Origin of the sequence: Halobellus rufus (assembly GCF_000739575.1) — an archaeon.
Taxonomy (GTDB): Archaea; Halobacteriota; Halobacteria; order Halobacteriales; family Haloferacaceae; genus Haloquadratum; species Haloquadratum rufum.
In genome coordinates this window covers 1-115,343 of record NZ_BBJO01000002.1, presented here as the reverse complement: position 1 = coordinate 115,343, position 115,343 = coordinate 1, and the positions used below count along the sequence as shown (strand labels likewise).

The window sequence follows — 115,343 nt, the reverse complement described above, 5'->3', positions numbered from 1 at the left end:
TTTCTCGCGTAAATCTATCCAATCGTAGCCTTTGTCGGCGGCGAGGCTAGCCAGGTAGCCTGCGTTGCGGGAGGCGACCTGCCAGCCGAGCAGTGTGTCGTGCGTTTTCTCGGTGGTACAGTGAACGTCAAGGATAGCTTGAGATACTGGAGCGACGGGAGCGGTCGCTTTGATCGTCACGTGTATCGCGTGCGGCTGTATCCATCCAAAGGACGCGTCCTGTATACGTGGGTGAGGACAACGTCCGAGGACGGAAATTCGGGACCCACGAGAGCAACGGCTCGAAGTGTCGTTAACTGTACTGAGAGTATATTCCGCCCAAGGGAGATCTGTGACGAGGGATTTGCTACCCCCGTACTGTCAGAGGCACTCTCCCGGATGAACAGTCGCGCTCACTGCGGATCAACCCCGGATTTCACCCGAAAAGTGAATGTGATAAATCGAGTGAACCTCTGTTTAGATCTACCTTCGGGCGGTGGTGATTGTGAGCGGCAACGACTCGTCCCGACGACGGTGAGAGACCCCCGCCGGCGTCGAACTCCGAGCGACGACTCGGGGCCACTCCGCTCGGAGATGGTCCACGATGAGCGGATGCATCGTCGGATGGTGAGGATCTCAACCGAGCCACTGCGGCCGAACGGCCGCGCTACGGCTCCCACGTCCTCGGCGTGTCGTTTATCCGTTCACACCCGGATTCGGTGACGACGACGAGGTCCTCGATGCGGACCCCGAACCGCCCGGCGAGGTACACGCCCGGTTCGACGCTGCAGACCATCCCGGGTTCGAGTTCCCGGTCGTTGTTCGGCTTGAGGAACGGGGGTTCGTGCAGTTCGAGGCCGACTCCGTGCCCCGTCCGGTGGTAGTACGCATCGCCGTACCCGGCCGCTTCGATGACTTCCCTGGCGGCCTCGTCGACCGTCTCTGCGGTGACCCTGGGTGCAACGGCGTCGACCCCGCGTTCGTGAGCTTCGAGGACGGTTTCGTGGACGTCCTCGAACTCCGCCGGGGGCTCGCCGCCGAACACGAGCGTTCGCGTTTGATCTCCCAAGTAGCCGTCCACGATACCCCCGAAATCCATCATAACGGGGTCGCCTTCCCGTATCACTCGGTCGCTGTGTCGGTGGTGCGGTTTCGCGCTGTTCGGACCGGCTCCGACCATCGGCTCGAACGCGACGCCCGTCGATCCGTGGTCCCGGAGTCGCGTTTTGATCTCGAACGCGAGTTCCCGTTCGGTCATCCCGACGACGTCAGCGCCGAGTCCACGAATCTCTTCGGCGACTTCGTCCGAGAGGGACCCCGCCTCCTCGAGGGCGCGTAGTTCCTCGTCCGTTTTGCGGATACGTAGGTCCTCGAGGACGTCACTCGCGAGCCCGAACGTCGCATCTGGGAAGTACGCGTGGAACTGCCCGACGAACGTCGCCCACATTCGGTCCTCCAACAGGAGCGTCCCGTCGCGGAGGTCGTGCTCGCTCAGAAGGGCCTCGACGAGGTCCATCGCCGTCTCCGGCGATCGCCACGGCCACGTCCGGACGTCCTCGACCTCCGTCGCGTCGGCGATCTGCTCTCGGTACATCTCGGGGACGATAAAGACGGACTCCCCCGTGGCCAACACGACGAGAAACAGCAACCGTCGGTCGGGCTCGTCGGTGAACCCAGTGAGGTACTCCATATCCGGGCTGGGAGAGACGATCGCGGCGTCGGCACCGACGTCTACGAGCGCTGATTGACAATCACGGGTCCGACGCGTGAAATCGAATTGGACCATCCTGTTTTAATACCTACAAGTCATAGAACTGATTGGTGGGCTAACGACCGGCCTTCATTTCACGTTCTCGATAGTGCCGCACTCCTCACACTCCAGCGTCCAGTCTGAGAGTTTGATGTACCCCTCTCGCTCGTCTTCCGTTCGCCGCCATTCGGCCGAGCACGCGGGGCACTCACCCGACCATTTCGGCATACGTGACGGTTTTCGCATTACGTAATAAAATTGCCGATAGGCCTGCTAATGCCCGGCAGTCCGAACGGTGAATCGAGTATAACTGAGCAGGTACGTTCCGTCAAGTACGGCGATCAGAGCAACCCGAATCACCGCTCCTGTTGAAGGACAGTTGTCGGAATACGCTTTGAATCAGTCCGGATGGTTCGCGACTTGTCGTGATCCCAACATTCAAGGTTTTCGCTGGGGCTTGGGTATACCGATGGCCGCCGATTCAGACGGAACGTGTTCCTACGTTTTTCGATCCTCGGAGTGGAAATCTGATCACGGCCTCGAGGAAGTCCCACCGGACGTTCCGGACGAGTGGTCCTGTCATCACGACGCCGCGGCGGGATACGATCGCTGTCACTTTCATCTCTCACCGGCGGAGACGGATCCAGACGCCGAACGGGAGGCGCTGATCGAGGCTATCTTCGCCAGCGATTCACCGATCGTGGAGTACACGCCACGCTTTTTCGGCGCCCGATTGACCGGGATCGACCTGGGCAGCGCGTCGATCGACCTCGATCACAACCACCCTATCGACTTTCGGTGTTTGCGGGTCCACGGGGACGTCGACGTCGCGAATGCGACCCTCAGACAGGCCGTCTCTCTGGACGCGACCGTCGTCGAAGGTAGCCTCGCAGGCCACGACGTCACGATCGAAGACGAGATGATCGCGACGGGGGCGCAATTTCGGGGGGCCGTCGACCTCTCGAACGGTCAGTTCGGCGATCACGTGCGGTTCGACGAGGCCGTGATCGACGGAGACGTAACGTTCACGACGGCGGGGTTCGAGGCGGACACCTCGTTCATCTCGACGGAGTTCAACGGGGAGATCTCCGGCCACCACGCGAGGTTCGACGGCGACCTCGACTTTTCGGGCGCAGCGGTGACACAGAACGTTTGGCTCGAAGACCTCGTCGTCGACGGGACCACGAGTCTGTCGCGAACCCGCATCGATGGACAACTCCAACTCGAACGCGCGCGGTTCGGAGGGAACTGCTGGCTGGTGCGCGCTGAGATCGGCGACGGCATCCACCTCGACGGTGCCCGCTTCGATTCGAGCGTGATGTTCTCGAAGACCGTTGTCACCGGTGACCAGGGCTGTTTTCCCGGCGTGACGTTCGAAGACGAGATCGATTTCGAGGGGGCAACGTTCGCTGAGGGGGTGGACTTCTCCCGGACGCAGTTCCGCGGCATCGTCTCCTTCTCGTCGGTTCACGTGGGGGGGCCCGCACTGTTCACCAACGCGCTTTTCGAGCGCGATGCGATGTTTCTCGAGTCCGTCTTCGAGGACAACCTGGAGTTCCAACGGGCGGATTTCGAGGCTGATTTCGATCTGTCGGGGGCAGAAATCGGCGGACACGGCCTGTTCGAGGACCTCTCCGTCGGCGGCGCGATGGGGTTCTCCCGCGTCGACGTCGCCGGGCGGGCGCAGTTCGAGCGGTCGCGGTTTCACAACAACTGCTGGGTCGTTCGGACGGTGATCGGCGAAGGGGTCGACTTCGACGCGACGACGTTCGAGTCGCGGTTGCTGTTCCGTCAGAGCGGGGTCGGCGGTGCCCGCGCTCAGTTCGCTGGGGCCACCTTCGAGGACGAAGCCGACTTCAGCGACACCATCTTCGCCCGCGGCGCGGACTTCTCGGAGACGCAGTTCCTCGGCCACGCGGAACTGCAACCGGTCTATTTCGGTGGCGAGACGACGTTTTCGGACTCGAAGTTCGAGCAGAACGCCTCGTTTCTCACCTCGCGTTTCGACGGCGACGTCTACTGCCGGCGGAGCGTGTTCGAGAAGGACGCCAACTTCTCCGGGGCGGTCGTCGACGGAAACGCCTGGTTCGAAGACGTCGAGGTCAGGGGCACGCTCGGCTTCTCCCGCGTCGAAGTCGACGGGTTGGTTCAGTACGAGCGCTCGACGATCGAGGGCAACACCTACCTGAAATACACGGAGGTGAGAGACGAGTTGCACTTCAACGACGTCGTCCAGAACGCGGGGTACTTCGACGAGATCGCTGTCGGCGGCGACGCACATTTCACTCAGACCGTGTTCTCGGACGACGTCACGTTTCGCGGGGGCCAGTTCGGCGGGCGGTTCAACTTCGACGGCGCGATCGCCCGCGAGACGGTCACGTTCGCCGAGACGACGTTGCACTCGACGCTCTCGCTGCGGGAGGCGAGCTTCGGCGAACTGATCGTCGCGGGTGGCAGTCACTCTCGGGAGAATCTGACGGTCGATCTGTCCGAGAGCGTCGTACAGAGCGGCTATCTGGCTCATCCGAACGAGGGGTGGTTCCTCTACGATCTGGAGGACGCCGAACTCGGCGAAGTGACGCTCGAAGCCGTCGACGGGGCGGACACGCTCCAGTATTTCCGGTTCAAGAACACGTCGTTCGACGGGTTCGACTTCGGGAACCACAACAGCCTCTTCTCCGCGACGAACTGGACAATCCACAACTGCGTGAACGACGACGCGTTCGAGGCTCTCTCGCCTGCGGACGTCGAAAACACGTATCTGAAAGCCAAAAACGGGGCGAAGCAGGTGGGAGCGACGAAAGCGGCAGCGGAGTTCTTCATCAAAGAACTGCGGTACCGACGCCGAAAATACGGAGACCAGTTCCTGGCGGTCGGGATACGGAACAAGGCGGGGCTTCTCAGACGGTGGTTCGGCAACGTGACGCTGTCGGTCGCGTCGGGCTACGGTGAACGGCCGGGGTACGTGGTTATGTGGTCACTCGGGATCATCGGGGTGTTCAGTCTGGTGTTCGCGCTGCTGCTTCCCGAACAGCCGTACGACAGTCCGATCGGCTACCTGATCTTGAGCACCGAGTCGTTCGTGACGCTGCTGCTCGGAGGAGCAACGCCGGTCACCGACCCCAGCATTCGACTGCTCGCGCCGCTGGAGGGGTTCTTGGGCGCGTTCCTCATCGCTCTCTTCGTGTTCACGCTGACTCGGTCGATCGACCGGTGAGTGTCAAGGAATCTCAGTTCGACACTGTAAGAACGACCGTAACACTGGCCGATGGTGGTTCGTTCGGCTGCGTTAAGGACCCTTCATCGTGGATCACCCGCTCGGAAGTAGCGGATTTCGATAAATAAATGTTTGCTGGGAGAGGGGTCACCCCGCGCGGTCACGAATCGCTCCCGACGGCAGCGGTCCCGCAGTTCGGGCAACGGGCTCCGACGAGCAACCGGTCGAAATCGGCACCACAGTCGGGACAGCTACGCCCCTCGACGTCCCGCGAAGCGCCGGCGGCGTCGATCGCGAACTGCCTCGTTCGTCGGTCACGAGTCGGAGACCCGAATCGGCTGTCCGCGGTCGAATCCTCCGAATCGGAAGTCAACAGCGCTCGAAGCGTTCGTTCGATCGGAGCGGCCTCCAAGACCACGACGAAGCCCACGGCCAGTCCAACGCCGATCAACAGCGCCTCGCGGAACGCGACTGCCACGGCGGCGAGCGTCACGACGGCGACAGACGCGGCGGCGTATCGGCCGCTGCGCGACAGTCGCGGCCACCCGAAGGCGACCGCTTCGTACAGGAGATATGGCGCGAAAAGCGGGATCGCCGAAAACGATGCCTGCCACCCGAGCAAAACGCAGACCACCGCCGCAACCGCGAGACGGAGGAGGCTCGTCGTCGACTCGATCGATCCGCGACTGACCATACCGATACTCGGAACCCGTCTCATAATATAGTAGCGGAGCGACCGACGACGGCGTGGGGCGGCCGACGGGGCGCGCCCATCGTCGTGACGGTTTTCATACGTGTACGACAGTCAATCAATTTTATATAAACCACCACAGAATGTGGGGCTATGCTCTCGGAGTTCTTCGGGCGAAAACTCACGCTCGGTGTCGTTGTCCTCGTCGGGATCGGACTTCTCTCTACGCCGGTCGTCGCGAACGTGACGATGGACGCCGACACCACGTACAGTGGCGTCGAGGCCGACGATCAGACCATCGAAGCGACCGTTACGATCGGTCCCGACGACGCGCAGATCGACGACGTCGAAATCGAGGTCGACGCGACCGACCGGGGCGTACTGGACTTTCGGACGTTCTCGGAGTCTCTCGAACCCGCGAGAGCGGACGCGGAGGTCGATTACTTGGGACAGGGAGAGTACACGGTGAGTCAGATCAACCAGGGCGAGCAGTTCGTGATCTCCTTCGACGCCTACCCGAAGACGATTCGCGAGGAGAACCTGACGGTCGCGACGGTCACCATCGAATACACCCAGCGCGGCCAGCGGCTCTCGGACACGCGTGAGGTCAGCGCGAATCTCTCGAACTCGGAGTATTTCGCCCTCCAGCAGTCCCAACGGGAAGTCAGTAATCTGGAGGGCGACCTCCGGAACCGGCAGTTGATAACCTACGCGAGCGTCGGGCTGCTCGTTTTGATCCCGCTGTTGGCGGTCTTCCGCTGGTGGGAGAAAAACCGGGGCGGCATCGGCGGTAGCGGAGGCGACGGCGGAAGTGGTGGCAGTGGCGGTGGCGGCGGCGGTCGGTTCGATTAAGCACGGCGAACGGTCGCCTGCCGGACGTCTCTCCTCTCTTACTTTCGATCGAGCTGTTTCAGCCGTTCGGCGATCGGGCCGTCGGTGAACAGTTCGGGGTACGCGAACGATTTCGCGATCTCCTCGTCGGTGTATCCCGCTCCGAGTTCCTGTTCCGTGTCCTGATTCGCGTCGGTGAACACCATATCGATCGTCCCGAACTCGCTGGTGTTCTCGAGCGTCACCGGCATAAACCACGTGACGAACCGGACGGAGAGGCCGTCGGCGATGGCGACGCTCTCGCCGACCTGGTGGTCGAACTCGTCGATCACCACCTGATGGACGTTGTTCTGTCCCTCGATCTCCAGAGACATGATGTCGTTGACGACGGGGAAGTCCTCCTCGTTGTCGCGGCTCATCATCGAGCCGACGATCTTGTCGGCGTACGCCTCGACGTGTTTCTCGTCCTGGACGGGATCGTCGGCCACGGCGCTGGAGTTCAAAAGCGCAGAGAGCTTGCGGGCGACCTCGTCGGACTCGACGATGTCCTTCTGGACCATGTCCGCGATGCTGGGCCACTCCAGCACCATCTCGTCTGTCAGTTCCGCGATGTCCGCCTCGGACAGCAGCCCGTGGCGTCGGAGCTTTTCGACGTTCGCGTCCGATTCGATCCCCGCTTCCTCGAGTTCCGCTTCGGTCACCAACTCCGCGTCGACGAGCGCGTCGACGTCGAGGATCCGGTAGAGATCCGCCTCTCGCAGCCGGTCGACGTCCTGCAGCGCGGGTTTGAAATACCCCTGCGTGCGGTCGCCGCTCCGGAGGGAGTCACGGACGTTGTCGTACCGCTTCTCGAGGGTCTCCAGTTCGTCTTCCTTGTCCGCCTTCTCGCGCCGTTTCGTTCGGATGAGCCCGTCGCGGGGGTGTTCGAGCCCGTCAGTTTTGGCGTCGCCGATCGACTCGCTCGCCCCCTGGAACCGGCTGCTGACGACGTTCTGCAGCACGGTGAGCTTCTTGTACTGCTCGTATTTGTCCGGGAGGGTGTCGTAGTACGCGCCGAGTTCGTCGATCTCGTTGTTCAGTTTCCACCGCTTGACCGGCCGGATCGTGCTGTCACGCTCGTTTTCCAGTTCGGAGCCGTACTCCTTGATGAACTCCTCGACCGCGTTCTCCCACTTCGCGTCGGCCGGTTGCGTGTCGAGCGACCGGAACTGCTTGGGGAACCGCGACTGGATCTCGTCGTTCCACTTGGGGTGGTCCCAGATCTCCTCGACTTTCGCTTTGAACTCGTGATTCTTCACCCGCCGTTTCAGGTGTCTGTCGAGCGCCTCGGTGTAGAAGCGGTCGACGACGTCGTCGGCCTCGAACGGCTCCCCGTACTTCGGCGAGCGGGCGTGGTCCCGGAGGTTCGAGCGCGCGGTCTCGAGAACGTCGTCGACGACCTCGTCGACGTCGGATCGGTCGACGCTGTTTCCGACGATACTGACCTCTTCCTCCAGTCGATCGGAGATGTTGACGTCGCTCGGGGCCTGAGCGCACTCCTCCAGCAAGTCGTGGTCGAGGTGTTCGAGGCCGTCGGGGACGCCTTCCACCGGATCGAGCGTGATTCGCCGGGCCTCGGTGAGGTAATCGACCGTCTCCTCGTGGTGGGAGATCTCTTCGTCCAGTTGCTGGGCCTCGGCCTGGACCTCGTCGATCCGTCGCTTGGCCTCGACGAACTCCCGAGCCTCCTCTGTCGGGAATCGCAGTTCCGCGGAGGTGATCGCCGCGAGGGGCTCCTCGTCGTAGTTGTCGTAGTACGGGAAGTCCTCCGGCTGATCTTTGTTCGCCAGATAGTAGATGCCGTTCGCCGCGATTCGATTCATCCGCCGGCGGTAGGCGAGCTGTTCGCTGTTCTCCTCGGAGAACCCGATGAGCCAGTACTTATCGAAGAGCGTCCCGTCGATCTCCAGCCCGTCCTCGCCTGGATTGAGCACGTCTGACTGCACGTCGATGAGCGGGGGCGACCAGTGCGGGTCGTCCCGGTCGTTGATGAGTTCTCTGAGTTCCGCGAGCGCCGCGTAGGCGTTCGCATAGAGGACCTTTCGCCCGTACGGCGGGAACTGATCGTCCTGCAGTCCGACCAGGCGGGGCAGGGAGCCCACACCGTTGAGGAGGAAGTCCTCGCTCATCGGTTCGGTGATGCTCTGGACGAGCGCCGCGATGATCGGGAACGCGCCGCTTCCCGTCCCGCCGCCGAGGGAGTTCAGGAGCCAGATCTGATAGTACGAGGAGTTGGTGTCGCGATCGATTTTCGTGTCGGAGACGAACGACTGGATTCCGTCCCGCAGTTGATTGCGCACCTTGTCGTGGTTCTGGCTCCACTCGACGTGATAGCGTGAGACCGGGCGGGTCCGACCCGTCCCCTCCTCGGTCTTCAGCGAGAACTGCTCGCCGAGATAGCGATAGTCGTGTCTGTGTTCCTGATTGAACCACTTCTCGTCGGGCTTGTCGAGGTGAATCCGCGTGACGTTCTGCCCGACTTGCGGCGTTTCCTCCGTCAGGTCGCTGCTACTCGAATCGATAGTGAAGAACTGAAACGCGTCTTGGTTGCCCTCCTCGTGGACGAGAGAGTGAACCGACTCCAGCATGCGACACCCGGCTTGCCCGATCCCGATGACGATCGTTGGACGAGACATTCGGATGCCCCTTCTAAGTGTGTGTTAATAGGTATTATGCCGACACGTTCGTACGCCGTCGGGGAAATCGAAAAACGGAGCGTCCTCACTCGTCGAGGACCGTCTCGTCGCTGTCTAAGTCCGGAGCGTCGTCGTCCGAAAACGCTCTTGTGAGGTCCGAGTCGGCCGCCTCCGCCTTCGCCGGCCGGCTCTTGTCGGCGAACAGCACGACCGAGAAGTTGTCCGTGCCGCCGCGTTTCTGGGTCAGTTCGAGCAACCGTTCGGCGGCCTCTTCGAGCGTCCACGCGTCCAACACCCGATCGCGGATCTCGTCGTCGGTCACGACGTGCTCTCTGATCTTCGCCTCGACGGCCTCCTTGTCGTCGGCGCGGAGGTACTCCTGATAGAGTTCGCGGGAGCGATCGTAGGCGTCGAGGAGGCCGTCGCTGGTGAACAGCACGACGTCGTCGCCGAAGATCGGGACGCTCGTGAACTCCACGTCGGGGTTGCTTCCGCCGACGGCGCGCGAGATGGTGGACTTGTCCGTGTGAACTCTCGCCACCGTGGGGGAGATCTGCCTTCGGCGACGTAGTAGGCCACCGCGGAGTGATCGCGGGTCACCTGCTCGATCCGTCGGTCGCCCCGGTTGATGACGTAGGCGGGGCTGTCACCGACCCAGCCGACGTGGAGGCGACCCGGTTCGTACACGCCGACGACGATCGTCGTCGCCGACCCCTGCCCGCGGCGTCGCTCTCTGATCTCCTCGTCGGCCGTCGCGACGGCATCGGAGATCGCCGCGCGGATCTCCGACGTGTCCGGTCGGGAGGGGAACCCGTCGGTGTCCATCTCGAGGTCGTCGAAAACGGGGTTTTCCGCCCGGGCGAGCCGGAGCGCGACCGAAGACAGTTCCTCGGGAACGACGGTGGTCGCGAGGTAGGAGGCGACGTCGCCGCCGGAGGTCCCACCGACGCCGTCGGCGAGGACGAAGACGCCCGTGGACTGGCGAACCGAGTCGCGATGGGACTCGTCGAAGACCATCGCCGCGACGCTGTCTTCGTTGATCCCCCCGTCTCTGTGCGCCTTCCGTCGACCGATGTCCACCCTGGTCGCGTGGTTCATACCGCAATGCGTGGGGCCCACATCTTAAACATTCACCCAGGGCCGTCCCTCGAACCGGAACCGCGCGCCGTACCGTTCGTCGACGGGGACGATCACGTCGCCCGGGACGAGCCTGCGGCGCTCCGGGAACCGCTCCTCGGAGCCGATCGAACGTTCCCGCCGTCCGCGGCGGCTGAGCACTCGGTGAAAGTCACCGTGCCGACCGACGAGGGTGCCGTTACGTCCGGTGTCGATCAGCTCCCAGCAGTTCCCGTCGAGGGCGAACTGGGCGTGCTGTCGGGAGACTGCCGGCGGATGGTCGTCCGCGACGGGGACCGCCGGGTCGGTCGTCTCGTCCACTCGTCCGATCCGGTCGCCGGGCGAGATCGCGTATTCGGCGTCCGTGTCGGGATCGACGACCGTCGCGCTCGGAGGGCCCGGATCGGGGTCGCGACGGTACAGCGCGTCACCCAGCGCGAGGGCGTCCGGGTACCGTTGTTCGGGGTCTGGATCCGTGGCGCGATCGATGATCTCGGTCAGGTACGCCGGCGCATCGACGCGCGCTCCGGCGTCGAACTCCCGCGGCGGGACGAATCCCGCAAGGAGGCGAAACAGCACTCGGCCGAGCGCGTAGACGTCCGTCCACGGGCCCGGGGATCGCCCCGGGTCCCGTTGCTCCGGCGCTTTGTACCGCCCGCGGTCGTGGTCGCCGATCTGGATGACTTCGTCTAGATCCGCGTCACACGCCTCACAGGTCGCGCTGTTCGCGGCCTCGTGTCTGACGAGTCGGCCGCAGTCCGGACAGGCGGGCGTGACGCGACAGGTGTTCAGATCGATGAGCACCGGCCGGTCCGATCCGGTGAGGATCAGGTTGTCCTCCTTGAGATCTCGGTACACGATGTCGCCGGTGTGGAGCCGACCGAGCGCCGAACAGGCCGACAGGCCGATCGATCGGACGACCGAGGGGTCGAACCGCTCGGTCCGCTCCGAGAGCACCGCGCCGTCGACGTAGTCGACGACCAGGAAATCGGTTCCCCGCTCCACGAAGTGCTCGTGGAGCGTCATGATGTTCGCGTGCCCGCCGAGCGTCTCGATCGTCCTGAGCGCGCGGACCTCTCGGGAGACGAACGCGTCGATGTCGGGGTTCGTGCTCCCGAAGAACGGGTACTTGATGCAGACGTCCGCACCGCTCTCCGTCTCGGTGGCCCGGTAGACGGTGGTGAAGCCACCGGTGTCGATGTACTCGACCAGTTCGTACTCGCCGTCGGCACCGACGAGGCGATCGCCGACGTCAGGTGCCCAGTGCAACTACCTGATCCGGACGGTCGCGGTCGTGACGCCGGCGATGTCGAGCGCGTCTCCGTCCTCGATCTGGTACTCCTCGTTGGCGGCGAGCTCCTCGCCGTTCAGTTCGGTCCCGTTCGAGGACTCGAGGTCGACGACGACGAACCCGGGGTCGGTCCGCTTGAACAGGAGGTGCTGGCGACTGACCCGCTTTGCCTCTCTGGCGTCGACGCCCTCGCCGTGGAGGTGCTTGCGGATCTCGCGTCCCAGTATCGTCTCGTCCGTCGCGGTCAGCGCGCCGCCGTGGTCGAACTGGAGTTCGACCTCGCTTCCGCCGCTCCCGGGACTGTGTACCGGGCCGCGGGGATCCGCCGGTTCGGAACCGCCGCCCCGCCCGTCGGCGGGACTGTCGGCTGCGTCCCCGGCGGCATCTTCCGCACCGTCTCCCGCACCGACGCCAGCGTCGGCCGTTTGGAGGTCGTTGGTGCACATCGGGCAGAACTTCTCGTCGCCCGTCAGGTCGTCGTAGCCGCACTCCGGGCAGGTCGTTATCGGATCGGCCCCGCCGTCGTCCCCCGACAGCGGCTCGGTACATTGCGGACAGAATTTGAACGAGGGGTCGACGTCGGCACCGCACTCCGGGCACTGCGAGCCGTCGGCGGCGTCCGCTCCGGACTCGCTTCCGGCCGACGGCGACGAGGCGTCTCGCTTCTGTCGCGGGTCCCGAGCCGGAGAATCCCGCTGTGACGCGTCGGCGGATTGCTGCTCCGGCGTGCCGTCGGCTGATCCTTGCTCGGGGGAGCCCTGCTGCCGTGGATCTTTCGGGCTCGCTTCCTCCGCCCGTCGCTCGCGCAGTTCCGGGATCGGGCTGCCGCAGTCCGGGCAGGCGATCGAGTTCGGGTCGGGATCGACGTCCTTGTCACAGATCGCACAATGTGCCGACATAGTAGAACAGGTCTAGCGCCTGATACATAACAGTTTCTCGCTACTGGCGGCTGAACTGCAGTCTGACGCCGCGGTCGGGTCGGGGGACGCCGATCACGGTGAGGTCGTCGAGCGTCGCGTACTGCGGCGGTGCCTCGCCGGGCTGGCCGTCCCACGACTCCCGCTGCAGAATGCCGTCCCAGTCGGGGAGCCGCGACGCAGACGGGTCGCTCGCGTCGATGACGGTGCCGTTCGTGCTCTTGTCGACGATAACCCACTGGTCGCCGTCGAAATCGAACTTCGCGTGGACGCGCGAGATGATCTGGTCGTCGTCCTCGAAACCGATCGTCGGAAACGGCCCCGAGGCGTTCTCCCGACCGATCGTGTCGCCCGGAGCGACCGTGTATTTTTCACCCGTTTCGACGTTCGTCAGCACCGCCTCGGGGAGGTCCTTGTGCGCGTCCGCGTCCCGCTGTTCGAGGCAGTATCGCATCACCCCGGCGTTTCGATACCGGTTGATCGGCTCCAGCGCGGTCGCACGAACGACGATGTCGGCGAGGTAGTCCGGACAGTCGATCCGTCCGCGGGGGTCGTCCATCGGGTGGGCCGTCACGAGGCCGGTCGCGAGGAAGTACAGCAGCTTCCCGATCGAGTACACGTCGGACCACGGCCCCTGGATCCCGTCGGCGTTCTTCACTTCCGGGGGTTTGTACTTGCTCCGGCCGGCCGGGCCGGCGCGGATCTGCGTCTGCCTGTCGAGGCGCGTGTTACACTGCGGATTCGGACAGTACTGGTCCGTCGAACTGTCGAAGTCCACCTTCTGTCCGCAGTTGCCGCACTTCGGAATCGTCCGTGCGGTGTTGAAGTCGATGAGGACGACGTCGTCGTCGGGCGTGAGCATCGCGTTGTCTGGTTTCAGGTCCCGGTAGACGATTTCGAGGTCGTGGAGGACCGAGAAGATCCCGCACAGTTGCGTTCCGATGTCCGTGACGAGATCCGGGTCGTCGATGCCGCCGTGTCGTTCGAGTTCCTCGCCCGCGACGAACTCGACGATCATGTACTGGACGCCGCGTTCGACGACCGTTTCGCGGAGCGACATGATGTTCGGGTGCGAGCCGTTCCGCTCGATCGTCCGCAGGGCTTCGAGCTCTCGGCCGAAGTACTTCTCGACGGCGTCCTCACTCTTTCCGGCCCCGTAGTTCGGATGCTTCACTGCGACGGTGTCCCCGGTCCTGCCGTCGGTCGCCTTCCAGACGACGGTGAAGCCACCGCGACCGACCTGCTCGTCGATCCGGTACCGGTTCCCGATGCGGTCCCCCACCGAAAGTTCCCGTCGCATACCCCTGCTTGTGTCACACACGCAATTAATCGTTCGCCTACCGGGACGTCGAGTCGGCACGAGGATTTAATAACCAATCTGTCATCAAGCGGGATATGAAGTTTCAGGCGCGGCTCAACCGCCCGTACATCTCGACGGGGGGCGGGGTGGCATACTGCGAAGTCGACATCGAACCCGGCGGAGAGCACAACCCGGCGACGAGGAACGTCGTGCTCTGTATCGACGTGAGCGGATCGATGCGCGGCGACGAGATCGAAGACGCCAAAGAGGGGGCGTCCTCTGTCCTCGCCGACCTGAACGGGAACGATCACATCAGTATCGTTACGTTCGGCGACGACGCCGAAACCGTGACCGAGCCCGTTCGGTGGGACGACGCGAATCAGGAGGCCATCGAGTCCCAGATCGACGCCCTGAGCGCCGGCGAGTGGACCAACATCGAGGCCGGACTCGAAGCCTCCCGCGACGCGATCGCGCAGATGGACGGCGGGGAGACGACCGCGAAGCGGGTCCTACTCTTGACCGACGGGAACCCGACCGCGGGCGAGCAGTCCGTCGACGGCTTGGCGTCGATCGCGCGGCGGATGGGCGATGCGGGCATCTCCGTCATCTCCGCCGGCCTCGGGCCGAACTACGACGAACAGGTCGTTCGGGCGTTGGCCGAGCACTCGCAGGGCCGCTGGGAGCACATCATGCGGGCCAGCGAGATCCTGCAGTTCTTCAACGACGCCGTCTACGACGCCGGGACGGTCGTGGAGTCGAACCCCCGGTTGGAGATCGACCTCGGCAACATCGAGATCAGCGAGGTGTTCAAACGGATGCCGCAACTGCAGCCGGTCCCGACCGACTGGCAGGGCGACACCGCGACGATCCACCTGCAGGACCTCCTGCAGCGGCGGAAACAGGAGCTCGTGTTCAAGCTCCACGTCCCCGAGGGAACCGACGAGGAGCGCCGACAGTTGGCGTCCGTCGAACTGGTCTCGGACGGTCGAACGCTCGGATCCGACAGCATCGAGGTCACCTACACGACCGAACCGCAGAAGTACGGCGAGGAGGAGTCGATCCGCGCGAAGTTCATCGAGGCGAAGGCGTTAGACGCCGGTATCGACGGCGACACCGCGGAGGGAAGCCGGCTGCTGGACGCCGCGCAGGACACGTTCACCGATCCGCAGGCGAGAGCGCTCCTCGAGCGCGGGCAGACGAACGTGAGCCAACTGAGCGACGCCGAAGACGAGAACGCCCGGCGGCAACTGAAAGAGGACACCTCACAGCTGTCCGATCAGGGCAAGTGGTTCTGAGGGATGGTTAGCGAACGCGCGGTCGAGCGGCTGACGCACGAGGCCGTGAACAACGTCCGATCGGTTCGGGATCTCCCGACCCTGCAGGCCGACCGCGACCTGCGGCACATCGCGCGCCGGCACAGCCTCGACATGTCCGACCGGCAGTTCGTCGGCCACAGCACGCCGACGGGGACCTCGCTGGGGGACCGCTACGAGCGGTACGACTACGACTGTCGCGCGCCGATGGAGTCGCCCGGTCGGTACGCGACCGGCGGCGAGAACATCGCGCTGTTGCATCTCGGCGTTCCGAGCAAGCGGAGCGACGGGAAGACGATGACCTACGAGACCGCCGAGGAACTCGCACACGGCGCGGTCTGGGGCTGGATGAACTCGCCGGGACACCGGGAGAATCTGCTTCGGTCCTACTGGCGGCGAGAGGGAATCGGCGCGACGATCGACGGGACCAGCGTCTACATCACGCAGAACTTCTGTTGAACCGGTCGCGGCGGAGCCGCGCACCGGTCCGACGGGTCGTTGCCGGGGTTATTCGAGGTCGAAGCGGTCGAGCTTCATGACCTTGCTCCAGGTGTCGACGAAGTCCTCGATGAACTTCTCCTCGCCGTCGGACGCGCCGTAGACCTCGGAGATGGTACGGAGCCGTGCGTTCGACCCGAATGTCAGGTCGACGCGGGAGGCCTTCCACTCGACGTCGCCGGTCTCGCGGTCGCGCAGCTCGAACACCTTCTCGTCGTCGGAGACGGCTTCCCACTCGTAGTCCATGTCGAGCAGGTTCACGAAGAAGTCGTTGGTCAGCGTCTCGGGCTCGTCGGTGAAGACGCCGAGCTCGGAGTCCTGGTAGTTCGCACCCAGCGCGCGCAGCCCGCCGACCAACACCGTCATCTCGTTTGCGGTCAGGTTCAGCAGTTCCGCCTTGTCGACGAGAAGCTCCTCGGGCTTTCGCTCGACCTCGTCGGCGTCGAGGTAGTTGCGGAAGCCGTCCGCGTCCGGTTTGAGCGCGTCGAATGACTCGACGTCGGTCTGCTCTTGGGAGGCGTCGACGCGCCCCGGCTCGAACGGGACCTCCACGTCGTAGCCGGCGTCCGCCGCCGCCTGCTCGACGGCCGCGTTGCCGCCGAGGACGATCAGGTCCGCCAGCGAGACGCGCACGTCGTCGGACCGCGACCCGTTGAAGTCCTCCTGGATCGATTCGAGCGTCCCGAGGACCGTTTCGAGCTCGACCGGCTCGTTCACTTCCCAGCTCTTCTGGGGTTCGAGCCGGATGCGAGCGCCGTTCGGGCCGCCGCGCTTGTCGCTGTCGCGGTACGTCGACGCCGCCGCCCACGCGGTCTTGACGAGTTGGGAGACAGAGAGGTCCGAATCGAGAATCTCGGCCTTCAGCTCCTCGACCTCGTCCTCGCCGATCAGGTCGTACTCGGCGTCCGGGAGGGGGTCCTGCCAGACCATAACCTCGTCGGGGACCTCGGGACCGAGGAACCGCTCCGGCGGGCCCATGTCGCGGTGGATCAGTTTGTACCACGCCTTCGCGAAGGCCTCTTGGAACTCGTCGGGGTTCTCCTGGAAGCGTTCGAGGACTTCCCGGTAGTCGGGGTCCCGCTTCAGGGCGACGTCCGTCGTCAGCATCATCACGTCTTCCTTGTCCGCCGGGTCCTGCACGCCCGGCGCGGCGTCGTCGAGTTCGCCTTCCTCGGTAGTCCACTGCCACGCGCCGCCGGGGCCTTTCTCCGGCACCCACTCGTGACCGAGCAGGTTGTCGATGTAGCTCATATCCCACTGGGTCGGCGTCGTGTTCCACGGCCCCTCGATACCGCTCGTGATGGTGTCGGGGCCCTTGCCCTCGCCGAAGTCGCTCTCCCAGCCGAATCCCTGCTTCTCGATGGGGGCCGCCGCCGGCTCGGGGCCGACGTGTTCGTCGGGGTCGTCGGCACCGTGGACCTTCCCGAACGTGTGGCCGCCGGCGATGAGCGCGACGGTCTCCTCGTCGTTCATCGCCATCCGGCTGAAGACTCTCGGATGTTCTTCGCCGAGCCTTCGAGGTCCGGTTCGCCGTTCGGACCTTCGGGGTTGACGTAGATGAGGCCCATCACCGTGTTGCCGAGCGGCCACTTGAGGTTCCCTTCCTCGTCGAAGCGCTCCTCGGAGGTCGTCTCCCACTCGTCTTCCGGACCCCAGTCGACGGAGTCGTCGGGCGTGTAGTCGTCCTCGCGGCCGCCCGCGAAGCCGAACGTCTCGAAGCCCATCGATTCGAGGGCGACGTTTCCGGCCAGGACGATCAGGTCGCCCCACGAGAGCTGGCGACCGTACTTCTGCTTGACGGGCCAGAGCAGCCGTCGGGCCTTGTCGAGGTTCACGTTGTCCGGCCAGCTGTCGACCGGCGGGAGGCGCTGGTGTCCGCCGGACGCTCCGCCGCGGCCGTCGAACGTGCGGTACGTACCGGCGCTGTGCCACGCCATCCGGATGAAGAGCGGCCCGTAGTGACCGTAGTCGGCCGGCCACCAGTCCTGCGAGTCGGTCATCACCGATTCGATGTCCGCTTTGACGGCGTCGAAGTCGAGTTTCTCGAACTCCTCGGCGTAGTCGAAGTCCTCGCCCATCGGATCGGTTTCCTGGGCGTTGCGGTCCAGAATCTCCAGATCCAATTGATCTGGCCACCAGTCTTTATTGGACATATTGCTCGGTCAGACGTTGTTCCTTTTGCGTGATAAGATTGTCTACATCGGTGAGGAAGTCTTCGCTACAGACCAAGCGATTTATCGAATTTCACAACTTTTCTCAGACGAACCGGCGAAAGACGTCGTAAGATGACGCCGACTGTCGAATCGATGGGCCGAAACGCTCGCCCCGGGAACTGGGGACGCCGGCACAGCAATATCCGCCGATCTGACGTGTCCCACGTCGCATCTTTCGGCCGACTCTCCGTCTTCTATCCGTCGCCAACCGACCAGACCCCGTCCGCGATGTCAGAGAGCGGACCGGGAACGTCCCGAACGGACACCGCGGCCGAACGGCCCGACCGCCGGTCGGTGGGTTCTTGCGCTGTCCCGACGTGGAGAGCGTATGTCAGACGATCGATCGGCATCGACCGTCTCCGTCGTCGCGGTGTGCGGGAGCCTTCGCGAGGAGAGCTACACGCGCCGCGCGCTCGAACGCGCGCTCGACGGCTCCAGGGAGGCGGGTGGGACAGGTGAGGTACTCGACCTCCGAACGTACGACCTTCCGGTGTTCGACGCGGACCTAGACGCACAGGGCGACAGCGCGACGGTCGTCCGGCGGATCCGCGAGGCCGACGCCGTCCTCCTCGGAACGCCGATGTACCACGGCTCGTACTCGGGCGTTCTGAAGAACGCGCTGGATTACTGCGGATTCGACGAGTTCGAGGGGAAGACCGTCGGTCTGCTGGCAGTCGCCGGCGGCGGTTTCCCCGTGTCCGCGCTGGACCACCTCCGCTCGGTCTGCCGGGCGCTCGACGCGTGGGTCCTCCCGCACCAGGCGGCGATTCCGAACGCCTCGAAACGCTTCGAGGGCGACGACCTCGTCGACGAGGGGCTCGACGAACGCGTTCGCGTGCTCGGTCGTCGGGTCGTCGAGTACGCGCGGATCGAACCGGACCCGTCGACGTTCGAGGCCGACGAGAACGTCGGCGGAGCGGGGCGGTAGGGTCGAACGCTCGGCGTCCGTCTCTCGTTCGACAGTCGCCTAGCCGGGCGAATGAACAACGGTTTTGCCGCTCCACCGCGCTCGAACGTCGTATGCACGCCATCACGAACAGCGGGTGGATCGAGGTCGTCACGGGCTCGATGTTCTCGGGGAAGACCGAGGAGGTCCTCCGTCGGCTGCGACGCGCGGAGATCGCGGGCCAAGAGATCGCGGTGTTCAAACCCGCCGTCGACGACCGCTACGGCGAGACGACCGTCGGGTCGCACGTCGGACGGCAGTGGGAGGCGACGGTCGTCCCCAACGAGGGCGAGGACGTCTGGGAGATCCGCGACGAACTGGACGGCGAGGACGTCGTCGCCGTCGACGAGGCGAACTTCTTCGCGCCCGAGCTCGTCGAGGTCTGTCAGCGGCTGGCCGACGACGGGCGGCGTGTCATCGTCTCGGGGATCGACCAGACGTACCGGGGAGAGCCGTTCGAGCCGCTCCCGCAACTGATGGCGGTCGCCGAGTACGTCGACAAACTGCAGGCGATCTGCGCGCTGTGTGGCGAGCCCGCGACGCGCAACCAACGGCTCGTGGACGGCCGGCCCGCCCACGCCGACGAGCCGACGATCGTCGTCGGCGCCGACGAGTCCTACGAGGCGCGGTGCCGGAACTGTCATACGCTCCGACGCGACTAGTTCGAACCGAACGTGACGACCTGGGTCGAGAATCCGAGCGGCGGTCGCGAGCGCGGACCGCGGGGGCTCGCGCGGGCGTGGATCGAAGTGCTCCTGCGCCCGGAGCAGTTCTTCCGGAACGGCGTCGCCCCGGGCGATCAGGCACCGGGACTCGTCTTCGCGGTCGTCGTCGCCGTCGCGTACGCGGTCGGGCTCTTCGCGTTCAAGCCGGGACGGATCCCGTCCCTCGCGGGCGGGCAGGCGGTCTCCGCCGCCGTCTCGCTCGCGCTCGTCGCCCTCGTCCTCGCTCCCGCGGCGCTCCATTTCACCGCCGCGATCCAGACTGTCGCCCTGATCCTCACCGTCCGCGACCGCGGGGGCATCAGCGAGACGGTGCAGGTGATCGCGTACGCGACGGCACCCTGCGTCCTGGCCGGGTACCCCTCGCCGTGGCTCCGAGCGGCCTGCGCGCTGTACGGGGCCGCGCTGCTCGTCGTCGGACTCCGAACGGTCCACCGGACGACGACGACCCGTGCGGCCGTGGCCGCCGCGATCCCCGCGGTCCTGCTCTTCGGCTCTGCGTTCGGCGGGATCGACGCCGGAAGAGCGGTATTCCGCGCGCTGGGGCTGATCTGACGTCGCGGGCGGCCGACGGCGACCGGTCGCTCGCCGAGCAGGAATTCGACAGTCGTTTTAGGCGCGACCCATTTTACTCTCGCAATGGATTGGATTACGCACGACGAGGACGTCTGGTTCGATTTCAGGGGAGATTCCCCAAAACAGCTCACGCCGGGACGGTTCTACAAGGGAACCGTCGATGGATTCGCGGATTTCGGCGTCTTCGTCGATCTCGCGCCCGGGGTCACCGGGCTCCTGCACCGCAGCGAACTCGACCGTCGCCTCGAAAGTCTCGACTGGGAGTCCGGCGACACCGTCTTCGTCCAGGTGAAGAACGTCCGCAGCAACGGGAACATCGACCTCGGGTGGTCGATCCGGCAGTCCGAATCGGAGTTCCGCGGCGCTCGCGTCCACGACCCCGACGGCGACGCCGACGGTGAGCCGATCGAGAGCGACGAGGACGACGGCCCGACGCCGGTCAAGAAGACGCCGAAGGGAGGAGCGACGAAGTCGCAAGCGGGAAACGGGACTGAGGCGGCGGCGAAGCGGGAGTCGCCGACCGCTGAGAGCGAGCGAACTGACGACGCTGAGGACGAAGACGAATCGACGCACGAAGACGAGGCAGGCGCCGCGGACAGCGCGTTCGAGTTCGACGGCGAGACCGCAGACGAAGACGCGGCCGCCGAGACCGAAGAAACGGGCACGGAGCCCGAAACCGACGAACCGTCCACCGAGAGCGAGGAGAGCGACGAGGAGCCCGAACGCGTCGGTGTCGACTCGCTGGGCGACCGCGTCGGCGACCTCGTCCGCATCGAGGGCGAAATCGTCGGCGCGCGCCAGACCGGCGGCCCGACGATCTTCGAGGTCCGCGACGAGACGGGCGTCGTCGACTGCGCGGCGTTCGTCGAGGCGGGCGTCCGCGCCTACCCCGAAGTCGACGAGGGCGACGTCGTCCGGCTCGACGGCGAGGTCGAACTCCGACGCGGCGAACTGCAGGTCGAGACCGAGGAGCTGACCGAACTGACCGGCGACGACGCCGACGCGGTCGCTCGTCGGCTCGCCGACGCGCTCTCGGAGAAGGCCCGGCCCGAATCGGTCGTGCCGCTCGCGGCGGACGACGCCGTCGACGCCGTCACAGAGCAGCTCGCTGACGCCGCGGAGTCGATCCGCGCGGCCGTGCTGGAGTCGCGACCGATCGTGGTCCGGCACGCCGCCACCGCCGACGGCTACGTCGCCGGCGCGGCGATCGAGCGCGCCGTGCTCCCGCTCATCCGCGAGGAGCACGCCCGCGCCGACGCGGAGTACCACTTCTTCACGCGCCGCCCGCTCGACGACCCGGTCTACGGGATGGACGCCGCGACGAACGACGTGACGCGGATGCTGCAGGACAACGAGCGCCACGACGAGAAGCTCCCGCTCGTCGTCCTCGTCGGCGTCGGCGGCACGACGGACTCGCTCGACGGTCTCGGACTCCTCGGCGTCTACGGTGCCGAAAAGGTCGTCGTCGACGCCGAGTCGGTCGACGCGGAGATCGAAGACGAGGCGAGCGTGCTCGTCTCGCCGAGCCTCGCCGACGTCGACGCGGCCGGCCTCTCGACGGGCGCGCTCGGCGCGAACGTCGCCGCGGCCGTCAACGCCGACGTGAGAGAGGACCTCGGGCACCTGCCCGCAGTGAGCTACTGGGAGAACGCGCCGGAGGCGTACGTCGACCTCGCGGCCGAGACGGGATACGACGCCGACCGGACGCGCGAGCTCCGCGAGGCGGTCGCCCTCGAGGCGTACTACCAGTCGTACCAGGACAAGCGCGAGCTCATCACCGACCTGCTGTTCGAGGACGAGGGCGGCCTCGCCGGCCACGTCTCCGAGCAGTATCGGATCAAGCTCGAGGACGAGGTCGAAACCGCCGAGGCGAACCTCGAGACCCGGACCGTCGAGGGCGTCGACGTCGCCGTCCTCGACGCCGACTCCTACAGCCACCGGTTCGACTTCCCGCCGACGTCGCTGCTCGCGGACGCGCTGGACCGACAGGCCGAGGACGACCGAGCGGCGACCGTCGTCTACGCGACGGACGAGCTGTTCGTCCGCGCGGACGCCGACATCGACGTCCGCGCCGCGGCCGCCGACGCCAGCGAGGCCGTCCCCGAGGGCGGCGTCACGGCGGTCGGCATCCGGCAGAACCGCGTGGAGTTCCTCTCGGGCGCACGCGAGGACGTCGTCGACGCCGTCACCGAGGCGGTCGTCAGCCAGTTCTGAAGCGGGCGTTCGGTTCAGACCGACCGATTCTCTCGGTTCTCTTTCGGTCACACGTTCGACGCGCACGTTCGGGAGCGACACGCTTAACCGCGAAACGGGACGAAAGAGCGGTAATGACTCGCTCGTCGCGACCGCCGGAGGTGAGCGTCCTGTGAGCAGCGATGCCGACGTCGACGGCGGGAACGCCGAACCGGAGCCGACCGAGACGGAGGCCTTCCGGCGCACCTGCGAGGACCTCGTCGAGCGGATCCTCGACGGCGAGGTCGACCGCGACGACCTCGAGTCGGCGAAGATCGACGCCTGCTCGACGCACTCCTCTCCGAAGGTCCCGAAGAACGCCGAGATCCTCCGGCACGCGCCGGATGGTCGGCGCGAGGAGGTCAAAGAGGTCGTCCGGCGCAAGCCCGTTCGGACCGCCTCCGGCGTCTCGCCGGTCGCGATTATGACGTCTCCGCACATGTGCCCGCACGGGAAGTGCCTGTACTGCCCGGGCGGCCCGGCCTCCGAATTCGACTCCTCACAGTCGTACACGGGCCACGAGCCCGCGGCCGCGCGCGGAGAGCAGAACGACTACGACCCGTACGGTCAGGTGACGCTCCGGCTCGAACAGCTCAGGCACATCGGTCACCCAGTCGACAAGGTCGAACTCATCCTGATGGGCGGGACGATGACCGCGCGGAGTCACGACTATCAGGAGTGGTTCGTCAAGCGCGCGCTGGAGGCGCTGAACGACTACGGCCTCGACTCGGAGCCGCAGCCGGCGGAGGACCAGTCGTTCAAGCCCGACCCCGAGGACGTCGACTTCCGGTACGTCGAGGACGTCATCGCCGAGAACGAGACCGCGGACATCCGCAACATCGGGACGACGTTCGAGACGAAGCCCGACTGGTGTGACCCCGAGCAGATCGACCGGATGCTCGACCTCGGCGCGACGAAGGTCGAGGTCGGCGTGCAGACGACCTACGAGCGCATCAACCGAGAGATGCACCGCGGCCACGGCGTGCAGGCGTCGATCGACGCGAACCGGCGGCTCAGAGACTCCGGGTTCAAGGTCGGCTTCCACATGATGCCGGGACAGCCGGGGATGACGAAGGAGATGATTCTGGAGGACTTCCGGCAGCTCTTCGAGCGCGAGGAGTACCGCCCGGACTACCTCAAGATCTACCCGACGCTCGTCGTCCGCGGGACGCGCGTGTACGACCAGTGGCGTCGCGACGAGTTCGAGCCGCTGGGCAACGACGAGGCCGCCGAGGTCGTCGCCGAAGTGATGGGGATGATCCCCGAGTACACGCGCTTACAGCGCGTCCAGCGGGACATCCCCGCGGACTTCATCGACGCGGGCGTCTGGAAGTCGAACCTCCGACAGCTCGCCGAGCAGCGGGCCGAGGAGAAGGGAATCGACGTCCGGGACATCCGCGCCCGCGAGGCCGGGATGAACGACGCGGACCCCGACCCCGAGCGGGTCGAGTTGAACGTCCAGACCTACGAGGTCGCGGGCGGGACCGAGCACTTCCTCGCGTTCGAGGACCCCGTTGAGGACCTGCTGGTCGGCTTCTGTCGGCTCCGCTTCCCGAACGACCCCGTGCGACGCGAACTCGAAGACGCCGCCATCGTCCGAGAGCTCCACGTCTACGGGAGCGAAGCCGGAATCGGGACGGGCGAGGGCGAGTGGCAGCACAAGGGCTACGGACGCCGCCTGATCCGCCGCGCGGAGGAACTCGCCGCCGACGCGGGGTACCGCGACCTCGCGATCATCTCCGGGATCGGCGCGCGGGAGTACTACCGGGAGAAGCTCGGCTACCACCAGGACGGCCCGTACGTCTCCAAGCGGCTGTCCTGATCGCTTTCGGCCCGCTCTCTGGGATGGGTGTGGCGAACAGTCGGCACCGTTAGACGGTCCCCTGACCGTCGCTGCCGCACCCGCGTCGACGTGCCGAGCAACCGCGCCCGACGCGGGGCGAGCGTCAGATCACGGCGGGAGTGGCCGCGTCATCGTTGATAAACTCCGGGTCGTTTCGACTCCTCCCGCCGCAGCGATCCGGAGACACTGGGTCGAGTCACCCGGGAACCGTACTACTATGTCGGTGTCGGCGGAACGGTACGCTATTACTCGATGCCGACGACCATAGGAAACGGTCTATCGCTACTGCAGTTTCCGGTTCTCCCCCAGCTTCCAGTGCAGGTCCCCGTCCCCATCGACGTCCTCGTCGTGCTCGCGGTGGTCGCCACCGCCCTCGTCCTGTTCGTGTGGCAGCCGGTCTCGATCGACACCACCGCGATCGCGCTGATGGTCGCGCTCATCCTGCTCGGGCCGTGGACCGGCGTCTCACCGGAGGAGGGCGTCTCCGGGTTCTCGAACCCCGCGACGCTCACCGTGCTCGCGATGTTCGTCCTCAGCGAGGGCGTTCGACAGACCGGCGTCATCCAGATACTCACCCGGAAGATGGAGTCGTTCGCCGGCGACAGCGAATCCCGGCAGCTGCTCGCGACTGTGGGGCTGTCCGGGCCGACAGCGGGGTTCGTGAACAACACGCCGATCGTCGCGGTGTTGATCCCCGCGGTCACGAACCTCGCACAGAAGACCGGGACGTCGCCCTCGAAGCTACTCATCCCCCTCTCGTTCGCCTCGATGCTGGGCGGCACGCTCACCGTCATCGGGACGTCGACGAACCTGCTCGCCAGCGACGTCTGGGCACAGATCGGCGGTCCGGGGGCGGAGCCGTTCTCGCTGTTCGAGTTCACGCAACTCGGCGTCGTCGTGCTCGCGGTCGGTATCGTCTACCTCCTGACCGTCGGTCGATACCTGACGCCCGCGCGGATCTCCGCGAAGGGGACCTCGACTGACCGGTTCGGGATGGCGGACTACCTGACCGACGTCGTCGTCCACGAGAGCTCCGAACTCGTCGGCTCGGAGGTTCGGGAGGTCAGAGGCGGCGACCTCGATCTCGACGTGTTCCAGATCGTCCGCGACGGTCGCACCGTGGTCCGCGGTCTCCCCAGCGAGCGGATCAGGGCCGGCGACATCCTCTCGGTGAGAGCGAGCCAGGAAACCCTCGAACAGGTCATCGAAGACGAGTCGCTCCAACTGCTTCCGGAACTCGTCGACGCCGCGGCCGAATACAGCGAGCAACTCCCCGAGGGATTCTCACCGACCCGTCACGCGTGGCACCCGACTGCGAGCGACGCGGACGCAGCGGGGAAGCAAACGGAGGGGGCGGACCGATCGGAGGATGGCGACCCCCGAGAGGCCGGACCGGCAGACGACGGCGCTGATGCGGCGGACGGATCCGAGGAGGAGGCGTCGACGGAGAAAGAGCGAGAGACCTCGCTCACGGAGGTCGTGTTGCTCCCGCGGCGGTGGTCGATGGGTCGCAGCGGCGTCGCCGGATTCGAACGGGAGTACGACGCGACCGTCCTCGCCGTACGCCGGGGCAACGAGGTCATCCGACAGCGACTCAGGGACGTCGACCTGCAGGCCGGTGACGTGCTGTTGATCCAGACGAGCGAAGACGTCCTCGATCGGCTCCGGGGAGACACGCACATCATCGTCTCCAGCGACGGCCGCTGGGAGCAGTTCGATCGGCGGCAGATCCCGGTCGCGCTCGGTATCGTCGCGGGCGTGGTCGGACTGGCCGCCCTCGAGTACCTCCCGATTATGGTGAGCGCGCTCACCGGCGTCGTCGCGATGCTCTTTTCCGGCATCCTCCGACCCGAGGAAGCGTACGACGCGGTCGACTGGGACGTCATCTTCCTCCTCGCGGGCGTCATCCCCCTCGGGATCGCATTCGAGGCCTCCGGGACCGCAGATCTGATCGCGACCGGCATCGTCGCGGCGAGCGCCGTCCTCCCGCCGGTCGCGATGCTCGCGACGTTCTATCTCGGGACCGCGATCATCACCGAGATGGTGAGTAACAACGCGAGCGTGGTGTTGATGCTCCCGATCGCCGTCGAGGTCGCGAACCAACTCGGGGTCGACGCGTTCGCGTTCGCGCTCGCGGTGACGTTCGCCGCCAGCACGCCGCTTCTCAGTCCCGTCGGTTACCAGACGAACCTGATGGTCTACGGTCCGGGCGGGTACAAGTTCACCGACTTCGCCCGCGTCGGAGCACCCCTCCAGGTGATCCTGACAGTCGTCACGACCGCCGGGATCGTGTTCTTTTGGGGACTCTAATTCCACCCGAGGGATCCCTTCACGGGCGCTTTCGCATCTTGACGTGCGGGATCTCCGCCTCCTCGAACTCCTCGCCGAACGCCTCGTAGCCGAGCGTCTCGTAGAATCCCCGTACCGGAACCTGCGCGTGCAGGAGGAGCCGATCGATCCCCCGTTCGCGCGCGTGCGATTCGACTCTCTCCATCAGTTCCCGCCCCCAGTCCTCGCCGCGCCTGTCCGCGCGACGGCGACTCGCTCGACCTTCCCAGTCACCGGTTCGTCGTCGCCCTCGACGACTCTGAACCGCGCCGCGCCGACGACGTCGCCGTCGTCGTACGCGACGAAGTGGGTCGCGTCGGCGTCGGGTTCGTCGTGTTCGTCCCACTCGATCTCCTCGTCGACGCCCTGCTCGTCGACGAACACCGTTCGCCGGACGGCGAACGCGTCGCGGCGCTCGGGATCCGCGGAGACGACGAAGACGCCGGTTCGGTCCCGGCGTCCGGATTGTCCGCGCGCCGCGTGTCTGCTGTCCGGGTCGCGCTCGGAGTTCATACCGTACGGAACGGAGTCCGTGAGACTGAGCGTTTCGGATTCCGGACCGATCACTGGGGAACCGTCGCTGATCGGCGTGAGAGATTCCGAGGCGCTCCCTGGGAGTTGACGCGTCGCTCGGTCACGTTGTAGTTCGCCCGAGGGAAACTCGGGAAGAACGAAAAGCCGTCTGCGGTCGCCGCAAAGGGCGACTGAAGTCGGTATTAGTTACGGACGAGGTTCGTCGCGCGCGGGCCCTTGGGCGAGGACTCGATCTCGAAGTCCACGTCCTGCCCCTCCTCGAGGTCCGGACCGCCAACATCTTCCATGTGGAAGAACACGTCGTCGTCGGAGTCGTCAGTCGAAATGAAACCGTAACCGCCAGTGTCGTTGAAGAAATCAACCTTACCGTTTGCCATTGCAAACAAACGTACACCCCATTCACGGATAAGGCTTGTGCGGGTCGCGGTACCACGGCTGTCACGGGCGATGCCGCGGCGGTTCCGGCGTCGGGTTATCGTCGAAGCGGCCGAGTGAGGACCGTTACTCGGAGTCCGCTCCGCGCTCGGCGAACTCTGCACCCTCGGGTTCCGAACGGTCGTCGGTCGCGTCGCGAAGTTGCAGATACGACGCGGCCATCACGCCGTACAGGAAGATGAACAGGACGCTCCCGATCACGATCGTGAGGACTTCGCCGAGCACCGCCGCGCCGACGAGGTCGAACACGGTGCCGACGACGCCGATGACGGCCCCGATCACGCCGCTCAGGACGACGATGACCGAGAGTTTCAGCCGGTTACCCCGCGAGAGGTCCCAACTCCGTCTGAGCGCGCTGATAGGGCCGCGGTCCTCGACGCCGACGGCGAAGATGAAGCACAGAAAGCACGCGCTGAGGAAGATCCCCGGAAGGAGCACGAACGCCAGCCCGATCGAGACCGAGATCCCGACGACGAGGCCGCCGAGGAGCATCGAGATCGTCGCGCGACCGAGTCGACGCCGGTAGAGCGTCTCCGGGAGCGTCGACAGTTCGCCGGTGGGTCGCGTGAGCGCTCTCGCGAGCGCGACGAAGTAGATCGACGTCGCGACCAGCGCGACGAGGAGGAGTGCGGCACCGACGGATCCCGAGACGGGAAGCGTCAGTCCGAGGCTGCCGATCTGGCCGGACGCTTCGGGCGGTACGAAACCGAGAACCGCGGTGTTGACCGACGCCTGGACGAGAAATTGAATGAGCAGCAGCGTCCCGAACAGGATCGCCCCGGTCCGAGTGAGGACCCGTTTGATGCCGTCGCCGAACGCGCGCGTGAGATGCAAGCCCATAGCCGATTACGGTCCATACGAGAAATAAGCCTACGGGAGACTCACACCCAGATTTCACTCACGGCTACGGGGTCGCGGCTCGCCAAAAAAATATCGGGGGTGTGCGCGGTGCCGTTACTCGAAGAGTTCGGCGGCCTGCTCGTAGCGGGCGCTGGGCTCCTCCCAGTCGACGACCTCGAAGAAGTTCTCGACGAAGTCGCCGCGGGCCGGACCGTAGTCGTGGTAGTAGGAGTGCTCCCAGACGTCCAGCGCGAGGACCGGGTGACTGCCCCAGAGCGCGCCCTGGTCGTGCTTGTCGACGACCACGTTGCGCAGCTGGTTCGAGAACGAGTCGTAGACGAGAAGCGCCCAGCCGCCGGCGGCGGACGCCGCGGCCTCGAACTCGCCCTTCCAGGCCTCGTAGGAACCGAAGTCCTCCTCGATGCGGTCGGCGAGCGCGCCGGTCGGCTCGTCGCCGCCCTCCGGCGACATCGAGTTCCAGAAGAGGTCGTGAAGGATGTGACCGCTGCCGTTGTGGGTCACGTTCCGGATCGCCCCGGCCGACGAGGAGAAGTCGCCCGCCTCGCGGTTCTCTTCGAGCGTCTCCTCGGCCGAGTTCCAGCCGTTTACGTAGCCCTGATGGTGGGTGTCGTGATGCCACGTGAGGACCTGCTCGGAAATGTGCGGTTCCAGCGCGTCGTAGTCGTACGGAAGGGGATCGAGTTCGTAGCTCATTAAGATAGCCTCCAGCTTACCACACGGTCGGATCGCTGTTAAAGTTTAAGGGGAGTGTGATAACAAGGCACGTTCGAGGGCGGTTCTGCGAGTCAGTCGTCGTCGCCGCGAGCCGCCTCGAACATCGCGAGGGCGGCCTCTCGACGCTCGCCGTGGTCGACGATCGGTTCCGGATAGTCCGGGGCGGTCCGCGCGCGTTGCGTCGGCGACAGTTCGTGCCACCCGTGGATCAGGTCGGGGTCGACGCCGCGTAGCTCTGGAACGTGTTCGCCGATGTACGCCGCGTCGGGATCGTAGCGCTCGCCCTGCGTCATCGGGTTGAAGATGCGAAAGTACGGTTGGGCGTCCGTCCCCGTCGACGCGGCCCACTGCCAGCCGCCGCTGTCGTTCGCGGTGTCGTGATCGGCGAGGTGGGCACGGAAGTGGTCGTACCCCTCCCGCCAGTCGGTCAGGAGGTCCTTCGTGAGAAACGACGCGACGATCATCCGAACGCGGTTGTGCATGTACGCCTCTGTCTTCAGCTGCCGCATCCCGGCGTCGACGATCGGATAGCCCGTCTCTCCCTCCTTCCACGCCCGCAGCTCGTCGGGGTCGTTACGCCACTCGATGTCGTGTTCGTACTCCCGGAAGTTCTCGTCGACGACGTCGGGATTGTAGAACAGCACGTGCGCGTAGAACTCCCGCCACGCGAGTTGCGATTGGAACTCCTCGATCGACTCGATCTCCTCCTCGCCGTCGGCGCGCTCTCTCGCCTCCTCGGTGGCCGCGTAGACCTCGCGGATCCCGATCGTCCCGAACTTGAGATCCGCAGATAGGTGGGAGACCGCCCCCCGCGTCGGGTAATCTCTGTCCTCCTCGTAGCGGAAGATGCCGTCCGCGCAGAAGTCGGCGAGTCGCTCTCGGGCGGCCTCGGTCCCCGCCGGTTGGACGCCGGCTTCGGGCTCGGCGAACCCGAGTTCGTCGATCGTCGGGAGCGACGTGCCGGCGACGTCCGGAGGCGAATTCTCGGATACTGCCGCGAGCGCCTCGGCGTCCGGGGCGGGGAGCGGCCCGGGCTTCTCGCGCGTCCGCCACTTCTTCCAGAAGTAGGTGAACACGGAGTAGGGCTCGCCCTCGTTCGTCGTGATCGACCCGGGTTCGTGGAAGATCGCGTCGTGAAACGACTGCCTGGCGACGTCGGCCTCGTCGAGCGCGCGTCGAACGGCGGCGTCGCGCTCGTTCGCGAGCCCCGAGTAATCCGCGTTCCAGACGACGCGGTCGGCGTCGTAGGCGACGGCGAGGTCGGGAATCACGTCGACGGGGTCGCCGCGGGCGAGGAGGAGATCCGAGCCACGCTCGCGGTACCACTCCCGCAGTTCCGCGAGGGAGTCGAGGAGATAGCGGACGCGCGGCGGCGCGGCGTGTTCGAGGACGGCGTCGTCGAAGACGAACACCGGGAGGACCGGTCCGTCGGCGACGCCGGTCGCAGCGCGGCTCTCGTCGCGTCTGAGCCGTCTGTATCGGCGCCAGCCGCCGTTTCGTCCTCGTCGACGCCGGCAGCCGCCGCGAGCGCCCGGTTGTCCGACGCTCGGAGGTCCCTGCGGTGCCAGTGGATCTGCATACCGGTCCGACGGACGCGGCCGCCGTCAACGTAACGGCAGGTCGAGCAGCCGTCGACGGGCGCTAGCCGATCGGAATCGGCTCGATGGAGTCGCGGCGGCCGTCGAGAACCGAAAACCGCTCCTCGCGACGCCGTTCGAGGAGGTGGAGCAGGCGCTCGGCCCAGCGGAGCTTCCTCGCTTTCGACGCCGAGACGTCCGGATCGTCGAAGTCCCAACCGACGAACCGGAGTTCGGACGCCCCGAGGGCGTCCGCGAGGAAGGCGGCGCGGTCGCCGTCGGTGAACCCGCCGAAGTTGTAGACGGCGTCGGTGGGGGCCGCCTGCGTCGTCGCGATCGTCTGAGCCGGCTCGAACCGGGGGAGCCACTCCTCTACCGCCGGGACGTTGTCTCCGTGTGCGTGCGCGGCGACCGGCGTTCCCTCGCGGGTCAGCGTCTGTGCCGTCTCGGGGTTCTTGTCCAAGTCGGTGACCATCAGGTCGACGTCGAATCCGGCGTCGCGGACGACGTCCGCGGCGGTCGAGGCCGCAAACGCGCGGTCCGCGTCGGCGATGCTGTCGACCTCCTCGGCGAGCGAGGGCGCCGCCCCGACGACCGCTACGGCATCGCCCGAGCAGTCGAGTCGGCCGAAATCGAACGGTCTGGCGTACGCTGCGATGACGTCGCGAGCGCGCTCGTCGGCCTCGCGGGGGTAGCCGAAGTCCGTCAGGATCGATTCGTAGACCGGCTCCCACGTCTCGAAGTTCATAGCTGTCGCTCCCGGGCGTACGGTACGAGCCGGAATGGCACCAAGTACCCCTACCCGCGTGCCCTTCCGGCTTCCACGTGTCGGGTTTAAATCGATCCGTCATAAGCTTTCCCGTGTTTACTCGCGTCTGACGCGGAGATACGAGGTGTCTGACGCACGATATCGGGACAATAGCCCCTCGGTCGTGGATGCCGCGTGAGCGAGTCACGGTTTCAATCGGCAGTCGACGTGAGTTCCAGCGCCGCACGGAGTCCGCCGTCGCCGTCGAACTCGCGGACGCGCGCTTCGAGCGATTCGTACGCGGCCGGCGTGCCGAAGAGCAGGACGGATCGCCCCGCAGCGTCACTCGTCGACCCGTGTTCACCGCCGTCGGTCGCCGCCCCCGCCACCGCTGCGGGGTCCGACACGACGGTCACTCCGGCGTCGGTGGCCGCCGTCGAGAGTCGACCGACGGCCGGGTCGGACAGCCCCGACAGCTCGAACGCCCGTACGACGGCTGATTTGGCCGCTTCGGACGGGGATTCGGCACCGACGCGGTCGAGGTGGCGTTCGGCCTCACGCGGCGTCGTCACGTCGAGTTCCTCGACGGCGACGCCCCCGCCCTCGCTGTCGTGGACGGCCTCGCGGATCCGCGAGCGGGCGAACTCGTAGCCGACGAGCGCGGCGTCTCTGGTCTCCTCGACGTCGTGCGTTCGGACGATGCGCGCCCCGCGTTCGACCGCCATCGACGTCGCCGCCAGAGAGACGGGGAGCGCCGCCTCCGTCGACCGGCCGGCGATCTCCCGGAGGAAGTTCTTCCGGTTGATCGAGACGAGGATCGGGTATCCCAACCCGCGGAACTCTCGGAGCCGACGGAACGTCTCTCGGTCGTCCTCGAGGGATTTCTCCTCGGACCAGCCGCCGAAGGCGGGGTCGACGATCGTCTTGTCGGTGAAGCCGTTCAACGAGAGGGCGTCGTAGACGTCGTCGGCGTAGCTACGGCTTCGCTCTCGATCGGCGTCGCCTCGGGCCGCCCAGTCGACGGACTCGACCGCGCCGGGACGAGTGAGGTCGGGCGGTGACGCCATCTTCGCGACCGCCACGTCGTAGTCCGCACAGACGCGCGGCATCTCCGGGTCCGCGAACCCGCAGATGTCGTTGACCATATCGAACCCGCGCGAGAGCGCCGCGTCGGCGACCTCGTGGTACCGCGTCTCGATCGAGAAGACGGCGTCGCCGGAGACGCTCTCGATCGTCTCGACCGCCGTGTCGAGCCGTTCGAGTTCCTCCTCGGCGGAGAGCACCTCGAACCGCTTGTTCGCGGATTCGAGCCCGACGTCGACGATGTCCGCCCCCTCGTCGACGAGTTCGCGGTCGACGTACTCGGCGGCCTCGCCCGGGTCGTCGAAGACGCTCGGATCGTACGGGGACTCCTTCGAGACGTTCAGCACGCCCATAATTCGCGGCGGATGTTCGTCGCCGATCTCCAGACCGGCGGCGTCCACAGTTCGCATACCTGTCTCTTGGACGGCGAACACATATACTGACTGGCAGCGGCGGCTCGGTCCGCGGCTCCGCCGACCCGACGGAACTTTTCACCTCCGCGGAGTACCCCTTCTTATGCCCAAACCGAAGTCCGCCTTCGAGACGCTGTACCCCTACCAACTGTACGATCCCGAGGACGTGCTCGATCCGGAGCTGATGTACACGGTTCCGGAGATCGCTCGGTTGCTCCAGGGTCTCGACCCCGACGCTCCGCTGGACGCGGACACCGAGGACCGGGTAGTCACGTGGACGGTCCCGTGGCTGATGGCGCACACCGACGAGTTAGTGATCAACGACCCGGTCGGCGACGAGCCCGGATACTTCGGTCTCGCGACCGAGGACCGACCGCCCGAAGAGATCCCGGACGACGCCGACGAGTGACGCGGTTCACGCCAGCCGGTTCAGAAAGACCCACCGACGCGACCACAGTTGGTACAGCGTCGACCCCGCCAGCGCCGCGAGCGCCACCGTCGCGATCGCCAGCGGTCCGATCGCTGAAACGACGGGGACGTCGACGAGCGAGAGGACGACCAAGAACAGCGACAGCACGCCGACCGTGCGATAGAACGAGGCCCACGTCATCCCGTACTTCGTGACGACTTCCATATAGACGTCCACCGTGCGCGCGTGCTTGCAGAGAGAGATGGTCTTCCGGTCGCGGTCGTAGTCGACGACCCCCGCGTCGTCGAGTTTCGGGAGGTGGCTCTGGTGCAGCGAGATGTACACGCTGTCGCGGATGTTCCGCGGTGCCGGTGACTCCCCCGTTTCCCGCTCGGCGATCTCCTCGGCGAGGTCGCGGAGCATCACCTCCCGGCCCTGCGACTGCAGGCACTTGATCGTCTGTCGCCGCCGGTCGTTTCTGAGGAGGTCGTGAATGTCCGTCTCCGAAAGACGATGCTCGGGCTGAATCGCTGAATAGCTCATGTATGGCTCCCATACTGCGGGTGACGAGGTGACAGTATAGTAATGGGTTCGGCTAATTCTCGGCTATTCGGTTGAATCGGCCGTTAAGACGCGTTACTAGCGCCTTACTGGAGCGCCGAATCTCGGTATACGGTGACTTCTGTGAGCACGTGGCCAGTAATGCGTTCGTACTCTCGCTCACACAGATCGAGACTGCGGAACCGTGTTCTGACTTGTTTTGTGGCATCTATTCGTCGAAAATCGGCCGTTAGCGGCTCGATCGGGGCGTTAGCTCAACAAACTCGCAATTAGCTATGGAGGTATCTCCGGTGAGGTTGGGTGTGGACGACCCACACCGGGGTCCGCGTCGGCTCCGCCATCGAGGCCGGCGCGGCGGCGGTTCGACTCCGCCGGTGGGCATCCCCCGGACGGGGGAGCGCAAACCATGACAGAGAAGTTCGAGATCTCGCGGCGGAAAGCATTGACCGCGCTCGGAACCATCGGCGTCGCCTCTGCGGGCGCTGGGTTGGGAACGAGTGCGCTGTTCAGTGACACGGAATCGTTCGAGAATAATATGATCACGGCGGGGACGCTCGATCTCGCCGTCGACTACGTGGTCCACGAGGACCAGGGGAGTGCGGGGAGCTACACGATCAACAGCTTCACCGGCGAAGTGAACGGTGAGGAGAGCGACGACGCGGTTACGGTCAACGGCGAAGGCACGGAGATCAGCCAGGAACTTGACGACGTGAAACCGGGCGACTGTGGGTACTCGCGATTCTGTTTCACTATCGACGACAATCCGGCGTATCTCTGGGCCTGTGGCGAACTCACGAGTACGAAAGAGAACGAGTACACCGAACCCGAGCCCGAGGACGAAAACGGCGAGGGCGAACTCGAAGAGAACATCGACGTCGAGATGCGGTACTGTGAGCTCGACGACGAGGGCGAATTAATCGAAGACGGCGAGGGGGACATTATCTTCGAGGGCACGCTCAACGAACTCCTCGACCTGCTCGACGGCGGCATTCCGCTCGACGGGACCGGTGACGGAGACGCCGAAGCGGGCGACCAAGAGCCCTTCGCCGGAACCGGCGACGAGAACGACAACGGAGGCAGCGATAACCCGTGTGTCTGCATCGATTGGAAGGTCCCGAAGGAGGTCGGCAACGAGATTCAGTCGGATTCGATGGAGTTCGACCTCGAATTCTACGCCGAACAATCTCGCCACACCGATGGGACGCACAACCCCTGCCTCAAGGGAGAAGTGGAGGAAGGCTACGCCAAGGACCGCCGTGATTTCTCACCTAGCCTGAACGCACGCGGCCGCTTCGGTGACAACGATCCGGGGACTGGAACCGGTCTTCGCGAGCTCGACATCCGCGACGCGTCGGACGCTCCTGAGGCACAGGGCGGTCACAGCTGGGAAAGCGGCGTAGCACAGGAGTTCGAGCTATCGTACGACGGAACGGAGACTACGTTAGAGGTTGGCGGAGACACACTCAGCACTAGCGACGTCGCTCCATCCGACGACGATGCCGCCATCGGTGTCGGCGCTAGTGACGGTCAAGTGTCCGTCGAGAACGTCGAAGTGAACGGACAGACGCCGAGCGGTGCTGCTAGCGTGAGTGCCGATGGAGACACAAATTACCTCTTCATCGCCGGTGGCGGAATCGCCGACGAGGGGAGTATCACGGGTGAGGTGACCTTCACTTGGGACGGCTCGCCCGGTGAAGAGGGTCTGAAGTTCCGTATTGACGCCTGAGCGGAGCTAACGGTTCACACCTCTCCGGTCCAACCCACGCTGGTACCCGCTACGCGCGGCGGCGGTTCGACTCCGCCGGTGGGTTTTCCCCCGAGTGGGGGCAGCGACCGCGGCTGAGACGGTCACGAACGCGAGGACACCACGATGACAGAACACGAATTCGATCTGACGCGGCGCAAAGTGCTCGGCTCCATCGGAGCCATCGGTGCAGCCTCGGCTGGAGCCGGCCTCGGCACGAGCGCGCTGTTCAACGACCAAGAATCGTTCGAGGAGAACACCATCACGGCGGGCACGCTCGATCTCAAAGTCGATTGGGAGGAGCACTACTACGACGGCTCCAGCGGCGGCGAGTACGTCAGCTACAGCGATCCCGAGGACGGCTCCGTCGGCTTCCCCGATCCGGAAGACCCGCAGATCTGGATCGACGAGGACGACATTCCGGCGTTCATGACCGCGACCTCGATCGAGGCGTTCCCGGACCCGAACAACGACGGCGTCCAGGAGATGCAGTACGTGGGCGATAACGGGGAATTCGTCTACGATGCCTGTGAGGATGGAGCCGACCTCCCGCAGCATCTGGACCCGACTGCGGACGGTGCCCTCCGAACGGATAACGACGACACGTACGACGAAGAAGTCAAACCGCTCGTCAGTCTCGACGACGTCAAGCCCGGCGACTTCGGCGAACTCACGCTGAGCTTCCACCTCTGTGACAACCCCGGCTACGTGTGGTTGCAGGCGGCGAACGTCTCGGAGGACGGGGGCGCGAACCCCGAACCTGAGGGCGAAAACGACGAGAACCTCGCCGAGAAGATCCGGACCGTCTGGTGGTACGACTCCCGCGGCGACAACGTCCTCCAGACGAACTGCGAGGAGAAGCTGTACCTAGTCGACAGCGGAACCGACCCAACGACGCTGTTCGAGGTCACGCTTGACGACGGCGATGCCGAACTGACAGAACTCCTCGGTCCCGGTGAGTACAGCGACGACGACTTCGATCAGACGGACGCGATCGCGGCGACGCCCAACGGCGACGAGATCCTGTTCTACGACAAGGAGTCCGGACACCTCGGGACGTACGACGTCGACGGTGACATGTTCACCGACGAGGGTGCGATCTCTGGCGATCCCGGCGGCATCGTCCTCGCCGGCTACTCGCCCTCCGGAACGCTCTGGGCGGCGAGTCAGGACACCGACGAGCTCTACACCGTCGATCCGTCGGGGCCCTCGGCTACCTCCCAAGGCGACACCGGCATCGACCTCTCGGGAGCCGATCTCGTGTTCTCCTCGGACGGGACGATGTACATCTGGACGGCGAACACCGACGCGGACGGTCTCTACAAGGTCGACGAACCGAGCAGCGATCCGACCGCAGAACCGGTTGATGCGAGCAACATCGGTGAGAAAGACGAGCGGATCACCGGTCTCGCAGTTCTCGACGCCGGCACCGGAAACCTCGTCGGCTCCGATCGGGATAACGACGAGATCGTCGTCATCGACCGAACGGACGGCAGTATCACGGATACCTACGCGATGACGCTCGGCGGCGAGTCGTACGACTACGACTTCGGAGATATGACCTCCGGAGCGTTCTGCGGGGAGGTGTTCCGCCGCGGCACGCTTGCGAGTGATCTTCCCGCGCTGGCGTCCGGAAACGGCATCCCGCTGGACGGCAACCGGGCTAGCCAGTTCGAGGAGATCGGTGGGGATCCGACCAGCGAGGGCCGCGAGTGCTTCCCCCCGAGCGTCAATCACTTCGTCGGCTTCGCGTGGTGGCTTCCGCGCGACGTCGGCAACGAGGTCCAAGGCGACTCCGTGAGCTTCGATCTCGGGTTCTACACTGAACAGTGCCGGAACAACGACGGCTCCGGACCGGAGGTCGAGGACTCCGAACCTGTCTGAATCAATCCAGTCAGCGAGGCCTCTGGCCTCGCCCCTCACTCACGCCGGTGCGACGCAGGTTGCGTCGGGCGGTTCGACTCCGTCCGTGGGTTTTCCCCGGAGGTGGGGAGTGATCAGAATGGCAGACGAAAGCTTCGAACTGACGCGGCGCAAAGTGCTCGGCTCCATCGGAGCCGTCGGTGCGGCCTCGGCCGGTGCCGGCCTCGGTACGAGCGCGCTGTTCAGCGACACGGAATCGTTCGAGAACAACAAGATCACCGCAGGTGAACTCGACCTCAAAGTCGACTGGCAACAGACGTACTCCGGCCCCGATGGGATGGTGCCGGTGAACGCCTACCCCGACCACGACGGAGACGGTCTCCAGTCGACCGACGATGATAACGAGTACGACATAGGCTCGCCGTTGACCCTCGAATGTGGACAGCTGCAGAGTGGCTCGGAACTCGATATTCCGAGCGTCTTCAATTCACCCAACCGCCCCGAACCGGGTCCGATCGAGGGACAGGAGCACCTCATCGAACTTGATGACGTCAAACCGGGCGACAGCGGCGAGGTTACGTTTTCGCTGCATCTCTGTGACAACCCCGGGTACCTCTGGATGCGACTGGAGAATATTGTGGAGGGGCCCGGGGAGACCCCCGAGCCGGAGCCAGAACCCGACGAGGGCGAACTCGCGGAGAATATGTACGTCGAGATCTGGTACGACGCCGACTGCGACAACGAACTCGACGACGGCGAGGCAGTCATCCTCGGGGTCGGCGACGGCGTTCACAACGAGGACGTCACGCTCGCAGAGGCTCGCGAGGAACTCCAGTACACCGACGGGCAGATTCCGCTGAGCAACGACGGGATCAACGGCTTCAACATCGCCGAAAACGGGGTCTCGCGGAACTGTTTCGACGGGGACGAGCAGTACTGCATCGGCTTCCGGTGGTGGGTCCCCGACGACGTCGGCAACGTCATCCAAGGCGACACGCTGGCGTTCGATCTCGGCTTCTACACCGAGCAGTGTCGGCACAACGACGGCTGTGACCCGCGCAACCTCGACCTGAGCACGGGTGTCAAAGACTGGACGGTTTCGTCCGGCCCCCAGACCGGGCCTGCGGAAGTGCAGACGCCCCACAATCGGTGGATCGATCCAGCCAACGACTGTGAATGGATCGCCCCGCCTGACGAAGGGAACACCGACGCGAACGGCGATATCGACCCTGAAGGCACGTACACCTTCGAGACCACGTTCGAGGTCGATCTCCAGGAGACGCCAGCGGGCGAAGGTCCGTGTATGCTGGCACTCGAAGCCGCCACCGACAACCAAGCGACGTTCTACCTCGATTCCGTCGCCGAGGAGAACGAGATCGGTTCGATCGGCGGCCCCCAAGACACGGAGACCTACTGGTCGACGGAGATGATCGGGGGACCGATCACGACCGGCGAGCACACGCTCATCGCGGAAGTCGTGAACGCGCCCCTCGAGAACGGTGGCGACAATCCGGTCGGACTGCTCGTCTGCGGCGGGGTGGCCTGCACCTGTGGAGATGAATTCGAAGAGATGTTCCTAGCGTAAGTGAGCCGGGCGTTTCCCACGCAGGTCGCCGGCCACGTGAGGCCGCAGCCGGTTCGATTCCGCTGGTGGGATTCCCCAGACGGGGACAGACTGTCAGACGACAGTTTCGGTGATGACAATGGAAGAACCAGAATTCGATCTGACGCGGCGCAAAGTGCTCGGCTCCATCGGAGCCATCGGCGCGGCTTCCGCCGGTGCCGGCCTCGGCACGAGCGCGCTGTTCAGCGATACGGAATCGTTCGAGGAGAACACGATCACGGCGGGGACGCTGGATCTCAAGGTCGACTGGCAACAGACCTACGACGGGCCGGACGGCCTCGTTCCGGTGAACGCCTACCCCGACCACGACGGGGACGGCCTCCAGTCGACCGCCGACGGGAACGAGTACGACCTCCAGAACCCCGGCCCGATCGACCTGGCGTGCGAGGACCTCGCAAGTGGTGACGAACTGCCCGAGGACGTCTTCGGCGACCAGGACACCCTCGTTAGCCTCGGCGACGTCAAACCCGGTGATTCCGGCGAGATCACGTTCAGCTTCAACCTCTGCGATAATCCCGGGTACGTCTGGCTGAACGGCGGGCTAGTCAGCGAGAGCGAGAACGGCATCAACGAAGCCGAGGCCGAGAGCCCCGACGAGGACGGAGAACCCGTGGTGAACGGCGACGGGAATGTGGAGTCGTCGCTGTGGCCGTTGGCTGCCCTAGCCGGGGTGCCGGCTCTCGGGAGGAACGATGGTGACGGCGACGGCGACCGGGCAGGTTCGGAAGCCGATATCGAAGCGAACAGCCGGCGCTCAGCCGTTCGGAAGGGTGCCGGGGCTGCCGGAGCCGCTGCAGGCGGACTGGCGCTCGCGTCACAATCGGCGGCGGCCGAGGAGAAGGGATCGCCGCCGGATCCCGACGGGAACCTCGACGTGAATACGAGTAATTCGAACCTCAACGTCACGGTCGGCGAACTCGGTTCGAGTGGGTTCTCGTACAATGGAGAGGGAACCTTGTTCTTCGAGGAGTACGGCTTCAGGGACGGCGATTCGGGAACTCATATCGAGTCGAGCCAGTTACCCAGCGGCAACATTACCGACCCGTTCCCGTCGAGTGTTCCAGCGGGCGATACCGCCACGTCAACTATCTCCTACCCCGTCCCGACTTCCGGTGGGACCACGGTCGACCTCGAAGTCAATCGGAACGTGACGCTCGACGCGACCGAACCGATTCTCCGCGTCGAGTACGAGGTTTCGAACCCGAGCGGGAGCGGCGCTACCTTCGACGATCTGCGTCTCTCCCAGTACGTCGACTACGACATCGGGGGAATCAGCAACAACGTCGGCCGGTACTTCTTCGACCCCGAAACGAACTGCGAGTTCATCTACCAGGAAACGACGGGGTCGGACATCTTCGCCGGATTCACGGCCGAAGAGACGAGCGTGAACCACCACTTCTCGACGTACTCTGACGGCGTTAGCAACTTCTCTTCGGATGATCCGACGTTTGACAACGACGAAGTCTGGCCACCGCAGGATCCGAACGATTCGGATCTCGAAACGGAAGACGTCGAACTCACGTTCGAGTGGAGCCTCGGCTCGCTCGCTCCGGGCGAGACGACGAGCTTCCGCACCTCGTTCGTGTACAACCAGACGGGGTTAGAGGAGTTCCAGCAGCAGATCTGTCAGGAGAGCCCCGGCGCACCCACGACCGGAGACGTCGAACTCACCGATCGGGTCCGCGCGCGCGTCTGGTACGACGACGGCGACAACGCCCTCCAAAACGACGAGGAGGTCTTCCTCGAAGGGAGCCTCCGCGAGGTGCTCTCCGAACTCGCGTCGGGGAACGGCGTTCCTCTCGACGGAGATCAGGGCGACGACTTCGACGAACTCGGCGGCGATCCCACCGCAGAGTCGCGAGGGTGCTACTCGACCGGAACACACTACCTCGGCTTCGAGTGGTGGATACCGACTGAGGTCGGCAACGAAATCCAGTCTGACACCGCGACGTTCGATCTCGGCTTCTACGCCGAGCAGTGCCGCCACAACGACGGCGCAGGGCCGACTGACGACTGAGACACCTCGAAACAACTTCAGTGAACCACAGGATTCCCGATCCACGCAGGTGCCCGCCTCGCGCGGCGGCGGTTCGATTCCGCCGATGGGTCTTCCCCACGACCGGGGGATCGATCGCTCGACGATCGATCAATCAGACAGCTATGTCCACAGACGAATTCGAACTCACCCGACGGAACGTATTGGCAGGCATCGGCGGAATCGGCGTCGCTTCGGCGGGCGCTGGCCTCGGCACGAGCGCCTTCTTCAGCGACACCGAGAGCTTCGAGAACAACACCATCGCCGCGGGGACGCTCGACCTCAAGGTCGACTGGCAGGAGCACTACTCCTACCCGCAGCTCTACGACGGCTTCGACGATCCGACCAGCGGACTCGACGTGACGCGAACGGAGCCCTCCGACACGACGGAGTACGTCGGCCTCCCCGATCCCGAGAATCCTATGGTCTGGGTGCACCGAGACGATCTCTCGGCGTATATGGACAACACGTCCATCGAGGCGTACCCCGACGTCGACGGCGACGGCGTGCAGGACGCTTTCGCCGCCGAACCCGGAGAGACGACCGAGGGCGGAGTCGGCTACATCTGCGAGGACGGCGCGGACACGAGCGAGGATATGGACCCGACCGCGGACGGGGCGCTCCGCACGAACAACGGTGACACGTACGACGAGGAAGACGGTGTCAAACCCCTCGTCAGCCTCGACGACGTCAAGCCCGGCGACTTCGGTGAACTCACGCTGAGTTACCACCTCTGCGACAACCCCGGATACGTGTGGCTGCGTGGCTCGCTCGTCGCCAACGACGAGAACGGCGTCTCGGAGGCCGAAGCCGCCTCGGACGAGGAGAACGGCACGGTCGAAGAGCCCGGAAGCGACGGCGAACTGCTCGACGCCATTCGCACGCGGCTCTGGTACGACGACGGCGACAACGTCGTCGAAGTCGACGGCGAGGAGCCCGACGACGCCGGGTATCTGACGCCCGAACTCTCGATCGGAGAGCTGCTGTTGTTCCTCGAAGGCGACGGTGGCGTTCAGCTCTGTCCCGACGATGGCGGGTCGATCGTACAACCGCCCGCTGGCGACTGTCCCGACGAGAAGGACTACGACTCGGTCCATACGCTGGGCGAAACCGTCACGATCGACACGCCACAGACGGACGGACCGACAGACTTCGAGATCCCGCAGAATCCCAAGTGCACGGACTTCGGGTTGATCCAGGGCGTTAAGACCGACGAAGCGCCGGAGGGGCCGCTTCCGGACGACGGCGAAACCACGTACGAAACTCCGTACGGAGACATCACGGTGACGACGGAGATCGTCGAGGGGGATCAGACTGTCACCGACTGGGAGATCGACAGCGACGACGGCTACTGCGTCGCGAAAGTGATCGTCAAGGGAGGCGGCGGCCAAGGCGGCAGCGCCGGGGCGAACGTCTACAGCTACGACAACGCCGACGGCGACGACGACTTCACCGAAGACGACGGTGCAATCGGCGCGATGAGCGACGAGGACACCGAACTCCAGACCCCGACGGGTCAGGACATCAGCCACGTGAGTTTCTGTCTCGCCGTATCGACCGACGGCGGGAACGGCGGAAACGGCGACGGCGACTGTTGCTTCGAGGCCTCGACGGACCACTACCTCGGTCTCGCCTGGTGGCTCCCGACCGACGTCGGCAACGAGGTCCAAAGCGACAGCGTGGCGTTCGATCTCGGCTTCTACGCCGAGCAGTGCCGACACAACGAGCAACAGGAGTCGGTCTGAGCCGCGAGGCGATCGACGACGACCGAACAGGAGAACGCCGATGTGCAAAACAGGAAGACGACGCGGTCGCTGTCGGCCGGACGGTCCACGCCCCGTCGCGAGCGGTTGCGACGCTCATCGAGGGGTGCGGGCGAGACTCCGCCCTCCGCGAGTCGCGTTCCGTTCACGAACGCTCGTTAACGGGTGGTTACCCCGTCGCTGCCGGCGTCGGCCAGTTCGCTCGGTCCGCGTCCCGACCGGTAAACACCCGTTTATCGTGGAGCGAGCGCGGGCTAATCGGCCGATAGCTAAGCCCGATACCGCGGTTCGGACACCTGTGAACGGGGAACATCGTGCTATCGGCGGGCTAGAACCGACTGCGAGTCGTTCGTCTTGCCTGAGCTCTACGAATCCGAGCGTCGCGAGCGCCGCGGATCCGCGACCCGGACGGGAGGTCACAGATGGGGCTCCGTGATCGCGATTCCCTTCGAACGGCGGCAAACGTCGTCGGCGTGTTGGTCCTGCTCGCCGTCGTCGTTCCGTTCGTCGTCTACGGATTCCCCCAGGTCGTCGGAGCCGACCACGGGTTCGTCGTGCTCTCGGGGAGTATGGAACCGGCGATGTCGCCGGGCGACGCGATCATCGTCCGCGAAGCCGACCGCGGGGAGATCGAGGAACGAGAGATCATCACCTATCGAACGGACAGCGAGACGCCGACGACGCACCGCGTGGTCGACGTGATCGAACGGGACGGCGGCGTCGCCTACCAGACGAAAGGCGACGCCAACGAGGACCCAGATCCCGGATCGATCCCCCACGAGCAGGTACTCGGCGAAGTGCTGTTCGTAATCCCGTTCCTGGGCTACGTCGTCCGGTTCGCGAACACGACCGTGGGGTTCGTCGCCCTCGTCGTCGCGCCGCTGGCGCTGTTCACGCTCTCTGAACTCCGCGCGCTCCTGCGGTCGGTTCGAGACGGAACGGATTCGAACGCCGCGGCGAGCGCAGCCGGTACCGATCGAGCTGACAGCGCCGAGACGAGCAGCGCCGCCACGAGCGATGGCGGTGACGCTGCTCCGAGTACCGCCGCGAGCGCTGCCGAAGGAGCGGGATCGGAGGACGACGCCGAGTCCAACGGGTCGATCACGCTGACGAGATCGAGCCTGCAGTTGCTCGGGCTCGTCTTCGCGCTGTATCTCCCGTACAGCGCGTACGTGGCGTACACGATGCGAGCGGCGTGGTCGATCACGGCCGCGATCGCGACCGGGATCGCGTTGCTGTTCGTTACCGGGCTGTACGCCGGAAGCAGCGGCTCGAAGACGGCTGATTCCGGGGTTGACGAGGACGCTTCCGAGGGGACCGAGACGCCGTCGCCGATAGCCCCGAAACGGGGCATCGAGGCCGACGGCGGCGAGCGGATCGACGATGGGGAGAGTGAGGACGACCCAGACAGCGGCGCGCAGAGCAGAGCGGACGACGAACGCGGAGAAAAGGACGATACGGGAGCGGACGACGACAGCGAACCGGAAGACGCCGACACCGAAGTTGACGACGTCGGCGAGCCGGGACGCGAAACTGTCGCTTCGGATACTGTCGAACCGCCCGAAGGGAGAATCGAGCGGCCGAAACCGACGAGGGAGATTCGGATCTCGACTCCGACATCTCCACGTTCGGTTCGGTCGGGAACCGCGGCGAAGGGGGGTCGTCCGATGCGTGAGCCCCAATCGGACTCTCCCAGCGGGCGTCGTCTGTCCCGGCGGGGGGTGCTCTACGGCGTCGTCGCCGCGGGCGCAGCGGCCACCTCCGGCAGCGGCGTCGCCGCGTTCCTGACGGACGAAGAGCGCGTCAGCGCGTCGTTCACGAGCGGAACGCTGGATCTCGACGTCGACGTGCTGCGGCCGACGGCGTGGCAAGACGGTCCCTACACCGCGTCGATCGGTGTCAACGAGACGGAGACCGCCGAGTTCGAGCTCTCGGTCGACAGCAATCCCGCGTACGTCTGGCTGCTCACGCCGTGTCCGACGTGCGAGCCGATCGAACCCAACCTCGACGTCCGCGTCGAGTTGGATCGTCCCGAAGGAGATCCGTCCGTGCTCTTCGACGGCACGCTCGGGTCGTTCCGCGACGAGTTCGCCACCGGCGGTCTCCTCTCGCCGGAGGCACTGCCCGCCGAGGAGTCGTGGACGGTCACGGTCTCGTGGACGCCACGGACCCCCGTCGACGACGACGTCGCGTTCGACTTCGAGTTCCGTGCGGTGCAGGCGCGGAACCTCGACGCGCCGGCGGAGTTCGGATTCGATCGATCGGAGTGCGAGGGCTGTCAGTCGGATTCGCCGACGGAGTGCGGCGAGGACATCAGCTTCGTGGCGTTCTGCGGCGAGGACCCCATCGACGAGGCCGACGTCGAATTCGAGACGAGAGAGTGCGGAGACAGCGGACGAACGGCGACGATGGACGTCACGGAGATTCCCGACCACGTCGACGAGGTCCTGCTGAAGTACGCTACGAACCTCGACGTCTTCGCGTACGACGGCGAGTCGACGCCGTTCAGCGTCACCACCGGGGGGCACAGCGACGATCTCTCGCTCGTCGCCACGTACGACCAACAGGACGGCGAGTACCCCGAAAGCGGTGACCCGCCACGGCGCAACAGCGACCCGTGTCCCGGGAAGCACTGGCTGAAGTGGGAGGCCGACGGCGGCGTCGAAACGGGCCAGCCGGGGAATCCCGGAGGGGGGAACCAATGACCCGGAGTCTACGGCTCCCGATCGACCGTTCGCAGGCGCTCGCAGCGGTGCTCGCGCTCGCGCTCGTCGCGTCGGCCTCCGGGGCGGCGACCACCGCGCTCCTGTCCGATCGAGAGGACGTGAGCGTCGAGGTGTCTGTCGAGCAGTCGCCGGTGTCGGCGTTCCACGTCGAACCGATCGACACCTGTGAGCCGGCGATGCTGAACGGCGACGCGGAGGCGGAGCTGATCGAACAGTTCGACGTCGACGGCGAGGGCTGCGCGCACGTCTCGGTCTGGGTCTCGAAACAGTGGGTCGAACAGTCCGCCGGAGCCGTCGAGGCGGTCGTGATCGGCCACGACGACGGCTCGGACTGGACGTACTTCGAGACGACTGTCGTCGACGAGCGTAACGGCTGGTACGAGCTCCGAGCGACGACGGACGGCTTCAGCCCGTTCGGGCTGTTCGTCGCCAACGAGTCGAACGCGACGGCCGACTCGGGATCGACCGTCGGCGACGGAACCGCCGGGAACGGTACCGACGGCGGAGCCGCCGAGAGCAGCGCCGGAAACGAGTCGGTGACTGCGAACGGTTCCGCCCCGGTGAACGGGACGGCGCAGAACGCGACCGACGATACCGTCTCGGAGGTGCAATCGGGCAACGCGAGCAGTTCGACGAACGAGACGGTTGCGTCGAACGAGCCGTCGACGGACGAAACGAACGAAACGAGCGAAACGACCGCAACGAACGGGTCGTCGACGGCGACCAATTCGACCACAGACGCCGGCGGCCCCGAGTCGACGTCGACGCCCGAAAACCAATCGACTCAAACGCCCAGTGACCCCCCAGAACCCGACGGTAACGAAGGAACAAGCAGCAATGAGACGACGACAGAAGCCCCCCAACCGACTGAAGACGACGAGACGGAAACGGCGTCTACGACCGAGACGACGACCGCCACGGCGACGGCGACATCGACCCCCGACGGGGAGTCGGCGTCGCTCTCGCGGGTGGTGATCGAATGAGCGCAGCGGACCTCCCGATTTCTGTCACCGGGACACAGCTGTTCGTCGTGGCAGTCGCGGCCGTCGTGATCGTCGGCGCGAGCCCGGGGTTCCTCGTCGACACACTTCAGGGCGGCCCCGGCGACCTCGAACCACCGGGCGCGAGCGACGCACGAGGATCGGCTACCGAGATCGATGTGACCGCGTCTGATCCAGCGAACGTGCGAGACGACGACGGGACTGTCGGCGTCGTGGCCGGACGGCTCGGCGGGACGGTGACGCTCGACCGGCCGGTCGATCGGGTCGACATCGTCGTCCGGAGTCGGCTGCCGAACGGGAGTTGGGTCGTCCTCGAGCGCGCCGCGGTCGAACCCGCCGGAGCGGAATCCATCGATCTGACCGAGGCCGTCGGCGGGTCCGAGTTCGTCTACCTCGATCGGGACCGATCGAGCGGCTTCGACGTCGACACGCCCGGCTCGACGGCTCGTCGAGAGGGAGCCGTCTCCGTCACTGCTCGGGTTCACGTCGACGGAGACGTGATCGACACGGTGACCGACGCCGACGGCTACGCGTTCCTGGTCGACCGCCCGGCCGCGACGACGGTCGACGCCGGAGCTACCGGGTCTGAATCGTCCGACTCGGACGCGGGATCCGACGAGAGAGGAACCGACGACGGTCAGTCGGCGAGCGCCGCTGCGAGCGTCGAGTCGACGCAGCCCACAGATGGCGACGCCGAACCCGCTGGGGGGAACGGCCACCCCGACGGCGGTTCCGAAAGCCACGGCACGGATGCCTCCGACGGCGTCGGTGACGGCGACGGCACCGACGGCGACGAGACGGATCGTCGGACGCTGCTTTTCGGGACCGGCGACGCGCTCCCCGGAAGCACGGGCTCTGATTCGGCGGTCGTGTCGAACCCCGCCGAGGAGGAAGTCACGGCGACGTTCGCCGTCGGTGCGCCGATCGACGAGGAGAACGGGATCACGGAGCCGGAATCCGCCGTCGACGACACGCCGGACGTCGGCGAACTCTCCGAGCACCTCGACGTCCGAATCCGGATCGAAACCGGGGACGGTGAGACGATCGCCGTCGGTGGCGACGGATTCGTCTCGCTAGCGGACGCCGCGGGAGCGTCGCGGTCGATCCGGCTCGATCCCGATGAATCGGTCACGGTCGTCGTCGAGTGGCGGATCAGCAGCGACGTGGGCAACGAGATCCAGTCCGACAGCACGACGCTGTCGGTGCACGGTTCCTTCGAGTCCACGACGGGACTCTCCGCGTCGGTCCCGCTTCTGTGACGTTTCGGGGACTCGCCTCGATACTCAGGACCACGCTGTGAGCTGATTCAGCACCGAGACCACGCGCAGAATCGACCCCGCGTCGCCAGGCTCGTAGACGAGGTCGTCCGTCGAGCGGACGTGATCGAGGACGGACTCGGAGGCGTGTCTCGGTGCCGCAGCGAGGCCCGCGTCGGCGTCGTGCGCCCACTCCATTACCCGCAGATCGGACTTGCTGTCGCCCATCACGAGGCAGAACGGGTCGTCGATGTCCAAGACGTCGAGAGCGCTCCGGACGCCGGTCGGTTTGTCGAGATCGAGCGAGCCGATCTCAGCCGCATCGGCGTGGTAGTAGGCGACGTCGATGCGCTCGAACCGCTCTCGGACCTCGTTGGGGATCTCCTCGACGTCGCACTCCGACGACGCCTCCTCCGCTGTGAGTACCGACGCGATCTCGGGGTCGGCGTCGGCGTAGTACGCGCGCGCCCACTCGCCGGGGCGGTCGGTCGTCTCCCCCGCGTCTCGGGCCTCGATCCCGACGTCGTCGACGCCCTCGACCGTCTCGGCGACGGTCCGCCCGAGGAGATCGACCAGGTAGACGAGCGCCTCGTCGATCACTTCCGCGGCGGCGTCGCTGCCGACGTCGAAGTTCGGCTTCAGCGTGACGTTGAACTCGTTGCCCTGGAGGTGCAGCGAGCGGCGCAACTCCGACGGAGCGGCGGTGAGGACGCGGGAACGGACCAGCGAGAACACCTCCTGGATCTCCTCGTCGAGCGTCTCGTAGAGGAGCCGCTTCGTGTCTGAGCCGTGGCCGGGCGTGAACACGCCCGTCCCGGCCTCGTAGACGATACTGAACGAGCCCGAGTGGACCAACTCGGTTCCCAGCCCCTGGATCATGAACCCTTTCACGTTTTCGAGCGTCTGGCCCGTGCAGATCACGATCGGAATGCCCGTCTCGTGCAGTTCCGTCAGCAGGTGCAGCGTCTCTCGCGGGATCTCGTTGTCGGTCCGGCCGGCCGAGCGGAGCGTCTCGTCGACGTCGAGGACGAGCGCGTTGACCCGCCGGCCGTACTTCGAGTGGAGGTCGAGCGCGGTGAACGTCTGTTCGCGCGTCGCGCGGGCGGCGATCTCGGCCATCGCCTCTCCCGCCGCGAACGACTGCGAGATGTCGCGTTTGTGCGCGTCGAGTTCGTCGCTGGCGTCCTGCCAGTATTCGAGGGCGACGCGCGAGTCGACGGGCGGAAAGAGGTCGACGAAGTTCTGCAGATCGCGGAGCGTGTCGGTCTCGTACTCCTCGTAGAGTCGATAGAGGAGGTCGTAGCGGTCCATATCTGTGTCCCGTCCGCCGGCGATAAAAACGCACTCCTCGGAGACGACGCCGACGGCCGTGAGGGAAACGCTCAAACCGACGACTGACCAACAGACGTGTATGGCTGATTGGACCGACAGCATCGTCGGGGATCGTATGGCTGTCGACCGCGAGTTCAACGAGCAGGTAGAGCGCTCGGAGTTTTCGAGCCAGGAGTGGGGGCTCATCATGACGGCGACCGAACTGGACATCGAGCACGCCGACGATCCAGAGCACGCGCGGATCGTCGCCGACACCGAGAAGCTCCCGCAGATCATGCCGGAACTGGACAACGTCCGCAAACAGATGGCGCAGATGGGCGGGCCGACCGGCGACGACCAGTCGGGCGGTGGCGGCGTCCTCGACTCGCTCAAGGGAGCACTCGGTCTCGGCAACGGAACCGGAGGGTCCGATCAGGAACGAATCGAAGCGGCCGAGCGACTGACGCAGGCGTACGCCGACGCCCTGCAGTCGCACCTCGAATCGAACGGCAAGTGGGAGCAGGTCAGGATCGCGTACCAGGAGTGAGGCGCTGAAAACTCCGGTTCTCTGATATACCTCGGCCCCGAAGTCTGCCGCCGGGCCGTCCGAAGGGAACGCTTTCCTCGCGGGATCCCGTTACCACTCGTATGAGCGACCACGTCGACGACAGCGACCGCGACGTCAGCGAGTACGACGGCATCCGTCTCGAACGCGTGCGCGAGCACGTCGGGAGATCCCGCGCGAGGGCGAGATGCGGGTCCCCGCGCGAGTGCTCGCCAGCGAGGCGCTGCTCGATCAGATCGGCGGCGACAAGACGCTCCAGCAGCTCCGCAACGCGACGCACCTCCCGGGCATCGCCGAACACGCGCTCTGTATGCCCGACGGCCACCAGGGCTACGGCTTCCCCGTCGGCGGCGTCGGCGCGACGGACGTCGAGACCGGCTGTATCTCGCCGGGCGCGATCGGCTACGACATCAACTGCGGCGTCAGGATGATGCGGACGAACCTGACGTACGACGAGTTGGTCGGCCACGAGGAGGAACTCGTCGACGCGCTCTTCGCTAACATTCCCTCCGGACTCGGCGGGGGCGGCATCGTCGAGGCGACCGCGACACGCTGGAGGAGATCCTGAACCGCGGCGTCGACTGGGCGCTCGAACACGGCTACGCCGTCGAGGACGACCTCACGCACTGCGAGGACGAGGGGATGCGCCCCGACGCCGACCCCGACGCGGTGTCGCAGAAGGCCAAAGACCGGGGCAAGAACCAGGTCGGCAGCCTCGGTTCGGGGAACCACTTCCTCGAAGTCCAGCGGGTCACCGACGTCTTCCGGCCGGACGTCGCCGCGGAGTTCGGACTCGAAGAAGACCAGATCGTCGTCCTCATCCACTGTGGGTCCCGCGGCCTCGGACACCAGATCTGCTCGGATTACCTCCGTGAGATCGAGAAGCGACACGGCGACCTCCTCGCGGACCTCCCGGACCGCGAACTGGCGGCCGCCCCGGCGGGATCGGAGTTGGCCGAGGACTACTACGGCGCGATGTGTGCGGCGATCAACTTCGCGTGGGTGAACCGCCAGCTGATTATGCACCGCACGCGGCGCGTCTTCGAGCGCGTGTTCGGCCGCGACTGGGAGGAGATGGAGATGGAACTGCTCTACGACGTCGCACATAACATCGGGAAGAAGGAGGTCCACGAGGTCAGCGTCGACGAGGACGGCCACCCCACCAGTCCCGACGAGGCGGTCGGCCGCGCAGAGCGAGAGCTCTACGTGCACCGGAAGGGCGCGACCCGAGCGTTCCCCGCGGGTCGACCGGAGCTTCCGGCGGCCTACCGCGACGTGGGACAGCCGATCATCATCCCGGGAAGTATGGGCGCTGGCTCGTACGTGCTCCGGGGGGGGGAGCACTCGCTGGATCTCTCTTTCGGTTCGACGGCCCACGGCGCTGGCCGCACGATGAGTCGGACGCAGGCGAAGCAGGAGTTCTGGGGCGAGACGGTGCGGGACGAGCTCCGCGACCAGCAGAAGATCTACGTGAAGGCGCAGTCGGGCGCGACCGTCGCCGAGGAGGCACCGGGCGTCTACAAGGACGTCGACGAGGTGGTTCGTGTCTCCGACGAGTTGGGCATCGGCGACAAGGTCGCGCGGACGTTCCCCGTCTGCAACATCAAGGGGTAGCAGTCGCTATCGACGCATCCGCGTCGGTTCCCTCCTTCTGGCGAATGTGGCGGCTCTCTCTGGGCGAGCAGGCGGCGCATCGACTCGCTCCGCGACGGCGCGCCGCGCACCCGCCGTGACCGTCGCGGTCGGCGTTCAACTCACGGCGGTGCTGGCCGCGTTTTCGCATAAAAAGGCTCGGCTCGGACGTGGGACGACCGCAGCGTCGACGCTCTCAGTCCAGCTCTTCGATGAGTTCGACGTGGTAGCCGTCGGGGTCGGTAACGAACGCCAGCCTGACTTCGCCGCCGACGACCTGCGGGTCGACTACGACGCTGCTGCCCCACTCGGCTTGCGCTTCCTCGACTGTGGCCTCGACGTCGTCGACGGCGACGGCGACGTGATCGATCCCCGCGGGCTCGACCGGCTCGTCGACCGCCAGGAACTGGAGTTCCGCGTCGCCCTCGCCGCCGACCCACACCATCCGTTGGCCATCCAGTTCGGCCGTTCTCGTCCGTTCGAGGCCGAGCAGCGATTCGTAGAAGTCGATCGTCGCGTCTAGGTCGACGACGTTCAACGCCGCGTGTAGGACGTCCATCGACAGTAGGTGCACGACAGCGACCGATAAATGTACCTCAGATTTCGAGGTGGCCGCGTCATCGCTCGTGCGTGCACACGAGTAGCCGGTCCGCCTCGCGGGCCACGCAGAGCCGGTCGGTGTCGCCGAGGTCGAACGAGTGAGACCGCCGCTCGGTGAGCAGCAGCCGATCGAACGGCTCCTCGCAGGCCGGACAGGGGACGTCGTCCCGGTTCGCATACAGCGTGACGTCGCCGTCCGACCGGAGCAGTTTCATCCGGTGGCGGACCGCGTGTTGATCGAATCGATCGGCCATCGGAAACACGGTGTGCGGCCGGTCACCAAAGTCGTTGCCGTCGGAGGATTCGGGGGGCCGGCGGTCCTACTCGACCTGCGAGAGCCGCGATTCGGCGCTGACGAGTGCCGTCTCGTCGCCGTCGGTCAGATACGCGACGAGGTCGCGGGACGCGCGGACGAGTCGTTCCGACTCCGTCGCGGAGACGTCCCCCTGCATCGCTTCGACGCGTCGGAGGTTCGTTTCGAGCGTCTCGCGGACGCGCTCGGCCTCCGGATCGGGGTGATCGTCGAGCCACGTTCCGAGGTCGCTGCAGAACGTCGAGAGGACCTCGCCGTAGCCGAGACCGCGGGCGGGTGCCATCGAGTCGGGGACCGCCGACGGCTCCGGGCGTTCGCCGTCGTCGGCCCCTCGGAGGAGTTCGAGGACGTACAGGCGCGCCTCATCGGAGGGGTCGTGGGTTCGAGATAGTACGTCGACGGCCTGCAGCAGTTCCGCCGCCGCGAGCACCGTGTCGTCTACGGGCTGGAGGTCACCGCCGCGGACGAACCCCCGCTGACGGACGTAGTCTCGCAGCGTCGCTTTCAGATCCTCGGCGACGTCTTCGACCGCCGTGTGTTCGTCGAGTTCGGCGCGGTGCGGAGACAGATCGAGCGTCACCGCGCTGTCGGTGTGTCTCTCGCGGTCGCCGATCCCGACGCTCCGCAGGCTCCCGCAGTCGGGGCAGTTCACTGTCCCCGTCTCGAAGTACGACCACTCGCGCTCGCACGCTTTGCAGCGCCGGCGGCCACGGATGCGCATACTCGAATCTCGGGAGCGACTCTGAAAAGCGCGTCGCGAGCGGCCGCCGGGAGCGGCGAGTACGGAACGCCTCTCCGAGGCCGATATATTTATGTGTGACAGTCGGTTACCACCGAGTGACGCTTCGCTTTGGAGGGCCGAAGCGTCAGCGGGGACCAATTCAGGGCGGCAAGCATCCGCGTGAGTTCACGCGGCTTGCTTCCTTTTCGAACGTACGAGGCAGACTAGCGTCCGCCAGTGCCGTCGATCCGAGTCGGAGCACTCGGTGAGCCGCACGGTCCCGTCGTCGACGGCGGACACCGGCGTCCAATCACCGCACGGCACACGAAAGATAGGTAATTGGACATATTTGTGCGTTGACTACGGACGTATAAATTAATAGATAGATCCGTTCTACAAGGAACCACCCGAACCGACGCTGCCGCGCCACAGATGCCGTTCCCCAGCTACTACGGGTCGATATGTTTATTTTGGAGAACACTAATATACAACTAGAATACTTCGATGTACGACCTGACAGGATTCCAGCGCGACTTGCTGTACGTGATTGCCGGCCTCGACGAACCCCACGGACTCGCCATCAAAGAGGAACTCGAAGAGTACTACGAGAAGGAGATCCACCACGGGCGGCTCTATCCGAACCTCGACACCCTCGTCGAGAAGGGCCTCGTCGACAAGGGCCAGCGCGACCGGCGGACGAACTACTACACTCTCACGCGGCGCGGTCGACGCGAGATCGCCGCGCGAAAGGACTGGGAGAGCAACTACATCAACGTCTCGTTCGAGGGGATCGACGACTGAGAGAGGAGAGCACGGCTAGGAGAGATCGACGCCGAACTCGAATCCCTCGTCCGGATCGGACGGCTCGGTTCCGCCGTCGGCCTCGGTGCCTCTGCGTTCTCGCGACGGTCCGTCGGTCCCTCCGGTTTCTTCGTCGGTCCCCGTTCCCTCCGGTTCCGTGCCCCGCTGTGCGGACGGCGAGTCCGGGCTCGCGATCGGGCGGATCGAGTCGTCCGCGGCCGCGACGCCCGGATCGACCGCGTACGGAACGAGCGGTTCTCGCGCGATCAACACCGGGAGCACGTGCCGCGCGAAGTTGACCAAGAGCACGAGGATGATCGGACCGAGGAAGATTCCGTACCAGCCGAACAGCAGCGGTCCGAGCGTGTAGGCGATCATCACGGCCCCGACGTGGAGGTTCCGGCCGGAGACGTACGGTCTGAGCACGAGGTCCGGGATCGTGTCGACGACGATGAACGAGACGGCGACGAACGCCGCGGTGAACCACATCGTCGTCGGATCGGCGAAATACGAGGTGACCCCCATATAGATTGCCACGGGCACGTAGACGAGTTTCATCCCGACGACGGGGATGAGACTCGCGACCCCGGCGAAGAGCCCGACGAGCGCCGCGACCGGGATCGCGACGCCCGGCGGTGCGAACAGGTTCAAAACCGAGTAGGCGATGACGCCGATTGTCCCGGTGAGCACCGCGTTCAGAATGTTGCCGAAGAAGATCTTCGTGAAGTCGCGGTCGACCGCGCCCAGGAACGCCTCCATCACGCCTCTGTCGTCGGCGATTCGGGACCGCGCCCACCGCGAGAGTTTCCGGTCGTCCCGGAGCAGGTAAAACGCCAGCGCGATCATCGCGAAGAGGTGGACGAGGCCGATGCCGACGAAGCCGAGGACTTCGCTCGCGGAGCCGAGAGAGGACAGCACCTGTTGGATCCGCTCGCCGGTGATCGACTCCGGTTCGATCGTCAGGAGCCGCTCGAAGTCGGTGAGCTGCGCCAGTTGCTCCGAGGAGATGGGATACCGCGAGAGATCGAACAGTCCCGTGTTCGTCAGCCGAATGATCTCGCTGACGGCGACTGCACCGGTGTAAGCGACGAGCGCGAGTACCGGAAGCGCCAACAGGAACAGCGCGACGGCCGCGGCGAGGCTCGGCGGTCGAATCCGCGTCTTGATGCGCCGGTAGATCGGTCGCGTCGCGTAGTAGATGAAGAGCCCGAAGACGAACGTCCCGACGAAGGAGTAGATCACGAACGACAGCGCCGCTCCGAGAGCGAGCCCCACTGCCCACCACGAGAGCCGCGAACGGCCCATCCCGAGAACGGACATACCGAACGGGGACCGCGACGGGACAAAAATCTACCGCGCGTCGCCGTCAGATCCGGCCGTCTACTCCGCTCGGGCCCGGTCCGCTCAGTCCGAGACCGTCAGGTCCACTCGTCCAGTCCCGTCTGGACGAGCGAGGATTCGATCCGCTCGAAGCCGCGGTCGACCTCGTCGGCGGCGACGCCCCAGTCGTCGACGACGTACGCTCGCGCGGCGTCGACGTCCGGCGAGATGTCGGTATCGAACTCGTAGTCGTCCGTCACCGGCGGATCGAGGAAGAGCTCCCGCACCCGGTCGGCGTTCTCGATGTAGGCCTCGCGGGCGTCGAGAACCGCCCAGAGGTCGCCGTGCTCGCGGACCGCCGAGAGCGCGGTTTTCGGACCGACGCCGGAGAGCCCCTCGTTGAAGTCCGTCCCGCAGAGGATCGCCACGTCGACGAGCTGTTCGCGGGTGATGTCGTGCTCGGCGAGCGTCGCTTCGAGATCCATCAACTCGGGGTTCCCCTTCGAGGTGAGTTGTCGGAGCGTGTAGGGAGCGCCGAACAGCAGCGTGTCGTAGTCCTCGCTGCCGACGTAGTCGACGTCGCCGCGGAGCGCCATGTGCGACGCTTGCGCTTCGCCCTCAGCGGGAGCTTCGACGACCGGCACGTCGAGCAGTTCGAGCAGGTCGCGCGTCGTCTCGTGGATCACGTCCGTCAGGCGCTGCGTCCGGGCCTCCAGGCGGGCAGCGGCGACCGCGTCGCCGCGCTCCTCGGCGTCGGCTTTCAGCTCCTCGGCCTTCTCTCGGGCCGCGCGGCGCTCGGCCACCTCGTCGTCTTTGAGGTCCGTGACGCCGCCGTCGAAGACGAACACGGGGACGAGGTCGTGCTCGAAGAACTTCGGCAGCCCCTGCACGAGGCCGATGAGGTTCGCCACTTCCTCGCCCGAATCCGTCGTGTACGCCTCCTCGCGCGTGAACTTGACCGTCGTCGTCAGATAGCGGTACAGCCAGTTGTGCGCGTCGACGGCGACGACGCTCCCGGAGAGCTCCTCGAAGGAGATCTCGGACAGCGCCGCGAGGCTCCGCAGATCTGCGTTTCCCATTTGTCGTGACGTCGGCTTCGGGACGATTTAATCCTCGGGGTTACCGTCGCCTCGCGGACCGGGGACGGCGCACAGAGCCGGCGGGTCCGCGCCGACGCGCTCGCGGAGGAAGGACGCCTCGGGATCGCCGAGGTCCCGCGCCCGGTAGCGATCGAGGCCGGTCCGATAGGTCTCCGCCGTCTCGGGTTCGGACGCCGCGGTCGACGCGGTCGACGCCGGTCGACTCGCGGGCCGTTCCAGCACCAGTTCGGCGACGCCGGTCTCCTCGCCGGTCCAGGCGAACCCCGCCTTGTACATCGCCTCGTAGGCGAACGGGTTGTTGACGGCGATCCTGAGACGCTCGTATCCCCTTTCTGCGGCGCGCGGGGCGACGAACGCGGCCAGACGCGGGCCGCGTTCCGAACCCTTGGCGTCCGAGCGAACAGTGACGTATCGGTACCAGAGAACCGCGTCGTCGGTCCGGTCGGCGTTGAACGCGAGCGCGGCGACGACGTCGGCAGCGTAGTCATCGTCGGGGTCGGCGTCGGCATCGCCGTCGCCTCCCTCCGTGCCAGTCTCGGGTTCGCGGACGACCGCCTTGCCCGTGTTCGACATCACGAACTTCCCCGCGTAGGCGAACCGCCGGTAGTCCAACCGGAGCGTCGGACCCTCGGGCGGCCAGCCCAGAACCACAAACTCCATCGGTCGCGATACGTCGCGGGGGCCAAAGAGTCGAGCGATTCGGTAGGCCCTTTCCGTTCCGGTCCGTACGACCGCTATGACCTCGCGCTTCGGCCCGGGCGACGTCCGCTTCTTCGATCGGTTGGCGCGACTGTACGACCTCGCGATGCCGCCCGCGCGGGTGCGGCCGCTCCGCGACGGGTTCGCCTTCGCGGACCGGCCGATCGAGCGGGTGCTCGACCTCGCAGGGGGGACCGGTCGGGCCTCGCGCGGTCTCCGGCGCGTCGGCTTCGACCCCGTCGTCGTCGACATCTCCGCGGGGATGCTCGCCCGCGCACGCGAGGCCGGTCACGAGGTCGTCAGGGGCGACGTCGGGGCGCTTCCGATCGCCGACGACGCGATCGACGCGGCGGTCGTCGTCGACGCGCTGCATCACCTTCCCGATCCGGAGGCGGGGCTCCGCGAGGCCGCGCGCGTCGTCGCACCCGGCGGCGTCCTCGTCGTTCAGGAGTTCCACCCGGGGACGACGCTCGGGCGCGCGCTCGTCGCCGGCGAGCGGGTGATCGGGTTCGACTCGACCTTCTGGACGCCCGCGGAACTCTGCGCGGCGCTGTCGGACGCGGGCTTCGAGTCGCGGATCGTCCGCGAGGGGTTCGAGTACGTCGTCGTCGGGCGAGTCCCCACGGAGTGACGGTCACCGCCGGAATCCGAGAAAGCCTTTAGGGTGCGTCCGAATGTCCGCGTATGTCATCCTCGGAGGAGTCGTTCCTCGCGCGACGCATCGACGCCAGCGCCGCGCCGCTCGTCGCCGTCGACGCGCTGGCGCTCTCGGCAGTGCTCACGGTCGGCGTGATCAACCACAACGGCGTCGAGTACCTCTCGACCGCGCCGGTCGGGTGGCTCCTGACGCTCGTCCCGTTCCTCGTCGGCTGGGCGGTCGCCGCACCGCTCGTCGGCGCGTACTCCGCCGGCGCTGCCGAATCCGCGAAAGCGGCGATTCCGCTGGCGGTCCGCGCGTGGGTCCCGGGGTCGATCGTCGGCTTCGCGCTCCGGGCGTCGCCGCTGTTCTCGGGCGGCTTCCAGCTCTCTTTCGGCGTCGTGATGTTCGTCACCGGCGGCGTCGCGCTGGTCGTCGGCCGCTGGCTCTTCTTCAAGGTTCTCGGCTGAGCGAACGGATTCAACTTTCCCGGCTGCGACGCCCACGGAGCAGATAGAGTCCGACAGCCGATCCGACGGCACCGAACCCCGCCAGCGTCGCGAACAGCGCGGCCGGCGACGCGTACGTCAGGAGTCCGCCGGCGATCGCCCCGCCGAGCGCGCCGACGCCGAAGACGCCGAGGTACGTGAAGCCGTACGAGAGCCCGCGCGTCCCCGGCGGGGAGTACTCCGCGACGGTCGCCTGATACAGCGGCTGGACCAAGAAGAGCGCACAGCCGAGCACCGCCCCGACGACGAGAAGCGGCGTCAGACCGGCGTTCGCGGCGGGGAGGAAGACGACAGCGAGCACCGCCAAGAGCCCGAAACCGCCGACGAGGCCGGCCTCGACCGGGATCCGGTCGGTGAGCTTCCCCCCGACGTACTGACCGAGAACGCCGATCATCAACAGTCCGGAGTAGAAGTACCGCTCGGGGTTGATCGCCCGGGCGGACCCCGCCTCGACGCCGAGCGCGTCGGTCACGGCGGCGGGCAGTACCGACGTCAGCGGGATCGGCTCGAAACCGGGCAGCGACTCGAGGAGGTTCGGCAGGAACGTGAGCACGCCGCGGTAGTACAGCCCCGAGGCCATCACGACGACGAAGACGAGCGCGAAGCCGCCGAGGAACAGCCGTCGGGACTCGGTGAGGAACTCCGCCAGCGAGCGGACGTCGGTCGACCCGCGGTCGCTTCCGCTGTCGCCGTCGTCGCCGCCAGGGCCGTCGTCGCTTTCGCCGCCGTTTCGAGCGACTGCTGCGTCGACTGCGGCGGTTTCATCGAACCGAGCGCGCGTCGCATATGCGCCGGCTACGAGCGCGGGGACCGCCAGCAGGGTCGCGACGACCGTCCAATCGAGGAAGAGCAGGAGGACTGCGGTCGCGAGCGGACCGAGACCGGTGCCGACGTTCCCCGCGATACCGTGGTACGCGAAGCCGGTCCCGCGCGCGGTGACGCCCTTCGAGAGCAGCGTGAGTCCGGCCGGGTGGTAGACGCTCGCGGCGACTCCCCAGAGGAGCAGCGCGACGGCGACGACGAGCAGGTTCGGCGAGAGGCCGAGCAGGAGGAACGAACCGGCCATTCCGAACAGACAGAGCGTGATGAGTCGGGCAGATCCGACGCGGTCGACGAGGACGCCGCCCGGGAGCGCGCCGACGCCGAACACCCCGTATCCGACCGTCACGATCAGTCCCAGCGTGGCCTGCGTGACGGGGACCTCGGTGAAACCGAGCGACAACACGTCGAACTCGGTCAACCAGATCGAGACGAAGATCGGGATCGACAGCTCGTAGGTGTGGACCATCCCGTGAGCCAACGACACCAGGGCGACGATCGACCGATCGTTCGAGTTCACGTTCGAATTTCCGCGAGCGAGCAGTTCAACACTTTGGTGTCGGTCGGACTTGCGGCACATTCCACACGGTCTTTTGCTCATTTTCCGTGCGAGAGCGACTCACGCACGCACTTTCGCTCATAAGTTATGAGAATCGTCTGCCACACTAACACCACATATATCAGTCATCGATGGAAAACAATTATATGGGCTACTCCCGTAGTATGTAGTATATTATGACAGGGTACTACGACTACGTTCTCGGCCTGATTCCACTGACGCTCTTCGGTCTCACCGGTGGCCTCGTACAGACGAGCCTCTCGCTCACGCAGGCCGTCCCCATCGCAGCCGCCGTCGCCGCGGTCATCGTCGGCCACGCCCTGTTCGTGCGCGCGCCGGTGAACGCCACCTCCACGTCCGAAGCGGTGGACACGGGTAGCTCTATCACGCTGCAGAACGCCGACTAGGCCCGCTTCGGCGCTGCATTCGGGTTTCTTTTCGTTCGTCGACCGGTTCACACGGACGCCGTCGAGGCGAGCCCCGCACGTTCTTACTACTGGCCGTCGAAGCCGCTCGTATGACCGAGACGCTGTTCCTCACGAGCGACGACGTCGACGGCCTCGCGACGCCCTCGGAGTTCGTCGACGCCGTCCGCGACGCGTATCGAGAGCGCGGCAACGGCGCGCCCGCCGAACCGCGGACGAAGCTCACGAACGCCGATCCGCCGGGTTTCTTTACGACCTACGCGGCCCTACTGCCCGAAACGGGCACGATGGGCGGCTATATGTACTCCGCCGGGTTCGGCGCGAAAGACGCGTGGTTTATGACTCCCCTCTTCGACGCCGAGTCGGGCGAACCGCTCGCGCTCGTCGACGGCGCGAGTATGAACCCGTTCAAGACGGGCGCGGCGGGCGCGGTCGCGGCCGACGAGCTCGCGAGGGAGGACGCCACGTCCGCGGCGATCATCGGCAGCGGGCCGCAGGCGAGGGGACAACTGCGCGCGCTGGCGACGGTGCGAGACCTGGAGACGGTGTGGGTGTTCTCGCCGACGAAGGAGCACCGCGAGTCGTTCGCGGGTGAGATGGACCGCCGACTCGACGCCAGCGTGGCCGCCGTCGCCTCCGCCGCCGCGGCCATCGAGGACGCCGACGTCGTCGTGACCGCGACGAGCGCCAGCGAGCCCGTGTTCGACGGCGACGCGCTCGAACCGGGGACGCACGTGACCGCGATGGGGCAGTACGACCCCGAGAAGCGGGAACTCGACGCCCGGACGATCGAGCGGGCGACGTACGTCCCCGACCTGCGAGAGCGGGCCTTTCAGGACGCCGGGTCCTTCCTGCACGCGCTGGAGGAGGGCGTCGTCGACGAGGACCACGTCCACGGCGAACTGGGCGACGTCGTTGCCGGCAACGTCCCCGGACGGCAGTCCGACGACGAGATCACGCTCTTCGACAGCGGCGGCACCGGCATCGAGACGGTCGCCGGGGCGACCCTGCTCTACGAGAAGGCGCGCCAGGGGGGGCTGGGACAGACGATCGACTTCTCGCCCGGTAGCGAGGCGTTGACGGGGGAGTAACCCACCCCAGATGGTCGCGCTCGCCCTCGTGGCGGTCCTGTTCGTCGGAAGCCTCCTCGTGCTCTTAGCGGCCTCCGACGTGTTCACGTCCGCCGCCGAGGACGTCGGACTGGCGTTCGGCGTCCCCCCGTTCGTGATCGGCGTCACGATCGTCGCGGGCGGGACCTCGCTGCCCGAACTCGTCTCGTCGGTTCTGGCGGTCCTCCAGGGTGCCCCGGAGATCGTTCTCGGGAGCGTCGTCGGCTCGAACGTGGCGAACATGCTGCTCGTCCTCGGGATCGCCGCCGCCGTCGCCGGCGACGTCCGCATCATCCGCGAACTCGTGGAAGTCGATCTCCCGCTGCTCGTCGGCTCGGCGGTGTTCCTCCTCGTGGCGACGTGGGACTCGCCGCTCGTGTGGTACGAGGGCGTCCTCGCGCTGGCGGCCCTCGCGGTGTACATCCAGTTCACGATCGCCGAGAAGGACCGCTACGTCGGACTGCTCGTCGAGGAGTTCGTCGGGGGCGACGGCATCATCGACGGGACGCTCCCGACTGGGACGGGGTCGCCCGGGACGAGTGACGCGAGTGACCGAGTCGACGAGAGCGGAACCGCGGCCGATCCAGAGCAGAGCGCGGTCGACGGCGAGCGGGATTCTGCGGCGGCGGCACCGGAGGTAAGCGGCTGGACCTTCGTTCGCCTAGTTTCGAGTCTGGGTGCGCTCTTCGGTGCGGCGTACGTGCTCGTTCGCTCCATCGTCGACCTCGCGGCGATACTCGGCGTCGGGACCGAACTGATCGCGATAACGGCAGTCGCAATCGGGACGTCGCTTCCGGAGGTCTTCGTGAGCGTGATCGCCGTTCGGCGGGGAGTCCCCGAGCTGGCAGTGGGGAACGTGTTGGGCTCGAACCTGTTCAACAGTTTTCTCGTGACCGGCGTCTCGAGTCTCGCGGGCGACCTCGTCGTCCCGGCGAGCATCCGATCGTACGGCCTCCCCGTGATGGTGATCGTGACGGTCCTCTACTTTTTCGTCACGCAGGACCGAGAGATCACTCGCTCGGAGGGGCTGACGCTGCTGCTTCTGTACGCGCTGTTTTTGCTCAACCTCGGCACGTTCCGCTGAACGACCTGCGTCGGCGGAGAAATCGCACCGCCGTCGTCACTGCAACCGGTAGCGCAGCAGCGCCGCGATGCCGCCGAGGTTCCGCAACTGCTGGCCCGGGTCGAACTCCCCGGAGAACACCGTCACCTCGCCGCCCTGTCGCTCGACGGTCTGGATGACCTCGTTGACGTCGACGTCCCAGTCGCCGTCGCCCTGCCGCTCCTGTCGCAACCGGTCGTCGACGACGAGCAGCGTCTCGACCGCGCCGAAGTCGGCGGCCTCGGCGACTTCCTCGATCCCGTAGGCCACCTTCTCGCCGGTCGCGATGCCCTCCATCAGGTCGTCGAGCAGTTCGGCCTCCTTCGAGATCCGCGTCTGGGTCTGTACCTCGTCGACCGCGCCGCGCTTCAGCACCTCGTGGACGCCGCGGTCGCCGACGCCGGCGGTGTCGACGACGGTGATGAGGTCGGCGACTTCGGCGTGGTTCTCGGCGATGTAGTCGCGGGCGTCCTGCTTGGTGAAGCCCGGGCCCGCGAGGATGATCGCGTCGACGTCCATCCGGGCGAGCGCCTTCCCCAACTCGGCGAACAGCTCCGAGCGCGGCCGCGCGTACTCGCCTTTCCCCGTCGGCGCGGTGAAGGAGAAGCGCTCCTCGGTGCCGTACTGCGCGACCGTGTGGATGTGCGCTTCGCCCTCCTCGACGGTCGCGATGGCGACGTCGGCGTTCTCGGCGGCCTCCTCGGCGGCCTCGATGCGCTCGACCTGGTCGGGCTTGAAGTGCTTCTCGATGGTGATCTCGTCGTGTTCCTCGACGTTCAGCGTGTGGTGGTGCCCCAACTGATCCTCCCGGGAGCAGTCGATGATCTCGCCGCCGACGCGCAGGCGGTTCGCGAACCGCGCGAACTCCACGTCCTCGACGGCGATCGTGACGAAGAGGTGTTCGCGCTGACCGCCGGTGTCTCGCATCTTGTCGTCGTCGCGCTGGATCCGGCGGGTGGTGTCGCCGGAGACGCGGTCGCCGGACTCGAGGACGTGCGAGAGGTGCCAGAGGTCGTCGACGTTCTCGGGGACGAGCGTCATCCGCTCGCGACCCTCCTCGCCGCGGCCGCGGCTCGAAATTCGCATACGTGGGGGTCGACGGGGCAGGGAGAAAGGTCCTGCTATCCTACTCGTTTCCACGGTCGGCGGGGATATTCGGGGGAGTGTAACGGCATCAATCACGGCCTACGTAGTTCCAACTAAACAACACATTCCGTGTCGTAAAATAACATAATTATTCTAAGGTGTTTAAGCTCTGAGACGTCCTATCAGAATACGACTATGCCCCTATACATGGACGTGCACAGGAACGTCGACGGTAGTGCCGAGGACGTTGCAGAAGCTCATAAAAAGGACCTCGAAACGCAAGAGAAACACGGCGTGAAATACCTGAATTACTGGGTCGACGAGGACCAAGATGCCGTCTTCTGCCTGTTCGAGGGCCCCAGCAAAGAAGCGGGAGAGAAGGTACATCGCGAAGCCCACGGCCTCGTCGCGGATGAGATCTTCGAGGTCCAACAGGGAGAGTGAGCTACCGGCCGAGAGAGAATCCGATTTTTCACGGAGGCGGATCGGCAAAGTTCGCGGAGCCGCCCACCGACTGTTTCACGAGCGATCGAGGCCGAACGAATCCGAATAACAGCGGAGCGGGAGCCGGCTAGTACGTCGTCGCCGCCGACCCGCCGCGCTTCTCATCGAGTCCGTCCGCGAAGCCGCGTCCGAACAGGTAGTACGTCACCACCTGCACGTAGAACAGGACGAAGACCCCGACGATGACGACGCTGAGGAGGCTCGCAATCGTTCCGAGCACGAGGCCGACGACGACGGCGAGCACCCACGCGGTGAGGTATTCGATCGTCGTCACGCCCGCGACGATCGTCGAGACGTCGAACGCCGCGGCGATGGAGTCCTCGCGGGCGAAGTTCGCGAACATCCCCGGTGCGACGTAGCCGAGAACGAGCGCGAACGCGATGAACAGCAGGAACCCAACGACGCCGAACGCCGCGAAGGCGCCGCCGGCGGCGGCACCCGGATCGCCGCCGGCACCCCCGGCGGACAGGAGCGATCCGGCCCCGAAGATCACCGCGACGACGCCCAGCGCGAGGAAGGCGACGAGTCCGACGACGAGGTTCACCGCGAACAGTTTCAGTCCGTCGACGAGGAGGTCACCCCAGTCTCTGAACTCCGGGGGGTTGGGGTCGTCGTTGGTCACGCCGCGAAGCACGCGAACGTAGTAGCCTTGGAGGAAGAATATCGGGACCACGAACACCGTCAGGAGGCTCAGCAAGCCGCCGATCAGGACCGTTCGGATCCAGCTATCACCGTCGAGCGGGTACGAGAGGGCATCTGAAAGCATCGAGTCGAGCCTCTCGACACTAACAGGTAATTCTTGCGACTATTGACGGGGAAATCGCGAGACGAAATCGGTGCGTGGGCTCACACCGCGGGCGACTCGCCCATCGCGTCGTCGCGCTCGGTCATCTCGACGTCGCGGAGTTCGCCCCACGCGTGGCCGATCAGGTAGTACGCCGACACCGTGGCGTAGAAGCCGAGGAAGGCCGTGGCGATCTGTCCGATGACGGGAACCGCGTTCAGCACGCCGGCGATCAAGCCGGCCCCGAGCAGGATCGCGACGCCCGAGAGCCACGCGGTGGCGTACGTGCCGGAGCCGAGGACGGGGCGAAGCTCGCCGAACGAGAACGCCGCGCCGATCCGGTCAGTCTCGGCGAAGGCCGCGATGGCTGCCGGGATGACGTACGCCGCGAGGAGGCTCAGCACGAGCGCGAGCAGGCTTCCGAGGATGATTCCGACCATCCCGAGGCCCATCAGGCTCCCTGACTCCGACCCACCGCCGACGGCGAAGGAGAGGATCCCTCCGCCCACGACGACTGTGGCGATGACGGCGGGCACGAGCCCGTAGACGAACGCGACGACGAACGCCTTCAGCCCGTCGACGAAGAGGTCACCCCATTCGTCGAACACCGGCGGGCGGTCGTCGTCGTGCATCGTTCCGCGGACCACGCGGACCAGATAACCGAGGACGAGGAACGTCGGAACGACGAGCACGCTCAGCAGGCTGAGGATGCCGCCGATGAGAACGGTTCTGACCCACCGATCCTCGTCGGTTCGAAGGTACTGTAATGACTCTTGTATCATTGGGATTCACCGAGCGGGGTCGTCGACGCCGCGACGGCCGTATTCGCTCAGGGTGAGAGATACGTCCTCATCGGAGATAAACATATGCCGAATACTGGGAGTATGTCCGCCATACGGCCCGACCGGTCGCCAGCGGTACCGATTACTACCGCTACTCGTCGACCAACTCGCTGCCGCCCGGCGGGAGGAACTCCTGGATCTTATCGGGGGTCGCGACCTTCCGGAGGAACTTCTGGTCCGCGAAGCGGTCGCGGAACTCCCGGTAGAGCATCTTCGCGGCGTCGTTCTGGGCGTACCGACCCGGCCGTACCGTCACCGACGTCGCCACGCGGTCTTCGATGGCCGCTGGCGGTCCGCCGATCACGCGCGTCTCTCCCTCACACTGGATTCCGACGGTGATCTCGGCGGCGACGTCGCGGAAGTACGTCCGGTCGCCGCGGATGACGAACGACCCCTTCTCGATGTACTCGCCCGATTCTGGCGTCTTCGAGACCTGGTCCGGCGTGACCATATACGCCTCGCCGGCGTAGCGGCCCTGCTTCCAGATCGAGGAGTACGAGACGGCGAACTGCGCCGCCTCTTCCTTCGTCGATTCGGGGAATTCCACCGCCTCAGAGGGCTCGGAGGGCCCCGTCGCCTTCACGACCGTGACCGGCCCGCCGTGCGCCTGCGTGTGGAAGAACAGGTCGTGCTTGTTCAGGTACTTGGTGACGATCTCCTCGTTCTGGTCGGCGTTCCGCCCGCCGATGACGAGGAAGCCGTCGGAGGTGTGGAACCACCGGAACCGCTCGTACCACTGCTCGGAGCTCCGGATCGGGATGGACTCCATCTCCAGCCAGTCGCGGTCCTCGAACTCCTCGTCGTCGGTTTCCTCCTCTTCCTCGTCCCCGTCGTCGGCCTCCCACTCCTCGCGGCGTCGCTTGACCGCTTCGAGTTCCTCGCGGGTGTTCTCGATGGCGGCCAGCGCGCCCTCCTTCTTCTCCTCGATCCGCTTGGCCTCCGTGTAGAGCCGATCCGCGTTCTTCTCGACGCCCGTGTCGACGACGACCTCCACCTCGGTCCCGTCGAGTTCGATCGTCACGGTCCCCTCCGCGCCGTCGACGTCGACGACCGCCTCCGCGGCGGGGATTCCCCGTTCTGCTCCCGCATCGAGGGTCTCTCGGATCTCGTCCCACGGAACCCCGTCCGCCCGCGCCTCCCGGACCGTCGAGAGCACGTCGTCGACGAGGTCGTAGTTCGCGTACAGCAGTTCGGCGCGGCGGCGCTCGGTCTCGGCCTGCTGCTCGAATCCCTCGATCGCGCCCTCCTGCTGGTCGATGATCCGTTTTTTCTTCTCGATCTCCGCCTCGAAGTCGGGGCGCGTACTCCCGATCTCCTCCGCGTCCTCGCCGTCCTCGGGTTCGAGCCGGAAGAAGTACTCGTCGAGCGCGTCGTTGAACGTGTCGTACGCCTCGCTGTCGAGCCCCGTTCGTTCGTGCTCTTCGAGCGGGAACGGCGTCGCGTCGACGACCGCGCCGTCCTCGTCGGTGTAGACGCGGGGGTCGAAGTCGCCGGAGCGAAGCCGCGTCCGCAACTCCTCGATCGCGCCGTGGACCGCGCGGTACTCGTCGTCGCCGGCCTCCTCGATCGGCGTCGTCTTCTCGACTCCCGCGCGGGTGCAGAGCTCCTCGGCGTAGAGGCCGCCGAGGTTCAACTGCGTCGCGAGCGTCCGCACGACGTCGGTGTCGGAGTCGTCCATATTCCGCGCGAACGCCTCGTAACTCACGGTGAGTGGATTGAGCCGCGAGGCGGGGAACTCGTACTGCGATCCCGGCGCGACGGTCCGCGACTTCAACCGCACCGTCTCGAGGCTCTGGACGACCTCGCCGGCCTCGTCGAGGACGGCGACGTTGCCCTGCCCGAACAGTTCGACGACCAGTTTCGTGTTCTCGTCGTCGCGCTCGAACTCGAAGACGAGGATGCGATCGAACTCGAACTGCTCGACGCCCGCGAAGTCCGCCCCCGAGAGGCGGTTGCGGAGCATCATCGCGAAGTTCGGCGGGCGGCCGGGGGCGTCGGGAACCCGTTCGGGGTCGGCGAGGTGCGCGCGCTTGACGTCGCCGACCTCCAGCAGCAGTTCCACGCGGCCGCGGTCGAAGTCGCGCATCTTGAAGCGGAGCAGGTCGTCGCCGTAGAGGTAGGCCTTGTCGACCTTCGCACCCTCGTACCGGTTCAGTTCGGTGACGAGGGCGGCCAGATCGACGCTCGTGAGCTCCCGCTTCGGATCCATACCCCTCCGTTCTCGCGGGGGAAGGAAAAGCCGCACGTTCCGCGGTGCGGTCGAACGGGACGGTACCGAGGTACCGAAACCTCGAGCCTGTCCGACCGACGCGCGGAAAAAGAGCGCTGCGCGCGACGTGCGTCCCGCTCATTTCAAAGTATCTGATTTCAAAGAATATTACCAATACGCCCCCGACGATCTACCGATCACCCCGTGAGAGACACCTACGACGCGGTTATCGGCGGGAGCGGAATAGCCGGATCCACCATTTCGATGATCCTCGCGAAGAACGACCTCGACGTTCTGCTGATCGAGGCGAAGAAACACCCCCGGTTCGCGATCGGCGAGGCGATGTTACCCCTGAGCGCGGTGTGGATGTGGATCGTCGGGGAGTACTTCGACGTCCCCGAGATCCAGCACCTGAGTGACGCGAACAGAATCGTCGATAACGTCACCGAGTCCTGCGGTGTCAAACACTCGGTCGGGTTCGCATACCACGAACGCGGGCAGCCGTTCAGCGGCGAGCACGCCCACCAACTGGTTCCGCCCGAGATGCCGTTTTACAAGGAGAGCCACCTCCTCCGCGAACACGTCGATCACTACCTCGTCGAGTCCGCCGGAAGCTACGGGGTCGAGTACGTCGACGAGACGCCGATAACGGACGTCGAGATCGACGATGACGAGGTGACGGTGACCACCGATCGGGGGACGACGACCGGCGCGGTCTTCGTCGACGCCACCGGCGGCAACTCGATCCTCGCGGAGAAGCGGGGGTACCGAGACGAGACGCCGGACCTCGAAACGGACACGCGGGCGATCTTCGCCCACGTCGAGGGGCTCGAGCCGTTCGACGAGCTGATCGACGAGGAGGACCGTCCCGGGCAGACCAATCGGCTGCACGACGGGACGCTACATCACGTGTTCGAGGGAGGGTGGCTGTGGGTCATCCCGTTCGATAACTTCGACCGCTCGACGGAGACGAAAGCGAGCGTGGGACTCATGCTCGATCGAAACACCCGTCCCCGCGACGAGTCGCTCAGCGCCGAGGAGGAGTTTCACGAGATCATCTCGGCGTATCCGGACGTCGAGCGACACCTCGGGCCGGTTGAGCCGGTGATGCCGTGGATTCGGACGGGTCGGTTACAACGAAGCGCCTCCGAGTCGTCCGGCCATCGACATCTGCTGACGAACCACACCTACGGGTTCGTCGATCCGCTGTACTCGCAGGGAATGGTCCACACGTTCGAGTCGGTGTTTCAGTCCGCGAAGCTCCTCTTGGAGGCGTTCGAGGTGGGTGACTTCTCGGCGGAGCGGTTCGCGCCGATCGACGACCTCCACCGACGACAGTTGGAGACGGCCGATCTGCTCGTGAGCAACGCCTACACGTCGATGGACGAGTTCGACCTGTGGAACGCCTGGACGCAGTTGATCCTCGTCGAATCCGTGTTTCCCGACCTCTACATCCAACGGCACTGCCTGAAGTACCTCTCCTCCGGCGACCCCGCGGAACTCGATCGGTTGCTTCGGGAGACCCGCCCCGGCGACGACGCGCCGTTCGCCCCGGAAAAAGACGCGTTGTTGGACCGTTCTTCGGCCGTCCTCGACGCCTACACCGCGGGGGAGATCAGCGCAGGCACCGCCGCCGAATCACTGTTCGATGCGATGAAACGGGCTGATTGGCTCCCCCGGAGCGTCTACGACTGGGGGAACGAGGATGAGCGGCACATCGACTTCGCAGACCCGGCGGTCACTGGCGAACTGCTCGCGTGGGGACGGACCGATGCCCCCGCGCACATCAGAGAGGGACTCTTCGACTTCGAGATGCCGGAGATGCCGTAGCACGGGGCGAGGCTCACCGCTGGTGTGACCCGTCCAGCCACTGGTCCAGGGGTTCGGATCGAGCGGCGTAGTAGTCGTAGAGATCACGGGCCCACTCGAGCGCCGCTGGGTTGGCGGTGTCGACCAACGCGCGTGGGTGTCCAGTCTCCTCGTCGTGAACGGTTAACGTGAGTCGGTCGTCGAACAGCCCGAATTGGACGGGAATCGGATCGGGCGAGATCAGCATCCCCGCGTTCGGTTCCGCGATCCACAGGGACTTGATCTCCGGGTACGCGTTGAGGTACTGTTCCGCCGCCGTCGCCGTCCAGACGCTTTCGACCGCCACGTCGCCGCGGAGTTTCGGTTTGATCCGCTCGACGATGTCGGGCGGAACCGCGCTAATGCTCCGCGCGCCCTTCACCTGGTCGGTATCGTCCCAGAACCCGAGGTACCGATCGTGCATCCCGTAGGTTCCTCGGAGGTCGCCCTCGTCACCGTCGCCCCGTCGAGGAGGCCGATCTCGAACGGAACCGGACAGCGCGAGAGCTGTTCGACGAGCTTCGGAAGCCGGGCGGAGACGTCCAACGGGTGGCAGAACTCCTCTAATTCCTGCAGAACGATGGTCCCGAACTCGGTGAGCGCGTGTTCTCCGTTCGTCGTCGTGACGAGGCCTCGCTCGCGGAGGGCCGCCAGATGGCGATTGATCGTCGCCCGCGAGTAGTCGAGCGTTCCTTCGAGTTGGCGGCTCGTGAGAGCTGTGTTCTCCCGGAGAGACGTCACCAGCTCGTGGTGAGCGACGACGAGTTCCGTCAGTTCGAGTCCCCGTTCGATATTCATACCCATACCAGCGATCCGCACCACAAAACGATGCGTGTTCGAGATGTGTGAGCCCCCCGCACACGGACGCTGCGGTCCCGCCACAGGAGACTCCCGACGGCCGAGACACGCTCTTTTTATCCGCTGGCCCGTTACCGACCGCTAATGGCCAAAGTCAGCATCGGCCTCCGCGGCTGGCGGTTCGACGAGGAGGAGGTGTTCACCGACGAGGGGGAGTTCCGCCCGCTGGATTCGGTGCCCGAGGAGACGCGGAAGCGACTCATCCGACTCACCTATCTGCAGGAGAAGCCCTGCGACGCGTGTTACCTGATCCACGGCGAAGCTGAGAAGCGCCGCTGCAATCAGGCCGAGATCGTCTACGGGGAGCCGATGGAGGAGGTCCTCCTCTGCTCGGAGCACGAGGCCGACTTCCTCTACTGGTTTCGCGAGGCCGGCGGCTCCGAGGCCGCCGGGACCGAGACGTTCCGCGATCGGTTCCACGAGTGGTTCCTCGACGGCAACCGCGCGCCGGAGGGCTACGGCGGGCTCGATCACGTCGACACCGACCCCGACACGCTCCCGACGCCGCCGGAGCCGGCCGAGTTGAACCGTCGGCTCAACGAGAACTACGAGGGCGAGCGCAAGCGGATCGACCTCCGCACGGGCGAGATCAAGACCGTCGAGGACGACGAGGAGGACGAACCCTCGCTCGGCGACGTCGACCTCGGACGCGAGTACCCCACGAAGTAGATGGTGTCGGAGCCGTCACCCCGACGCCGGAAGCCGGTCGTCGTCGTCGTCGAACCCGAGACGCCGGGGAACATCGGCACGATCGCCCGCGCGATGAAGAACTTCGGGCTCTCGGAGTTGAAACTGGTCGACCCGCCCGAACTCGACAGGGACAGCGAGGCGTACGGTTTCGCCGGGCACGCCCGCGAGGACGTCCTCCCGAACGCCGAGGAGGTGACGTTCGACGAGGTCGTCGAGCGGTACCACACGATCGGCACGACCGCGATCACCAACGAGGACAGCCGCAAGCACGTCCGCTTCCCGTTCAAGACGCCCGTCGAAGTTCGAGAGAGCCTGGAGACTGTCGACACCGAGACGGCGCTGGTGTTCGGACGGGAGGGGACCGGCCTCGACAACGAGGAGCTGAAACGCCTCGACGAGGTGTGCTCGATCCCCGCCAGCGGCGAGTACCCCGTCTTGAACCTCGGGCAGGCCGCGACGATCCTCCTGTACGAGCTCCGACCGCTGACCGTCGACGAATATCAGCTACCGAACGTCGAACGCGAGCGCGCCGACGAGCGCGACATCGACCGCTTCTACGACTTCTTCGAGACGTTCCACCGCGCTATCGACGACCGCCAACACAAACGCGAGAAGACGTCGGTGATGATGCGCCGACTCCTCGGGCGCGCGCATCCGACCGAGCGCGAGATCACCACGCTCACGGGGATCTTCAGGCGCGCGAACGACCTCCTGGAAGACCGGACGTTCGGCGACCACGTCGACGACGGATCCGGAGAAACGGGCGAGGGCGCGAACGGGATCTCGAACGAGACTCCCAATCGAAGCGGCACGGGGAACGAGTAGAACGCGGCACCGAGTGAAAAGCCGAAACGAGTAACGGCGCCGACCGGTCAGTCGAACTGGCCGTCGTCGCCGAGCGCCACGTCAGATCCCGGAGCCCCGTCGGCGTGTGGGGGCCGCGAGCCCGAATCGGCCGCTCTGACGTCGCCGTCGCTCACCTCGAACGCGCCGACGAGGGTCTGCAGTTCCTCGGCCTGCTCGGCGACGGCTCTGACGTTCGAGCTGACCTGTGAGAGCGAGGACGCCTGCTCTTGGGCGGCCGCGGAGACGCTCTGTGCCTCCCCCGCCGTCGTCTTGCTGATCTCCGCGACGGACTCGACCCGCGAGACAGCCTGCTCGGCGCTGACCGCCTGGTCGTCGGTCGCCTCGCTGATCTCCTGGATCCCCCTGTCGGTCTCGTCGGTGTTCGCCGCGACCCGCGAGAACGAGTCGAGCACGTCTTCGACGGCTTCGACGCCGTCGCGCATATGTTCCTCCGCCGTCCGCGCCTCCTCGACGGTCGTCGTCGTCTGCGCCTGCGTCTCGTCGATCAGTTGCTCGATCTCGGTGGCGGACTCCTGGGTCTCCTCGGCCAACTGCTTGATCTCGTCGGCGACGACCGCGAACCCGTCGCCGTTGACGCCGGATCCCGCCGCGCCGACCCGCGCCGCCTCGATGTTGGCGTTCAGCGCCAAGAGGTTCGTCTGCTCGGCGACGTCGCTGATGAGTTCGACGATCTCGCCGATCTCCTCCATCTGGTCGTCGAGGCGTTCGACGTGGTCCACCGTCGAGTCGATCGCCGACTGCCCGTCTCGGGCGTCCGCGATCGCGCTCTCGGCGGTCTCCTCGCCCTCGGCGGCGACCCGCGCCGTCTCGTGAGACGTCTGGGCGACGGTCTCCGCCGAGGAGGCGACCTCCTCGATCGTCGCCGAGAGGTCGGTCATCTTCCCGTAGACCTCTTCGAGCATCTCCCGCTGTTCGTCGGTGCCGCCGGAGATCTCCTGGATCGCTTCGCTCACCTCCTCGCTGGCTCGCCTGACTTCCCCGGCCCCGGCGTCGGCCTCCTCGCTCGCCTCGGTCACCTCGCGGGTGAACGACTGGATGTCCCGGACCGCCGACTCCATCTCTCCGATCATCTCGTTGTAGGCGGCCGCTATCTCGGTCATCGCCTCGCTCTCGCTCTCGGGGTCCAGTCTGACGGTGAGGTCGCCGTCCGCGGCCTGCGCCATCGCCGCGCTGTAGCGGTTAGCCTTCGTTTCGAGGTGCTCGTTCAACTGCGCGACCTCTCGCTCCCGAGCCTCGGCCTCCGCCTTCATCGCTTCGGCCTCCTCGGTCTCCGCGAGTTGCTTCCGCGCCTCCTCGCGGGAGCGCTCGATCGAGTACCAGTTCGTCATCAGCGCGGTGGCGAGCATCAACACGAACACCGCGTGGATGCCCGCCCACACGAAGGGGTTCGTGACCGCGGCGTTGTGGTTGTACACCATCTCGGGCATCAGCAGGCCGAACAGCCCGTGCTGCACCGCCACGAAGACGATGCCGACGAGGAACGGGACCCAGTCTTCGTACACCGCGACGATGCCCATCACGACGAAGAAGTGGAAGTGCGCCTCGATGTAGCCGCCGGAGAAGTAGACCAACACCGCCGAAGACATCGCCAGCGCCGCCGTCGCGAGGGAGGACCGAACGCGCCGGCTGAACCGCGGCCACGCGGCCAAGAGGCCGACTGCGGCGACGACGCCGACGCGAGTCACGACGGCACTCAGCGGGAGTTCGGGGATCTGCGCGCCCGTGAACGACTCCGTACCCTCGTATATGCCCAGCAGGAACAACAGCGGGATGTGCGCCAAGATGCCGAGGAGTATGTTCCGGTGGCGCTTTCGCCACCGATCGTCCGGAATCGTGTCGCCGCTCGGCGTGTATCTGACGAACTCCCGGATCTTGTGCTCGATTCGCTCCAACCCGGATCCCCCCTCCCGAGATCCGACCGAACTGGCTGCCATACAGTCTCCGCTCAGCCACTACGGAAAACTGTTGACACCTAATTATCAAGAGATGTAATCTGGATCAGACAGCCGCAGAAGCGACCGCTCACGCCCGCTTTTGAATCTCCTCGCGGAGCACGTCGCTGACGATTTCGCCGTCCGCCTTCCCGCGCAGCGCGCCCATCGCCTCGCCCATCAGTCCCGAGAACGCTCCCATTCCCTCGGATTCCACCTGCTCGGCGTTGCGCTCGACGACCTCGACGACGGCCTCGCGCACGTCGTCCTCGGAGACTCCGGAGAGCCCGGCCTCCTCGACGGCCTCGGTGGCGCTCATCGTCGGATCCGCCGCCAGCGCCGAGAGCACGTCGCCGACGCCCTCTTTCGCCAACTCACCGTCCTCGACGAGGTGCATCACCGCGAGCAACTGCTCGTCGGTGAGGTTCTCCACGGCGACGTCGTCTCGTCGGAGTTCCGTCAGCGTCGACTCCAGCAGTCCGGCCGCGAAGGTGGCGTCGACCCCCTCGTCGACGGAGCGCTCGAACAGCGGCATCCGGCGGCCGTACGCGACCTGCTCTGCGAGGCCGCTGTCGAGGTCGAACTCGGACTGGTAGCGGTCGACCTTCTCGGTCAGCAGTTCGGGCGTCTCGACCTCCGAGGGATCGAGTTCGACCGGCGGGACGTCGGTCTCGGGGTACATCCGCGCCGCTCCGGGCAGCGGGCGGAGGTACCGTGTCGTGCCGTCGTCGTTGGCGCCGCGGGTCTCCTCCGGGACTCCCTCCAGCGCCGTCCGGGCGCGGTCGGCGGCCGCATCGGCGGCCAGTTCGGCCGTCTCCGGGTCGTCGGCGACGATGGCGACCGCGTCGTCGTCACCCGCGTCGACCGCCTCGCGCAGGGCCTCGACCTCCGACTCGGTCACACCGTAGGCCGGCAGTTCGTCGGTGTGGAAGATGCCGCCCGCGCCGTGGCGCTTGGCGTGGTCGGACAGTTCGGTTCCGAGGCGTCGATCGGGCTGGATCTCGCGACCGACGAGGCCGTCGAACCCGTACAGCGGGACGGCGATCACTCTGCCGCCCCCCGAGAGCGCGCCGCCGATAACGCCGGAGTCGGTCCCCTCGAACACGCCCGAGACGTCGACGACGTCGCCGACGCTCGCGTCGCGCTCGCGCAGTTCTGCGCGGATGTCGAGCAGTTCGACCTGGCGACCCACCTCTTGGCGGACGATCTCGTCGATCTGATCCAGCGCCTGCACGCCCTTGATCTCGACGCGCGCGCCCTCGGCGATCGAGACGTTCACGTCCTGTCGGATGGTGCCCAGGCCGCGCTTGACCGCGCCGGTCGAGCGCAGGAGCATCCCGATCGTCTCCGCCGCCTCGCGGGCCTGTTCGGGCGAGTCGATGTCCGGGCGCGTGCCGATCTCGACGAGCGGGACGCCGAGCCGATCGAGGGAAAACGTGACGCCGTCGTCGCGCTCTTCGACCCGCTGGGCGGACTCCTCTTCGAGCATCAGGTCCTCGACGCCGACGGGGCCGTCGCTCGTCTCGATCTCGCCGTCCTGGGCGATGAGCGAGGTCCGCTGGAATCCGGAGGTGTTCGACCCGTCGATGACGAGCTTTCGCATCACGTGCGCCTGATCGATCGGCTCCATATCGAGGAGGTCGGCGATCTGCAGCACGACCTCGCGCGCCTCGGCGTCGAGTCGGTGGGGGGGCTCCTCGTCCTCCTCGACGAGACAGGTCGAGTCGTACGCGAGGTACTCGAACTCCCGGTCGACGCGGCTCTCTTCGAGGGCGGCCTCGTCGAGTTCGCCGAGTTCGCTCTTCGTCGGGTGGAGATAGCGGGTGAACGAACGCGTCGCCGACTCGGGCTCGCGGGCGTCTGTCAGGCACTGGCAGAACAGCTTCGTCGCGGTGTCGAGCTGCTGGTGGATCTCCAGTCCCGCGACGAGGCCGAGGTCGTCGTAGTCGTAGGCGGTCATTGTCGGAACGTGCGCCGCCCGGCGTAAAAAATGATTCAGTCCGCGTCGACGGTCGCGGCGCGGGCGACCCGGCGAACCTTACAGCCGCCGCAGCCCGTCGCCGATCCCGCTGGCCTCCTCGCACTCGGGGCAGGCGTAGTGCCACCCGTCGGTCGTCGCTCTTCCCTCGGGGAACGTCGCCCCGCAGTGCCGGCATTCGAGGAGGTCGCGACCGCGGTCGCGACTGTACTGGAGGCCCTGCATACCTCGGATTTCGACGGATCGAGCCATCAACGTATCGATTCCCGGGCGAACGCGAGATCGCACTCGTGCGGCGCTCAGCAGCGCTCAGACGTCCCCGTCCGCGCTCAGGAACGCCCGGCCTGCACGCGGATCGTCCCGAACACGTAGTCCTCGACGGCGACCTCGTCGGTGCAGTCGACGAGCGCGCGCCGGGACGCCTCGGTCCGCGCTTCGAGTTGGCCGAGCGGATCGCCCACCTCGAAATCGAACAGCCGGGCGTTCAGCCGGGCAAACGCGCCCAGAGCGGCGTTCGCAACGCGACCGCCGTGCGGCGCGAAGTTGGCGACGACCACCGAGTCCGCGAGGTCGCACCAGCGAGCGACCACCGCGTACGGGTCCGGAAACAGCGAGGTGACGAACGTGGCGAGCGCGCCGTCGGCCCGCGATATCGGCGGGCGCGTCGCGTCGCCGCGAACGACGGAGACGTTCGTCCAGCCGCGACGCTCGACGAGCGCCCGCGCCCGGTCGAGCATCGGTCCGGTGACGTCGACGCCGACGACCCGCCCGTCGGGACCGACGGCCTCCCGGAGCGCCGGGAAGTTCACGCCGGGCCCGCAGCCGAAGTCGACGACGGTGTCTCCGGGGTCGAGATCCAGCGCCGCGACACAGCCCGCGCGGACGCCGCCGACCGACGCCGTCGCCCGCGCGAACCAGTCGTAGACCGGTGCCCACGCGCCGTACTCGCGGACGATCCGCCGGATCGATTCGGGATCTGTCGTGGCGGGGCCGTCGCCTCCGGCGGAGTCGGTCACCGCTGCACCCCGAGCGCCGCCGGCGGCGTCTTCGGCCACCACTCCCGCGGTCCGTCGCGGGCGACCGACGAGTAGCACCGCTCGGAGTCGGCGCAGCCACGCGGCCGCTGATAGTCGATGCCGCGTTCTTCTAGGTACGTCACGTAGCCGTCGTCGACGCGATCGAGCTTCTCGTGGCACACCCAGCGTTTCCCGCACGCTCCGGCGGCGACGTTCCGGTACGGGCAGGTGAACGTCGTCCGTTCGGTCCCGGCCTCGGTTTCGGTCGTCTCGATCCGCACGCCGACCGCGCGGTACGCCACACGCAGCCGTCGGACCACCTGCTCGGGCGACGACGCTCCGAGAAACAGCACGTGCGCCAGCCCGTAGCCGACGTCGTGGAGCAGGCGTTCGAGCGGGGACAGCCCGTCCCGAGAGTCGGCGAGGAGCCCGCAGAGGTCGGCGTACCACGTCGAGACGGCGGCCACCGAATCGAGCGTCTCGGCCGCGCTCGCGAGAGCGTCGCGCCGCTCCGTCAGTGGCGTCGCCCCCTCAGACAGTCGGAACGACGGGACCGACTCGACGTGTTCGAGCACCGTCTCCCGGAGCACTTCGCCGTCGGCGTACGCCGCGGAGCGGCGCTGTAGCTCCGGGTACCACGAGTCGGCTATCGCGCCGTACGTCCCGTCGAGGAGGTCGTCGGCGCGGTCGAACGCCGCCGAGTCCGGCGGCCTCGGGAAGCGGTCGACGACGGACAGCAGTTCATCGGGCTTCGGCCCCGCCATAGGAGTTCATACGGTCGCATCGGCAAAAGCGTACGTCCGAGAACTCGACTGGTCGTAGGGTGCCCGCGGTCGTCGACCGAGTCGCGACCGCCTCAGTCGTCGCCGAGGATGCCGCGGTGCGTCATCGACTCGGGGTCGAGCACCTCGTCGGCCTCCGACTCGGTGAGATAGCCCTTCTCGACGACGACCTCTCGGACCGTCTTGCCCTCTTTGAGCGCCGTCTTCGCGACCTCGCTGGCCTTGTCGTAGCCGATCGTCGGGTTCAGCGCCGTCGCGAGCGCCATCGAGCGCTCGACCTGCTCCTCGCAGACGTCCTCGTTGGCTTCGAGCTTCGCGACGAAGCGCTCGGCGAAGACCTCGCTTGCGTTCGAGAGCAGTTCGGCCGACTGGAGGAAGTTGTGCGCGAGGATGGGCTTGTAGAGGTTCAGGTCGATCTGCCCCTCGGCCGCGCCCGCGGAGACGGCGGCGTCGTTGCCGACGACCTGTTTGTGGACCTGATTGACCGCCTCGGCGACGACCGGGTTGATCTTCCCGGGCATGATCGAACTGCCGGGCTGGTTCTCGGGCTGTTCGATCTCGCCGAGGCCGTTCCGCGGCCCCGACGCCAAGAGACGGAGGTCGTTCGCTATCTTGTTCAGCGAACCCGCGACGGTGCGGAGCGCGCCGTGGGCTTCGCTCATCGCGTCGTGGGCGGCCTGCGCCTCGAAGTGGCTGTCGGCCGGGCGGAAGTCGAGGCCGGTCTCCGCAGCGATGTAGTCGGCCGCGCGCTCGGGGAACTCGGGGTGCGTGTTGAGCCCGGTTCCGACCGCCGTCCCGCCGAGCGCGAGTTCGCCGAGGTGGTCGCTGACGTTCTCCGCCCGGGTGATCCCCTTCTCGACCTGCGTGCGGTAGGCCCCGAACTCCTGGCCGAGGCGGATCGGCGTCGCGTCCTGCAGGTGCGTCCGTCCGGTCTTGACCACGCCGTCGAACTCGTCTTCTTTCGCCGCGAGCGAGTCCGCGAGCGTTTCGAGCGCCGGAATCAAATCCTTCTGGACGGCTTCGAGCGCCGAGACGTGCATCGCGGTCGGAATCACGTCGTTCGAGGACTGCCCGTAGTTGACGTGGTCGTTCGGGTGGACGACGCGGTCGCCGATCGACTCGCCCATGATCTCGGCGGCGCGGTTGGCGATGACCTCGTTGGCGTTCATGTTCGAGGACGTTCCCGAGCCGGTCTGGAAGACGTCGACGGGGAACTGCTCGTCGTGGTCGCCGGCGATGACCTCGTCTGCGGCCTCGACGATGGCGTCTGCGACCTCGTCGTCGACGAGTCCCAGGTCCCGGTTCGCCTGTGCGGCGGCCTTCTTGACGATCCCGAGCGCCCGGACGAACCGACGGCCGAACGCGATTCCCGAGATCGGGAAGTTCTCGACGGCCCGCTGGGTCTGTGCGCCCCAGTAGGCGTCTCTCGGCACCTGCATCTCTCCGAGGCTGTCCCGCTCGATGCGGTACTCGTCGTCGGACATACCCGAACCGAGGGGAGGCCGCCGCGTAAAACCCGTCGGTTCGGCGCTCGATGCCCGGACGTCCGGGGCTGCGACCGCGGGGAGCCAGACCGTTTAAGCTACTGCGTCGACAGTCGTCGAAGCGTGAGCACGTGGCAACGACGCGTCGTCGGGTACGCCGTCTTCCTCGTCGGGGTGATGCTCCTCACGGCGCTCGGGTACCAGTGGGGGATGCGGGTCTACGAGTCGGACCCGGTCACCTTCCTGCACTCCCTGCAGGTCGTCGTCGAGATGTTCACGACGACCGGATTCGGCGGCGATTCGCCGTGGACGAGCCCCCAGATGAACGCCTTCATCATCGTGATGGACCTCGTCGGGATGGCGCTGTTGATCGGCGCGCTGCCGGTGATGGCGACGCCGTTCCTCGAGGACGCCTTCTCGACGACGATCCCGACTGCCGTCGAGGAAGCACTGTCCGACCACGTCGTGATCTGCACGTACACGCCGCGGGTCGACGCCCTCACCGCCGAACTCGACTCCTACGACGTGCCGTACGTGATCGTCGAACCCGACCGCGAGCAGTCCGCGACGCTCTACGAGGACGGCCACCGCGTGATCCGCGCGGATCCGGAGTCGACTGAGGGGTTACAGAACGCGCGGCTGTCGTCAGCGCGGGCGCTCGTCGCCGACGGCGACGACCAGGTCGACGCGAGCATCGTTCTCGCGGCGAAAGAAGTGGCCGAGGACGTCTCGGTTCTCAGCGTCGTCGAGGAGCCCGACAGAGCGAAGTATCACCGGCTGGCGGGCGCGGATCAGGTGCTATCGCCGCGCTCGCTGCTGGGAGAGAGTCTCGCCGCGAAAGTGACGGCCGCGCTCCGCGCGGAGATCGACGAGTCGGTCGAGGTCGGAAACGACATCGAACTCGCGGAGGTGCCGATCTACCACGGGAGCCGCCTGGTCGGGAGCACCCTCGCCGAGAGCGGGATCAGAGAGCGGACGGGCGTGAACGTGATCGGCGCGTGGTTCCACGGCGAGTTCAACGCCGTGCTCTCGCCGAATGAGACCCTCTCGGCTGGAACGGTGCTGTTCGTCTCGGGGCGTTCGGACCAACTCGACGCGCTCGTCTCGATGACGCAGGCCGGTCTCCGACAGTTCCGCGCGGGAGAGACGATCGTCGTCGGCTACGGCGAGGTCGGCCGGACGGTCACAGGCGCGCTCGACGACGCCGACATCTCCCACACAGTGGTCGATCTAGTGGAGAAAGACGACGTCGACGTCGTCGGCGACGCGACCGAGCCGGAGACGCTGGTGGAGGCGGGGATCGAAGACGCACAGACGATCGTCCTCGCCCTCTCGGACGACACGACCACGGAGTTCGCGACGCTCGTGGCCCGGGATCTGGCACCCGAAACCGAGATCGTCGCCCGCGTCAACGAGAGCGGGAGCGTCCAGAAGACGTTCCGCGCCGGCGGCGACTACGTGCTCTCGCTGGCGACGGTGACGGGACGGATGATCGCCTCGCGGGTCCTCGAAGGCCGAGACGTGCTCTCTTTGAACCAACAGGTCGAGGTCGTCCGGATGCAGGCCCCGGCGATCGTCGGGCAGACGCTCGGCGAGGCCGACGTCCGCGCGAAGGCCGGCGCGACGGTCGTCGCCATCGAGCGGGACGGTGACGTCCTCACGGACGTCGGCCCGCAGACGGAAGTCACCGCCGGCGACCGTCTCGTCGTCGCCGGCACCGACGAGAGCGTCCGGGAGTTCGAGCGGTACTTCGGCTAGCGTCGCGGGAGCGCGCCGAAGCGGTCCGGACCCGTTCGGTGGGCGTCGCTATCGCTTCTCGGTCGACATCGCTACCGCTCGTCGTACTCCTCGGGCGTGAACGTCTTCATCTCGAGGGCGTGGATGTCGGTCGTCATCGCGTCGCCGAGGGCGTCGTACACCAGTTGGTGCTGCTGGACGAGCGTCTTCCCCTCGAACGCGGGCGAGACGACGACGGCGGCGAAGTGGGCGTCCTCGTGGTCCTCGTCGGGGACCCGCGGCAGCGTGACCGTCGCCTCTGCGTCCGGGATCCCCTCCTCGATCAGGCGTTCGACCTCGTCTGTGTCCATACCCGGTATCGGTGGCTCGGGGGAATAAAGCTCACCGCTCTGCGGTTGCGCGTGGACGAACAGTCGGCACACCGCTTACGGTGACGGAGGGTGCCTGCACTCACCCGCGTCACCGCCACTACCTCCCGCGCCGACGTGCCGAACAACCGCGGCGCGACGCGGGGTGCGTCTCAGATCACGGGGGTGCTGGGCCCCCGTTCGTATATAAACGCTCGTCCGATCGTTCGCTAGTTCCGGCTGTTCACCGGTTCCAAGCGTCCGCGCCTACATCTGATAGCGGCGCTCGTCGTCGCGCGCGGGGTACTGGTCCTGACCGGTCATCTCCTCGAACGTCATCCCCGACAGGTACTCGTCGTAGGTGACGTCGTACCCCTGTCGGAGGTGGAAGTCCAGCGTGCCGCGGTCGACGGTCGTCTGGAACAGGAGATGGACGGCGCGCCGCAGCAGTTCGTCGGTGTCGTCGGTGCCGAACGCCGCCGCGAGCATCGCCAGTTCGTGTCGTGTCTCCCGATCGAGCGAGACCGACTGCTCCTCGTCGACGTCGCCGTAGGCCGCCTGCACGTCTTCCGTGAGTTCGTCGAGGCTCATACCTCACCGAATCGGGCGACGCGGGCAAACGACTTTCGTCTCGGCGTCGGCGGCCTTCGGCCAGTCGCCGAAGACGAACGGCACGCGAGCCGCGACCAGAATCCACAAATCCCGGCGGGCCTACGTCTCGGTAATGACCGACGGCGAGGGGCCGAAGTTCGAGGGAGAAGACGTGGCGCTCGACCCGGACGACGTCGACGCCGTCCGCGAGGCCCTGATCTCGTGGTACGAGTCAGACCACCGCGCGTTCCCCTGGCGGGAGACCGACGACCCCTACGAGATCCTCGTCTCGGAGGTGATGAGCCAGCAGACCCAACTCGACCGCGTCATCGACGCGTGGCGCGACTTCCTCGAGGAGTGGCCGACCGCCGCGGACCTGGCGGCCGCCGACCGCGCCGACGTGATCGCCTTCTGGAGCGATCACTCGCTGGGGTACAACAACCGCGCGAAGTACCTCCACGAGGCGGCGGGGCAGGTGATCGAGGAGTACGACGGCGACTTCCCGCGCACGCCCGAGGAACTCTCCGAGTTGATGGGCGTCGGCCCCTACACCGCGAACGCGGTCGCGTCGTTCGCGTTCAACAACGGGGACGCCGTCGTCGACACCAACGTCAAGCGGGTGCTCTACCGCGCCTTCGACGTCGAAGACGACGACGCCGAGTTCGAGCGCGTCGCCGCGGCGCTGATGCCCCCCGGCGAATCCCGCGTCTGGAACAACGCGATTATGGAACTCGGCGGGGTCGCCTGCGGGAAGGCCCCTCGCTGTGACGAGGGGAGCTGTCCGTGGCGCGAGTGGTGTCACGCCTACCAGACCGGCGACTTCACCGCGCCCGACGTGCCCACGCAACCGAGCTTCGAGGGGAGTCGGCGACAGTTCCGGGGTCGGATCGTCCGCTTGCTCGGCGAACACGAGGAGATGGAGCTGGATGCGCTCGGTCACCGGATCCGCGTGGACTATACACCCGACGGAGAGAACGGACGGGAGTGGCTTCGGGGTCTGCTCGCCGACCTCGCGGACGACGGCTCGTCTCGGTTGACGAATCCGAGGACAACCCGTCCGTCTCCCTGCGACGGTAGGTGGTATCTCCCTCGATCGGGTTGGAAGCGACGTTCGGAGAGCCCAACCGTTATGGCTCCCAGCGGCCGAACAAGAATATGAAGCTCTCCGCCGTCGACCTCTCGCCGGTCCCCGCGGGCGGCACCGCGACCGAGGCGTACGCCAACACCGTCGAGGCCGCACAGCAGGCAGAAGCGCTCGGGTTCACCCGCTTTTGGGTCGCCGAGCACCACGGGATGGGCGACGTCCTCGCGGGGACGACACCCGAAGTCCTCCTCGGCCACCTGGCCGCCGAGACCGACTCGATCCGACTGGGGTCTGGCGCGGTGCTTCTCAACCACTACAGCCCGTTCAAGGTCGCAGAGCAGTTCGGGTCGCTCGACGCGCTCGCGCCCGGCCGCATCGACGCCGGGCTGGGTCGGGCGAACGGCTCTCCGGCGTCCGATCGGGCGCTCGGGACCGACCGACACGCGGACGATCCCGACGGCGACCACCGCGAGAAGATCGAGGCCGTCGTCTCGCATCTCTACGACGACTTCCCGGACGAACACGCCTACAGCGATCTCACGATCCCCCGATCGGACGCGGAGCCGCCCGTCCCGTGGGTGTTGGGATCGAGCCCGTCGAGCGCGAGGATCGCGGGCGAACTCGGCCTGCGGTACTGCTTCGCGGCGTTCATCCGTCCGCAGTTCGCCGTTCCCGCCTTCGAGGAGTACCGCGAGGCGTTCGAGGCGTCGTCCCGTCCGGGCGGGCTCAACGAACCGGCGGGAATCGTCGCCCTCAACGCGATCTGCGCGGACACCGACGAGGAGGCCGCGCGGCTCCGGGCGGTCGCGGAGGCCTCCTATCAACGGCTCCGACGCGGCGAGGTAGGAACTCGCCCATCCGTCGAGGAGGCGATCGACGAACTCGGCGGCGTTCCGGAGCCCACGCCGGCGACCTTAGACGACGACGAGTGGCCGCGCGCGATCTCTGGCAGTCCGGAGACGCTGGCGGGGCTACTCGAACAGCTCTCCGACCGCATCGGCGTCGACGAGGTGATGCTCCAGCACGTCGTCAGCGAGCCGGAGACGGGGCTCCGATCGCACGAACTTCTCGCCGACGCGGTGGACCTCGATCCGCAGTGAAAAGCGATCGAAACCGACTATAACGTAACAGAGAGACCGGCCGTCGGGCCCGAAGCCGAACCTCGCGGTCAGTACTTCGGATCCGCGCCGGTGACCGCGTAGATGTCGTCCATCAGGTCGTCGCGCTGCTCCTGCCAGACGTCGAGCGCCTCCGGACGGCCCGGGTAGCGCGCGTAGTGCTCCATCAGGTCGTCCGCGAGACGCTTCGTCTTGTAGAAGTTGAGGATCTGTCCCCAGTAGCCGAAGGAGTCCTTCGCGGTCTTCGCGACGAGCGCCGGCCCGAAGGAGGTGGTCCCCGAGTACAGCGCCTCCGCGAGTTTCTCGCCCGGGAGCGAGGCCAGAAGGCCCATCAGGTCGTCGACGTCGACGGCGGTCGAGAGGACGTTGTACACGTCGAGACCGGCGTACCGACCGCCGAAGTGGTCCATCACGCGCTCGTTGTAGCGCCACAGCGACTCCTCGCTGACGTCGCCGTCGCCGATGGCGTGGACGATCTGCTGGCCGGCGTAGGTGCCCGCGTAGGCGGCCCCGGCGATGCCGCCGCCGGTGGTGGGGTTGACGTGGCCGGCGGCGTCACCGACGGCGACGAAGCCGTCCGCGACCGCCGAGTCGTACGGACGGCGCGTCGGCAGCGCCGCGCCGAGTTTGTCTTTGACCTCCGCGCCCTCGAACTCGGGGCGGTTTCGCAGGTCCCGCTTGAGGTCCTCGACGAGCTTCATCGGCTCCTCGTTCATCTGGAAGCCGAGCCCGGCGTTGATCGTCGTCTCCGTGCGCGGGAAGTACCAGAGGTAGCCCGCCGCGCGCTCGGTCGGTTTGAACACCAGCGCGTCGTCCCACTCGACCGGCTCGGGGACCTCGACGATCTCCCGGTACGCCGAGCAGAACTGCGAGTAGGAGACGTTCGTGTCGAACGTGGCGTTCGAGAAGTCCGTCTTGTCCTGCAGGATCGACAGCGAGCCCGCGCCGTCGACGACGACCTCGGCCTCGAACTCGACGACCTCGCCGTTCGACTTGCCGCGGACGCCCGTGACGGTGCCGTCGTCGTCCTGCACGACGTCCTGCACGACGGTGTCGTAGTGGAAGTCGGTGCCCGCCTTCTCCGCACCCTCGATTATGAGTCGACCGTACTCCCAGCGGTCGATGACCGCCAACTCGCCCGGCACGGGGATGTCGAGGACCGTGTCCTCCTGGGGAATCTCGAAGCGGCCGTGATCGACGTCCGTGTTCGTGAACGCGCCCTCGATCTGGGACTTCGGGATCGCTTCCGGGAAGGCGTCAGCGCCCTTCAGCGCGTCGCCACAGGCGATGTGTCCCGCCTCTTCGGCGGATTTTCGTTCGACGATCGCGACGTCGAGGCCCTCGCGGGCGACGGTGGCCGCGGCGTAGCAGCCCGCCGTTCCCGCACCGACGACGACGACGTCGTACTCCTGGGTACTCATCGTTCCGACTCTCGCGTGCGTGCGGAAAACTCTTTATCTGTCGGTCGGCACAGCCGGAATCCGTTCGGAGCCGCCGCGAGGCGATTACTCCTCGCCGGACTCGTAGTGGTCGCCCGCGGCCTCGGGAATCCGCGTGCGCCCGACGAGCGCGAGGACGACGATCACGACGACGAACGGGGTGATGCGAATGAGCTGTCGGGGGACGCCGATCCCCTGCAACTGGAGGTACGTCTGCATCGCGTCGAGCCCGGCGAAAAGCAGCGTCGAGAGGAACGCCCCGACCGGGTTGTAGTTGCCGAACAGGTACGCGACGATGGCGATGAATCCCTTGCCGTTGACCATCGTCGGGCCGTTGCCGGTGAACTGCCCGAGGTCCAGCGAGAGCGCCGCCCCTCCCATCCCGGAGAGCACGCCCGAGATGAGTACCGCGGCGTATCTGACGCGCGTGACGCTCACGCCGGCGGTGTCGAGCGCCTTCGGGTTCTCGCCGCTGGCGCGGACCCAGCGGCCGAACGTGGTCCGCTCGAAGACGTACCAGGAGAGCCCCACCGCGAGGAACAGCAGGTACACCGACGGGGACGCCGAGAACAGCGCGCCGAAGAACGGGATGTCGGCCAGCACCGGCACCGAGATCGCGCCGGGCGTCGCGACCGTCGGCGTGTTGGGACCGCCGAAGATGACCTGCGAGGCGAACGGCGCGAGTCCGAGCGCGATGAGCCAGACGGCGAGCCCCGCGATGATCTGATCCGCGCGGAACTCGATCGTGACGACCGCGAAGAGCAGCGCGAGGAGCACGCTAGCGACGACGCCGCCGCCGAAGCCGATCCAGACGTTCCCCGTGAGATAGGTGACGTAGATCGCGGTGAACGCCGAGATGATGAGCAGCCCTTCGAGCCCGATGTTGATGACGCCGGACTTCTCCGAGAAGATGCCGCCGAGCGCCGCGAACGCGATCGGTACCGAGAGTCGAAGCGCCGCCGAGAGCGTGTTCCGACTGGTGAGCACGTCCGCGAAGGTCCCGAGGATGGTGTCGGGGAACAACCACCCGCCGACGAGAAACAGCGCGAGCGCGGCGAGGGTGACGCCGGCGACGAGCACGCGCGAGGAGTAGCGTTCCAGCACGCTCTCGTCGGCGTCGGCCGAGCCGGCCGTCGCCTCACTCATCGGACTCACCTCCCGGCCGGCCGCCGTCGGTGGCGACGGCCTTCTCTCCCGCGTCTGTCACCCGCTTTCCGATCAGCCGGAAGAACTCCGGCATCGCGACGAAGAGGATGATGAGCCCCCGCAGGACGCCGACGAGTTGCGGCGGGACGTCGGTCGCGAACTGCACGACCGTCGTCCCGCTCTTGAGGACGCCGAAGAGCAGCGCCGCGACGCCGACGCCGATCGGGTTGTTGCCGGCGAGGATCGAGACGGTGATGCCGTCGAAGCCGTAGTCGGGAACCCCCGTCTGGAACGTCCCGAGGACCATCATCACGTACATCGCGCCGGCGATACCGCCGAGCGCGCCCGAGAGGGTCAGACTCGACACGATCGTCTTGGCGGCGTCGACGCCGCCGTACTCCGCCGCGTCTGGCTGGATTCCGCTCGTCCGGACGTCGTAGCCGAAGGCCGTGTGTTCGAGGAGGTAGTACAGCCCGCCGATGGCGACGAGTCCGAAGGCGAGCGCGATCAGCGAGAAGTCCTGCCGGCCGCCGAAGAGCACGGCCGGGAACTGCGCGTACTCCGGCAGCGGAACCGTCTGGTTCGCCGGACTGTTCGGGTCCTTGAACACGCCGCTGACGAGATACAGCGTGACCCCGGTCGCGATGAAGTTGAGCATGATGGTCGTGATGACCTCGTTGGCGTCCGCGTAGGCCTTGAGCAGGCCGGGGATCGCGCCGTAGAGCCCGCCGAAGACCGCGCCGACGAGGATGCCGAACGGGATCAGGAGTACCGTGCCGACGACCCCGGAGACCAGCGGCGACACCCAGAGGACGCCGAGGGCGGTCGCGAGCGCGCCGACGACCATCTGGCCCTGCGTGCCGATGTTGAAGATGCCCGCGCGGAACGCCAGCGCGACCGACAGCCCCGTAAAGAGCAGCAGCGTCGTCTCGCGCAGCGTAATCGAGAACTGCCCACCGGGCGACCAGCCGCCGCTGAAGGGGTCGCCGAGCGCGCCCAGGAACAGCCGATCGAACACGAGGACGGGATCGTAACAGAACCCGGTCCCGAAGTAATAGACCGCCTCGTTCGCCGTACACGCCGTCATCCGACCGGCGACGAGCACGAGCACGGCCCCGACGAGGATCGAGAGCACGAGCGCGGCCGTGCTGATCAGGATCCGTTCGGTCGCCGACGCGATCGCGAGCCGTTCGAGGACGTCGCGAGCGCGGTCGCGGACGCTCACGCGCGCTCACCCCCGGCGGACGCGCCGACGTCCCGCTCGGTCTCGGCTGTCGCGGTCGAATCCGCGTCGGGCCGCTCGCCGGCCATCAGCAGCCCGAGTTCCTCTTCGGTCGTCGCCGTCGGGTCGACGACGTCCATAAACTCGCCCTCGTACATCACGGCGAGTCGGTCCGAAAGGCCCTGGACCTCCTCGAGTTTCGAGGAGACGAGCAGGACCGCGACGCCCTCCTTCCGGAGCTCCAACAGCCGCTCGTGGATGAACTCGATCGATCCGACGTCGACCCCGCGGGTCGGGTGCGCGGCGACGACGAGTTCGGGGTCGCGCTCGAACTCGCGGCCCACGATGAACTTCTGCTGGTTCCCGCCGGAGAGCGACTCGGAGGTCGAATCGGCGTTCGGCGGTCGAACGTCGTACTCGTCGATGATCGACTCGGCGTGCTCGCGGGTGTGCGGCCAGTCGATGCGGCCGTTCGGTCCGAACTCGGCGGTGTGTTGGCTCCCGAGGATCGCGTTCTCGACGAGGTCGAAGTCCATCACGAGGCCGCGGTCCTGTCTGTCCTCGGGGATGTACGCCATCCCGTCGTCGATCCGGCTGCGGCGGGAGTCGTCGGTGACGTCTCGGCCGAGGAACTCGATGCGGCCGCCGTCCGGCGTCGAAAGCCCCGTCAGGGCCTCGATGAGCTCCGATTGGCCGTTGCCGTCGACGCCCGCGATGCCGAACACCTCTCCAGCTCTCACCTCGAAGCCGACCCCGTCGACGGCGCGGACGCCGCGTTCGTCCTCGACGACCAGATCGGACGCGGCGGCGACGACGTCGCCGGTTTCCGCTGGCGGCTTGTCGACATCCAAGAGCACCTCGCGACCGACCATCAGCTCTGCGAGCCCCTCGCGCGTCGTCTCAGCGGCATCGACGGTTCCGACGTTGCGGCCGTCGCGGAGCACCGTGATCTCGTCGGCCGCGCGCATCGCCTCGCCCAGCTTGTGCGTGATGAAGATGATCGTCTTGCCCTGGGCGGTCAGCTCTTCGAGCACCTCGAACAGCTCTTCGACCTCCTGCGGCGTGAGCACGGCCGTCGGCTCGTCGAGGATGAGCACGTCGGCCCCGCGGTAGAGCGCCTTCAGGATCTCGACGCGCTGCTGTTCGCCGACTGAGACGTCCTCGATCCGCGCGTCGGGATCGACGTCGAACCCGTAGCGTTCCGAGAGGTCGACGACCGCCGACCGCGCCGCCTCCCGATCGACCGCGAGCCCGCCCCACTTTTTGGGCTCGTTGCCGAGCGTGATGTTCTCCGTGACCGTCATCGGATCGACCAACATGAAGTGCTGGTGGATCATCCCGATCCCGGCGTCGATGGCGTCCCGCGGCGACTCGAAGGAGCGCTCAGCGCCGTCGACGAGGACGCGGCCAGCAGTCGGATCGTAGAGGCCGTAGAGAACGTTCATCAGCGTCGTCTTTCCCGCACCGTTCTCACCGAGGAGAGCGTGTACAGTCCCGCGCTCGACGGCGAGGTCCACGTTGTCGTTGGCGACGACACCCGGGAACCGTTTGGTGATCCCGTCGAGGTGGACGGCTGTATCCATAGATCTGTCTCTCCCTTGGTCGGGGGATCAACGAATAGGTTTGGATATCGCGTCGCTGAGTCGTCACTCGGCTGTCGAGACTCCGCGAGTCGGTGAAGAAACGCTGACCGAATGGGCGTTCCGAGCGCGACGGTCGGCCAGTCGCGCGGACCGCGTTACTCCGGCGAGTCCGGGACGTCGATGTCGCCCGCGATGATCTCCTCGCGGGCGGTCGCGACTTCCTCGGCGACGTCGTCGGGGATCTCCGAGCCGAGCTGATCGCCCCAGACGAGTTCGACGCCGTTCTGGTCGAGGCCGAGTTCGATGATGTCGCCGCCCTCGAAGTCGCCCTCGACGACCGACTCGATGGAGTTGTAGACGGCCGTGTCGACGCGCTTGACCATACTCGCGAGGATGACGTCGCTGTAGGAGGGCTTCGTCACCGACTGGTCGCGGTCGACGCCGATGGCGAACTTCTCCTGCTCCTGCGCCGCCTGGAAGACGCCGGTCCCGGTGTTACCGGCCGCGTGGTAGACGATGTCAGCGCCGCTGTTGTACATCGCGGTGGCCGCCTCCTTCCCCGCGGCGGGGTCGTTGAAGCTGCCCGTGTAGTTCGTGCTGACGTCGACGTCGTCGCTTCCGGCCTGCGCGCCGGCGACGAAGCCGGCCTCGAACTTCTGGATCAGGTCGGACTCGACGCCGCCGACGAATCCGAGGTTCGTCGAGTCGCCCGCCGTCGACCCCGCACCGGCCGAGAAGTCCCGCGTCGTGAGCAGGCTGGCCATCAGTCCCGCGAGGTACGAGCCCTCGTGTTCGGCGAACACGTAGTTGTCGACGTTCGACGCTTCGACCACGGAGTCGACGAGCATGAAGTTCTGGTCGGGGTACGACTCCGCGTTCTCCGAGAGCGCGTCCGTCTGCAGGAAGCCGATACAGCAGACGAGGTCGTAGTTCGGATCAGTCGACTCGGCGAACTGCTGCTGGAAGGAGCTGAACTGCGAGACCTCGTCGGGCTGGGCCTCGTTGAACGAGATGCCCAGTTCCTCCTCGGCCTGCAGCGCGCCCTGCTGGGCCTGGTCGTTGAACGACCCGTCGCCGAGGCCGCCCGTCGCGTAGACCATGCCGACGTTGGCCGCCGGGCCGCTGCTCCCGGCCGTGGTCGTCTCGTCGCTCCCGGAGTCGCCGGAGCCGTCGCCGCTCGAATCGCCGGAGCTGTCGCCGGATCCGTCGCCGCCGCCGGTGGGGCCCCCACTGCAGCCCGCCAGTCCGGCAATTCCCGCGACACCCGTCGCCTTCACGAAGGTACGTCTATCCATAGCTGTGGACACCTATAGAACAGTGGGTAGGGAGATGTGCATAAAATCGTCGCTTCGAGCCGTGCACTCCAGTTACTGCCTCCGAAAAGTGGACAGGCATCCGATAGGGGTCGATGGTGGGGCGATCGAGCCCCTCGCGCCGTTCGGTCCACGGCCGTCGGCGGAGCCCGCAGTCGCAGACGGAGACAGACGCGGGACGATGGTCAGTCTTGGACGGCCGCGACCGCCGCCTCGACGACGTCCGTCACTTCGGCGACGAACGCGTCGACGTCGTCGGACTCGGCGTAGACGCGGACGTACGGCTCCGTTCCGGAGGGTCGAACCAGCGTCCACGAGCCGTCCTCGAACTCCAGTCGGACGCCGTACTCGGTGTCGACGCCCGCGTCCGGGTAGGCCTCGGGAAGCGTCCTCGCCAGTCGCTCCATCGCCTCGCCCTTCCGATCGTCCGGGCACTCGACGCTCACCTTTCGATACGGCCGCTCGGTGACCGGCGCTCGAAGCCCGTCGAGCCCCTCGCTCGCGACGAGTCGGGTCAGCACGGCCGCCGAGGCGATGCCGTCGATCCAGCCGCCGTGGGCGGGGTGGACGTGCTTCCACGGCTCGGCGGCGAAGACGACGTCGCCGCCGCCCGCTCGCGCCGAGGCGATGCCCTCGTGCAGCGCGCCGAGGCGAACGCGCTCGACGCGACCGCCCGCGTCGCGAACGCGCTCGTCGATCCGTCCCGAGGCGTTCGGCGTCGTGACGACCACCGGGTCGTCGGTCTCGGACGCGCGGACGAAGTGAGACGCGAGGATCGCGACGACGGTGTCCTCGTGGACGACGTCGCCGTCGGCGTCGACGACGACGATGCGGTCGGCGTCGCCGTCGTGCCCGATTCCGAACTCGAACGCGCCGTCGGCGACGAACGCCCGGAGGTCCGCCAGCGTCTCCGGCGTCGGCTTCGACTCCCGACCGGGGAAGTGGCCGTCCACCTGTCCGTTGAGCGTGACCACGCGCGCGCCGAGTTCGCGGAGGACCTGCGGCGTCCCGAGCGCGCCCATCCCGTTGCCGAGGTCGACGGCGACGTCCAGCCCCGTCGCGTCCGCGCCGTGGGACTCGGCGTAGTCGACGACCGACGCGCGGTACGGCGAGAGCACGTCGAGCGACTCTGCCGCCCCCCACGCGTCCCAGCGGACAGGGCCGTCCCCTGCTTCGACCCGGCGTTCGACGCCCCGCTCTCGCTCGCGGTCGTACTCCTCGCCGTCGACGAACACCTTGATCCCGTTGTCCGTCGGGGGATTGTGCGAGGCGGTGAGCATCACCCCGAATCGGCCCTGCGAGGCGAACGCCAGCGCCGGCGTGGGCACGACGCCGACGCGGCGGACGTCAGCGCCAGCGGATTCGACCCCCGCCTCGACCGCCGCCGCGAGCGCCGGTCCCGTCGTCCGCCCGTCCCGGCCGACGACGACAGCGGCGCCGGCGTCGCTGTCCCCTGCGGCGCCCGTCCCCGCGGATTCGACGGCGTCAGCGCCCACCGCCCGTCCGACGGCGAGCGCGAGTTCCGGCGTCACCCGTTCGCGGGCCGAGCCGCGGATCCCGGCGGTTCCGAAGAGTTCCATACGCTCTGTCCCCCCTCGATCACCTATAAACTCACGCTTACGCGGCGGCCGACGCCGAATCGGAGTCAGTTCGCCGAGGCCCTCGGAAGCGTGATCCGGGCGACGGAGCCGCGAGGCTCGTTGTCGACGAACCGGATCTCGCCGCCGGACTCGACGACCGCCGCCCGCGCGACCCAGAGGCCGATGCCCTGGGAGTGAAACAGCGGCTTCTCCTCTCCCTCCTCGACGACCGCCCGTTCGATGTCGGGGATCCCCGGGCCGTTGTCCGCGATGTCGAGGTCGACCGTCTCGTCGGTCTCCGAACCCATCGAGACGCGGATCGTCGGTCGCTCGGCGTCGTTGTGTTTGATCGCGTTCTCGAACAGTTCGTCGACAGCGTCGGCAAAGCGGGCGTGGGCGCGAACGAGGCACTCCTCCGGGAGATCCACCTCGAAGTCGACGTCCGAATCCGGGTGTTCGGACTCGAACGCGCGGACCCGGGCGTCGATGAGCGACGGGAGATCGACGGACTGGACCGAGTCGCTGTCGTCGAGAACGATATCGCGGAGCAGGTACGATTTCTCGCTCAACCGCACCAGTTCGTCGACGTGCGTCTCGATGATCGTTGCGACTTCCTCGTTCTCGCCGTCTCCGCGCTGTTTCAGGACCTCGACGTATCCCTTCACGACGTTACAGGAGTTCCGCAGGTTGTGCCGGAGGATCCGGTGCAGGATCGAGATCTGCTGGAGCGCCCGCTCCAACTGGTCGTTCTGTTCGGCCAATTCGGCCTCGCGCCGGGAGATGAGGACGTAGATCAGCCCCGAGGTGACCCCGACGAACGCCCAGCCCTTTCCGGTTTGCAACTGGGTGTAGAGGGCGGGGTCGGCGACCATTGCCGCCAGCAATCGATCGGAGAACAGGATCCAAGCGGCGCTCACCACGGCGTAGATGATCGTGATCCCGCGTGCCGACGACACCCCTAATCCGGATCGGATGTCGTCGGAAGTCATATGCGGCTATTGTACTACGAGGTGATAAAACCGGACATCCGAACGGTCCCCGAAAGAAGACGAAGAGGGGCAGACGCCTTCAACGGAAGCGGTAGATCACGATCGCACCGATCGCGACTACGCCGAGTGCGCCGACAGGACCGTATTGGGCCAACGGTCCACCCCCGAGCGAGGTTTCGATCCCGCCATCGCCAACGACGTTGCCGGGTGTGGGCTCCCCGGTGTCGACGGTCTTCGTCTCTCCCGACTCGTCGGCGGTCGGCGCGTCTGTATCGTCGTTCTCACCGTCATCACCGGGTGGTTCACCGGACAGCGACTCCGCACTGTCGGACTCTCCGGACGACGACGCGCCCGCATCCGACCCGTCGGACGAGCGACTCGATCCGTCCGACCCGCTGCCGTCGGACCCGTCGGCGACCGTCACCGTGGGACGCTCGATTCCGGCGACGGTGTAGGCGTTTCCGCCTTCGTCGCCGAGCGCACGCGCGTTCACGTCGATTGCAGTCTGACCGGAAGCCTCGCCGCGGAGGACGAGGGTGAGGATCGTCACGCGCCCGGTGTCCTCGGTGTCCGCGAGAGCCGCGCTTATCTCGACGCCGTCGTCGTGGTCGGTCACGTTTTCGAGCCGGGGATCGCCGTGGATCGTCACGTCGGCGACGGTGGCGACCTCGGGGTCCGACAGCGTGACAGACGCGTTGATCGCGCCGACGCCGCCGTCGGCGCTCTCGACGACGACGTCGACTTCCGTCGTGTCTCCGGGCGCTACGTTGTCTGTGTGCGGGGCGACGCCGAGGTCAGTCGTGTCGGCGGCGGCCGCGACGCCGACCGCCGCGGCGAGGAGCACGACGAGTGCGAGTGCGCACGCCGCACAGCGACTGCGAGACCGGGTCGTGGTCGCGGCCATCGTCGATCAGGCGACCTCCTCGTAGTAGAGGCTCTGCACGTCGAGGATGTCGAACTCGCCGTCGCCGTTGAAGTCGAACGCGTCGGGCGAGCCCTGCACGACGTCGCCGTTCCGCTCGGCGAACAGGAGTTGGACGTCCAGCTCGTCGACGGTGCCGTCGCCGTTGACGTCCTCGTAGACGCCGTCGTCGTCGAGGTCCTGGGCGGGCTGGTCGGACGCGCCGACGACGAGCTCGGAGACGGTCAGCGTCGCGCCGTTGGTCTCCGTGACCTCGTACGCGTCGCCGGATTCGGTGCCGAGGCTGGACACGTCGAGCGCGAGATCGGTCGTGCCGTCGGCTTCGCCGTCGACAGTCACTGTCGCGACGGTCACGGGACCGGTGTCGTCGGTGTCGAGCAGTGCCACGTCGGCGCTCGCCGAACTCCCGTCCCCGGCGACTTCGACGTCCGAGAGCGCGCCGTCGTCGACAGAGAGGTCGGTGATCGCCGCGGCCGACGCGTCGTCGACGGAGACGCCGAGGCTGTACGCGCCGACGCCGCCGTCGGCGTTCTCGACGACCACGTCGAACGTGGTCGAGCCGTTCACGGCGACGAGGTCTTCGTCGGGCGACAGCGACACCGCCGTCGACTGCTCGGGACCGGGCTCCGACGGCGCAGCGACCGTCACCGTCTCGGTGGCCGTGTCGGTCGCGCCGTCGTCGTCGGTGACGGTCAGTTCGACCGTGTAGTCGCCGGCAGTTTCGTACGAGTGCGTGGCCGTCTCACCGGTCGCCGTCTCGCCGTCGCCGAAGTCCCACTCGTAGGAGGCGATCGAGCCGTCCGCGTCGCTCGACGCCGCCGCGTCGAAGGTCACCGTCTCGTCCGTCTCCGGATCTGCGGGGGAGACGTCGAACGCAGCGGACGGGGGCTGGTTGTCCGGCGGCGCTTCGTTCACGGTGAGCGTCGCGCTCGCGCTGTCGTCGTCGGTCGAGAGCGTCACGTCGTGATCGCCCACCGAGAGGCCGCTGGTGTCGACGTCGAAGCTCACCTGCTGGCTCGAGTCGCCGTCGATCGTGACGGACTGACTGTCGACCTCGCTGCCGTCGACGTCGAGCGCGACAGTCTGCGTGCCGGACTCGCCGCCGACGTTCTCGACCGTCGCCGTCACCGCGGCGTCGGTCCCCTGTTCGACCGGCGACTCCACGTCGAGTGCCGACAGCTGGAACTCCGCCGGATCGGGCTGCGGCGCCTGGCTGACCGTTATCGTCTCGGTGGCCGTGTCGGTCGCGCCGTCGTCGTCGATAACTGTCAGTTCCACGGTGTAGTCGTCGGCCGAGTCGTACGTGTGCGCGGCCGTGGGCGAGGATCCGGTCGCATCGACCGTTCCGTCGCCGTCGAAGTCCCACTCGTAGCTCACGATCGAGCCGTCTGCGTCGCTGGAGCCGGAGGCGTCGAGGCTGACTTCCTCACCGACGTCTGGCGAGGCGGGACTCACATCGAACGAGGCCGAGGGGGCCTGGTTCTGGTCGGGCGCTTCGACGGTGATCGTCGTCGAGTCCGTCTCGGCCGTTCGCTCGCCGCCGGGGGCGAGAGCCGACCCCTCGACGCCGACCGCGTAGTCTCCGGGGTCGGCGTCGTCGGGGACGCTCACGGTGTACTCGACGGTGTAACTCACGTCGACGCCGTCGTCGTCGCCGGCGAGCCACGTCCACGTGCCGTCGTTGTACGCCACCGGGCCGTCGGCCGACTGCGATTCGATCTCCCAGCCGTCGGGGATCGTCGACTGCAACTGCGGGGCGTTGAGTTCGGAAACGGCTAACTCGGTCGTGAAGGTGACCGTGTCACCGGGTGAGACTGTCGTGCTGTCTGCGGACTGCTGGACTGACACGCTCGGGTCCGCCGCCACCGTCCCCACCGGTCCGAAGACCGAGAGGACGATCGAGACGGCCACGAGCGCGGCGATGGTCTGTCTGAGATATCTGGGTACTGTGTCGTTCATCGGTTGCTGGTGTGTCGTGTGATTCGCTGTTGTCGCTGGATCGGTCGTCGCTCGATTCGTACGCCCCACGGCGACGTGGCCGGCGCGCGTCGGCGTCGGTGGTTACCCCCGAACGCGATCGGCCGCCGTCGCGGAGCGGTGTTCGCAGGAGTCGTCTCGTCGACTGGCCGCGCGTTCGCCTCGCCGTCGCTCTCGGTGCCGACTTCGGGAGTCGGCCGCGAGCAGGCGGCGGCGAACGGCGGACCGTCGATCATCGTCGATCGCCCCTACTGGGAGCCCTCCTCCGATTCGATGATCTCGATGGCTCTGATCTCGGGATTCTCGGCCGTTCCCGTCTCGAAGTCGATCGTGATCGTGCCGTCGCCGTCGTCGGTCGCCGCGAACTCTTTCATCGCTCCCGTCGCGTGACCGACGTCGGCCACGGGGTCGTACTGCGTCAGCACTTGATCGCCCTCGACGGAGACGTTGAACTGCCGCTCGCCGGGCTCAGATGCCCCGTCGAACGAGTTGGCGAAGTAGAGGCGAACGTCGACGTCGGCTCCGTCGTCGACGGTGAACTCCCACGTGGAGTTCCCGTAACGCTCGCAGTCCCAGACCCCGTCGGGCGTGGTCGAAGGGACGTCACTGCCGGGAGAGACGTCGTCGCCGCCGCAGAAGTTGCCGGCGCTGGTGCTTGCGACAGACGCGAGGTACGGCGAGTTCGTGTCGGCGACGCCCGTCCAGTCGGGGCCGTCGTCGGTCGCGTCGACCGTGGTGTCCTCACCGGCGTTCACGCGGTGGAGGACCTGCGCGGGCTGGGGCTCCTCGGCTTCTTCGACGGTCACCTGGAACGACTCCGTCGCAGTGCCGCCGTTGCCGTCAGTGGCGGTGACTTCGACGGTGTAGGTGCCCGCATCGCCCGATTCGGGAGCGATGGTTACGTCGCCGTTCGAGAGATCGACGAAGTCGGGACCGTTCACCGCGAGCACCAGCGAGTCGCCGTCGGGGTCCTGGGCGGTGACCGAGACGTTCGCCGACTCACCTTCGGTGACCGTCTGGTCGTCGATCGCGTCTATCGTGGGTGCGGCGTTCTCGTCGCCGCTGTCACCGTTCCCGTCGCCGTCGACTTCCGTGATCTCGATCGCGCTGACCTTCGCGTTGTCGTAGGTCGCCGCGAAATCGACGTTCAGTTCGCCGTCGGTGACCTCTGTCGTGAACGTCTCCTGCGTCGCGGTCAGCGGGCCAACTTCGGCGAAGATGTCGTAGTCGGTGAGGACCTGCTCGCCCTCGATGCTGACGTTGAACACGCGGTCGTTCTCGTTCGTGCCGTCCTCCGGACCGGTCGAATCGGGCGAATCGCTGTCGGCGACGCCCTGATAGATCTCGGCGAAGTGGAGGGTGACCTCGTACTCGCCGTCATCGAGCGGGACGTCGTAACTCAGCGGGTCCGAACCGGGAGCGCCGCCGTAGCGCTCCGTCTGGTAGAGTTCGTCGTCCTGCGTGCCGTCGATCGACTGCGTCGTGCTGTAGGTGTCGCCGCCGTCGAAGTTGGTGTCGGCCTGATAGACGGTGCCGTCAGAAGCCGTGTACTCGTCGCCACCGGCGTTCACGGCGAAGGCGACGTCACTCGGCTGATCGGGCTCACCGCCGTCGCCGGCGCTCTCGTCGTAGTGCAGGACCACGACGTTCGAGGCGAGCCCCGTGTCCGCGTCGGGCTCACCCTGCGCGGCCACGAGGTAGTTGTACCCGCCGACGTCCGTCGAGTTGAGCAGCGTGACGGGCACTTCGGCCTCGCCGCTCGAGTCGAGCGTGACCGTCTCGTAGTTCACCTGCTCGATCTTGTTGGCCTCGTAGGCCTCCACGTCGTACCCGGGCGTGCCGTCGTACTCGGGGACGTTGCTCAGTTCGAGTTCGCCCTCGAAGTGCAGCAGCGTGACGGTCGCCCCGGGGTCGCCCGTGACGGTCACGGTCTGGTCTGCCTCGCTAACGGTGGCCGCGCTGTGGTGGTCACGGAGCGCGGCGTCGTCGAGGGCGACGTCCTGCACGTCGACGCTCGGTGCCGACGCGACCGACTCGTCGAGGGTCGCCTGCGCGCCGCCAGCGCTGCCGTCACCGAACAGCTGGGTCTCTTGGACGCCGCCGTCGGCGTACTCGACGCTCACCGTCGAGCGGGCCAGTTCGAGCCCGGAGATCGGACCCGCCTCTTGGGAGGAGATGCTCGCGTCCTTGATGCTCGTCGGATCGTTGTCGACCGAGAACGACACCGACTCACCGGGGTCGAAGTCGTCGAACTCGACGGTCATCACGTCGTAGCCGTCGGACCCGTTCACGCCGTTGTGCGGCTGGCTGAACACGTCCCCGTCGTCGGTGCTGACGACGCCGACGCCGTCACCCGACTGCGAGTCGATATTCAGTCCCTTCGCGGCCTGGTCGCCGGCGGTCCCCTCGGGATCGAACACCACGTCGGGCATCGCCGACGACGAGAGGTCGAAGGTAACCGACGAGACCTGCTCGTCGCCAGTGTTCGTGACTTCGAAGGAGCCGCCCCCGTAGGTAGACGCCTCGACGCCCGAGTCGGGCGTGACCTCGACGAACGCCGATCCGGTCGTCCCGTCCTCGTCGCCGCCGTCGTCACCCTCACCGACCGCAGCGTCGGTCGCCCAGAGGTTGATGAGGCTCTGTATCTCGGCGTCACCGACGGTCTGTCCGCCGGTGTTGGGAACCTCGGCGTCCGTCGACCACCAGTTGATCGCCTCTTGGATCTCCGCGTCTTCGATCTGTGAGTCGTTCTCGCCGCCCATCGCCACGGCCTCGGCGACGGTCAGATCGCCGTCCGCGGGCGGTTCGTCACCGTCGACGGCGACGACCTCGATCGCCGACACCTTCGGGTTCTCCTGTCCGTGGAGGAACTCGACGTCGAGGCTGTCGTCAGCGGGCGTCACCTCGAACGACTCCATCGCTCCGACGTCGTGTCCGTACGTGTCGTAGAGGTTGTAGTCGTCCAGCGCCGTGTCGCCTTCGACAGTCACGTCGAAGGTCCGCGGCCCTTGCGACTCCACGTTCGAGGCGTCGAGGAAGATCTCGGCGAAGTAGAGGCGGACCTCGTAGGTCTCGCCCTGTTGGACGTCGAAGGACCACTGCATCTCGGTGTCGTCCGCCGCCGAGCCCGTCGTGTTCACGTCGTACCGCTCCGTCTGGAACAGGGACGCTGGCGTGTCCGCGGGCACCGAGCTATCGAGGGAGACGGTGTCGTCCGTGCTGTAGGTGTTGAGCCCGTTGTCTCCGTCAGCGTTGACGTACGGCGAGGGGCTGCCATCGGTGTCCGCGCTCCACGACGGGCCACCATCGCTGGCCGCGGTCTCGGAGCCACCGGCGTTCACGCGGTAGAGGACCTCGCCGTCGGTCGGCCCGTCGCCGGAGTCGTCGGTGGGCTGCACCGTCACGTTCACCGTGTCGGTGTCGCTGTCCTGGCCGTCGGAGACGCTCACCTCGAAGGTGTACGTCGTCTCCGAATCGACGTCGGGCGCGGTGAAGGACACCTGCTCTCCGTCGCTCATGTCCAGCAGTCCGTCGGGCGTTCCGGCGGTCTGCGTCCACGTGTAGCCGAGCGCGTCGTCGTCGCCGTCGGGGTCGGTCGATCCCGAGGCGTCGAGCGTGACCTGTTGTCCCGCGTCGACGGTGACGTCAGCGCCCGCGTCGGCCACTGGTGGTTGGTTCTCCGGCGGGGTCACGTACTCGACGTCGAGATTCGTCCACGTAGCGTCGAACGTCGACCCGGCTTGGTAGGACGTCGAGATGACGCCCACCGCGGTGCCGTTGCCGTCCGAACTGTCGAGCCACGACCCGGGGATCGTCGTCGAACCGACGTACGTCTCCTCGCCGTCCTCGGGCGTGTAGTACGCCTCGACGGTGTCGTTGCTCGGGTACACCGTCATTTCGAGGTCGGTGTCGCTGTCGGAGCCCGCGACAGCCGAGTCGTCGGGCTGTTGAACGCTCTCGAAGGAGCCATCGGTCTCGCCGGCGAACTGGACGCCCCCGGTGCCGCCGTTCGCGGCGGCGACCAGCTTCAGGTAGTTGTCCTGATCGCCGTTGCCGATGTAGATCCCCAGCGACTGGTAGTCCGAGGGGTTCTCGGGCAGACCGTTCACCGTCGTCGAGACCGTGAAGGGTTCCTCGGGCGCGTCGAACCCGCGCTGGAACGCGTACTGCTGGTCGTCGTTCGTCGCGTCACCGGCGGGCACGTCTTCGACGGTAAGCACCTGCGCCGCACCGCCGACCGTCATCTGGTCGGGGTCGTACAGGTCCTGGTAATCGGTCTGGCCGTTCGTCATCAGGCCGGTCCAACCCTGGCCGTTCTCGCCGAACAGCTCCGTCTCAGAGAAGTCCATCTGAATCGGGAGCGTCGTCGTGGTCCCGTCCTCTGGATCGACCGCGAACGGATCGCTCGTGTCGGGCTGTCCGTCGTTGTCGTCGTCCGGATCGTTCACGTTGGACGTGCCGTCGTCGTCGAAGTCGGGCGGCGTCGAGGCGGCCGAGCACGGGTCCGATCCCGCGTCGATCTCGTCGGCGTTGTCGTAGCCGTCACCGTCCTCGTCGAGCGATGGGTCGTCGGCACCGGTGCACTGCTGGCCGTCGCCGGTGCCTTCGTAGTCGTTCGGCTCGAACACGGTGAGATCACCGCGGGCGGTCCAGACGGTTCCCGGGAAGGGACCCTCGTCGCCCTGTGCGGCGATGCCCAGTGCGCTGATGTCGCTGAAGAAGTTGCTCTCCTGCTCGGTGACGCTCGTCCCGCTGGCGTCGAGTTGGACGCGCTCGACGGAACTGGCTCCGACGACGACGAGCAGGTCGCCCTGCATCGCGCCCCTGAAGTTCGAGGCGGTGTACTCGTCCATACCGCCGGTCCAGCCGAAGGTGTCTCCGAGCGAGTTGTCCTCGTCGGGGCTCTGGTAGTCGCACTCGATCGGGTTCACCTGCGAAGCCGGGACGGGACTGTTCGACTCGTTGATGTCGAAGATGACGTTCCCGTCGGCGTCGTAGATGTCAGCGCCCGTCGGATTCGCCCGGATCGGGGCGGGGTGACCGCCGTAGGACCCCTCGGTCGCGAGGTGGAGTTGGTCACCGGAGCCGCCACCGGGATCGTTCGGCTCGTTCGTACACATCCCGTCCGGACCCTCGTTGACGGGCTGGCCGCCCCAGCCGCCGTTGGGACCGTTGTCGATGACGTACAGCTGATCGTCCTCCGAGAGGACGAGGTCGTAGGGATTGCGGTACCCGGTCGAGTAGACCTGCACGGGACCGTCCTCGATCCACTTGGCCTGGTTGATCCCGTCGTTGCCGCCGAACGGCAGGTCGTCACCCTCGGTCCCGTCGTGGTTCTGGATCGTCGGGATCGCGTACCAGAAGTCCAGGTTCGGATAGTCAGCGTCGTAGTCCTGCAGGTTCTTCGGCTGGTGGTCCGTCTCGATCTGTGCCAAATCGATTTCGAGAACGGCCGCGGAGAGGGCGTATTCGGGCGTGTGACCGAAGTTGTTGCTCGGTGCGCCCTGGTTCGTGTGCCCGCCCTGAGCGACGTACAGCGTCTCGCCGTCGTCGGCCAGATCGAGGCCGTTGGTCGCGTGGTTCTCCTCCGAGCGCGGCAGCCCGAGGACCATCACCTCGTGGTCGACGCCGTTCAACGTGTCGTCGCTCTCCCAGTCGAACGTCAACCGGGAGATCGCACCGGAGTTGGTGTCCGTGTCGTCGTCGTCCTCCCCGACGTCGATCGTCGGATCGCTCGACGAGACGTACACGACCGGTTCCGAGGCCGTCCCGCCGACGGTCAGGCCGGTGATCTGGCGGGCCGTCTCACCGGACTCGTGGTTCCCGAAGTCGTCGTGGTTCGGGATGTCCTGAACGAGGTCGACGGATTCCTGCGATTCGACGCTGTAGTCGTTCTCGCCCTCGCGGGTGACGTTCAGCGCGTACACCATCCCGTTCTGTTTGGCGACGTAGAGCCGACCGTCCGGCCCGAACTCGAGCGCCGTCAGTGAGCTCTGATCGAACCCTTGCAGGCTGCTCTTGCCGAAGCCTACTTGCGCAGTGCTCGTTCCCTCGCCGGCGAGGTCGATACTCAGCGGGGAGTTACTCCCCGAGTGGGTGATCTCGACGGCCCCCGACGCCGACTGCGCGTCGTCCGGGGAGAACGTGAGTGGGATGTCGGCGGATTCGCCTGGGGCGAGCGTCGTTTGCGACGCCGCTCCAGCCGAGAATGCGCCGTCACCCGAGACGGACACGTCGTCGATCGTGATGTCGGCGTCGCCGTCGCCACCGAGGTTCGTCAGCGTGACCGTCTCGCTCTCAGCGTCGCCGACGACCACGCTTCCGAAGTCGACGTCCGACGGTCCACCGAGCGTGTCGGGCTGGGGTTCGGACTCGACGATCTCGATCGCGCTGATCTTCGCGTTGTCCTCGACGTTGGTGAGACCGATATCGATCTCTCCGTCGGCGGGCGTGACGGTGGCGGACTTCATCACGCCGACGTCGTGACCGACGTCAGCGTGGATGTCGTAGCCGTCGAGCACCTGCTCGCCCTCGACGGTGGCGTCGAAGAGCCGATCGCCGTCAGTGGTCTGGTAGATCTCGGCGAAGTAGAGGCGGACCTCGTAGGTCTGACCGCTCTGAACTCCGTCTGAGAACGTCCACTCCTGCTCGCCGTACACTTCGGACTGGAACACGCTTGCGGGCGTGTCAGTCGGAACTGAGGCGTCCAGAGAGATCGAATCGCCCGTGCTGTACGTCGAGGTGCTCCCGGAGTGGTACTGCTCCCACTCGCCCGTCCAGTCGGGGCCGCTGTCGACCGCCACGGAGTCACCTCCCGCGTTTACGCGCGCGATCACCTCCCCGACCGCGGTCGTGTCGGCTACTTGGGCCGCGTTCAGCGCCCCGTCGTCGACGTCTGCCGCGCGCAAGTCGCCGTCGTGCGCGCCGGTCGCAGCCGACGCACCGACGACGCCGGCCATCGGCGACGTGATCATAAAAATCGTCGCCAGCAGGACCAACGCGCGTCTTGTCCTATCGTTCGTCATAGCGATACCATCTCGAAGGGTGTCTGTCTGGATCGACCATACGTATCATCCCGGCGACAGTTGCGGGCGGCCGGGTCGGCCAGAACTACCCCGATAGCGACCGTGAGTATTAGTCCGATACGTCGAAAAAACGAATTATTCAAGCCCTGTAGCCACTCTATAACGGAATCAGAGAACCCAGTCGGCCACCGGGCTCAAAATAACCGACAGTCAGGTGACGAGGTCTGTCACGAACCAGTAACACGCGAACGTCGCACAGAGCGCGACGACGGTCGCCAGGAGGACGCTCGAGGGGTTCGAGCCGGGATAGAGCGCGATCGCACCGGTCGTGGAGAACCCGACTGCGAGCGCCGTCGACCAGACGTGCGTCCGGTGAGTGAGGCCGTCGATCTCTCGGGTATCTTCCATCCGCAGCGCGTCGTCGTCGAGGTGGGACTCCAACACCGCCGCGCGCTCCGTCAGTCTGAGTCCGACCCACTTCCTATCCGCTGCGACGAATCCCGCATCCGTCAGTTTCGGGAGGTGGTTCTGGTGCAGCGACGTGTAGACGCTCTTCCGTTGGCCGTGTGTGACTGATTTCGAATCGATTCCGTTCTCGTGGGCGGCGATGCGCGTCGAGAGCGTTCCGATATCGAGCGGTCGCGAGGCCTTACGTAACTCGCGAACGACGAGTCGTCGTCGTCGATTGCTCAGGGCGTCGAAGACGATGTCCGCCATCGCCCCACGTTCCTCACTGTCACGGCTCGGCCGTCTGAGCTCCCCGGTAGCCATCTCGAACTATCTCACGCTAGCTACGCACATTGTAAGGACCAACGTACGCCAATTGAAGGCAAGTAGATCCAAAGTTAACAATCTCGAAACAACCGGCGGACACCACCACCTAGTGGTTCGTTAAACCGGAGGCCGATCCACGTCTCCGTGTGCTCTCACCGACCACCGGAGGCGACACGCTCTTTCGGCCGCCGAACGAATCCCTGCCTCGATGAGCGACGATCGAATCCGAGCGCACGTGTACGTCAGCGGACGTGTACAGGGAGTGTACTACCGGGCGTCGACCCGGGATGCGGCCAGCGAGCGCGACGTCGACGGCTGGGTCCGGAACCTCGACGACGGCCGCGTCGAGGCGGTGTTCGAGGGGCCGGAGTCGCTCGTCGAGGAGATGATAGCGTGGTGTGAGACGGGAAGCCCGGCCGCCTCGGTCGACGACGTCGACGTGACGTACGAGGATCCCGAAGGGGAATCGGGCTTCACGATTCGGCGGTGAGCACGTGAACGGAGCGGGAATCGACGGCCGCAGCCCCTACTTCCACTCGACGCCAGACCCGCGAACGAACGAGTCGATGCTGCCGGCGATGGCCTGCGCGAGGATCCGCGCCATCGCGGTGTCCGCCGACCAGATCGCCGTCTCCTCGCCGCTCTCCGTCGCGGGCACCGACGAGAGCAGGACGGCCCGGTCGTCGACGAGCAGGACCCGGCCGGTGTAATCCATCGGCTGTGACTCCTGGGGGGCGTCGACGTCGACGCCGTCGAGCGCCGCGAAGCGCTCTCTGACGGTCGAGTCCTCGCTGACCACGCTGACGGCGACGCCGTTCTCGCTCCGCTCGGCGATCGCGGCGACGATGTCCTCCGAGACGAACTCGGGCGCCGACGCCGCGAACAGCAGGGTCTCAGTCGCCTGCTGGGCGAGTTCGACGACGCGGCCGCTCACGGGTTCGCGACCGCGAACGGTCCAGACGTCGTCGCGCGTCTCCTGCTCAGTTCGGGCGCGCCGCTGCGCTTCGAGGAACGAGAACGCCCGGTCCGCCTCGTTCTTCAGCTCCTCGGCGAGCCGCCTGCGGGCGGTGTCCAGCCCCATCGGCCGGTAGCGCTTCGGCGTCGACTGCTGGAGTTCGACGAGCCCGCGGTCGAGCAGTTCCTCGGCCGCACCGTACACCTGCGAGCGCGGCACGTCCGTCTCCTCGTGAATCTGCTTGGCCGTCCCCACCCCGAGTCGGTGCAGCGCGACGAACACCCGGGCGGCGTAGTTCGAGAGCCCCAGCCGTTCGAGCGACTCGACCGCCTCGTGTTCGGACGGGACGCTCTCGTCTTCGAGGCTCATAGCTGCCCCCCGTCGGAGAGGTTCTGGCCAGAAGCCCGCGTCGTCCCGTCGACGTCGGCCGCGGGACCGGCGGCGTCGCCGCGCTGGCCGATCGGCACCGACGGGTCCCCGTTGACGAGGCGGTCCCACACGACGAGCGCCGAGGGGAGCACGAGCAGCGACGCGAGGAACGAGTAGATGATCGAGATCGCCGTCAACACGCCGAACTGCCCGAGGACCGAGAGGACGGCGAGGACCAAGACGCCGATGCCGAACGCCGTCGTCGCCATACTCCCGAGGAGCGCGCCGCCGGTCCCGACGACGGTGCGCTGCAGCGCCGGCATCAGCGCCCGCTCGCGCCGCTCGTCGACGAAGCGGTGGACGACGTGCACCGAGTAGTCGATCCCGAGCCCGATCGTCAGCGAGAGGATCGTCGCGGTGAAGGCGTTGAACGAGATGCCGAGCACGCGCATCGTCCCGGCGACTGAGGCGACCGCGACGACGATCGGCGCGAGGTTCGCGATCCCGAGCGACGGGAGCCCCTCCAAGAGCCAGTAGATGAAGACTAAGAAGACGACCGTCGCCCCCAGCGCGAGCGCGAGGCTCGTGATCGCCGACTCGAAGATGAGGTCCGAGACCTCCTGGAAGACGACCGTGTTGCCCGTCGGCGTCGCCTCGTAGCGGAACCGGTCTGCGACCTCGTCGGCCGCGGCGGTCGCTTCGCTGTCGGAGGCGTCCGCCGATACGGTGTAGACGACCCGGGCGCTCCGGCGGTCCTCCGCGAGGTACTGCGACGCCTGCGATCCGGCCGACGACGCCGCCAGTTCGTCGTAGACCGTCCCGAGGTTGTCGTCGGGCACGCCGTTGTCGTTCCGGTCGTTGCGCTCGACCACCGCGGCGAACTCGGGGTCTCGCTCCGCCTGATCCCGAATGATCGTCACGATGCTCGTCGACTCCGCGCGGCGGTTCCCGTCGGTGACGAACTCCGAGGGCGGGTCCTCGCCCGCTCGGTGGATCCGTTCGAGGGCGGCGTCGTTCTCCATCCGCCCCTCGACGTATATGGTCACTGACCCCCCCTGTGTGCTGGTGAACTTGTCTTCGAGGAAGTTCAGCGTCCCCACGACCCCGTAATCGCTCGGCGCGAACGGCTCCGGCAGCGACTTCAGGAGCGGTGAGACCTCCTCCGGCGGGAGGAAGTCCTCCTGCGTGAACGACGTATCGACGCCGGTGGCGTAGCCCGCCGCGCCGACGCTGAAGAGCAGCGCCAGGACGAGGACGACGACCGGGGCGTACCGCGAGAGGACCACGCCGACGGAGAGTACCTTTCCAAGGGCCGACCCCTCCTCGCCCAGCGGGCGCTGGCTGAACGTCGGGATCGGCCAGTTCTCTCGGCGGCGGTCCATCCAGACTTTCGCCGCGGGCAGGAAGATCCCGAAGATCAGGAACACGAAGATGATGCCGACGCCCGCGACGATGCCGAAGTCGCGGATCGGCGGGAGGTCGGAGGCGAGGTTCGAGAGGAAGCCGATGACGGTCGTCCCGGTGACGATGAAGAAGGCGACGAGCAGTTGGTCGGTGGTGAGCTGCATTGCCGACTCGACGTCCAGTCCGGTGGCCCTGTCCTCGCGGTAGCGGTTGATCGCGTGGATCCCGAAGTCGATGCCGACCGCCAACAACAGCGGCGGGACGGAGATCATGATCTGGTTGAACGGGATGCCCGCCAGCCCGAGGAAGCCGAACGTCCAGATGACGGCCATCCCGAGCGAGGTGATACCCAACAGGAGATCCAGCAGGTCCCGGTAGGCGATCACGAGGAATCCGACGATGAGAAGCACCGCAGCGGGCGTCACGATGAGCAGCGAGTCGGTGATGACGGTCCCGAACTCGTCGGCGATGATACCGCTCCCGAAGACGGTGATGTCGGCGTCGAGTTCCGCGTCGATGATCCGCTGGGCGTCGTTCTGGATCGACGTCAGCGGGCTGTCGCCGGACTGCCCCACGGAACCGCCGCCGGAACCGCCGGGGAGGTCGTGCTGGACGACGCCGATCGTCGCCGACGCCGAGGCCGCCCGGCGGTTGAAGTCGTTGCTCAGCGACCCCGTGAGCGCGGAGTTGTCGGCGTTCTCACGGACCGCGCGGTCGATCTCCGTCGCCGTGGCGCGTTCGAGCGTGGTGATCTGCCGGTCGAGCGTCGTCGCCTCCGGATCGATGCTCCGCGCGACGACCGCCGCGGACGACGACGTGCCGGAGACGTACATGTCGTCGCGCTCTTCGAGCGCCTGCTGGGCGCGCAGCATCGCGATCATCGATCGCTTCGAGAGGACGTTGCGGTCCCGCTGGACGAGCTGGGTGCTCCCGGGGCTCGTCGCGAACGGCGACTCGAACTCGTTTTCGATCCGTTCGAGCGCGTTCGACGCCGGGATGTCCTCGGCGAACTGCTGGGTCCCCGCCTCCGTCGAGACGTTGCCGAGCCCGCCGGCGAAGATGAGCGTGACGAGCAGGAACGCCAGCATCACTTTCTTCGGGCGGTTGACGATGTTGTCGTCCGCCCAGTCGACGAACCGCTGGAAGTCCAATCGCATCGGTCAGCCCCGGCGTCGGTAGTAGAGGAAGCCGCCGACCGCGACGAGGACGACGACGACCGCGACGATCGGAACGATCGGGAGCCCGCCGGAGGTCCCTTCGGTCACCTCGGCCGGCACCTGGTAGGTGTTGGAGATGATGGTGTCGCCGTCATCGTCGTCGTACTGGAAGTCCATCTTCACCGGGTAGGTCTTCGCGGTCGCGCTGCCGCCCGCGCTGACCTGGAAGACGATCTCTCTGGACTCGCCGGGTTCGAGTCGTTCGATGTATGCCTCGTCGTCGGAGGTCGACAGCGGCGAGTCGGCGTAGATCTTCGCGGACACGTCCGAGACCGCGTACTCGCGCGTGTTGGTCACGGTGACGCTGAACTCGTCGCCGGAGCCGGCCTCGAACGTCGCGTTCACGGGTTCGACGTCGAACTCAGGCGTCTCGGGGGCGACCTCCACGCGCGTCGGGATCGCGTCGGACTCGCGCTGTCTGTCGGCCTGATCGCGGTACGCGACGCTGAGATCGAACTGTCGCGGTCCGGCGCTGCCGGCCGTCGTCACCTCGGTCTCGAACGAGAAGTCCGCAGACTCGCCGGGGGCGAGCGAGCCGACGGCGACCGAGGTCTCGATCGGCGTCACGGTCGGGCCGGGGTCGGCGAAGTTGACGACTGCGGCGTCGGCGGTGATCGGCCCGGTGTTCGTGACGGTGCCGCTCAGCGTTCGGGTCTCGCCGACGCGCAGCGAACTCTCGACGTTCGACACCGAGAACGTCATCTCGGGGAGCGTCTCCATCGGGACGGTGAGCCTCGGCGTCGACCCGGTGGTGCCGTCGGGCTTCTCGTAGTCGACCTGCGCGCCGAGGGAGTAGTTGCCGGCGGTCGCGCTGTCGCCGACCGTCGTCTCGAACTCGAACGTGCGGTTCTCGCCGCGCTCCCACGCGTCGACGTACCGCGTGCTCGACTCGCTCGACCCGAGTGTCACGTCCGGGGTCGACGTCGAGAGCGTGAGCGTCGAGTCGCGGGCGGCCGAGTCGCCGACGTTTTGCATCGTCACTTCGAGCGTCCCCTGTCCGTTCACGGTCGCGGTCGAGTTCGTGTCGACGACGGAGAACCGCGGGCCGGGTTCGATACGAACGGGGAGATAGATCGTCGTACGGCGTTCGACAGTATCCGCGGCACCGTTATCGAACTCGTACGTGAGTCGCAGGGGGATCCGGTACGTGCCGCTCTCGACGTCGGAGGGGACGTTCAACTGGAGCGAGAGGTCCGCGGGGACGCCGTCGGCGAGCGACTGCACGTACAGTTCGTCGGTTTCGACGTCGATGGGGCCCGCACTACCGGGGCGGACGCGGACGTTCGTCGCGGTCCGGACCTCGTCGTCGGGCCCGTCGGGGTCGTTCACCAACTGGAAGGAGAGTTCGTTGACGCCCCCGGGCTGGAGGGTCGCGTTCGGCGTGACCGTGCGGATGTCCGGGTTCGACGTGGTGTATCCCGCGACCGGCACGGAACTCGCGAGCAGCGATACGACGAGAAATGCGATGACGAATGTGCGTTTCATTGCGAGGGACCTGGTGGGTTGCGATGCCGACCGAGGCGACCGGTCGGCGGCTGAATCGGGGTCGGTACCGTGACATGGGACCGGTGCTACATAAGGTATTGTAAATTTCTACAAACAGAATCGGCGTTCCCGGGGAACTGTCGAGAACGGGCCGGACGGCCCCCGTTACACGACTGTCACCCGGTATCAGCGATGTCCGGAAAACGATATATCAGTTCGTATCCTTACCAACTAACGAGATGATACCAGATATCTCCGCGACGGTACTGCAACTGGATACCGGCTCCGCCGGGATCGCGTTCCTCGTCGGACGCGTCCTCTTCGGCGTCGTACTGGCGTTTATGGGATTGAACCACTTCATGAACGCCGAAGGGATGGCGGGATACGCCGAGTCGAAGGGGATTCCGGCCGGCCGCGCGTCGGTGCTCTTCAGCGGTGGAATGCTGCTCTTCGGCGGACTCGGCATCGCACTGGGCGTCTATCCCGCGCTGGCCGCCGGGGCGATCGCCCTGTTCCTCGTCGTCGCGACGCCGACGATGCACGACTTCTGGGCCGTTCCCGAGGAGCAACAGCAATCGGAGATGACGAACTTCCTGAAGAACGTGGCGCTGCTGGGCGGCGCGTTGGTCTTCCTCGCGCTCGCGGGGAGCGCGTGGCCGTACGCCGTCGGCATCGGTCTCTAAGCGGGGGCTCGACACGCCGGTCCCGCTCGATGTATCGGGACGTTTAACCCGGCGTCTCCCCCGCGTAGGGGTATGAAAGCGACCGCGAAGGCGCACCCGATCCAGGGACTGATCAAGTACCACGGGATGCGCGACGAGGAGCGTCGCCTCCCGTATCACGACAGCATCAGCGTCTGCACCGCGCCGAGCCACACGAAGACGACCGTCGAGTTCCGACCCGACGCCGACGAGGACGTCTACCTGATCGGCGGCGAACCCGTCGAGGGCCGCGGCGCAGAGCGCATCGAGGCCGTCGTCGACCACGTCCGCGGACTGGCGGGGTTCGACCACGCCGTCCGACTGGAATCGGAGAACTCCTTCCCCTCGAACATCGGGTTCGGCTCCTCGTCGTCCGGCTTCGCCGCCGCTGCGATGGCGCTCGCCGAAGCGGCCGACCTCGGGCTGTCGCGCCCGGACGTCTCGACGATCGCCCGCCGGGGCTCCTCCTCGGCCGCCCGCGCGGTGACCGGCGCGTTCTCGCACCTGTACTCGGGGATGAACGACGAGGACTGCCGATCGAAGCGCATCGAGACGGATCTCGAAGACGACCTCCGGATCGTCGCCGCGCACGTTCCCGCGTACAAGGAGACCGAGGAGGCGCACCGCGAGGCCGCCGAGAGCCACATGTTCCAGGCGCGGATGGCGCACGTTCACCACCAGATCGACTCGATGCGGGACGCGCTCTTCGAGGCCGACTTCGACCGCGCGTTCGAACTCGCCGAGCACGACTCGCTGTCGCTGACGGCGACGACGATGACCGGCCCCGCGGGCTGGGTCTACTGGCAACCGGAGACGATCGCGGTGTTCAACGCCGTCCGAGAGCTCCGCGAGGACGAGGAGATCCCGGTGTACTTCTCGACGGACACCGGCGCGAGCGTCTACGTCAACACGACCGCCGAACACGTCGAGCTGGTCGAATCCGCCGTCGCCGACGTCGGCGTCGACACCGACGTCTGGAGCGTCGGCGGCCCCGCAGAGATCCTCTCGGAATCCGAGGCGCTGTTCTAGACGGCCGGCCCGATTCGAACGGCCGCTGTGTGACTAATTTCCACGTGTGATTCGCCCGTAACGGTCCTAATTTTTCGTATATATAGAACTACTAGTCAATAACGTATTCAGACTAAGAACTTATTTCAACACTTTAGTGCTGGATTTAGAGGGTTTCGAGATTTAATGATATATTATTTGTTAATAAATTTCTTCTTACTAATTATATTTTATACTCCGGCGAGACGGGGACCACAGATAACATCAGTACATATGTTATGTCCGGCAGCCGCAGCGGACGATGCCAGTCCACGGTGAAGGCCACACAACGATTATGTGGATTGGCACCACAGCGAACGTATGGCAGACGAAAGCTGGCAGACGGACGATCCGAACCTCGAACTGGGTCTCGAACGCGTGATGGAACTGGAGATCGACGTGGAATCGCCGATCGAAATCGGCCAGACGGGCGACGGCCAGCGGCGGATCATCCCCATTCTCGGCGGGACGGTCACGGGTCGCGTGGAGGGCACGGTCCTCGAGGCGGGCGCGGATTATCAGCTCTATCGGGAGCGGCGACCGACCGAACTCGTCGCGAAGTACGCCTTCGAGACGACCGAGGGCGATCGGGTGTACGTCGAAAACAAGGGGATGCGACTCGCCGACCTCGAAACCAGCAAGCGACTCCGAGACGGGAAACCCGTCGATCCCGAGGACGTCTACTTCTGCTCGGTTCCGGAGTTCGAGACCGCCGCCCCCGAGTTGGAGTGGCTGACCGAGAGCGTCTTCGTCGCGTCCGGGACGAGACAACCGAACGGGGTCCGACTCGCGGTCTACCGCGTGTCGTAGTAGTCCCGACCTCGGAAACGGAAATTCGTAATGCCCGAACAGAAAAACTAAGATGGTGAACGGTGTCGGCTCCCGTATGAGCAATCAGACGGAGCCGAAGACGCCGGTGAAAACCGCACAAACCACGTTTCGGATCGTCGAGACGCTGAAGTCACACGACGGAGCCACGGTGACCGAACTCGCGGACCTCCTCGACATCCCGAAGAGCAGCGCGCACAACTACCTCCGGACGCTCGAACACGAGGGCTACGTCGTCGAGACCGACGGGGAGTACGAGGTCGGCCTCCGGTTTCTGGACCTCGGCGGGTACGCACGGTCCCGCGAGCGACTCTTCTCGGTCGCGACGCCCGAACTGAAGCGGTTGGCGGACGCGACCGGCGAGTACGCCAACCTCCTCGTCGAAGAGCACGGCCTCGGCGTGTTCCTCGCGCGCGACCGCGGCGACCAGGCCGTCAGCCTCGACTCCTACACCGGACAGTCGGTCAGACTGCACACGACGGCGCTCGGAAAGACGATTCTCGCCTACCTACCGCGCGAGCGCGTCGAGGAGATCATCGACAGACACGGCCTCCCGGCGAAGACGGAGCGGACGATCACCGAGCGCGAGGAGTTGTTCGAGGCGCTCGCGGAGATCAGGCAGCGCGAGTGCGCCTACGACAGAGAGGAGCGAATCAAGGGGCTCAACTGCGTCGCCGTGCCGGTCCTGAGCGGCGACACGATCACGGGCGCACTGAGCGTCTCCGGTCCGGTGAGTCGGATGGACCAAGACAGAATCGACTCGGAGATCCTCCCGGAACTTCGACGCGCGGCGAACATCATCGAACTGAACCAGACGCACTCGTGAGCACGCGGTGAACAAGATAGAGAACACTGTTTCGCGAAATACGAACGTATTGCGTTGCTACGATGGTGAGTTCTCGGATCGTGACGTACTACGCCGCCAGTGCGGTTCAAAACAAAAGATGGTGTGGTATTAGTTCGCTGTGAGTGAATCTCAATTCGTGCTCTGCGAATTTCCAGACAAAAACTTCGCGTTACAGATACGTACTTTCGTCAGAGGGGAACAAATCGATCGTCTGTATCGCAGAACGGGTCAGACGACACGGTTCCACGGCGTGCCGCCGTTCGTCAGGCGGTCGACGTTCGTCGCGACGAGATCCGCGATCCGGTCACCGTACGTATCGGCCTGTGCCGCCGCGTGCGGCGTGACGACGACGTCGTCCATCTCCCAGAACGGCGCGTCCTCCGGAAGCGGTTCGTCGTAGAAGACATCCAGCGCCGCCCCGGCGATCTCGTCGGTTTCCAACGCCTCGACGAGATCCTCTTCGACGACGATTTCGCCGCGACTGACGTTGATCAGGTAGGCATCCTCGCGCATCGCCTCGAAGACCGACTGATCCACCAGCCCGCGGGTCGACTCGTTCAGCGGCGTCGTGAGCACGACGAACCGCGCGTCGGAAACGGCCTCCTCGATCTGTGCGGGGTCGTACACGCGGCCGAGTCCGAGCCCCGACACGGGTCGGACGTCGACGCCGTCGACGTCCATTCCCAACACGCCGAGCCGCGTCGCCGCGCTCCCGCCGAGTTCGCCAAAGCCGACGACGCAGGCCGACGACTTCCCGACCTCGAACGGTCGTTCCCACGAGAGCCGCGCCCACTCGCGGTCGCGCTGCTGGTCGCGGAACCGGTGGAGCCCCTTCGCCAGCGTGAGCACGAGTCCAGTGACGGTCTCGGCGACGAGGTCGCCGGCGACGCCGGTGCTGTTGGTCATCACGACGCCGCGGTCTCGGTAGTCGTCCAGCGGGAAGTCCTCGTAGCCCGAGCGGACGTTGTGGACCCACTCGACGCCGTCGAGGAACTCGTCGTGGTGAAACAGCGTCACGACGCCGTCGTGGTCTGCCGCGTCGTCGGTCGAACACACCTCGAACTCGCAGTCGAGATCGTCGCGTCCGTCGAGCAACTCGCGGAGGCGTTCCGGGGGGACCGGGTGCGTTCCCCACTCGTGGATCCCGACGCTTCGAATCGGTCGCTCCTGCGTCATAGTCGACACACCGCGCCGGGGAAAATAGTTCCTTGGGTCGGTCGGGAGCCGCCGCGATGCGGCCGGAGAACAGTCAGCGGTTCAGCGTGTGGATCGCCTGTCCCTGCGCGTTCTCGGCGGCCTCCATCACGGCCTCCGCGAGCGTGGGGTGGGTGTGGATCGTGCCCGCGACGTCTTCGAGGGTCGCGCTCATCTCGACTGCCAGCGCGACCTCGGCGACGAGTTCGGAGGCGTTCGGGCCGACGAGCTGCCCGCCGAGGACGATTCCGCTCTCCTCGTCGGCGACGATCCGGACGAATCCCTCGGACTCGCCCATCGAGAGCGCTCGACCGCTGGCGCGCAGCGGCATCTCGCCGACGACCGGATCGAAGCCGGTCTCTTCGGCCTCCGCCTCGGTCATCCCGACGGTCGCGATCTCCGGATCGGTGAACACCGCGGCGGGGATCGCCTGCTGATCGAGGGCCGACGGCTCGCCAGCGGCGACCTCGGCGGCGACGATGCCCTCGGCGCTCGCCTTGTGCGCGAGCATCGGTTCGCCCGCGACGTCGCCGACGGCGAAGACGTTCTCGACGTCCGTCCGCGCGCGGTCGTCGGTCGCGAGGAAGCCGTTCTCGTCGGGTTCGAGCCCGATGTTCTCCAGTTCGAGCGTGTCGGTCACGGGCTGGCGACCGACCGCGACCAGGACCGCGTCGCCCTCGTAGACGGACTCCTCGCCGTCTTCGGTCTCCGTGGAGACGGCGACGCCGTCGCCTGACTCCTCCCACCCGGTCGCGCCCTCGCCGAAGTGGAACTCAATGCCGAGATCCTCCGCGCGCGAGCGGACGGTCCGCTGAACGTCGGACTCGTAGTTCGGCAGCACGTCGTCGAGCATTTCGACGACGGTCACGTCGGTGCCGAGCTTCGCGAGCATCGTCGACAGCTCCATCCCGATGTAGCCCGCGCCGACGACCACGAGGCTCTCGGGCAGCGACTCCATATTCAGGAGGTCCTCCGAGGAGAGCACCGGCTCGTCGGCGAAGTCGAAGCCGGGGACCTGGATGGGTCGCGAGCCCGTCGCGACGACCGCGTGCTCGAACTCGACGGTCTCCATTCCCTGCCCCTCGCCGCCGTGGGCGATTCGCGCGGTGTGCTCGTCTTCGAACGCCGCGGTCCCTTCGAGCAGGGAGACGCCGTTGGCCTTACAGAGCTTCTCGACGCCGCCGGTCAGCTGATCGACGACGCCCGATTTCCACTGCTGCATCTGGCTCATATCCACCGCCGGGTCGGCGTGGATGCCGAGCTCCTCGGCGTTCGACGCGTCGTGGACGACGTCAGCGCCGTGGATGAACGCCTTCGAGGGGATGCATCCCCGGTTGAGGCAGGCCCCGCCGTAGGCGTTCTTTTCGACGAGCGTCGTGTCCAGCCCCTTCTGTGCGCCGCGGATCGCGGCCACGTAGCCGCCCGGCCCCGCGCCGATCACCAGCAGATCCGTCGCCGTCGCGATGTCGCCCATTACCATACGGGATCACTCACGCTCCCGGGTCAAAAAGTCACCCGTCCGCCTCTGTCCGTCTCGCGCTTACTCCAAAAGTAGGCGCGTCG

General features: G+C 66.5%; 90 protein-coding genes and 6 pseudogenes (1 of these 96 running past the window's edge). 39 read left to right on the top strand and 57 right to left on the bottom strand.

Annotated elements, in window-relative coordinates; translation table 11 throughout:
- From ACP99_RS18870 to ACP99_RS19780, 3 genes and pseudogenes are all read right to left on the bottom strand, one after another.
- Positions 1–177: pseudogene (locus tag ACP99_RS18870) on the bottom strand (transposase); its annotated part reaches 240 nt to the left of the window's first position; the annotation flags it as partial.
- Positions 178–646: 469 nt separating this feature from the next.
- Entirely contained in the window at positions 647–1,765 is a 1,119-nt protein-coding gene (locus ACP99_RS01140; protein WP_049984834.1) for a M24 family metallopeptidase, read from the bottom strand.
- A 54-nt stretch (positions 1,766–1,819) separates the two neighbouring features.
- Positions 1,820–1,957 carry a hypothetical protein gene (locus ACP99_RS19780; protein ID WP_156105571.1) on the bottom strand — a complete coding sequence of 46 codons (138 nt, stop codon included), beginning with the start codon at positions 1,955–1,957 and terminating at the stop codon, positions 1,820–1,822.
- Between the two features lie 241 nt (positions 1,958–2,198).
- Here ACP99_RS19780 and ACP99_RS01135 point away from each other — a divergent pair, with 241 nt between their 5' ends.
- Positions 2,199–4,946: a pentapeptide repeat-containing protein gene (locus ACP99_RS01135; protein ID WP_049984833.1), complete on the top strand. Its 2,748-nt coding sequence runs from the start codon at positions 2,199–2,201 to the stop codon at positions 4,944–4,946.
- Positions 4,947–5,106: 160 nt separating this feature from the next.
- On the opposite strand, the gene ACP99_RS01130 is transcribed toward ACP99_RS01135, so the two are convergent.
- Entirely contained in the window at positions 5,107–5,640 is a 534-nt protein-coding gene (locus ACP99_RS01130; RefSeq protein ID WP_049984832.1) for a hypothetical protein, read from the bottom strand.
- A 150-nt stretch (positions 5,641–5,790) separates the two neighbouring features.
- Here ACP99_RS01130 and ACP99_RS01125 point away from each other — a divergent pair, with 150 nt between their 5' ends.
- Positions 5,791–6,489: a hypothetical protein gene (locus ACP99_RS01125; RefSeq protein WP_049984831.1), complete on the top strand. Its 699-nt coding sequence runs from the start codon at positions 5,791–5,793 to the stop codon at positions 6,487–6,489.
- 38 nt (positions 6,490–6,527) lie between these two features.
- Here ACP99_RS01125 and ACP99_RS01120 read toward each other — a convergent pair whose 3' ends face one another.
- The 5 genes from ACP99_RS01120 to ACP99_RS01100 form a co-directional block, all read right to left on the bottom strand.
- Entirely contained in the window at positions 6,528–9,143 is a 2,616-nt protein-coding gene (locus tag ACP99_RS01120; RefSeq protein ID WP_081927019.1) for a tubulin-like doman-containing protein, read from the bottom strand.
- Positions 9,144–9,461: 318 nt separating this feature from the next.
- Positions 9,462–10,241: a PP2C family protein-serine/threonine phosphatase gene (locus ACP99_RS18860; RefSeq protein ID WP_081927015.1), complete on the bottom strand. Its 780-nt coding sequence runs from the start codon at positions 10,239–10,241 to the stop codon at positions 9,462–9,464.
- A gap of 24 nt (positions 10,242–10,265) precedes the next feature.
- Complete coding sequence (locus ACP99_RS01110; RefSeq protein WP_049984828.1) at positions 10,266–11,528, bottom strand: serine/threonine protein kinase; 1,263 nt, start codon at positions 11,526–11,528, stop codon at positions 10,266–10,268.
- Entirely contained in the window at positions 11,529–12,449 is a 921-nt protein-coding gene (locus tag ACP99_RS01105; protein WP_049984827.1) for a double zinc ribbon domain-containing protein, read from the bottom strand.
- A gap of 40 nt (positions 12,450–12,489) precedes the next feature.
- Positions 12,490–13,767: a serine/threonine protein kinase gene (locus tag ACP99_RS01100; protein WP_049984826.1), complete on the bottom strand. Its 1,278-nt coding sequence runs from the start codon at positions 13,765–13,767 to the stop codon at positions 12,490–12,492.
- A gap of 95 nt (positions 13,768–13,862) precedes the next feature.
- On the opposite strand from ACP99_RS01100, the gene ACP99_RS01095 reads away from it, so the two are divergent.
- Together ACP99_RS01095 and ACP99_RS01090 are read left to right on the top strand one after the other, a co-directional pair.
- Positions 13,863–15,062 (top strand): vWA domain-containing protein, encoded by a 1,200-nt coding sequence (locus ACP99_RS01095; protein WP_049984825.1) that lies wholly within the window; start codon positions 13,863–13,865, stop codon positions 15,060–15,062.
- 3 nt (positions 15,063–15,065) lie between these two features.
- Positions 15,066–15,539, top strand: a complete 474-nt coding sequence (locus ACP99_RS01090; RefSeq protein ID WP_049984824.1) for a CAP domain-containing protein — start codon at positions 15,066–15,068, stop codon at positions 15,537–15,539.
- Between the two features lie 48 nt (positions 15,540–15,587).
- On the opposite strand, the pseudogene katG reads toward ACP99_RS01090, so the two are convergent.
- A pseudogene (gene katG / locus ACP99_RS21150) lies at positions 15,588–17,731 on the bottom strand (catalase/peroxidase HPI).
- A 388-nt stretch (positions 17,732–18,119) separates the two neighbouring features.
- Between katG and ACP99_RS01080 the strand changes: the two are divergent.
- From ACP99_RS01080 to ACP99_RS01055, 6 genes are all read left to right on the top strand, one after another.
- The gene (locus ACP99_RS01080) at positions 18,120–18,719 is read left to right on the top strand and encodes an NADPH-dependent FMN reductase (protein ID WP_049984823.1); all 600 of its coding nucleotides are present in this window, start codon (positions 18,120–18,122) and stop codon (positions 18,717–18,719) included.
- Between the two features lie 92 nt (positions 18,720–18,811).
- Positions 18,812–19,399 carry a thymidine kinase gene (locus ACP99_RS01075; protein WP_049984822.1) on the top strand — a complete coding sequence of 196 codons (588 nt, stop codon included), beginning with the start codon at positions 18,812–18,814 and terminating at the stop codon, positions 19,397–19,399.
- A gap of 12 nt (positions 19,400–19,411) precedes the next feature.
- The gene (locus ACP99_RS01070; RefSeq protein WP_049984821.1) at positions 19,412–20,014 is read left to right on the top strand and encodes a YIP1 family protein; all 603 of its coding nucleotides are present in this window, start codon (positions 19,412–19,414) and stop codon (positions 20,012–20,014) included.
- Positions 20,015–20,098: 84 nt separating this feature from the next.
- Positions 20,099–22,249, top strand: coding sequence for a DHH family phosphoesterase (locus ACP99_RS01065; RefSeq protein WP_049984820.1), 2,151 nt, complete (start codon positions 20,099–20,101; stop codon positions 22,247–22,249).
- A 151-nt stretch (positions 22,250–22,400) separates the two neighbouring features.
- Positions 22,401–24,089 carry a tRNA uridine(34) 5-carboxymethylaminomethyl modification radical SAM/GNAT enzyme Elp3 gene (locus ACP99_RS01060; RefSeq protein ID WP_049984819.1) on the top strand — a complete coding sequence of 563 codons (1,689 nt, stop codon included), beginning with the start codon at positions 22,401–22,403 and terminating at the stop codon, positions 24,087–24,089.
- 273 nt (positions 24,090–24,362) lie between these two features.
- Positions 24,363–26,420 carry an SLC13 family permease gene (locus ACP99_RS01055; RefSeq protein WP_081927013.1) on the top strand — a complete coding sequence of 686 codons (2,058 nt, stop codon included), beginning with the start codon at positions 24,363–24,365 and terminating at the stop codon, positions 26,418–26,420.
- A 19-nt stretch (positions 26,421–26,439) separates the two neighbouring features.
- On the opposite strand, the pseudogene ACP99_RS01050 reads toward ACP99_RS01055, so the two are convergent.
- The 7 genes and pseudogenes from ACP99_RS01050 to folP all read right to left on the bottom strand — a co-directional run bounded on the left by ACP99_RS01050 (position 26,440) and on the right by folP (position 32,800).
- Positions 26,440–26,951, bottom strand: a pseudogene (locus tag ACP99_RS01050) (GNAT family N-acetyltransferase).
- Positions 26,952–27,154: 203 nt separating this feature from the next.
- Entirely contained in the window at positions 27,155–27,349 is a 195-nt protein-coding gene (locus ACP99_RS01045) for a cold-shock protein (protein WP_049984818.1), read from the bottom strand.
- Positions 27,350–27,473: 124 nt separating this feature from the next.
- A complete protein-coding gene (locus ACP99_RS01040) occupies positions 27,474–28,247 on the bottom strand; it encodes a hypothetical protein (RefSeq protein ID WP_049984817.1) in 774 nt (257 codons plus the stop codon).
- Positions 28,248–28,361: 114 nt separating this feature from the next.
- The gene (gene sod / locus ACP99_RS01035; RefSeq protein WP_049984816.1) at positions 28,362–28,961 is read right to left on the bottom strand and encodes a superoxide dismutase; all 600 of its coding nucleotides are present in this window, start codon (positions 28,959–28,961) and stop codon (positions 28,362–28,364) included.
- Between the two features lie 92 nt (positions 28,962–29,053).
- Positions 29,054–30,561, bottom strand: a pseudogene (locus tag ACP99_RS01030) (cryptochrome/photolyase family protein).
- Positions 30,562–30,623: 62 nt separating this feature from the next.
- Positions 30,624–31,307 carry a 6-hydroxymethylpterin diphosphokinase MptE-like protein gene (locus ACP99_RS01025; RefSeq protein ID WP_049984815.1) on the bottom strand — a complete coding sequence of 228 codons (684 nt, stop codon included), beginning with the start codon at positions 31,305–31,307 and terminating at the stop codon, positions 30,624–30,626.
- A 212-nt stretch (positions 31,308–31,519) separates the two neighbouring features.
- A complete protein-coding gene (gene folP, locus ACP99_RS01020) occupies positions 31,520–32,800 on the bottom strand; it encodes a dihydropteroate synthase (RefSeq protein WP_049984814.1) in 1,281 nt (426 codons plus the stop codon).
- Positions 32,801–32,906: 106 nt separating this feature from the next.
- Between folP and ACP99_RS01015 the strand changes: the two genes are divergently transcribed.
- Positions 32,907–33,212, top strand: a complete 306-nt coding sequence (locus tag ACP99_RS01015) for a DUF5827 family protein (RefSeq protein WP_049984813.1) — start codon at positions 32,907–32,909, stop codon at positions 33,210–33,212.
- A gap of 6 nt (positions 33,213–33,218) precedes the next feature.
- Here ACP99_RS01015 and ACP99_RS01010 read toward each other — a convergent pair whose 3' ends face one another.
- Positions 33,219–33,755, bottom strand: coding sequence for a DUF7344 domain-containing protein (locus ACP99_RS01010; RefSeq protein ID WP_049984812.1), 537 nt, complete (start codon positions 33,753–33,755; stop codon positions 33,219–33,221).
- Between the two features lie 424 nt (positions 33,756–34,179).
- Here ACP99_RS01010 and ACP99_RS01005 point away from each other — a divergent pair, with 424 nt between their 5' ends.
- The 8 genes from ACP99_RS01005 (at position 34,180) to ACP99_RS00970 (ending at position 47,788) form a co-directional block, all read left to right on the top strand.
- Positions 34,180–35,499 carry a choice-of-anchor W domain-containing protein gene (locus ACP99_RS01005; protein ID WP_049984811.1) on the top strand — a complete coding sequence of 440 codons (1,320 nt, stop codon included), beginning with the start codon at positions 34,180–34,182 and terminating at the stop codon, positions 35,497–35,499.
- 144 nt (positions 35,500–35,643) lie between these two features.
- Entirely contained in the window at positions 35,644–37,401 is a 1,758-nt protein-coding gene (locus ACP99_RS20735) for a SipW-dependent-type signal peptide-containing protein (protein ID WP_049984810.1), read from the top strand.
- A 118-nt stretch (positions 37,402–37,519) separates the two neighbouring features.
- Positions 37,520–38,965, top strand: a complete 1,446-nt coding sequence (locus ACP99_RS00995; protein ID WP_049984809.1) for a SipW-dependent-type signal peptide-containing protein — start codon at positions 37,520–37,522, stop codon at positions 38,963–38,965.
- A gap of 112 nt (positions 38,966–39,077) precedes the next feature.
- Positions 39,078–41,021, top strand: a complete 1,944-nt coding sequence (locus tag ACP99_RS19770) for a SipW-dependent-type signal peptide-containing protein (RefSeq protein ID WP_156105570.1) — start codon at positions 39,078–39,080, stop codon at positions 41,019–41,021.
- Between the two features lie 143 nt (positions 41,022–41,164).
- Positions 41,165–42,784 (top strand): SipW-dependent-type signal peptide-containing protein, encoded by a 1,620-nt coding sequence (locus ACP99_RS20730; protein ID WP_049984807.1) that lies wholly within the window; start codon positions 41,165–41,167, stop codon positions 42,782–42,784.
- 440 nt (positions 42,785–43,224) lie between these two features.
- Positions 43,225–45,507 (top strand): signal peptidase I, encoded by a 2,283-nt coding sequence (locus ACP99_RS00980; RefSeq protein ID WP_049984806.1) that lies wholly within the window; start codon positions 43,225–43,227, stop codon positions 45,505–45,507.
- On the top strand, positions 45,504–46,511 hold the full coding sequence (locus tag ACP99_RS00975) for a PGF-pre-PGF domain-containing protein (RefSeq protein ID WP_049984805.1): 1,008 nt from the start codon (positions 45,504–45,506) through the stop codon (positions 46,509–46,511). The genes ACP99_RS00980 and ACP99_RS00975 overlap by 4 nt, the downstream gene beginning before the upstream one ends.
- Complete coding sequence (locus tag ACP99_RS00970) at positions 46,508–47,788, top strand: hypothetical protein (RefSeq protein WP_049984804.1); 1,281 nt, start codon at positions 46,508–46,510, stop codon at positions 47,786–47,788. Before ACP99_RS00975 ends, ACP99_RS00970 begins: the two co-directional genes overlap by 4 nt.
- 24 nt (positions 47,789–47,812) lie before the next feature.
- On the opposite strand, the gene ACP99_RS00965 is transcribed toward ACP99_RS00970, so the two are convergent.
- Entirely contained in the window at positions 47,813–49,096 is a 1,284-nt protein-coding gene (locus ACP99_RS00965; protein WP_049984932.1) for an HAD family hydrolase, read from the bottom strand.
- A 100-nt stretch (positions 49,097–49,196) separates the two neighbouring features.
- Between ACP99_RS00965 and ACP99_RS00960 the strand changes: the two genes are divergently transcribed.
- Both ACP99_RS00960 and ACP99_RS00955 read left to right on the top strand, forming a co-directional pair.
- A complete protein-coding gene (locus ACP99_RS00960; protein WP_049984803.1) occupies positions 49,197–49,643 on the top strand; it encodes a DUF5799 family protein in 447 nt (148 codons plus the stop codon).
- Positions 49,644–49,744: 101 nt separating this feature from the next.
- Positions 49,745–51,275, top strand: a pseudogene (locus tag ACP99_RS00955) (RtcB family protein).
- A gap of 214 nt (positions 51,276–51,489) precedes the next feature.
- Here the strand turns inward: ACP99_RS00955 and ACP99_RS00950 are convergent.
- The 3 genes from ACP99_RS00950 to ACP99_RS00940 all read right to left on the bottom strand — a co-directional run bounded on the left by ACP99_RS00950 (position 51,490) and on the right by ACP99_RS00940 (position 52,927).
- Positions 51,490–51,852 carry a VOC family protein gene (locus ACP99_RS00950; protein ID WP_049984802.1) on the bottom strand — a complete coding sequence of 121 codons (363 nt, stop codon included), beginning with the start codon at positions 51,850–51,852 and terminating at the stop codon, positions 51,490–51,492.
- Between the two features lie 58 nt (positions 51,853–51,910).
- A complete protein-coding gene (locus ACP99_RS00945; RefSeq protein ID WP_049984801.1) occupies positions 51,911–52,147 on the bottom strand; it encodes a DUF7385 family protein in 237 nt (78 codons plus the stop codon).
- A gap of 66 nt (positions 52,148–52,213) precedes the next feature.
- Positions 52,214–52,927: a DUF7117 family protein gene (locus ACP99_RS00940; RefSeq protein WP_049984800.1), complete on the bottom strand. Its 714-nt coding sequence runs from the start codon at positions 52,925–52,927 to the stop codon at positions 52,214–52,216.
- Between the two features lie 504 nt (positions 52,928–53,431).
- On the opposite strand from ACP99_RS00940, the gene ACP99_RS00935 reads away from it, so the two are divergent.
- Complete coding sequence (locus ACP99_RS00935) at positions 53,432–53,728, top strand: PadR family transcriptional regulator (RefSeq protein WP_049984799.1); 297 nt, start codon at positions 53,432–53,434, stop codon at positions 53,726–53,728.
- A gap of 15 nt (positions 53,729–53,743) precedes the next feature.
- Here ACP99_RS00935 and ACP99_RS00930 read toward each other — a convergent pair whose 3' ends face one another.
- The 3 genes from ACP99_RS00930 to ACP99_RS00920 all read right to left on the bottom strand — a co-directional run bounded on the left by ACP99_RS00930 (position 53,744) and on the right by ACP99_RS00920 (position 56,808).
- On the bottom strand, positions 53,744–55,048 hold the full coding sequence (locus ACP99_RS00930) for an AI-2E family transporter (RefSeq protein WP_049984798.1): 1,305 nt from the start codon (positions 55,046–55,048) through the stop codon (positions 53,744–53,746).
- A 98-nt stretch (positions 55,049–55,146) separates the two neighbouring features.
- A complete protein-coding gene (gene fen, locus ACP99_RS00925) occupies positions 55,147–56,127 on the bottom strand; it encodes a flap endonuclease-1 (protein ID WP_049984797.1) in 981 nt (326 codons plus the stop codon).
- Between the two features lie 27 nt (positions 56,128–56,154).
- Complete coding sequence (locus ACP99_RS00920) at positions 56,155–56,808, bottom strand: hypothetical protein (RefSeq protein ID WP_049984796.1); 654 nt, start codon at positions 56,806–56,808, stop codon at positions 56,155–56,157.
- A gap of 76 nt (positions 56,809–56,884) precedes the next feature.
- Between ACP99_RS00920 and ACP99_RS00915 the strand changes: the two genes are divergently transcribed.
- Positions 56,885–57,478 carry a class I SAM-dependent methyltransferase gene (locus ACP99_RS00915; RefSeq protein ID WP_049984795.1) on the top strand — a complete coding sequence of 198 codons (594 nt, stop codon included), beginning with the start codon at positions 56,885–56,887 and terminating at the stop codon, positions 57,476–57,478.
- Positions 57,479–57,531: 53 nt separating this feature from the next.
- Positions 57,532–57,954 (top strand): DUF3054 domain-containing protein, encoded by a 423-nt coding sequence (locus tag ACP99_RS00910; protein WP_049984794.1) that lies wholly within the window; start codon positions 57,532–57,534, stop codon positions 57,952–57,954.
- A gap of 10 nt (positions 57,955–57,964) precedes the next feature.
- Here ACP99_RS00910 and ACP99_RS00905 read toward each other — a convergent pair whose 3' ends face one another.
- Positions 57,965–59,392: an MFS transporter gene (locus tag ACP99_RS00905; protein ID WP_197052325.1), complete on the bottom strand. Its 1,428-nt coding sequence runs from the start codon at positions 59,390–59,392 to the stop codon at positions 57,965–57,967.
- Between the two features lie 155 nt (positions 59,393–59,547).
- Between ACP99_RS00905 and ACP99_RS00900 the strand changes: the two genes are divergently transcribed.
- The 3 genes from ACP99_RS00900 (at position 59,548) to ACP99_RS00890 (ending at position 61,989) form a co-directional block, all read left to right on the top strand.
- On the top strand, positions 59,548–59,778 hold the full coding sequence (locus ACP99_RS00900) for a hypothetical protein (RefSeq protein ID WP_049984792.1): 231 nt from the start codon (positions 59,548–59,550) through the stop codon (positions 59,776–59,778).
- A gap of 110 nt (positions 59,779–59,888) precedes the next feature.
- Positions 59,889–60,887: an ornithine cyclodeaminase family protein gene (locus ACP99_RS00895; protein ID WP_049984791.1), complete on the top strand. Its 999-nt coding sequence runs from the start codon at positions 59,889–59,891 to the stop codon at positions 60,885–60,887.
- Positions 60,888–60,897: 10 nt separating this feature from the next.
- A complete protein-coding gene (locus ACP99_RS00890) occupies positions 60,898–61,989 on the top strand; it encodes a calcium/sodium antiporter (RefSeq protein WP_049984790.1) in 1,092 nt (363 codons plus the stop codon).
- A gap of 36 nt (positions 61,990–62,025) precedes the next feature.
- Here the strand turns inward: ACP99_RS00890 and ACP99_RS00885 are convergent, their stop codons facing one another.
- Positions 62,026–63,093, bottom strand: coding sequence for an mRNA surveillance protein pelota (locus ACP99_RS00885; protein WP_049984789.1), 1,068 nt, complete (start codon positions 63,091–63,093; stop codon positions 62,026–62,028).
- A gap of 207 nt (positions 63,094–63,300) precedes the next feature.
- On the opposite strand from ACP99_RS00885, the gene ACP99_RS00880 reads away from it, so the two are divergent.
- Complete coding sequence (locus ACP99_RS00880; protein WP_049984931.1) at positions 63,301–63,537, top strand: DUF4242 domain-containing protein; 237 nt, start codon at positions 63,301–63,303, stop codon at positions 63,535–63,537.
- Between the two features lie 127 nt (positions 63,538–63,664).
- Here ACP99_RS00880 and ACP99_RS00875 read toward each other — a convergent pair whose 3' ends face one another.
- From ACP99_RS00875 to rqcH, 3 genes are all read right to left on the bottom strand, one after another.
- On the bottom strand, positions 63,665–64,363 hold the full coding sequence (locus ACP99_RS00875) for a DUF4013 domain-containing protein (RefSeq protein ID WP_049984788.1): 699 nt from the start codon (positions 64,361–64,363) through the stop codon (positions 63,665–63,667).
- A gap of 80 nt (positions 64,364–64,443) precedes the next feature.
- The gene (locus ACP99_RS00870; RefSeq protein ID WP_049984787.1) at positions 64,444–65,163 is read right to left on the bottom strand and encodes a DUF4013 domain-containing protein; all 720 of its coding nucleotides are present in this window, start codon (positions 65,161–65,163) and stop codon (positions 64,444–64,446) included.
- A gap of 151 nt (positions 65,164–65,314) precedes the next feature.
- Positions 65,315–67,432, bottom strand: coding sequence for a ribosome rescue protein RqcH (gene rqcH / locus ACP99_RS00865; RefSeq protein WP_049984786.1), 2,118 nt, complete (start codon positions 67,430–67,432; stop codon positions 65,315–65,317).
- 264 nt (positions 67,433–67,696) lie between these two features.
- On the opposite strand from rqcH, the gene ACP99_RS00860 reads away from it, so the two are divergent.
- On the top strand, positions 67,697–69,262 hold the full coding sequence (locus tag ACP99_RS00860) for an NAD(P)/FAD-dependent oxidoreductase (RefSeq protein ID WP_156105573.1): 1,566 nt from the start codon (positions 67,697–67,699) through the stop codon (positions 69,260–69,262).
- A 13-nt stretch (positions 69,263–69,275) separates the two neighbouring features.
- On the opposite strand, the gene ACP99_RS00855 is transcribed toward ACP99_RS00860, so the two are convergent.
- Complete coding sequence (locus ACP99_RS00855) at positions 69,276–69,704, bottom strand: transcriptional regulator FilR1 domain-containing protein (protein ID WP_049984785.1); 429 nt, start codon at positions 69,702–69,704, stop codon at positions 69,276–69,278.
- Positions 69,659–70,078, bottom strand: coding sequence for an ArsR family transcriptional regulator (locus tag ACP99_RS00850; protein ID WP_197052319.1), 420 nt, complete (start codon positions 70,076–70,078; stop codon positions 69,659–69,661). Before ACP99_RS00850 ends, ACP99_RS00855 begins: the two co-directional genes overlap by 46 nt.
- A 144-nt stretch (positions 70,079–70,222) precedes the next feature.
- Here ACP99_RS00850 and ACP99_RS00845 point away from each other — a divergent pair, with 144 nt between their 5' ends.
- Together ACP99_RS00845 and ACP99_RS00840 are read left to right on the top strand one after the other, a co-directional pair.
- Positions 70,223–70,807 carry a hypothetical protein gene (locus tag ACP99_RS00845; protein WP_049984783.1) on the top strand — a complete coding sequence of 195 codons (585 nt, stop codon included), beginning with the start codon at positions 70,223–70,225 and terminating at the stop codon, positions 70,805–70,807.
- Positions 70,808–71,653: an RNA methyltransferase gene (locus tag ACP99_RS00840; protein WP_081927011.1), complete on the top strand. Its 846-nt coding sequence runs from the start codon at positions 70,808–70,810 to the stop codon at positions 71,651–71,653.
- Positions 71,654–71,700: 47 nt separating this feature from the next.
- On the opposite strand, the gene ACP99_RS00835 is transcribed toward ACP99_RS00840, so the two are convergent.
- From ACP99_RS00835 to ACP99_RS00810, 6 genes are all read right to left on the bottom strand, one after another.
- Entirely contained in the window at positions 71,701–73,629 is a 1,929-nt protein-coding gene (locus ACP99_RS00835) for a methyl-accepting chemotaxis protein (RefSeq protein ID WP_049984782.1), read from the bottom strand.
- Between the two features lie 88 nt (positions 73,630–73,717).
- On the bottom strand, positions 73,718–75,586 hold the full coding sequence (gene gatE / locus ACP99_RS00830; RefSeq protein WP_049984781.1) for a Glu-tRNA(Gln) amidotransferase subunit GatE: 1,869 nt from the start codon (positions 75,584–75,586) through the stop codon (positions 73,718–73,720).
- 78 nt (positions 75,587–75,664) lie between these two features.
- Positions 75,665–75,829 (bottom strand): HVO_2901 family zinc finger protein, encoded by a 165-nt coding sequence (locus tag ACP99_RS00825; protein ID WP_197052318.1) that lies wholly within the window; start codon positions 75,827–75,829, stop codon positions 75,665–75,667.
- A 104-nt stretch (positions 75,830–75,933) separates the two neighbouring features.
- Positions 75,934–76,659, bottom strand: coding sequence for a class I SAM-dependent methyltransferase (locus ACP99_RS00820; protein WP_049984779.1), 726 nt, complete (start codon positions 76,657–76,659; stop codon positions 75,934–75,936).
- Positions 76,617–77,384 carry a hypothetical protein gene (locus ACP99_RS00815; protein WP_049984778.1) on the bottom strand — a complete coding sequence of 256 codons (768 nt, stop codon included), beginning with the start codon at positions 77,382–77,384 and terminating at the stop codon, positions 76,617–76,619. The genes ACP99_RS00820 and ACP99_RS00815 overlap by 43 nt, the downstream gene beginning before the upstream one ends.
- Positions 77,385–77,476: 92 nt before the next feature.
- Entirely contained in the window at positions 77,477–78,886 is a 1,410-nt protein-coding gene (locus ACP99_RS00810) for a class II fumarate hydratase (protein WP_049984777.1), read from the bottom strand.
- 123 nt (positions 78,887–79,009) lie between these two features.
- Here ACP99_RS00810 and ACP99_RS00805 point away from each other — a divergent pair, with 123 nt between their 5' ends.
- Positions 79,010–80,644, top strand: coding sequence for a potassium channel family protein (locus tag ACP99_RS00805; RefSeq protein ID WP_049984776.1), 1,635 nt, complete (start codon positions 79,010–79,012; stop codon positions 80,642–80,644).
- A gap of 71 nt (positions 80,645–80,715) precedes the next feature.
- On the opposite strand, the gene ACP99_RS00800 is transcribed toward ACP99_RS00805, so the two are convergent.
- Both ACP99_RS00800 and ACP99_RS00795 read right to left on the bottom strand, forming a co-directional pair.
- Positions 80,716–80,973 carry a BolA family protein gene (locus ACP99_RS00800; RefSeq protein ID WP_049984775.1) on the bottom strand — a complete coding sequence of 86 codons (258 nt, stop codon included), beginning with the start codon at positions 80,971–80,973 and terminating at the stop codon, positions 80,716–80,718.
- A gap of 264 nt (positions 80,974–81,237) precedes the next feature.
- A complete protein-coding gene (locus ACP99_RS00795) occupies positions 81,238–81,561 on the bottom strand; it encodes a hypothetical protein (protein ID WP_049984774.1) in 324 nt (107 codons plus the stop codon).
- 133 nt (positions 81,562–81,694) lie between these two features.
- Here ACP99_RS00795 and ACP99_RS00790 point away from each other — a divergent pair.
- Positions 81,695–82,638 (top strand): annotated as a pseudogene (locus ACP99_RS00790) (A/G-specific adenine glycosylase).
- Between the two features lie 78 nt (positions 82,639–82,716).
- Complete coding sequence (locus ACP99_RS00785) at positions 82,717–83,745, top strand: LLM class flavin-dependent oxidoreductase (RefSeq protein WP_049984773.1); 1,029 nt, start codon at positions 82,717–82,719, stop codon at positions 83,743–83,745.
- A 68-nt stretch (positions 83,746–83,813) separates the two neighbouring features.
- Here the strand turns inward: ACP99_RS00785 and ACP99_RS00780 are convergent, their stop codons facing one another.
- From ACP99_RS00780 to ACP99_RS00725, 12 genes are all read right to left on the bottom strand, one after another.
- On the bottom strand, positions 83,814–85,184 hold the full coding sequence (locus ACP99_RS00780; protein WP_049984772.1) for a geranylgeranyl reductase family protein: 1,371 nt from the start codon (positions 85,182–85,184) through the stop codon (positions 83,814–83,816).
- An 84-nt stretch (positions 85,185–85,268) separates the two neighbouring features.
- The gene (locus ACP99_RS00775) at positions 85,269–86,348 is read right to left on the bottom strand and encodes an ABC transporter permease (RefSeq protein WP_049984771.1); all 1,080 of its coding nucleotides are present in this window, start codon (positions 86,346–86,348) and stop codon (positions 85,269–85,271) included.
- The gene (locus tag ACP99_RS00770; protein WP_049984770.1) at positions 86,341–87,573 is read right to left on the bottom strand and encodes an ABC transporter permease; all 1,233 of its coding nucleotides are present in this window, start codon (positions 87,571–87,573) and stop codon (positions 86,341–86,343) included. The genes ACP99_RS00775 and ACP99_RS00770 overlap by 8 nt, the downstream gene beginning before the upstream one ends.
- Positions 87,570–89,153: an ABC transporter ATP-binding protein gene (locus ACP99_RS00765; RefSeq protein WP_049984769.1), complete on the bottom strand. Its 1,584-nt coding sequence runs from the start codon at positions 89,151–89,153 to the stop codon at positions 87,570–87,572. The genes ACP99_RS00770 and ACP99_RS00765 overlap by 4 nt, the downstream gene beginning before the upstream one ends.
- 155 nt (positions 89,154–89,308) lie before the next feature.
- A complete protein-coding gene (locus tag ACP99_RS00760; RefSeq protein WP_049984768.1) occupies positions 89,309–90,448 on the bottom strand; it encodes a BMP family lipoprotein in 1,140 nt (379 codons plus the stop codon).
- A gap of 203 nt (positions 90,449–90,651) precedes the next feature.
- Complete coding sequence (locus tag ACP99_RS00755) at positions 90,652–92,046, bottom strand: phosphomannomutase (RefSeq protein WP_049984767.1); 1,395 nt, start codon at positions 92,044–92,046, stop codon at positions 90,652–90,654.
- 65 nt (positions 92,047–92,111) lie between these two features.
- The gene (locus tag ACP99_RS00750; protein WP_081927009.1) at positions 92,112–93,035 is read right to left on the bottom strand and encodes a sensor histidine kinase; all 924 of its coding nucleotides are present in this window, start codon (positions 93,033–93,035) and stop codon (positions 92,112–92,114) included.
- Positions 93,036–93,114: 79 nt separating this feature from the next.
- Positions 93,115–93,939 carry a hypothetical protein gene (locus ACP99_RS00745; RefSeq protein WP_049984765.1) on the bottom strand — a complete coding sequence of 275 codons (825 nt, stop codon included), beginning with the start codon at positions 93,937–93,939 and terminating at the stop codon, positions 93,115–93,117.
- Between the two features lie 6 nt (positions 93,940–93,945).
- Positions 93,946–95,916, bottom strand: coding sequence for a PKD domain-containing protein (locus tag ACP99_RS00740; RefSeq protein WP_049984764.1), 1,971 nt, complete (start codon positions 95,914–95,916; stop codon positions 93,946–93,948).
- The gene (locus tag ACP99_RS00735; protein WP_049984763.1) at positions 95,913–96,170 is read right to left on the bottom strand and encodes a hypothetical protein; all 258 of its coding nucleotides are present in this window, start codon (positions 96,168–96,170) and stop codon (positions 95,913–95,915) included. The genes ACP99_RS00740 and ACP99_RS00735 overlap by 4 nt, the downstream gene beginning before the upstream one ends.
- Positions 96,171–96,182: 12 nt before the next feature.
- A complete protein-coding gene (locus ACP99_RS00730) occupies positions 96,183–102,959 on the bottom strand; it encodes a malectin domain-containing carbohydrate-binding protein (RefSeq protein WP_081927008.1) in 6,777 nt (2,258 codons plus the stop codon).
- A 210-nt stretch (positions 102,960–103,169) separates the two neighbouring features.
- Positions 103,170–103,730, bottom strand: coding sequence for a DUF7344 domain-containing protein (locus tag ACP99_RS00725; RefSeq protein WP_156105568.1), 561 nt, complete (start codon positions 103,728–103,730; stop codon positions 103,170–103,172).
- A gap of 211 nt (positions 103,731–103,941) precedes the next feature.
- Here ACP99_RS00725 and ACP99_RS00720 point away from each other — a divergent pair, with 211 nt between their 5' ends.
- Positions 103,942–104,223 carry an acylphosphatase gene (locus ACP99_RS00720; RefSeq protein ID WP_049984760.1) on the top strand — a complete coding sequence of 94 codons (282 nt, stop codon included), beginning with the start codon at positions 103,942–103,944 and terminating at the stop codon, positions 104,221–104,223.
- A 36-nt stretch (positions 104,224–104,259) separates the two neighbouring features.
- Here ACP99_RS00720 and ACP99_RS00715 read toward each other — a convergent pair whose 3' ends face one another.
- From ACP99_RS00715 to ACP99_RS00705, 3 genes are read right to left on the bottom strand one after another with little or no spacing between them, the layout of a single operon-like run.
- Positions 104,260–105,057 carry a TrmB family transcriptional regulator gene (locus ACP99_RS00715; protein ID WP_049984759.1) on the bottom strand — a complete coding sequence of 266 codons (798 nt, stop codon included), beginning with the start codon at positions 105,055–105,057 and terminating at the stop codon, positions 104,260–104,262.
- Complete coding sequence (locus ACP99_RS00710; protein ID WP_049984758.1) at positions 105,054–107,618, bottom strand: efflux RND transporter permease subunit; 2,565 nt, start codon at positions 107,616–107,618, stop codon at positions 105,054–105,056. The genes ACP99_RS00715 and ACP99_RS00710 overlap by 4 nt, the downstream gene beginning before the upstream one ends.
- Before the next feature lie 3 nt (positions 107,619–107,621).
- On the bottom strand, positions 107,622–109,163 hold the full coding sequence (locus ACP99_RS00705; protein WP_049984757.1) for a COG1361 S-layer family protein: 1,542 nt from the start codon (positions 109,161–109,163) through the stop codon (positions 107,622–107,624).
- 239 nt (positions 109,164–109,402) lie between these two features.
- Here ACP99_RS00705 and ACP99_RS00700 point away from each other — a divergent pair, with 239 nt between their 5' ends.
- The 4 genes from ACP99_RS00700 to ACP99_RS00685 all read left to right on the top strand — a co-directional run bounded on the left by ACP99_RS00700 (position 109,403) and on the right by ACP99_RS00685 (position 112,565).
- A complete protein-coding gene (locus ACP99_RS00700) occupies positions 109,403–109,846 on the top strand; it encodes a DoxX family protein (protein WP_049984756.1) in 444 nt (147 codons plus the stop codon).
- Between the two features lie 72 nt (positions 109,847–109,918).
- Positions 109,919–110,893 carry a phosphomevalonate decarboxylase MvaD gene (mvaD, locus tag ACP99_RS00695; RefSeq protein ID WP_049984755.1) on the top strand — a complete coding sequence of 325 codons (975 nt, stop codon included), beginning with the start codon at positions 109,919–109,921 and terminating at the stop codon, positions 110,891–110,893.
- A gap of 339 nt (positions 110,894–111,232) precedes the next feature.
- The gene (locus ACP99_RS00690; protein WP_049984754.1) at positions 111,233–111,721 is read left to right on the top strand and encodes a DUF3237 domain-containing protein; all 489 of its coding nucleotides are present in this window, start codon (positions 111,233–111,235) and stop codon (positions 111,719–111,721) included.
- Between the two features lie 76 nt (positions 111,722–111,797).
- Positions 111,798–112,565 (top strand): IclR family transcriptional regulator, encoded by a 768-nt coding sequence (locus ACP99_RS00685; protein WP_049984929.1) that lies wholly within the window; start codon positions 111,798–111,800, stop codon positions 112,563–112,565.
- Between the two features lie 249 nt (positions 112,566–112,814).
- Here ACP99_RS00685 and ACP99_RS00680 read toward each other — a convergent pair whose 3' ends face one another.
- Positions 112,815–113,762 (bottom strand): D-2-hydroxyacid dehydrogenase, encoded by a 948-nt coding sequence (locus ACP99_RS00680; RefSeq protein WP_049984753.1) that lies wholly within the window; start codon positions 113,760–113,762, stop codon positions 112,815–112,817.
- Positions 113,763–113,835: 73 nt separating this feature from the next.
- Entirely contained in the window at positions 113,836–115,260 is a 1,425-nt protein-coding gene (lpdA, locus tag ACP99_RS00675; protein WP_049984752.1) for a dihydrolipoyl dehydrogenase, read from the bottom strand.
- Positions 115,261–115,343: the final 83 nt, after the last annotated feature.

Excerpts from the sequence above, each read along its gene's own strand:
- ACP99_RS01125 (WP_049984831.1), top strand. The coding sequence starts at position 5,791 with ATGCTCTCGGAGTTCTTCGGGCGAAAACTCACGCTCGGTGTCGTTGTC.
- ACP99_RS00720 (WP_049984760.1), top strand. The coding sequence starts at position 103,942 with ATGAGCGACGATCGAATCCGAGCGCACGTGTACGTCAGCGGACGTGTA.
- ACP99_RS00905 (WP_197052325.1), bottom strand. The coding sequence starts at position 59,392 with ATGTGCCGCAAGTCCGACCGACACCAAAGTGTTGAACTGCTCGCTCGC.
- ACP99_RS01045 (WP_049984818.1), bottom strand. The coding sequence starts at position 27,349 with ATGGCAAACGGTAAGGTTGATTTCTTCAACGACACTGGCGGTTACGGT.
- ACP99_RS19780 (WP_156105571.1), bottom strand. The coding sequence starts at position 1,957 with ATGCCGAAATGGTCGGGTGAGTGCCCCGCGTGCTCGGCCGAATGGCGG.
- rqcH (WP_049984786.1), bottom strand. The coding sequence starts at position 67,432 with ATGGATCCGAAGCGGGAGCTCACGAGCGTCGATCTGGCCGCCCTCGTC.
- ACP99_RS20735 (WP_049984810.1), top strand. The coding sequence starts at position 35,644 with ATGACAGAACACGAATTCGATCTGACGCGGCGCAAAGTGCTCGGCTCC.
- ACP99_RS01120 (WP_081927019.1), bottom strand. The coding sequence starts at position 9,143 with ATGTCTCGTCCAACGATCGTCATCGGGATCGGGCAAGCCGGGTGTCGC.
- ACP99_RS00885 (WP_049984789.1), bottom strand. The coding sequence starts at position 63,093 with ATGCGAATTTCGAGCCGCGGCCGCGGCGAGGAGGGTCGCGAGCGGATG.
- ACP99_RS00895 (WP_049984791.1), top strand. The coding sequence starts at position 59,889 with ATGACCGAGACGCTGTTCCTCACGAGCGACGACGTCGACGGCCTCGCG.
- ACP99_RS00765 (WP_049984769.1), bottom strand. The coding sequence starts at position 89,153 with ATGGATACAGCCGTCCACCTCGACGGGATCACCAAACGGTTCCCGGGT.
- ACP99_RS00980 (WP_049984806.1), top strand. The coding sequence starts at position 43,225 with ATGGGGCTCCGTGATCGCGATTCCCTTCGAACGGCGGCAAACGTCGTC.
- ACP99_RS18860 (WP_081927015.1), bottom strand. The coding sequence starts at position 10,241 with ATGAACCACGCGACCAGGGTGGACATCGGTCGACGGAAGGCGCACAGA.
- fen (WP_049984797.1), bottom strand. The coding sequence starts at position 56,127 with ATGGGAAACGCAGATCTGCGGAGCCTCGCGGCGCTGTCCGAGATCTCC.
- ACP99_RS00900 (WP_049984792.1), top strand. The coding sequence starts at position 59,548 with ATGACAGGGTACTACGACTACGTTCTCGGCCTGATTCCACTGACGCTC.
- ACP99_RS00915 (WP_049984795.1), top strand. The coding sequence starts at position 56,885 with ATGACCTCGCGCTTCGGCCCGGGCGACGTCCGCTTCTTCGATCGGTTG.
- ACP99_RS00815 (WP_049984778.1), bottom strand. The coding sequence starts at position 77,384 with ATGGCGGGGCCGAAGCCCGATGAACTGCTGTCCGTCGTCGACCGCTTC.
- ACP99_RS00755 (WP_049984767.1), bottom strand. The coding sequence starts at position 92,046 with ATGGAACTCTTCGGAACCGCCGGGATCCGCGGCTCGGCCCGCGAACGG.
- ACP99_RS00810 (WP_049984777.1), bottom strand. The coding sequence starts at position 78,886 with ATGTCCGACGACGAGTACCGCATCGAGCGGGACAGCCTCGGAGAGATG.
- ACP99_RS00920 (WP_049984796.1), bottom strand. The coding sequence starts at position 56,808 with ATGGAGTTTGTGGTTCTGGGCTGGCCGCCCGAGGGTCCGACGCTCCGG.
- ACP99_RS01025 (WP_049984815.1), bottom strand. The coding sequence starts at position 31,307 with ATGAACTTCGAGACGTGGGAGCCGGTCTACGAATCGATCCTGACGGAC.
- ACP99_RS01130 (WP_049984832.1), bottom strand. The coding sequence starts at position 5,640 with ATGGTCAGTCGCGGATCGATCGAGTCGACGACGAGCCTCCTCCGTCTC.
- ACP99_RS00715 (WP_049984759.1), bottom strand. The coding sequence starts at position 105,057 with ATGAGCCTCGAAGACGAGAGCGTCCCGTCCGAACACGAGGCGGTCGAG.
- ACP99_RS00860 (WP_156105573.1), top strand. The coding sequence starts at position 67,697 with ATGATCCTCGCGAAGAACGACCTCGACGTTCTGCTGATCGAGGCGAAG.
- ACP99_RS01095 (WP_049984825.1), top strand. The coding sequence starts at position 13,863 with ATGAAGTTTCAGGCGCGGCTCAACCGCCCGTACATCTCGACGGGGGGC.
- ACP99_RS01005 (WP_049984811.1), top strand. The coding sequence starts at position 34,180 with ATGACAGAGAAGTTCGAGATCTCGCGGCGGAAAGCATTGACCGCGCTC.
- ACP99_RS01010 (WP_049984812.1), bottom strand. The coding sequence starts at position 33,755 with ATGAGCTATTCAGCGATTCAGCCCGAGCATCGTCTTTCGGAGACGGAC.
- ACP99_RS00935 (WP_049984799.1), top strand. The coding sequence starts at position 53,432 with ATGTACGACCTGACAGGATTCCAGCGCGACTTGCTGTACGTGATTGCC.
- ACP99_RS00710 (WP_049984758.1), bottom strand. The coding sequence starts at position 107,618 with ATGCGATTGGACTTCCAGCGGTTCGTCGACTGGGCGGACGACAACATC.
- ACP99_RS01015 (WP_049984813.1), top strand. The coding sequence starts at position 32,907 with ATGCCCAAACCGAAGTCCGCCTTCGAGACGCTGTACCCCTACCAACTG.
- ACP99_RS00835 (WP_049984782.1), bottom strand. The coding sequence starts at position 73,629 with ATGGCAGCCAGTTCGGTCGGATCTCGGGAGGGGGGATCCGGGTTGGAG.
- ACP99_RS00825 (WP_197052318.1), bottom strand. The coding sequence starts at position 75,829 with ATGCAGGGCCTCCAGTACAGTCGCGACCGCGGTCGCGACCTCCTCGAA.
- ACP99_RS00750 (WP_081927009.1), bottom strand. The coding sequence starts at position 93,035 with ATGACTTCCGACGACATCCGATCCGGATTAGGGGTGTCGTCGGCACGC.
- ACP99_RS00850 (WP_197052319.1), bottom strand. The coding sequence starts at position 70,078 with ATGAATATCGAACGGGGACTCGAACTGACGGAACTCGTCGTCGCTCAC.
- ACP99_RS00680 (WP_049984753.1), bottom strand. The coding sequence starts at position 113,762 with ATGACGCAGGAGCGACCGATTCGAAGCGTCGGGATCCACGAGTGGGGA.
- lpdA (WP_049984752.1), bottom strand. The coding sequence starts at position 115,260 with ATGGTAATGGGCGACATCGCGACGGCGACGGATCTGCTGGTGATCGGC.
- mvaD (WP_049984755.1), top strand. The coding sequence starts at position 109,919 with ATGAAAGCGACCGCGAAGGCGCACCCGATCCAGGGACTGATCAAGTAC.
- ACP99_RS00970 (WP_049984804.1), top strand. The coding sequence starts at position 46,508 with ATGAGCGCAGCGGACCTCCCGATTTCTGTCACCGGGACACAGCTGTTC.
- ACP99_RS00880 (WP_049984931.1), top strand. The coding sequence starts at position 63,301 with ATGGACGTGCACAGGAACGTCGACGGTAGTGCCGAGGACGTTGCAGAA.
- ACP99_RS19770 (WP_156105570.1), top strand. The coding sequence starts at position 39,078 with ATGACAATGGAAGAACCAGAATTCGATCTGACGCGGCGCAAAGTGCTC.
- ACP99_RS00965 (WP_049984932.1), bottom strand. The coding sequence starts at position 49,096 with ATGGACCGCTACGACCTCCTCTATCGACTCTACGAGGAGTACGAGACC.
- ACP99_RS01040 (WP_049984817.1), bottom strand. The coding sequence starts at position 28,247 with ATGGGCTTGCATCTCACGCGCGCGTTCGGCGACGGCATCAAACGGGTC.
- ACP99_RS00780 (WP_049984772.1), bottom strand. The coding sequence starts at position 85,184 with ATGAGTACCCAGGAGTACGACGTCGTCGTCGTCGGTGCGGGAACGGCG.
- ACP99_RS00870 (WP_049984787.1), bottom strand. The coding sequence starts at position 65,163 with ATGATACAAGAGTCATTACAGTACCTTCGAACCGACGAGGATCGGTGG.
- ACP99_RS00995 (WP_049984809.1), top strand. The coding sequence starts at position 37,520 with ATGGCAGACGAAAGCTTCGAACTGACGCGGCGCAAAGTGCTCGGCTCC.
- ACP99_RS00705 (WP_049984757.1), bottom strand. The coding sequence starts at position 109,163 with ATGAAACGCACATTCGTCATCGCATTTCTCGTCGTATCGCTGCTCGCG.
- folP (WP_049984814.1), bottom strand. The coding sequence starts at position 32,800 with ATGCGAACTGTGGACGCCGCCGGTCTGGAGATCGGCGACGAACATCCG.
- ACP99_RS00740 (WP_049984764.1), bottom strand. The coding sequence starts at position 95,916 with ATGAACGACACAGTACCCAGATATCTCAGACAGACCATCGCCGCGCTC.
- ACP99_RS00945 (WP_049984801.1), bottom strand. The coding sequence starts at position 52,147 with ATGGCCGATCGATTCGATCAACACGCGGTCCGCCACCGGATGAAACTG.
- ACP99_RS00950 (WP_049984802.1), bottom strand. The coding sequence starts at position 51,852 with ATGGACGTCCTACACGCGGCGTTGAACGTCGTCGACCTAGACGCGACG.
- ACP99_RS00760 (WP_049984768.1), bottom strand. The coding sequence starts at position 90,448 with ATGGATAGACGTACCTTCGTGAAGGCGACGGGTGTCGCGGGAATTGCC.
- gatE (WP_049984781.1), bottom strand. The coding sequence starts at position 75,586 with ATGACCGCCTACGACTACGACGACCTCGGCCTCGTCGCGGGACTGGAG.
- ACP99_RS01090 (WP_049984824.1), top strand. The coding sequence starts at position 15,066 with ATGGTTAGCGAACGCGCGGTCGAGCGGCTGACGCACGAGGCCGTGAAC.
- ACP99_RS00730 (WP_081927008.1), bottom strand. The coding sequence starts at position 102,959 with ATGACGAACGATAGGACAAGACGCGCGTTGGTCCTGCTGGCGACGATT.
- ACP99_RS00735 (WP_049984763.1), bottom strand. The coding sequence starts at position 96,170 with ATGATCGACGGTCCGCCGTTCGCCGCCGCCTGCTCGCGGCCGACTCCC.
- ACP99_RS00775 (WP_049984771.1), bottom strand. The coding sequence starts at position 86,348 with ATGAGTGAGGCGACGGCCGGCTCGGCCGACGCCGACGAGAGCGTGCTG.
- ACP99_RS20730 (WP_049984807.1), top strand. The coding sequence starts at position 41,165 with ATGTCCACAGACGAATTCGAACTCACCCGACGGAACGTATTGGCAGGC.
- ACP99_RS00930 (WP_049984798.1), bottom strand. The coding sequence starts at position 55,048 with ATGTCCGTTCTCGGGATGGGCCGTTCGCGGCTCTCGTGGTGGGCAGTG.
- ACP99_RS00960 (WP_049984803.1), top strand. The coding sequence starts at position 49,197 with ATGGCTGATTGGACCGACAGCATCGTCGGGGATCGTATGGCTGTCGAC.
- ACP99_RS00685 (WP_049984929.1), top strand. The coding sequence starts at position 111,798 with ATGAGCAATCAGACGGAGCCGAAGACGCCGGTGAAAACCGCACAAACC.
- ACP99_RS00975 (WP_049984805.1), top strand. The coding sequence starts at position 45,504 with ATGACCCGGAGTCTACGGCTCCCGATCGACCGTTCGCAGGCGCTCGCA.
- ACP99_RS00745 (WP_049984765.1), bottom strand. The coding sequence starts at position 93,939 with ATGGCCGCGACCACGACCCGGTCTCGCAGTCGCTGTGCGGCGTGCGCA.
- ACP99_RS01135 (WP_049984833.1), top strand. The coding sequence starts at position 2,199 with ATGGCCGCCGATTCAGACGGAACGTGTTCCTACGTTTTTCGATCCTCG.
- ACP99_RS00890 (WP_049984790.1), top strand. The coding sequence starts at position 60,898 with ATGGTCGCGCTCGCCCTCGTGGCGGTCCTGTTCGTCGGAAGCCTCCTC.
- ACP99_RS00940 (WP_049984800.1), bottom strand. The coding sequence starts at position 52,927 with ATGCGCATCCGTGGCCGCCGGCGCTGCAAAGCGTGCGAGCGCGAGTGG.
- ACP99_RS00725 (WP_156105568.1), bottom strand. The coding sequence starts at position 103,730 with ATGGCTACCGGGGAGCTCAGACGGCCGAGCCGTGACAGTGAGGAACGT.
- ACP99_RS00690 (WP_049984754.1), top strand. The coding sequence starts at position 111,233 with ATGGCAGACGAAAGCTGGCAGACGGACGATCCGAACCTCGAACTGGGT.
- ACP99_RS01080 (WP_049984823.1), top strand. The coding sequence starts at position 18,120 with ATGTCAGACGATCGATCGGCATCGACCGTCTCCGTCGTCGCGGTGTGC.
- ACP99_RS00845 (WP_049984783.1), top strand. The coding sequence starts at position 70,223 with ATGGCCAAAGTCAGCATCGGCCTCCGCGGCTGGCGGTTCGACGAGGAG.
- ACP99_RS00910 (WP_049984794.1), top strand. The coding sequence starts at position 57,532 with ATGTCATCCTCGGAGGAGTCGTTCCTCGCGCGACGCATCGACGCCAGC.
- ACP99_RS00800 (WP_049984775.1), bottom strand. The coding sequence starts at position 80,973 with ATGGACACAGACGAGGTCGAACGCCTGATCGAGGAGGGGATCCCGGAC.
- ACP99_RS00840 (WP_081927011.1), top strand. The coding sequence starts at position 70,808 with ATGGTGTCGGAGCCGTCACCCCGACGCCGGAAGCCGGTCGTCGTCGTC.
- ACP99_RS01055 (WP_081927013.1), top strand. The coding sequence starts at position 24,363 with ATGCCGACGACCATAGGAAACGGTCTATCGCTACTGCAGTTTCCGGTT.
- ACP99_RS00855 (WP_049984785.1), bottom strand. The coding sequence starts at position 69,704 with ATGCACGATCGGTACCTCGGGTTCTGGGACGATACCGACCAGGTGAAG.
- ACP99_RS00875 (WP_049984788.1), bottom strand. The coding sequence starts at position 64,363 with ATGCTTTCAGATGCCCTCTCGTACCCGCTCGACGGTGATAGCTGGATC.
- ACP99_RS00795 (WP_049984774.1), bottom strand. The coding sequence starts at position 81,561 with ATGAGCCTCGACGAACTCACGGAAGACGTGCAGGCGGCCTACGGCGAC.
- ACP99_RS01065 (WP_049984820.1), top strand. The coding sequence starts at position 20,099 with ATGGATTGGATTACGCACGACGAGGACGTCTGGTTCGATTTCAGGGGA.
- ACP99_RS01140 (WP_049984834.1), bottom strand. The coding sequence starts at position 1,765 with ATGGTCCAATTCGATTTCACGCGTCGGACCCGTGATTGTCAATCAGCG.
- ACP99_RS00785 (WP_049984773.1), top strand. The coding sequence starts at position 82,717 with ATGAAGCTCTCCGCCGTCGACCTCTCGCCGGTCCCCGCGGGCGGCACC.
- ACP99_RS00700 (WP_049984756.1), top strand. The coding sequence starts at position 109,403 with ATGATACCAGATATCTCCGCGACGGTACTGCAACTGGATACCGGCTCC.
- ACP99_RS01075 (WP_049984822.1), top strand. The coding sequence starts at position 18,812 with ATGCACGCCATCACGAACAGCGGGTGGATCGAGGTCGTCACGGGCTCG.
- ACP99_RS01105 (WP_049984827.1), bottom strand. The coding sequence starts at position 12,449 with ATGTCGGCACATTGTGCGATCTGTGACAAGGACGTCGATCCCGACCCG.
- ACP99_RS01100 (WP_049984826.1), bottom strand. The coding sequence starts at position 13,767 with ATGCGACGGGAACTTTCGGTGGGGGACCGCATCGGGAACCGGTACCGG.
- sod (WP_049984816.1), bottom strand. The coding sequence starts at position 28,961 with ATGAGCTACGAACTCGATCCCCTTCCGTACGACTACGACGCGCTGGAA.